This window comes from Enterococcus raffinosus (assembly GCF_001886185.1).
Classification (GTDB): Bacteria; Bacillota; Bacilli; order Lactobacillales; family Enterococcaceae; genus Enterococcus_A; species Enterococcus_A raffinosus.
The window spans coordinates 57,672-173,014 of the sequence record NZ_JXLA01000002.1 but is presented as its reverse complement, the minus strand read 5'-3'; the positions used below and the strand labels follow the sequence as shown (position 1 = coordinate 173,014).

109 protein-coding genes and 1 pseudogene (2 of these 110 cut by a window edge) are annotated in these 115,343 nt (G+C 40.1%); 34 read left to right on the top strand and 76 right to left on the bottom strand.

Translation table 11 applies throughout. The annotated features are described in order from the left end of the window. The 6 genes from RV13_RS01725 to RV13_RS01700 all read left to right on the top strand — a co-directional run. On the top strand, positions 1-1,282 hold the 3' portion of the coding sequence (locus RV13_RS01725; RefSeq protein WP_010743525.1) for a M24 family metallopeptidase. 92 nt of this gene lie to the left of the window's left edge; the window shows 1,282 of its 1,374 coding nt (coding positions 93-1,374); its start codon lies beyond the left edge, outside the window; its stop codon occupies positions 1,280-1,282. A 182-nt stretch (positions 1,283-1,464) separates the two neighbouring features. After that, entirely contained in the window at positions 1,465-2,094 is a 630-nt protein-coding gene (locus RV13_RS01720; protein ID WP_010743524.1) for a TetR/AcrR family transcriptional regulator, read from the top strand. A 33-nt stretch (positions 2,095-2,127) separates the two neighbouring features. Continuing rightward, positions 2,128-4,446, top strand: a complete 2,319-nt coding sequence (locus RV13_RS01715) for an ABC transporter permease (RefSeq protein ID WP_060789036.1) — start codon at positions 2,128-2,130, stop codon at positions 4,444-4,446. Between the two features lie 5 nt (positions 4,447-4,451). Beyond that, positions 4,452-5,198 (top strand): ABC transporter ATP-binding protein, encoded by a 747-nt coding sequence (locus RV13_RS01710; protein ID WP_010743522.1) that lies wholly within the window; start codon positions 4,452-4,454, stop codon positions 5,196-5,198. A gap of 99 nt (positions 5,199-5,297) precedes the next feature. Beyond that, positions 5,298-6,191 carry a helix-turn-helix transcriptional regulator gene (locus RV13_RS01705; RefSeq protein ID WP_028020420.1) on the top strand — a complete coding sequence of 298 codons (894 nt, stop codon included), beginning with the start codon at positions 5,298-5,300 and terminating at the stop codon, positions 6,189-6,191. A 53-nt stretch (positions 6,192-6,244) separates the two neighbouring features. Then, positions 6,245-6,661, top strand: coding sequence for a DUF3788 family protein (locus tag RV13_RS01700; RefSeq protein ID WP_010743520.1), 417 nt, complete (start codon positions 6,245-6,247; stop codon positions 6,659-6,661). A 239-nt stretch (positions 6,662-6,900) separates the two neighbouring features. Here the strand turns inward: RV13_RS01700 and RV13_RS01695 are convergent, their stop codons facing one another. Next, positions 6,901-7,839 (bottom strand): helix-turn-helix transcriptional regulator, encoded by a 939-nt coding sequence (locus RV13_RS01695; RefSeq protein ID WP_010743519.1) that lies wholly within the window; start codon positions 7,837-7,839, stop codon positions 6,901-6,903. Positions 7,840-7,918: 79 nt separating this feature from the next. Here RV13_RS01695 and RV13_RS01690 point away from each other — a divergent pair, with 79 nt between their 5' ends. Both RV13_RS01690 and xerS (RV13_RS01685) read left to right on the top strand, forming a co-directional pair. Beyond that, positions 7,919-8,545 (top strand): Type 1 glutamine amidotransferase-like domain-containing protein, encoded by a 627-nt coding sequence (locus tag RV13_RS01690; protein ID WP_028020419.1) that lies wholly within the window; start codon positions 7,919-7,921, stop codon positions 8,543-8,545. 1,272 nt (positions 8,546-9,817) lie between these two features. Beyond that, a complete protein-coding gene (gene xerS, locus RV13_RS01685) occupies positions 9,818-10,960 on the top strand; it encodes a tyrosine recombinase XerS (protein ID WP_010743517.1) in 1,143 nt (380 codons plus the stop codon). Between the two features lie 114 nt (positions 10,961-11,074). On the opposite strand, the gene RV13_RS01680 is transcribed toward xerS (RV13_RS01685), so the two are convergent. From RV13_RS01680 to RV13_RS01670, 3 genes are read right to left on the bottom strand one after another with little or no spacing between them, the layout of a single operon-like run. Continuing rightward, positions 11,075-11,725, bottom strand: coding sequence for a ribulose-phosphate 3-epimerase (locus RV13_RS01680; RefSeq protein ID WP_010743516.1), 651 nt, complete (start codon positions 11,723-11,725; stop codon positions 11,075-11,077). Between the two features lie 36 nt (positions 11,726-11,761). Beyond that, on the bottom strand, positions 11,762-12,682 hold the full coding sequence (locus RV13_RS01675) for a ribokinase (RefSeq protein WP_010743515.1): 921 nt from the start codon (positions 12,680-12,682) through the stop codon (positions 11,762-11,764). A gap of 22 nt (positions 12,683-12,704) precedes the next feature. Then, on the bottom strand, positions 12,705-13,685 hold the full coding sequence (locus RV13_RS01670) for a LacI family DNA-binding transcriptional regulator (protein ID WP_010743514.1): 981 nt from the start codon (positions 13,683-13,685) through the stop codon (positions 12,705-12,707). Positions 13,686-13,975: 290 nt separating this feature from the next. Between RV13_RS01670 and RV13_RS01665 the strand changes: the two genes are divergently transcribed. Together RV13_RS01665 and hxlB are read left to right on the top strand one after the other, a co-directional pair. After that, the gene (locus RV13_RS01665) at positions 13,976-15,391 is read left to right on the top strand and encodes a PTS transporter subunit IIC (protein ID WP_010743513.1); all 1,416 of its coding nucleotides are present in this window, start codon (positions 13,976-13,978) and stop codon (positions 15,389-15,391) included. Positions 15,392-15,411: 20 nt separating this feature from the next. Continuing rightward, positions 15,412-15,963, top strand: a complete 552-nt coding sequence (hxlB, locus tag RV13_RS01660) for a 6-phospho-3-hexuloisomerase (RefSeq protein WP_010743512.1) — start codon at positions 15,412-15,414, stop codon at positions 15,961-15,963. A 102-nt stretch (positions 15,964-16,065) separates the two neighbouring features. Here the strand turns inward: hxlB and spx are convergent, their stop codons facing one another. The 9 genes from spx to RV13_RS01615 all read right to left on the bottom strand — a co-directional run bounded on the left by spx (position 16,066) and on the right by RV13_RS01615 (position 26,424). Continuing rightward, positions 16,066-16,512 carry a transcriptional regulator Spx gene (spx, locus tag RV13_RS01655; RefSeq protein WP_010743511.1) on the bottom strand — a complete coding sequence of 149 codons (447 nt, stop codon included), beginning with the start codon at positions 16,510-16,512 and terminating at the stop codon, positions 16,066-16,068. 103 nt (positions 16,513-16,615) lie between these two features. Continuing rightward, positions 16,616-18,121 carry a helix-turn-helix domain-containing protein gene (locus RV13_RS01650; protein WP_010743510.1) on the bottom strand — a complete coding sequence of 502 codons (1,506 nt, stop codon included), beginning with the start codon at positions 18,119-18,121 and terminating at the stop codon, positions 16,616-16,618. A gap of 121 nt (positions 18,122-18,242) precedes the next feature. Continuing rightward, the gene (locus RV13_RS01645) at positions 18,243-18,818 is read right to left on the bottom strand and encodes a sugar O-acetyltransferase (protein WP_035016078.1); all 576 of its coding nucleotides are present in this window, start codon (positions 18,816-18,818) and stop codon (positions 18,243-18,245) included. Continuing rightward, positions 18,796-19,986: an MFS transporter gene (locus RV13_RS01640; protein ID WP_010743508.1), complete on the bottom strand. Its 1,191-nt coding sequence runs from the start codon at positions 19,984-19,986 to the stop codon at positions 18,796-18,798. Before RV13_RS01640 ends, RV13_RS01645 begins: the two co-directional genes overlap by 23 nt. Before the next feature lie 12 nt (positions 19,987-19,998). Continuing rightward, on the bottom strand, positions 19,999-22,203 hold the full coding sequence (locus RV13_RS01635) for an alpha-galactosidase (protein ID WP_010743507.1): 2,205 nt from the start codon (positions 22,201-22,203) through the stop codon (positions 19,999-20,001). Between the two features lie 109 nt (positions 22,204-22,312). Further along, positions 22,313-23,329 (bottom strand): LacI family DNA-binding transcriptional regulator, encoded by a 1,017-nt coding sequence (locus RV13_RS01630; protein WP_028021209.1) that lies wholly within the window; start codon positions 23,327-23,329, stop codon positions 22,313-22,315. Between the two features lie 51 nt (positions 23,330-23,380). Next, positions 23,381-24,139 (bottom strand): alpha/beta fold hydrolase, encoded by a 759-nt coding sequence (locus RV13_RS01625; RefSeq protein ID WP_010743505.1) that lies wholly within the window; start codon positions 24,137-24,139, stop codon positions 23,381-23,383. Positions 24,140-24,295: 156 nt separating this feature from the next. Further along, on the bottom strand, positions 24,296-25,051 hold the full coding sequence (locus RV13_RS01620; RefSeq protein ID WP_010743504.1) for an alpha/beta fold hydrolase: 756 nt from the start codon (positions 25,049-25,051) through the stop codon (positions 24,296-24,298). Between the two features lie 131 nt (positions 25,052-25,182). Further along, the gene (locus RV13_RS01615) at positions 25,183-26,424 is read right to left on the bottom strand and encodes an MFS transporter (protein WP_010743503.1); all 1,242 of its coding nucleotides are present in this window, start codon (positions 26,422-26,424) and stop codon (positions 25,183-25,185) included. Positions 26,425-27,027: 603 nt separating this feature from the next. Here RV13_RS01615 and RV13_RS01610 point away from each other — a divergent pair. Both RV13_RS01610 and RV13_RS01605 read left to right on the top strand, forming a co-directional pair. Beyond that, a complete protein-coding gene (locus tag RV13_RS01610; protein ID WP_010743502.1) occupies positions 27,028-27,426 on the top strand; it encodes a helix-turn-helix domain-containing protein in 399 nt (132 codons plus the stop codon). 12 nt (positions 27,427-27,438) lie between these two features. After that, the gene (locus RV13_RS01605; RefSeq protein ID WP_010743501.1) at positions 27,439-27,765 is read left to right on the top strand and encodes a hypothetical protein; all 327 of its coding nucleotides are present in this window, start codon (positions 27,439-27,441) and stop codon (positions 27,763-27,765) included. Positions 27,766-27,870: 105 nt separating this feature from the next. Here RV13_RS01605 and RV13_RS01600 read toward each other — a convergent pair whose 3' ends face one another. Continuing rightward, positions 27,871-28,944, bottom strand: a complete 1,074-nt coding sequence (locus RV13_RS01600) for a bifunctional transcriptional activator/DNA repair enzyme AdaA (RefSeq protein WP_010743500.1) — start codon at positions 28,942-28,944, stop codon at positions 27,871-27,873. Between the two features lie 218 nt (positions 28,945-29,162). Between RV13_RS01600 and xerS (RV13_RS01595) the strand changes: the two genes are divergently transcribed. After that, positions 29,163-30,272, top strand: coding sequence for a tyrosine recombinase XerS (gene xerS, locus RV13_RS01595; RefSeq protein ID WP_010743499.1), 1,110 nt, complete (start codon positions 29,163-29,165; stop codon positions 30,270-30,272). Positions 30,273-30,612: 340 nt separating this feature from the next. Here the strand turns inward: xerS (RV13_RS01595) and aroQ are convergent, their stop codons facing one another. Genes aroQ through RV13_RS01570 form a run of 5 tightly spaced genes read right to left on the bottom strand, consistent with a single transcriptional unit; the run spans position 30,613 to position 34,396 of the window. After that, a complete protein-coding gene (gene aroQ / locus RV13_RS01590) occupies positions 30,613-31,050 on the bottom strand; it encodes a type II 3-dehydroquinate dehydratase (protein ID WP_010743498.1) in 438 nt (145 codons plus the stop codon). A gap of 14 nt (positions 31,051-31,064) precedes the next feature. Further along, on the bottom strand, positions 31,065-31,439 hold the full coding sequence (locus RV13_RS01585; protein WP_060789037.1) for a VOC family protein: 375 nt from the start codon (positions 31,437-31,439) through the stop codon (positions 31,065-31,067). Next, positions 31,432-32,370, bottom strand: coding sequence for a ketopantoate reductase family protein (locus tag RV13_RS01580; protein ID WP_010743496.1), 939 nt, complete (start codon positions 32,368-32,370; stop codon positions 31,432-31,434). Before RV13_RS01580 ends, RV13_RS01585 begins: the two co-directional genes overlap by 8 nt. Continuing rightward, on the bottom strand, positions 32,367-32,807 hold the full coding sequence (locus RV13_RS01575) for a MaoC family dehydratase (RefSeq protein ID WP_010743495.1): 441 nt from the start codon (positions 32,805-32,807) through the stop codon (positions 32,367-32,369). The genes RV13_RS01580 and RV13_RS01575 overlap by 4 nt, the downstream gene beginning before the upstream one ends. 2 nt (positions 32,808-32,809) lie before the next feature. Continuing rightward, positions 32,810-34,396, bottom strand: coding sequence for an acyl CoA:acetate/3-ketoacid CoA transferase (locus RV13_RS01570; RefSeq protein WP_010743494.1), 1,587 nt, complete (start codon positions 34,394-34,396; stop codon positions 32,810-32,812). A 122-nt stretch (positions 34,397-34,518) separates the two neighbouring features. On the opposite strand from RV13_RS01570, the gene RV13_RS01565 reads away from it, so the two are divergent. Next, positions 34,519-35,427: a LysR family transcriptional regulator gene (locus RV13_RS01565; RefSeq protein WP_010743493.1), complete on the top strand. Its 909-nt coding sequence runs from the start codon at positions 34,519-34,521 to the stop codon at positions 35,425-35,427. 395 nt (positions 35,428-35,822) lie between these two features. Here the strand turns inward: RV13_RS01565 and RV13_RS01555 are convergent, their stop codons facing one another. The 13 genes from RV13_RS01555 to metE all read right to left on the bottom strand — a co-directional run bounded on the left by RV13_RS01555 (position 35,823) and on the right by metE (position 49,690). Next, the gene (locus RV13_RS01555; protein WP_231371751.1) at positions 35,823-37,181 is read right to left on the bottom strand and encodes an FAD-dependent oxidoreductase; all 1,359 of its coding nucleotides are present in this window, start codon (positions 37,179-37,181) and stop codon (positions 35,823-35,825) included. A gap of 109 nt (positions 37,182-37,290) precedes the next feature. After that, positions 37,291-38,157 (bottom strand): aldo/keto reductase, encoded by an 867-nt coding sequence (locus RV13_RS01545; protein WP_010743490.1) that lies wholly within the window; start codon positions 38,155-38,157, stop codon positions 37,291-37,293. A 75-nt stretch (positions 38,158-38,232) separates the two neighbouring features. Next, positions 38,233-38,652, bottom strand: a complete 420-nt coding sequence (locus tag RV13_RS01540) for a MerR family transcriptional regulator (RefSeq protein ID WP_010743489.1) — start codon at positions 38,650-38,652, stop codon at positions 38,233-38,235. A 242-nt stretch (positions 38,653-38,894) separates the two neighbouring features. Continuing rightward, positions 38,895-39,866, bottom strand: a complete 972-nt coding sequence (locus tag RV13_RS01535) for an alpha/beta hydrolase (RefSeq protein WP_060789038.1) — start codon at positions 39,864-39,866, stop codon at positions 38,895-38,897. Positions 39,867-40,564: 698 nt separating this feature from the next. After that, complete coding sequence (locus RV13_RS01530; protein WP_010743487.1) at positions 40,565-41,236, bottom strand: DUF2922 family protein; 672 nt, start codon at positions 41,234-41,236, stop codon at positions 40,565-40,567. A 52-nt stretch (positions 41,237-41,288) separates the two neighbouring features. Continuing rightward, positions 41,289-41,672 (bottom strand): hypothetical protein, encoded by a 384-nt coding sequence (locus RV13_RS01525; protein WP_010743486.1) that lies wholly within the window; start codon positions 41,670-41,672, stop codon positions 41,289-41,291. Between the two features lie 244 nt (positions 41,673-41,916). After that, positions 41,917-42,207, bottom strand: coding sequence for a hypothetical protein (locus RV13_RS01520; RefSeq protein ID WP_010743485.1), 291 nt, complete (start codon positions 42,205-42,207; stop codon positions 41,917-41,919). A 22-nt stretch (positions 42,208-42,229) separates the two neighbouring features. Beyond that, entirely contained in the window at positions 42,230-42,910 is a 681-nt protein-coding gene (locus RV13_RS01515) for a DUF4767 domain-containing protein (protein WP_010743484.1), read from the bottom strand. A gap of 206 nt (positions 42,911-43,116) precedes the next feature. Further along, positions 43,117-43,845: an alpha/beta hydrolase gene (locus RV13_RS01510; protein ID WP_010743483.1), complete on the bottom strand. Its 729-nt coding sequence runs from the start codon at positions 43,843-43,845 to the stop codon at positions 43,117-43,119. A 98-nt stretch (positions 43,846-43,943) separates the two neighbouring features. After that, positions 43,944-45,038, bottom strand: a complete 1,095-nt coding sequence (locus tag RV13_RS01505; protein WP_010743482.1) for a PLP-dependent transferase — start codon at positions 45,036-45,038, stop codon at positions 43,944-43,946. Then, a complete protein-coding gene (locus tag RV13_RS01500; protein ID WP_028021217.1) occupies positions 44,992-46,239 on the bottom strand; it encodes a MalY/PatB family protein in 1,248 nt (415 codons plus the stop codon). The genes RV13_RS01505 and RV13_RS01500 overlap by 47 nt, the downstream gene beginning before the upstream one ends. A 346-nt stretch (positions 46,240-46,585) precedes the next feature. After that, on the bottom strand, positions 46,586-47,443 hold the full coding sequence (gene metF, locus RV13_RS01495) for a methylenetetrahydrofolate reductase [NAD(P)H] (protein WP_010743480.1): 858 nt from the start codon (positions 47,441-47,443) through the stop codon (positions 46,586-46,588). A 3-nt stretch (positions 47,444-47,446) separates the two neighbouring features. Beyond that, complete coding sequence (gene metE / locus RV13_RS01490) at positions 47,447-49,690, bottom strand: 5-methyltetrahydropteroyltriglutamate--homocysteine S-methyltransferase (protein WP_010743479.1); 2,244 nt, start codon at positions 49,688-49,690, stop codon at positions 47,447-47,449. Between the two features lie 135 nt (positions 49,691-49,825). Here metE and RV13_RS01485 point away from each other — a divergent pair, with 135 nt between their 5' ends. Then, positions 49,826-50,749 (top strand): LysR family transcriptional regulator, encoded by a 924-nt coding sequence (locus tag RV13_RS01485; RefSeq protein WP_010743478.1) that lies wholly within the window; start codon positions 49,826-49,828, stop codon positions 50,747-50,749. A 58-nt stretch (positions 50,750-50,807) separates the two neighbouring features. Here RV13_RS01485 and RV13_RS01480 read toward each other — a convergent pair whose 3' ends face one another. From RV13_RS01480 to RV13_RS01470, 4 genes are all read right to left on the bottom strand, one after another. Further along, positions 50,808-51,617, bottom strand: a complete 810-nt coding sequence (locus tag RV13_RS01480) for a metallophosphoesterase (protein WP_010743477.1) — start codon at positions 51,615-51,617, stop codon at positions 50,808-50,810. Between the two features lie 39 nt (positions 51,618-51,656). Next, positions 51,657-51,818, bottom strand: a complete 162-nt coding sequence (locus RV13_RS20925; protein ID WP_010743476.1) for a hypothetical protein — start codon at positions 51,816-51,818, stop codon at positions 51,657-51,659. Positions 51,819-51,890: 72 nt separating this feature from the next. Next, positions 51,891-53,261 (bottom strand): sensor histidine kinase, encoded by a 1,371-nt coding sequence (locus RV13_RS01475; RefSeq protein ID WP_010743475.1) that lies wholly within the window; start codon positions 53,259-53,261, stop codon positions 51,891-51,893. Continuing rightward, the gene (locus RV13_RS01470) at positions 53,242-53,889 is read right to left on the bottom strand and encodes a response regulator transcription factor (RefSeq protein WP_010743474.1); all 648 of its coding nucleotides are present in this window, start codon (positions 53,887-53,889) and stop codon (positions 53,242-53,244) included. Before RV13_RS01470 ends, RV13_RS01475 begins: the two co-directional genes overlap by 20 nt. Before the next feature lie 323 nt (positions 53,890-54,212). Here RV13_RS01470 and RV13_RS01465 point away from each other — a divergent pair, with 323 nt between their 5' ends. From RV13_RS01465 to RV13_RS01445, 5 genes are all read left to right on the top strand, one after another. After that, on the top strand, positions 54,213-54,545 hold the full coding sequence (locus RV13_RS01465; RefSeq protein ID WP_010743473.1) for a DUF2568 domain-containing protein: 333 nt from the start codon (positions 54,213-54,215) through the stop codon (positions 54,543-54,545). Positions 54,546-54,681: 136 nt separating this feature from the next. After that, entirely contained in the window at positions 54,682-55,572 is an 891-nt protein-coding gene (dapA, locus tag RV13_RS01460) for a 4-hydroxy-tetrahydrodipicolinate synthase (RefSeq protein WP_060789040.1), read from the top strand. Continuing rightward, a complete protein-coding gene (gene dapB, locus RV13_RS01455; protein ID WP_060789041.1) occupies positions 55,573-56,328 on the top strand; it encodes a 4-hydroxy-tetrahydrodipicolinate reductase in 756 nt (251 codons plus the stop codon). 47 nt (positions 56,329-56,375) lie between these two features. Next, positions 56,376-57,077: a 2,3,4,5-tetrahydropyridine-2,6-dicarboxylate N-acetyltransferase gene (gene dapD / locus RV13_RS01450; protein WP_010743470.1), complete on the top strand. Its 702-nt coding sequence runs from the start codon at positions 56,376-56,378 to the stop codon at positions 57,075-57,077. Positions 57,078-57,324: 247 nt separating this feature from the next. Further along, positions 57,325-57,975, top strand: a complete 651-nt coding sequence (locus tag RV13_RS01445) for a hypothetical protein (protein WP_249024451.1) — start codon at positions 57,325-57,327, stop codon at positions 57,973-57,975. Positions 57,976-58,016: 41 nt separating this feature from the next. Here RV13_RS01445 and RV13_RS01440 read toward each other — a convergent pair whose 3' ends face one another. From RV13_RS01440 to RV13_RS01430, 3 genes are read right to left on the bottom strand one after another with little or no spacing between them, the layout of a single operon-like run. Then, positions 58,017-58,553, bottom strand: a complete 537-nt coding sequence (locus RV13_RS01440; RefSeq protein ID WP_060789042.1) for a TetR/AcrR family transcriptional regulator — start codon at positions 58,551-58,553, stop codon at positions 58,017-58,019. A 32-nt stretch (positions 58,554-58,585) separates the two neighbouring features. Then, complete coding sequence (locus RV13_RS01435) at positions 58,586-59,287, bottom strand: ABC transporter ATP-binding protein (protein WP_010743467.1); 702 nt, start codon at positions 59,285-59,287, stop codon at positions 58,586-58,588. An 11-nt stretch (positions 59,288-59,298) separates the two neighbouring features. Continuing rightward, complete coding sequence (locus tag RV13_RS01430; RefSeq protein ID WP_060789043.1) at positions 59,299-60,360, bottom strand: ABC transporter permease; 1,062 nt, start codon at positions 60,358-60,360, stop codon at positions 59,299-59,301. A gap of 162 nt (positions 60,361-60,522) precedes the next feature. Here RV13_RS01430 and RV13_RS01425 point away from each other — a divergent pair, with 162 nt between their 5' ends. Beyond that, complete coding sequence (locus RV13_RS01425; RefSeq protein WP_060789044.1) at positions 60,523-61,119, top strand: uracil-DNA glycosylase family protein; 597 nt, start codon at positions 60,523-60,525, stop codon at positions 61,117-61,119. Positions 61,120-61,199: 80 nt separating this feature from the next. On the opposite strand, the gene RV13_RS01420 is transcribed toward RV13_RS01425, so the two are convergent. Further along, positions 61,200-62,021: a helix-turn-helix transcriptional regulator gene (locus RV13_RS01420; RefSeq protein WP_060789045.1), complete on the bottom strand. Its 822-nt coding sequence runs from the start codon at positions 62,019-62,021 to the stop codon at positions 61,200-61,202. Between the two features lie 90 nt (positions 62,022-62,111). Between RV13_RS01420 and RV13_RS01415 the strand changes: the two genes are divergently transcribed. Then, positions 62,112-64,283 carry an alpha-galactosidase gene (locus RV13_RS01415; RefSeq protein WP_060789046.1) on the top strand — a complete coding sequence of 724 codons (2,172 nt, stop codon included), beginning with the start codon at positions 62,112-62,114 and terminating at the stop codon, positions 64,281-64,283. Positions 64,284-64,323: 40 nt separating this feature from the next. On the opposite strand, the gene RV13_RS01410 is transcribed toward RV13_RS01415, so the two are convergent. Continuing rightward, on the bottom strand, positions 64,324-65,949 hold the full coding sequence (locus RV13_RS01410) for a glycoside hydrolase family 13 protein (protein WP_060789047.1): 1,626 nt from the start codon (positions 65,947-65,949) through the stop codon (positions 64,324-64,326). After that, complete coding sequence (locus RV13_RS01405; RefSeq protein WP_060789048.1) at positions 65,942-67,894, bottom strand: sucrose-specific PTS transporter subunit IIBC; 1,953 nt, start codon at positions 67,892-67,894, stop codon at positions 65,942-65,944. The genes RV13_RS01410 and RV13_RS01405 overlap by 8 nt, the downstream gene beginning before the upstream one ends. A gap of 273 nt (positions 67,895-68,167) precedes the next feature. Between RV13_RS01405 and RV13_RS01400 the strand changes: the two genes are divergently transcribed. Continuing rightward, entirely contained in the window at positions 68,168-69,667 is a 1,500-nt protein-coding gene (locus RV13_RS01400) for a sucrose-6-phosphate hydrolase (protein ID WP_060789049.1), read from the top strand. A gap of 17 nt (positions 69,668-69,684) precedes the next feature. Then, positions 69,685-70,668, top strand: a complete 984-nt coding sequence (locus tag RV13_RS01395) for a LacI family DNA-binding transcriptional regulator (RefSeq protein ID WP_010743459.1) — start codon at positions 69,685-69,687, stop codon at positions 70,666-70,668. A gap of 42 nt (positions 70,669-70,710) precedes the next feature. Here RV13_RS01395 and pbp4 read toward each other — a convergent pair whose 3' ends face one another. The 7 genes from pbp4 to RV13_RS01365 form a co-directional block, all read right to left on the bottom strand. Beyond that, on the bottom strand, positions 70,711-72,723 hold the full coding sequence (gene pbp4 / locus RV13_RS01390) for a penicillin-binding protein PBP4(5) (protein ID WP_060789050.1): 2,013 nt from the start codon (positions 72,721-72,723) through the stop codon (positions 70,711-70,713). Positions 72,724-72,782: 59 nt separating this feature from the next. Beyond that, positions 72,783-74,540 (bottom strand): BlaR1 family beta-lactam sensor/signal transducer, encoded by a 1,758-nt coding sequence (locus RV13_RS01385; protein WP_060789051.1) that lies wholly within the window; start codon positions 74,538-74,540, stop codon positions 72,783-72,785. Then, positions 74,541-74,750, bottom strand: coding sequence for a BlaI/MecI/CopY family transcriptional regulator (locus tag RV13_RS21485; RefSeq protein WP_255212347.1), 210 nt, complete (start codon positions 74,748-74,750; stop codon positions 74,541-74,543). It lies immediately after the preceding gene. Continuing rightward, complete coding sequence (locus tag RV13_RS21480) at positions 74,680-74,880, bottom strand: BlaI/MecI/CopY family transcriptional regulator (protein ID WP_255212348.1); 201 nt, start codon at positions 74,878-74,880, stop codon at positions 74,680-74,682. The genes RV13_RS21485 and RV13_RS21480 overlap by 71 nt, the downstream gene beginning before the upstream one ends. Positions 74,881-75,072: 192 nt before the next feature. Continuing rightward, positions 75,073-75,510 carry a hypothetical protein gene (locus RV13_RS01375; protein WP_060789052.1) on the bottom strand — a complete coding sequence of 146 codons (438 nt, stop codon included), beginning with the start codon at positions 75,508-75,510 and terminating at the stop codon, positions 75,073-75,075. 268 nt (positions 75,511-75,778) lie between these two features. Further along, positions 75,779-76,831 carry a BMP family lipoprotein gene (locus RV13_RS01370; RefSeq protein ID WP_060789053.1) on the bottom strand — a complete coding sequence of 351 codons (1,053 nt, stop codon included), beginning with the start codon at positions 76,829-76,831 and terminating at the stop codon, positions 75,779-75,781. A gap of 161 nt (positions 76,832-76,992) precedes the next feature. Further along, positions 76,993-77,676 (bottom strand): cyclic nucleotide-binding domain-containing protein, encoded by a 684-nt coding sequence (locus RV13_RS01365; protein ID WP_010743456.1) that lies wholly within the window; start codon positions 77,674-77,676, stop codon positions 76,993-76,995. Positions 77,677-77,870: 194 nt separating this feature from the next. Here RV13_RS01365 and RV13_RS01360 point away from each other — a divergent pair, with 194 nt between their 5' ends. Genes RV13_RS01360 through RV13_RS01335 form a run of 6 tightly spaced genes read left to right on the top strand, consistent with a single transcriptional unit; the run spans position 77,871 to position 83,618 of the window. Further along, complete coding sequence (locus RV13_RS01360) at positions 77,871-78,800, top strand: phosphate/phosphite/phosphonate ABC transporter substrate-binding protein (protein WP_010743455.1); 930 nt, start codon at positions 77,871-77,873, stop codon at positions 78,798-78,800. A gap of 59 nt (positions 78,801-78,859) precedes the next feature. Then, positions 78,860-79,651: a phosphonate ABC transporter ATP-binding protein gene (gene phnC, locus RV13_RS01355; protein WP_060789054.1), complete on the top strand. Its 792-nt coding sequence runs from the start codon at positions 78,860-78,862 to the stop codon at positions 79,649-79,651. Beyond that, a complete protein-coding gene (phnE, locus tag RV13_RS01350; protein ID WP_060789055.1) occupies positions 79,623-80,402 on the top strand; it encodes a phosphonate ABC transporter, permease protein PhnE in 780 nt (259 codons plus the stop codon). The genes phnC and phnE (RV13_RS01350) overlap by 29 nt, the downstream gene beginning before the upstream one ends. Continuing rightward, positions 80,399-81,181, top strand: coding sequence for a phosphonate ABC transporter, permease protein PhnE (gene phnE / locus RV13_RS01345; protein ID WP_005880282.1), 783 nt, complete (start codon positions 80,399-80,401; stop codon positions 81,179-81,181). The genes phnE (RV13_RS01350) and phnE (RV13_RS01345) overlap by 4 nt, the downstream gene beginning before the upstream one ends. Positions 81,182-81,183: 2 nt before the next feature. After that, the gene (locus RV13_RS01340; RefSeq protein ID WP_060789056.1) at positions 81,184-82,023 is read left to right on the top strand and encodes a metallophosphoesterase family protein; all 840 of its coding nucleotides are present in this window, start codon (positions 81,184-81,186) and stop codon (positions 82,021-82,023) included. A gap of 47 nt (positions 82,024-82,070) precedes the next feature. Then, positions 82,071-83,618, top strand: a complete 1,548-nt coding sequence (locus tag RV13_RS01335; protein WP_060789057.1) for a bifunctional metallophosphatase/5'-nucleotidase — start codon at positions 82,071-82,073, stop codon at positions 83,616-83,618. Positions 83,619-83,917: 299 nt separating this feature from the next. Here RV13_RS01335 and RV13_RS21240 read toward each other — a convergent pair. The 3 genes and pseudogenes from RV13_RS21240 to RV13_RS01320 all read right to left on the bottom strand — a co-directional run. Beyond that, a pseudogene (locus RV13_RS21240) lies at positions 83,918-84,099 on the bottom strand (hypothetical protein); the annotation flags it as partial. Continuing rightward, on the bottom strand, positions 84,096-85,013 hold the full coding sequence (locus RV13_RS01325) for an alpha/beta fold hydrolase (RefSeq protein WP_060789058.1): 918 nt from the start codon (positions 85,011-85,013) through the stop codon (positions 84,096-84,098). The pseudogene RV13_RS21240 and the gene RV13_RS01325, both read right to left, overlap by 4 nt. A gap of 92 nt (positions 85,014-85,105) precedes the next feature. Then, a complete protein-coding gene (locus RV13_RS01320; protein ID WP_071875947.1) occupies positions 85,106-86,563 on the bottom strand; it encodes a sensor histidine kinase in 1,458 nt (485 codons plus the stop codon). 226 nt (positions 86,564-86,789) lie between these two features. Here RV13_RS01320 and RV13_RS01315 point away from each other — a divergent pair, with 226 nt between their 5' ends. After that, positions 86,790-87,689: a hypothetical protein gene (locus RV13_RS01315; RefSeq protein WP_060789059.1), complete on the top strand. Its 900-nt coding sequence runs from the start codon at positions 86,790-86,792 to the stop codon at positions 87,687-87,689. A 50-nt stretch (positions 87,690-87,739) separates the two neighbouring features. Here the strand turns inward: RV13_RS01315 and pnuC are convergent, their stop codons facing one another. The 9 genes from pnuC to RV13_RS01270 all read right to left on the bottom strand — a co-directional run bounded on the left by pnuC (position 87,740) and on the right by RV13_RS01270 (position 96,937). Beyond that, positions 87,740-88,483 carry a nicotinamide riboside transporter PnuC gene (gene pnuC, locus RV13_RS01310; protein WP_060789060.1) on the bottom strand — a complete coding sequence of 248 codons (744 nt, stop codon included), beginning with the start codon at positions 88,481-88,483 and terminating at the stop codon, positions 87,740-87,742. A gap of 56 nt (positions 88,484-88,539) precedes the next feature. Then, positions 88,540-89,247, bottom strand: coding sequence for a deoxynucleoside kinase (locus RV13_RS01305; protein WP_060789061.1), 708 nt, complete (start codon positions 89,245-89,247; stop codon positions 88,540-88,542). A gap of 208 nt (positions 89,248-89,455) precedes the next feature. Further along, on the bottom strand, positions 89,456-90,460 hold the full coding sequence (locus RV13_RS01300; RefSeq protein ID WP_010743443.1) for an SIS domain-containing protein: 1,005 nt from the start codon (positions 90,458-90,460) through the stop codon (positions 89,456-89,458). A 19-nt stretch (positions 90,461-90,479) separates the two neighbouring features. Further along, positions 90,480-91,535, bottom strand: a complete 1,056-nt coding sequence (locus tag RV13_RS01295; RefSeq protein ID WP_010743442.1) for an SIS domain-containing protein — start codon at positions 91,533-91,535, stop codon at positions 90,480-90,482. A gap of 15 nt (positions 91,536-91,550) precedes the next feature. Then, positions 91,551-92,378 carry a PTS system mannose/fructose/sorbose family transporter subunit IID gene (locus RV13_RS01290; RefSeq protein WP_371089236.1) on the bottom strand — a complete coding sequence of 276 codons (828 nt, stop codon included), beginning with the start codon at positions 92,376-92,378 and terminating at the stop codon, positions 91,551-91,553. Next, positions 92,362-93,150: a PTS mannose/fructose/sorbose/N-acetylgalactosamine transporter subunit IIC gene (locus RV13_RS01285; RefSeq protein ID WP_010743440.1), complete on the bottom strand. Its 789-nt coding sequence runs from the start codon at positions 93,148-93,150 to the stop codon at positions 92,362-92,364. Before RV13_RS01285 ends, RV13_RS01290 begins: the two co-directional genes overlap by 17 nt. 20 nt (positions 93,151-93,170) lie before the next feature. Continuing rightward, positions 93,171-93,641 (bottom strand): PTS sugar transporter subunit IIB, encoded by a 471-nt coding sequence (locus tag RV13_RS01280; RefSeq protein WP_010743439.1) that lies wholly within the window; start codon positions 93,639-93,641, stop codon positions 93,171-93,173. Positions 93,642-93,664: 23 nt separating this feature from the next. Continuing rightward, positions 93,665-94,084 carry a PTS sugar transporter subunit IIA gene (locus RV13_RS01275; RefSeq protein ID WP_010743438.1) on the bottom strand — a complete coding sequence of 140 codons (420 nt, stop codon included), beginning with the start codon at positions 94,082-94,084 and terminating at the stop codon, positions 93,665-93,667. An 81-nt stretch (positions 94,085-94,165) separates the two neighbouring features. Next, positions 94,166-96,937, bottom strand: coding sequence for a sigma-54-dependent transcriptional regulator (locus RV13_RS01270; protein ID WP_010743437.1), 2,772 nt, complete (start codon positions 96,935-96,937; stop codon positions 94,166-94,168). 327 nt (positions 96,938-97,264) lie between these two features. Here RV13_RS01270 and RV13_RS01265 point away from each other — a divergent pair, with 327 nt between their 5' ends. Further along, positions 97,265-98,113 (top strand): RNA polymerase sigma factor, encoded by an 849-nt coding sequence (locus RV13_RS01265; RefSeq protein WP_010743436.1) that lies wholly within the window; start codon positions 97,265-97,267, stop codon positions 98,111-98,113. Next, positions 98,110-98,802, top strand: a complete 693-nt coding sequence (locus tag RV13_RS01260) for a DUF2461 domain-containing protein (RefSeq protein ID WP_010743435.1) — start codon at positions 98,110-98,112, stop codon at positions 98,800-98,802. The genes RV13_RS01265 and RV13_RS01260 overlap by 4 nt, the downstream gene beginning before the upstream one ends. A gap of 50 nt (positions 98,803-98,852) precedes the next feature. Here the strand turns inward: RV13_RS01260 and RV13_RS01255 are convergent, their stop codons facing one another. The 10 genes from RV13_RS01255 to glpO form a co-directional block, all read right to left on the bottom strand. Beyond that, positions 98,853-99,323: a C39 family peptidase gene (locus RV13_RS01255; RefSeq protein WP_275689951.1), complete on the bottom strand. Its 471-nt coding sequence runs from the start codon at positions 99,321-99,323 to the stop codon at positions 98,853-98,855. After that, positions 99,304-100,182 (bottom strand): MFS transporter, encoded by an 879-nt coding sequence (locus tag RV13_RS01250; RefSeq protein ID WP_010743433.1) that lies wholly within the window; start codon positions 100,180-100,182, stop codon positions 99,304-99,306. The genes RV13_RS01255 and RV13_RS01250 overlap by 20 nt, the downstream gene beginning before the upstream one ends. A gap of 1 nt (position 100,183) precedes the next feature. Then, on the bottom strand, positions 100,184-101,356 hold the full coding sequence (locus RV13_RS01245; protein ID WP_010743432.1) for a M20 metallopeptidase family protein: 1,173 nt from the start codon (positions 101,354-101,356) through the stop codon (positions 100,184-100,186). A 159-nt stretch (positions 101,357-101,515) separates the two neighbouring features. Beyond that, on the bottom strand, positions 101,516-101,884 hold the full coding sequence (gene dhaM / locus RV13_RS01240) for a dihydroxyacetone kinase phosphoryl donor subunit DhaM (protein WP_028020697.1): 369 nt from the start codon (positions 101,882-101,884) through the stop codon (positions 101,516-101,518). Then, a complete protein-coding gene (dhaL, locus tag RV13_RS01235) occupies positions 101,877-102,455 on the bottom strand; it encodes a dihydroxyacetone kinase subunit DhaL (protein ID WP_010743430.1) in 579 nt (192 codons plus the stop codon). Before dhaL ends, dhaM begins: the two co-directional genes overlap by 8 nt. Positions 102,456-102,553: 98 nt before the next feature. Further along, entirely contained in the window at positions 102,554-103,537 is a 984-nt protein-coding gene (gene dhaK, locus RV13_RS01230; protein ID WP_010743429.1) for a dihydroxyacetone kinase subunit DhaK, read from the bottom strand. 32 nt (positions 103,538-103,569) lie between these two features. After that, entirely contained in the window at positions 103,570-104,106 is a 537-nt protein-coding gene (locus RV13_RS01225; RefSeq protein ID WP_010743428.1) for a GNAT family N-acetyltransferase, read from the bottom strand. A gap of 61 nt (positions 104,107-104,167) precedes the next feature. Then, positions 104,168-104,890: an MIP/aquaporin family protein gene (locus RV13_RS01220; RefSeq protein ID WP_010743427.1), complete on the bottom strand. Its 723-nt coding sequence runs from the start codon at positions 104,888-104,890 to the stop codon at positions 104,168-104,170. 94 nt (positions 104,891-104,984) lie between these two features. Beyond that, on the bottom strand, positions 104,985-106,493 hold the full coding sequence (gene glpK, locus RV13_RS01215) for a glycerol kinase GlpK (protein ID WP_010743426.1): 1,509 nt from the start codon (positions 106,491-106,493) through the stop codon (positions 104,985-104,987). Between the two features lie 25 nt (positions 106,494-106,518). Continuing rightward, entirely contained in the window at positions 106,519-108,324 is a 1,806-nt protein-coding gene (glpO, locus tag RV13_RS01210) for a type 1 glycerol-3-phosphate oxidase (protein ID WP_028020695.1), read from the bottom strand. A 274-nt stretch (positions 108,325-108,598) separates the two neighbouring features. Between glpO and RV13_RS01205 the strand changes: the two genes are divergently transcribed. Then, positions 108,599-110,014 (top strand): phospholipase D-like domain-containing protein, encoded by a 1,416-nt coding sequence (locus RV13_RS01205; RefSeq protein WP_141759754.1) that lies wholly within the window; start codon positions 108,599-108,601, stop codon positions 110,012-110,014. 88 nt (positions 110,015-110,102) lie between these two features. Here RV13_RS01205 and RV13_RS01200 read toward each other — a convergent pair whose 3' ends face one another. The 5 genes from RV13_RS01200 to RV13_RS01185 all read right to left on the bottom strand — a co-directional run. Then, positions 110,103-111,896 carry a heavy metal translocating P-type ATPase gene (locus RV13_RS01200; RefSeq protein WP_060789062.1) on the bottom strand — a complete coding sequence of 598 codons (1,794 nt, stop codon included), beginning with the start codon at positions 111,894-111,896 and terminating at the stop codon, positions 110,103-110,105. Between the two features lie 164 nt (positions 111,897-112,060). Continuing rightward, positions 112,061-112,255 (bottom strand): hypothetical protein, encoded by a 195-nt coding sequence (locus RV13_RS21640; RefSeq protein ID WP_051095871.1) that lies wholly within the window; start codon positions 112,253-112,255, stop codon positions 112,061-112,063. After that, positions 112,231-112,641, bottom strand: coding sequence for a class I SAM-dependent methyltransferase (locus tag RV13_RS20650; protein WP_051095868.1), 411 nt, complete (start codon positions 112,639-112,641; stop codon positions 112,231-112,233). Before RV13_RS20650 ends, RV13_RS21640 begins: the two co-directional genes overlap by 25 nt. 179 nt (positions 112,642-112,820) lie before the next feature. Further along, positions 112,821-113,519 carry a response regulator transcription factor gene (locus RV13_RS01190; RefSeq protein ID WP_010743421.1) on the bottom strand — a complete coding sequence of 233 codons (699 nt, stop codon included), beginning with the start codon at positions 113,517-113,519 and terminating at the stop codon, positions 112,821-112,823. Between the two features lie 10 nt (positions 113,520-113,529). Then, on the bottom strand, positions 113,530-115,343 hold the 3' portion of the coding sequence (locus RV13_RS01185) for a sensor histidine kinase (protein WP_060789063.1). The gene runs 757 nt beyond the window's last position; 1,814 of the gene's 2,571 nt are visible here — the last part of the coding sequence; its start codon lies beyond the right edge, outside the window; the stop codon is at positions 113,530-113,532.

Below are 115,343 nucleotides of genomic sequence, written 5' to 3'. Positions count from 1 at the left end.
CAATTTATTGAAAAAGATGCAGCAGGAAAATTATGATGCTGTTGTGATATACGCAGACTTAGAGCATGGAGGAAATTTTGAATATTTTACTGGCTTTGTCCCCCGCTTCGAAGAGGCCTTGCTCGTTATTCATCAAAACGGTGAAGCCTACTTAGTTTTAGGCAATGAAAATCTAAATAAGGTCTCATTTGCTCGGATCGAAGCGTCAGCCGTTCATATGCCTCATTTCTCACTGCCAAATCAACCAATGGAAACCACTCTTAGCGTGCCAGAAATTTTGAAACAAACCAGGCTTGAACAGGCGACATCAATCGGTTTGATCGGCTGGAAAAACTTCACTAGCCAGCAAGAAGAGAATACGGTACTTTATGATATGCCGTACTTTTTAGTGGATGGATTGAAGAAAGTCGCGCCTGACGCGGCATTAAAAAATGCAACGTACTTGATGATCGGAGAAAACGGTCTGCGTACTACGAATAACGCTAACGAAATCGCTCATTACGAATTTGGCGCGATGCTTGCTGGAAATTGTATTCTCACTGGTATGGATCAATTGGCCCTTGGAAAAAGTGAAATGGAAGTGGGCGCCTACTTAAATAACTATGGGCAAACACCAAGTGTAGTGACGATCATGGCTACAGGCGCTCGGTTTGAGAAGGCGAATCTCTATCCCACTGGGAAAAAAATCCAGCTAGGTGATCGGATTTCAATGACTACCGGATATAAAGGCGGCTTGCAAAGTCGTGGAGGCTATGCGGTAAATACAAAAGAAGAGTTGCCCGAAGTTGAAAAGGACTATTTGGATCGTGTCGCAAAGCCGTACTTTAATGCCGTGAAGACTTGGCTTGAAACCATCACCACCGATCTATCAGGTGAAGTACTATACAACAAAATTGAAGAAGTCTTGCCAAAGGATCAATACGGCTGGCATCTGAATCCGGGACATCTATGCGCGGATGAGGAATGGCTGTCTTCTCCTGTCTATCCTGCATCAACTGAGAAAATCAAAAGTGGCATGCTCTTCCAATTTGATATCATCCCTTCTGTCCCTGGTTATTCTGGCGCTAGCTGTGAGGGAGGGATTGTGTTGGCGGATGAGTGCTTGCGCAGTGCCATTCAAAAAGAGTATCCAGAGATGTGGTCACGGATGCAGGCACGTCGCCGCTATTTAATAGAAGAACTCGGGATCGAAGTGAGTGAAGAGGTCTTACCGACGAGTAACGCAACGGCATATTATCGCCCGTTTTTCTTAAACAAAGAAGCTGCCTTTACGGCAAAATAATAGGATATCTACCCTCAAGGACGAGAAGTCCTTGAGGGATTTTTCATTTTCACAAAAATATTTGAAAATTTCGAACTAATACTTAAGACTGATTTTTTAGGTATGGCATGGAAAATTTGTGATGAAAACGCTATACTTTTATTAGACAGGCAGTCGGTCACAAAAGAAAAGGGATGAGAATCATGCGTATTTCAAAGGACCCAATTATTCGAAAAAATGAAATTTTGGATGTCGCTAGTAAATTGTTTGCTGAAAAGGGCTTTGATCATACCAGTACCAGAGAGATTATTGATCAAGCCGGAATTGCCAGAGGGACGTTGTATTATCACTTCAAATCAAAGGAAGAAATTATGGATGCTTTAGTCGAGCGAACGACGGCTGAATTGTTTGCTGCGGCAAAAAAAGTCGCTGCTGATCAGACGATCCCTGTTTATCAGCGCTTTGTTCAGACGGTTCTTGCTTTGCGTCTAGATACTTCTGATGGGGAGGATATGATGGATTTTGTTCACAAGCCGCAAAATGCGTTAATGCATCAGAAAATGCAGACAGCAGTGGTCACAGAAATCACCCCCGTACTAGCAAGTATCGTAGAAGATGGGATTCAGCAGGGCATTTTTCAGACGGATTATCCATATGAAACGATGGAGATGGCAATTGTTTATGCAACTGCCGCTTTTGACGATCAGGAACTAGTTCCACAAAGTGAAGAAATACAGCTACAGCGCGTGTCAGGGTTCTTTTATCTTTTGGAACGAATGTTAGGTGTTGAAGAAGGGAAGCTAGCAAAAGAAATGGAGGGAATGTTCGAGTAATTCGTGAAAAAAAATGAAGGAGGAACGGGTTTTATGTATGGTAGGTTAATCACAAATGACATTAAGAAAAGCAAGCTGGTGACGGCTGCGACGACGATCTTTATCGCCATTACAGCAATGCTGGTCTCGTTGGCGGCAATTTTAGTCATCAATCTGGCGGGTTCCATTGACGGGATGATGGAACGGGCGAAGATACCGCATTTTATGCAGATGCATTCAGGGGCGATCAATCAAGGAAAACTAGAGACTTTTGCCCAATCTCAGCCAAACATAGACGAATGGCAAGTGTTGGATTTCTTGAATGTCGAGAATAGTGAGCTGTTCATTGCAGGAAAAGCGATGACGGACAGCGTTCAGGACAATGGCTTCTCGGTACAAAGTGAAAAATTTGATTTTCTGGTTGATACAAAGGATCGGATTGTTCAGCCAGCAGTTGGAGAGGTCTATTTACCGATTCTTTATGAGCGAGAAGGAATGGCTAAAAAAGGCGATTCAGTAGAAGTCAACGGGCACAAGCTGAAGGTCGCAGGTTTTATCCGTGATTCACAGATGAATGCCTCTCTTTCATCATCCAAACGCTTTATTGTAAATCAAAAGGACTATCAAGCACTTGAGAAACACGGCAGCGTCGAATACTTGATTGAGTATCGTGTCAAGGATACGGAGAAAATTAGTGCGCTGGAAACAGCGTATCTAAAAGCCGAACTTCCAGCAAATGGACCGGCGTTGACAGATACACTCTTTCGTATGATGAACGCGTTATCTGATGGTGTGATGATTGCGGTTATTTTACTTGTCAGCTTATTGATGTTGGCAGTCGCCTTTCTATGTATTCGTTTTACGCTGCTATCAAAAATTGAAGACGATTACCCAGAGATAGGTGTCTTAAAAGCGATTGGGCTGCGAAATTCTGATGTGAAACGCTTGTATTTAGTAAAATACGCGGCGATTGGGTTGGTCGGCTGTTTCTTGGGCTATCTGCTTTCCTTTGCTTTTCGAGGGATGCTATTACAAAACATCCAGCTTTATATGGGAAAAAGCGGCAATCAAGGCTTATCGCTTTTGGTAGGACTTTTAGGAACGGGACTGATTTTCGCGGGTGTCATGCTTTATGTCAATCTAGTATTGCGACGTTTCCGAAAAATTTCTGCGGCATCGGCTATTCGCTTCGGCGCGTCACAAGACCGCGTTCGAGGGGGAAAAGGCTTCAAGCTTGCGGGCTGCACCTTTCCTAAGGTGAATGCTTTATTAGGGATCAAGGATGTTTTATCACGGAAGCGGCTTTATTTAACCCTGTTTATGGTGTTGTTACTGTCTTCCTTCATCTTGATTTTGCCGCAAAATTTATATAGTACGGTGTCATCTGACAGCTTTTCTCGCTACATGGGCATCGGGCAATCTGATTTGCGTTTGGATATCCAGCAAACCGAGAATATTCCGGAAAAAACTGCGGAGGTTATGGATACCTTGGAAAAAGACAACCAAATAACCAAGTCGGTGGCATTGACGACGAAGGCTTTCTCGTTAATGAAAAAGGACAAGGCAGAGGATCGATTAAAAATTAAACTAGGAAACCATCGCGTCTTTCCAGTCGAATATACTGAAGGAAAAGCACCTACAAAGTCTAATGAAATCGCGTTATCAAGCGCCTTATCAGATGACATAGAAAAAACGCTGAATAGTACTTTAACGATTCAGACTTCACAGGGAAATAAAAAACTAAAGGTATGCGGCATTTATTCTGATGTGACCAATGGTGGGAAAACAGCGAAAGCGGCCTTTACTGATCGAAACGCCGCAACCATGTGGTGTACGATCAGCGCCAATGTGAAAAGTGACGTGACACCGAGACAAATCGCAAAAAAATATAGTACAAAATTCAGCTATGCCAAGGTTTCAGATATCAAGCATTATATGCAACAGACCTATGGATCGACTATCCAAACAGTTGCTGCCGCCGCAAAAGTAGCGGCGATTGTCGCGTTAGTCATTACCGCTTTGATCGTATTATTGTTCATTAAGATGCTGCTGGCAAAAGATCGTCATGAACTGGCGGTTTTAAAAGCACTAGGCTTTACAAACCAAGATATTCGCCAACAATACTTCATGCGTTCCTTACTGATTGTTATTTTGGGAACCGTTGTTGGAACACTTCTAGCAAGTACGTTAGGTGGACAAGTGGCGGGGGTAGCGATGTCTATGATGGGGGTCAGCACCTTCCGCTTTTCAATCAATCCGCTAGTCAGTTTTGTTCTCTGTCCAGTGGGCATGCTGCTAGTCACACTACTTGCTACAACGCTAGCGACAGCTTCATTACAAAAAATAAAAATCAGCGATAATATAAAGGAATGATGACGATGAAAAAAATGATAGTTGGTACAAATATCGAAAAGTCTTTTGGACAAGAAAAGATTCTGCGAAATGTTTCAGTGGAAATTGAAGCGGGAGAATTTGTCTCGATCATGGGACCTTCAGGCTCAGGGAAAACTACTTTGATGTTTGCCCTAAGCGGTATGGACGAAATAGATGAGGGCAGTGTCCAGTTTGATGGCAAGGAATTAGCAACGCTCTCAGAAAATGCCTTAGCGGATCTGCGAAGAAAGCAAATGGGCTTTGTTTTTCAACAGCCTACCTTATTAAAGAATTTGAATGTATTGGATAATATCGTGCTGCCTGCTCAAAAAGGCAATGAAAAACAAGCCGGTAATTTAATGAAAAAAGGGCAAACATTGATGGAAAAGATGGGAATCGCTGGTCTTGAGCAGCGGGACATTACACAAGTTTCTGGCGGACAGCTGCAGCGAGCAGGAATTTGTCGGGCGCTTATGGGTGATCCGCAAATTATTTTCGGAGACGAACCTACAGGGGCGTTGAATTCTAAGTCCGCCCAAGAAATCATGACTCTCCTGTCGGAAATCAACCAGCAGGGAACCGCGATTTGTTTGGTAACCCATGACGCCAAGGTCGCTGCTCAAACGCAGCGTGTGCTCTTTATGAGTGACGGTCAGATCGTCAGCGAAATGCAATTTTTCCCAGAAGATGACTTGAATTTAGAGGAGAAAATGGTTCAAGTGACAGAGAAAATGCGGGAAATTGAGATTTAATTAGTGATAAACAGAAGTGAGCTGGGAAGTGTTGTCATATCCCAGTTCGCTTTTTACTTGTTTTTCGTGCTAAGCTAGAGGAGAAGAGGAGAGCGGAAAATGATTGAAAGTCGATTATTACAGATTCTTTTTATCTTATTAGAAAAGGGCTCCATCACTGCACCAGAGCTGGCGGAAATGTTTGAAGTCTCCCCTCGAACAATTTATCGCGACATCGATGCGTTGAGTGCGGCTGGTGTCCCCATATATGCGGTTAGAGGAAAAGGCGGTGGCATCTTCATTCAGGAAAATTATGTTCTGGATAAGCAGCTAGTTTCTGACGATGAACAAAGAGAAATTTTACTTGCCCTCCAAAATCTCATGCTCACTAACGGAACAACGACGAGTCCGTTAGCTTCGAAGCTCAGCAGACTTTTCAAAAAAGACCCGATAGATTGGCTGGAAATTGATTTTACAGATTGGAGCGGTCAACGTACGCACCTTTTCGAAGAGCTTCAGCGGGCCATTCTTACGAAACAAGTTATCCAAATCAGCTACCTCAGCAGCAAAAGCCAGTACACCCAACGAGAACTTGAACCCTTAAAACTCGTTTTTCGCGAGAAAGCTTGGTATCTTTACGCTTTTTGCCGCTTAAGAGGAGAATGCCGATTATTTAAAATTACTAGAATTCGGGAGTTAAGACGATTATCTGATACTTTTGTACGTGAGGTCCCTAAAAAGGTCTTCTCAGAAAAGCAGACACCGCCAGAAAATGTCGTTGAACTGACGTTGTCCTTTGATGAAGCCATGGCGTATCGCGTCCAAGAAGAATTTGAAAACATAATTCAAAGGGAAGATGGTACGACGATAGTGACCATTCGTTTTTCCGATGATGAGTCAACGATGAACTATCTTTTCTCATTTGGTGATCATTTAGAGATCCTAGACCCGCCAGAATATCGTAAAAAAATGGCGGATCGCATTGAAAAACTGCTAAACAAATACAGAACTTGACACTGGCTTACAAGTTTTACTTGATACACTAAAATAAAAAGGAGGCGGTATCAATGAAACCCATACTAAAGGACAAAGAAGAATTTCCCACCATTGAAAATTTAGCGAACCATCTATCTGAAAAAGATTTGCTGCTGTATCAACAGTTATTAGAGTCGATTCATGAGTATTCTTTTCAAGAGGACTGGAACTATTACAACGACGGCCACAATTGGCTGAGTAAAATCCTATTCAAAAAGAAAAACCTCGGCTGGATCTCCATTTGGGAAACCGGTGTAAAGGTGACCGTCTATTTTGGTGAAAGGGTTTGGCCGCAGCTTGTCGCTAACGAATTATTCAGCAAGCTTGAAGCCAACGATGCATCAATTCAGAAATCAGGCAAATTAAACGCTGTGCTGATTCCGATTCAAGACGAAGAAAGCTTGCAAGTAGCCGTTGCACTGATTAACTTGAAAAAGACGATAAAGTAGGATAGTGGAAGATTTGTGTGAGGGAATAAAAACATTTCGCATGGAAAGAAATTTTCAAACGCAAATGAATGTTACTATGCATTTGAATAGACCGACTTGCTTTTGAAAGCTTGTCGGTCTATTAGTGTTTTTTCAGGAGAGCCTTCATTCGAATCGGACATCCTCTTTCTCTACATAAAGCATTGTTTTCATCATAAATACTAAAACGAGTTTTCTTAGTTCAAAACAGATATAAAAGGTTACAACTTGTACCTGCTTAATAGTTTTTCGATCAACTTCGTATATTCTTGTCTTAGTATTTCTGGTTCTAGTATTTCCGCATGTTCACCAAACCCGAGAAAATAATTGGTAAAAAAGGGAAGCTCATTATTATTAAACTCTCCCACAAGAAGAATGTCATTTTCTTTAGCTTCGAGTCTCATATTTGGAAATGAATTTCTTAAGAAGTATTCTTTTCCCTTACCAGATAAGCGCACCCTAAAGGGGATATCTCGGTATTCCTTTTCCTGTGTAGTTAAGATTTTTTCCGTTTCTTCTTCAGAGAGAGGGGACGGATAATCCAATTCTATTTCAATATCCTCTATATAGTCGCAGCGATAGGTTCTCTTTTCTTTTTTTTCTATATCTATGGCGATGCAATACCAATAGCCATCCATTAAAGTTAGGCGAATAGGCAAAATTCGCTTAACTTTTTTTGTATAGCGAGTATATAAAATTTTGAGGGGTTCCTTTTTTAAAATGCTGGCAAACAATGCTTCTAAATTTTTCGTGGTTTCAATTTGATGTATGCCCATATAATGCACAGAATCAGTTGCCTGGGCTATCCGCTTTTGTTTCTCAGCACTGAAAGTGTTAAATAGTTTTCTTTGGATAGTGGAATACTCGCTGCCAAACGGTGATCCAGATAACAGGCTTAAAAGCTGCATTGAAAAAAACACACTAAAAATTTCTGCCTCTGTAAAATAAATTGGCGGTAATAGTGAAGAGGGAAGGACTTTGTATCCACCGTATCTTCCATTTTTAACATACATCGGTACACCTAAACGCTCCAGTTCAGCTAAATCTCTTAATGCTGTACTTCTAGAAATCTGAAATTCGCGCATTATATCAGTTAGGTTGAATTCTTTATGACTATTTACGAAAAAAAGTTCTTGCTGAATACGTTCTGATTTTTTCATATAGACTCCTTTATAAGTGTCATAAACTGACACCTTTGAATCGTATACTTAGTCTATCATATTGAGAGGGAGTTTTATTATGGCACAGAGTAAATTATTTTTAGTATCGTCATTTGCGGATGTTTCAGATGAATTGATATCTTTTGAGACCGTATTACAGGGAAAAACAGTTACTTTCATTCCTACAGCAAGTAAGGTTGAAAAAGTAAAGTTTTATGTGAATGCAGGGAAGAAGGCTTTGGAAAAAAAGGGGTTAATCGTTGATGAATTGGATATTTCTGTTGAGCAAAGAGATATTGTGGAGCAAAAATTAAGAGGAAATGATTTTATTTATGTTTCTGGTGGAAATAGCTTCTATTTGATGCAGGAGCTAAAAAAAAGCGGAGCTGACATCATTATTAAAAGGGAGATAGCAAATGGCAAGCTCTATATTGGAGAATCTGCTGGCGCAATTATTTTGTCTAAAACAATTCAGTATATCCAAAATATGGATTCTCCAGAGAAAGCGCCAGAGTTGGTTTCTTATGATGGATTAGGTGTTGTAGATTTTTATACGTTGCCACACGACAATGAGATTCCTTTTAAAGAGATCAGCAAAGAGATTAAAGATAACTATAGAAACGAATTAACTATCTGTCCGATACGTAACAATGAAGCAATTCTAGTAGAAGGAAATAGCAAAAAAGTCGTAAAAGTAAAGAAGTAGTTTTTTTCACCGTAAAAGGTCTAGTTTATTATGAGTATATCCTAACGCTGACGTATTCCAACTAATTTCTGATCCGTTAGTTTTTATTCAAGTAAGTTTAAATGAAAATCCTTTTTTGAATGCCGAACATAATTAATAAATTAATCACTTCAAAAATGAATGTAAGAATTATGTAGAGCCTAGCAATCGGACGTCATCCAATGTCCGATTGCTTTTTTATGTTCAATCAAGTGGTGAGAAGACATTTTATGGTTTGAGAATAATGTTAGTTTTTCTCAAACCATAAAAGAGGAAAAACGAAAGAGCTGATTAAGCTAGGATTTTGATAAGAATTAACTGATGAGATATTTTTTGTTTTTAATTAGCAGCAATGAAATTTTTTGTAGAAAAATTTGACTTTAATTTTTAGAGCACGAATCATTTTTTATTTAATAGAAGAAATGATTTTTAACATTAAGCAGCAATTAAATGAATAATGAATGATCAGTTGAAGCAATCTGAAACGAGTTCAGATGATTCGTTGTACGATCATGTGCACCAGTTGATCACAGAACGACGATTGACAATGAATTAGCCCCAAACTAGGTTAATAAGACATGAGAATTGAATCTAGTAACAACTGGCGCATAACTACATGTTCATTTAATTGATTTTGTATGAGATGAAGTTAGTTTGGAAGATCGACACAAGAATGGCGGATCTGATGGCTGAAGACGTCGAACAAGAAGAAATTATGTTTTCGTAACAATATCTATTTTCCCGAAAGCATAAAAATTATTGTACCAGGATTAGTAAAATATGGCTGATTTGAGCTTTTTTAGCCTGATTTTAATGTGTAGCACATTTTTATTATGATTCGAGTTTAAGCACGTTCATACTAAATTACGCCCAAATGAAACCTCGAATAATTAATAAAACATCTCTGATGTGTCGATATTTCCTTTAAAATCAATCCGTTCAAGCCTAAATCAATTTAGAAAATGATCTAATTTAAATAAGATAAAGTTTCGAATTGTATTTGGTTTGCTGAAATAAAATTTGAAAGCTCCTCTCCTATCATTTTATTATCGTTATTTTATGATTGCTCTCTATATCTTATGCTTTACAAAAAGAACCATTTTTCAGTAATATATAAACTTTATTCTATAGCTATCCCCTCGTATCATTGTCATATATTGGTTATTTTATATTTGACAAATTGGTATATACCAATTATAGTATAGTTAGAGGTTGAGTTCCCTCTCCTACTAAAAAATGAAAGGACTGAATCGAATGAGTCGAGAATTATTGAGAGAACGCTACGAAAAAGAATTCGAAAAGCTGCCGGACTTTATCCAAAGGTACCTCTTATATTTGGAAGCTATTCCCCGCTCAACGAATACGTTGTACGAATATTCAAAGGAATATCGTAGATTTCTTAGCTGGCTCTCTTCCGAGCAAATCATTCGTGTAAATGATATTTCTGAGATTCGCTTGGAAGATTTTGAACGATTAAACAAAGATAAAATTGTGTTGTACAAGTCCTTTTTAAATCAATCCCCTAAACGGACATTTGAAGGAAAATCAGAGACGGACGTTTCTCAAGCCCCCTTGAGTGAAAGAAATACCCATCGATTGAAGGTTACGGTGCAACGAAGTATTACCGCCCTTCGTTCCCTCTTTAAATATTTATCAAATGAAGAAATTGAGGAGTTTGATGAGCAAACCGGTCAATATGTCATCCGTCCCATGCTGCGAAGAAATATTATGATTAATATCGAAAATGGCGGCGTTGATGCCTCTGATGCGGTGCGAAAGGATAAAATTGAGAAAATGCTCTACCTTGATTCCGACGCGATTGATTTTGTCGAGTATGTCTATGCTGGATATGGGAATACGCTGACTTCACGCCAAGCCAAGACCGCTTATGAAAAAAATCGTATCCGAGATACGGCGATTTTGGCTTTGTTTCTTGGATCAGGCATACGTTTATCTGAGCTGGTGAATACAAATGTTAACGACTTGAACTATGATGGCTTGTATATTCAAGTTCAACGCAAAGGTGACACAATGGACCATGCGATGATCTCTCCTATCTTTATTGATTACATTCAGGAATATGTCGATCAAAGAAAGAGTTTGTATAATGCGGATGATTCCATCCCCGCTCTTTTTCTAACCAAGCATAAAAATGTGGCGAAACGAATGGAAGGCGGCTCGATTGAAAAGATGATCGACAAATATTCCACCGCTTTCGGGAAGCGAACGACCCCTCACAAGCTGCGCCACAGCGTCGGCACCATGGCCTTCAGAAAGACGAAAAACCTAAAAACCGTCAGTGAAATCTTAGGCCAGCGAGGCACCTCAGCCACAGAAATCTATACCCATATCGTAAAAAAAGAGAAACGATCAGTTATCGATGATTTGTGGACGTAATGAGAATTTGAAGATATGAAAAGCCGATGAAATGACAACGAGAGTCATTTCATCGGCTTTTTTGAATTTTTACTGTTGATTCAATGGATGCTTAAGTTGCTTTTATCATTGTGCTTACAAGGATTTTAAGTTACGAATCAATGTGGAGTATTCCTCTTCTTTGTTAAATAAAGCAGATGTTCCTAAAACGAAACCATCTACACCACTTTTACTCAAAATAGGAATCTTTTCAGATGAAACAGCGCCATCAACAATTAATTTGAAACTAAATTTTTTCTTATATTCAGTAAGTCCTTCGATTTTGGTCAAAACAAAATCCAAAAATTTCTGACCAGAAAAACCTGCCGGCACTGTCATTACTAGTAAATAATCAATCAAGGGAAACAGTTCTTTAACCATTTCTATTGATGTTTCAGGATTTATTGCTAATCCAGGCAATTTTCCTTTACTCTTGATCTTTTCAATCGTTTGAATTGGAAATTTATCTGTTTCTGGGTGTATATAGATAATATCGGCTCCCATGTCAGCGAACATTTCTACGTAGTCATTGGGGTTTGTAATCATTAAGTGAGCATCGACCAGCTTTTTAGTATTTTTACGAACCACTTTGAAGTCTTCAAGTCCAAGCGCGAAGTTTGGAACAAATAAACCATCCATGATGTCCATGTGGAAAATATCTACTTCAGCATCGTCCAGCTTTCTAACCTCGTCTTTCAGATTTTCATAATTGGCACACATCATTGAGGGGCATAGCAGTTTAGTCATTTCATTATTCCTCCAAAAAAAGTACTATACTTCTTTTTAATAATCGAATTGCATGAGTTCTTTTCTTGTTGGAATGGCATCCTGTCCACCCTCTCTTGAGACTTTTAGCGCTGAGGCTTGAGTCGCAACTTTCATTGCATAATGAAGGCTCTCTGGATTTTCGGATAATACTGAGGCTAATACACCAGCAAATGTATCTCCAGCCCCAACTGTATCTATCGTTTTTACTTTTTTGGCCTCTACAAAGGTGTAGTGATCTTTTTTACTCTCAAACAGTAAGCTACCTTTGCTCCCCATTTTTACAATGACGTTTGGCACACCCTTGTCAGCTATAATCTTTGCAGCTTTTTTTGCATCTTCAATTGATTCAACCTTGATTCCCGTAATTTTTTCAGTTTCATGACTGTTTGGAGTGACCAAGTCTGCATAACCCAAAGCTTCTTCAAAGAAACAGCCTTCTGGAGCTGGATCTAAAATTATATACATGTTTTTATTTTTCGCTGCCTCTAAAGCAGTCAAAATGGACTCTTTGCTTGTTTCCATTTGTAATAAAAAAATGTTTCCTTCAATGCTTTCGAAGCTATTTTTAATTTCAACAGAGGTTATTGCCATATTTGCAGCTAATGAGCCCAAAAATGTATTCTCTCCTGTGTGATCAACGATCCCAACAGCAGCACCAGTGGGCACATCTTTCTTAATAATTAAGTGACTGATGTCTACTCCCTTATCAGACAAAATTCTTTTCATTTGAGTGCCAAAATCATCGTTTCCAATAGCACCCAGAAAAGCGTGTGTTACTCCCTGTTTCGCCACAGCAACTGCTTGATTAGCGCCTTTTCCTCCAGCTTGTGTGACCATTCCTTTTGCAACAACGTTTTCACTGAAATTTGGAAAATCGTTGACAAAAACTAGAATGTCCATATTGATACTACCCATTACTACAACATCATATTTCATTGTATTCCCTCGCTTTATTCGTTTATGTGGTTTTACGAATTACCAAGGTAGGTTCAAGCATTTGTTTTTTTGGCTTGGCATTATCATTTCTTAGAGCTAATAGTTCTTTAATAACTAGTTCGCTAACAACTTCATTCTTTTGTGATATGCTTGTTAGTTTGGGTTCAATGTAGTCATCGATCATCAGATTATCGTTTCCAATGATTTTTATCTCTTCAGGAACTGAAATATTGAGATCCAAGCATGCACGTAGAGCTCCGATGGCCATTAAATCATTCGCAGCATAAACACCGTCGATTTTTGCAAATTCTCGAATCGCTTTTTTCATTAGTTTAAAGCCAGATTCTAAAGAATAATCTCCGTATAGGATATGATTCTCGGCTAACTTTTTTGATTTTAGAGCCATTCGATAACCTTTCTCTCTTTCAATCGATAGGACGTCGTCATCAGGCCCTGTGACAAAAAGAATATCTCTAGCCCCTGCGTCAATTAAATGATTTGTCGCCAAGAAGGCACCATTTAGTTGGTTGATATTGACGGAGGAATACGCATGATTAAAATAGGAACGATCAACAGTTACTGTATGAACACCGCGATTTTGTAATTTTTCTAGATCCTTTTCAGTTACCTGTAATGTACAGATAACTGCCCCAAAGGCGTAATTGTCCGCAATTGCGTCTAAAAAATACTCCACCTTTTCTCGACTATCGTTGGTATCACACAAAAGAATTTGTAAACCATATTTAGTTGCAGTTTCTTCAATACAAGTTACTAGCTCTCCGAAAAACGGATTTTTCAAGTTAGGAACCATAATGCCAATTAAGTCAGATTTTCCCTGTGACAATGATTTAGCTAATCGATTTGGTTGATAATCCAATTCATCTACTAATTTCATTACACGTTCAATCGTTTCTTTTTTTGCTTCACCCTTACCATTAATAATTCTAGAAACTGTAGCAGTTGAAACACCTGCCATTTTTGCAATATCTTTTATTGTTGCCATTTCAACCTCCGTAAACGATTACGTAATTATGATAACGCTATTTTAAAATTTGTCAACGTGCTAAAACTCAGATAAATATTTTTTGAATTTTTTTTCAGCATTCAGCACATGAGATAAATCCCTATATATCACTATTCTTTCTAGAGATTACCTTCCTCGTATTATAGCATAAATTTTTTTTCTTTTGAAAACGCTCTTGTCAATTTTGACGGATGATGATACACTCAGGCCACAACCAACGTAACCGATTACGTAAACAATTACAAATTTGATTTTGGAGGTAAATTTAAATGATTGATACCTTAGATATGTTGTTCAACTCTTTTATTGGTCTAGGTGGCGCAGCAATGATGTTTATTGTTTTAACCATTTTGGCAATCGCTTTCAAAGCTCCGATTCCTAAAGCAATTGAAGGTGGATTGCGAATGGCCGTCGCGTTAACGGGGATGAGCGCCATTATTTCTTTGCTAACTGAAGCTTTTGGACCAGCACTGAATAATTTTGTATCTTCCACTGGCATCGCATTGTCTATCACTGATTTAGGTTGGGCTCCTCTTGCGGTAATCACGTGGGGCTCCATCTATACTCTCTATTTTGCCTTTATTTGTATCGTTTTGAATATTCTCATGCTCATAATGAAGGCAACTGAAACATTAAATGTCGATTTATTCAATATTTGGAATATTTCCATCATTGGGCTTTTAATCAATTACTATTCTAAAAATATTGTACTTACATCATTTTTCGTTCTTTTCATTTATGTCATGATGCTATTGAATGCTGATGCAATGAAGCCGGCGATTAATAAATTATTGGACTACGATGATGTGAATATCACAACAACCGCACATCCGAGTTTTCTGATCGCTCCTTTTGCTATGATTATTAACCGATTAATTGACATCTTCTTACCTTTCATCGATAAGTATGATTTTGATGCTGAAACACTGAACAAAAAAATTGGATTTTGGGGAAGTAAATTCGCTATCGGCTCTTATTTAGGTGTCTTTATCGGTATCCTTGGAAAACAATCTGTCGCAGAGATATTCTCCCTTGCTTTTACTGGAGGTGTGGCATTGGAGTTATTTGGACTCGTTGGAGGATGGTTTGGGCCTGCTATTGAACCCTTGTCGAATGGTGTTCAAAAAATGATGGGTAAACGACTTCGTGGTAGAAAACTTCTAATTGCAATAGACTGGCCGATTGTGGCTTCAAGAGCTGAGGTTTGGGCAGTAGTAAATATTTTGGCACCTATCTTGTTGATCGTTGCGATGGTTTTACCTGGAAACAAGGTTATGCCCTTGGGTGGTATATTAATGACCGTTTTAACTCCCGCCTTACTTATTGTTACTGGAGGACGCGTGATTCGAATGACATTGATTGGTACCATTCTTATTCCTATTTACCTCTGGTCAGCCACGATGGTTGCAAGCTTTATTACCTCGGCTTCTATTGCAATGAATAATTTTCCAGCAGGATTAGATAAAGGACAATTATTTACATCAATTGATTCGAATCCAATTGAAAAAATGATTGCTGTATTTCTTGGTCAAGGTTTCAAGACTTTTGATCTGTCAAAACTAGGAATAGCAATTATCGGTATTGCCGCATATATCGTAGTCTTTATCTGGTATCGCAATCAGCTGAAAAAAGAACACTCTTCAGCGTCAGTCGACGTAGAAAGTAAACGACTTTTAAAAAATTAATCTATAAGGAGCTTGTCCATATGTTTACTGTTTATGAAAAAAAAATAATACATGAATTATCAAATGTTTTAGATCAGGTGGATTCTTCACAAGTTCAAGAGTTAATGGATAGTATTGATCAGGCAGAACGAATTTTTTTTGTTGGTGTAGGTCGAGTTTTATTATCTTTACAAGCGATCGCGAAAAGGTTGAACCATCTAGGTTATGATACAGTTGTTGTTGGACAAATCACCGAGCCGGCAATTACTGATAAAGACTTACTCATTGTTGGATCGGGAAGTGGAGAAACAGGATTTCCATTGTTTATTGCTTCAAAGGCGAAAAAATTCCACGCAAAAGTCGCACATCTAGGAATAAATCCAGCTAGTTCTATGGCACAATACACAGACGTATTTGTGAGAATTCCGGCTTCTGGGAAGAGAGAATCGCAAGAGAAACTTTCAATACAACCAATGACTAGCCTGTTTGAACAATCCTTGCTGTTAGTTGGTGATACTATAGCTTTAATGATTGTTGATGAGAAAAAAATTGATTTGCCTTCCTTATGGCAGTTTCATGCGAATCTAGAATAAGAGTTTTAAGCATAAAAATTAGGCTGAAAGTATTGTAGACTTCCAGCCTAATTTATTTTTATGGAAGATGCCTCAACCTATTACTGCATATGTAGGTTCTTATCATGAAAAATATTCAGTTTTCTGTAGAGCTAGCAAATCTTCATAAAGCATCGTTGTATTTACCTTGTACAAGTAATTTCTGGTCCTCTGTTTGATCTCCTGTGGCAGCAGCGTACGTATCTCCTCTTCGTTAAAGCCGATTTGTATTTTCTTATCGTCATAAATAATCGGACGCTTGACCAACTTTGGATACTGATTTAGGAGCACAAGCAATTGGTTAAAGGAAAGCTCCTCAAAATCAATGTTCAGCTTCTGATATATTTTTGATTTTCTGGAAATGATCTTATCAACACCGTTGGGACAAAGTGTGATTAATTGTTTTAGCTCTTCCTTTGTTAAAGGCTCATGATCGATATTTCTTTCTGAAAATGGGATATCGTATGCCTGAAACCACGCCTTCGTTTTTCGACATGAGGTGCATGAGTTTCCAAGTAAAATAGTTACCATCAGTTTTCTCCTCCTTTGTTTTTTTCTATAATAAAGAAGAAGTTGGCAGATGGATTCTGCTATTTTAATAGAAAAAAAGAGTAAATAGTAGAAAACCTACAAGCTACTCTTGGTGTAAATCAAAAAGATGATCAGATAGCTGACGAAACATATGTTTGATTTTTTTTGAAGTAATGTCACCATCGATCAGGTAGATAATTTTTGTTTTTTCAGGTAGATCACTGATTAGACAGTCGCTAATAATAATGTCACAGCTTTTCATGACCTTTTTCTTTAAAAAAACGTTCTCTGTTCCGAAATGCTGCTCTATTTGAGAACAGAGATCATCATTAATATAGTAATCTCGAGTAAAATTCACACCGATGATGATTCTTTTCTTTTTACTGTACCGATCATAAATGTGGATTAGATCCTCCAACAGCCATTGTTGTTTTTGATACAGGATGAACGGATAATCGGTCTTTTTTTGGTGCTTGAATGTTTGATAGAACTGTTTAATTTTATTTTTTACATCGTTTTGCGCTTTTTCGTCATAGATACTATAGCTCGCCATCATGGTATTAGGCTGATTCTCGGTTAATACCTCGAAGTAAATTTGATTTCTAAAAAAGTTAAGTGTATAAATAATTTTATCGTTTTCAGGAATTACTAAGTCAAATTGCTGAACAAAGCTTTCAAGTAAATCTTTTGCATAATTAAAATGAGGAATGTTCATTTTTAACAGCAGCTCGTATTGAATAAGATTGATCTCACTCGTCTCCGTCTTTGAGATGAGCAATCGGGAGAGTGTATTGATGATCGTATGTAGCTCACTACTTACAGGAGCTTCAGGTTTTAGAATGTCAAAATATGCGTGAGAAAACAACTCAGAAATTGGCAGAGCTTGAAGCTGTGTTCGAATAACATCTAATGAGTTGATTGGGAAATTTTTCAAGCATAGATCAATCAATATATACAACTTATCCAACATGCCCTTTTCCAGGTTTTGGATGGCTTCCTCTTTAACGTAAAGGTTTAAAGTCGGCAGGACGCGTTGACAAACAGCAGCATTGAAATGAATGTCAATATTGGAATGGATATTCCAATAAATATCAATGATGCAGTAATGTAGCTGCAGCTCATTGCCTTCGATGGTTTTCTTCCCCGGCTTTGAAAAATCGACCTTGATCCCATAGTAAAAAAGAAACGCATTGATGGCTTTCATTCGCGAATAAATATAGGAAACACTGAAATTTGTATTCTCACTGATACTCAAGACAGAGTTTGTGTCTTTTCGTAATAAAGAAATGAGAATATTATAGTTCGTTGATTGTTCACAGTAGTCAACAAGCAAACGATAGTAATACTCCGCTAAATCCTTATAAGGAAGATTGGTTCGGATGAAGTGGTTTCTTTTTAAAAGTGGCTGGGTGCTTAATTCCAGCGACAAAAGGTCCTTCTCCAACTCTTTGAGGTACAGGGAAAAATTAAGTGAGGACATTTCGAAATGTTCTGCTAAGTACTCACGGGTTATATAAAAAGGATTGTCTGCTAAAAATTGAAGAATTGATAATTTTACTCGGCTCTTTTTATCTAGGAGATATTCTTCTATTAGATCCTGAGTATTCATAAGCGTCCTTCTTTCTGTTGATAAAACCATTCTAACGTACTCCAGCTTTTTAAATCTATGAATATGCCCGGCGTTGATTTTATAAAAAAAGATAGATCCATCCGAATCTATCTTTGACGAGCTATTCAATTGGCTTAACTACCTCACACGGCGTACCAAAAGCAACAACATTTTTGGGAAGATCTTTTGTGACGAGACTGCCGGCGCCAATGACTGTATTTGCACCGATCGTGACACCTGGTAAAAGGATCACTCCCGCACCGAGCCAGACGTTTTTTTCAATCGTTATAGGCAAATTGTATTGGGCTTTTTTTAGGCGAAGTTCTGGTGATAGCGGATGAGTCCCGGCACAAAGTGTGACGTTGGGACCGATCATGACATCGTCGTGGATCTCGATTTTTGTATCGTCTACGAGCGATAAACCGAAATTCGCATAGACATTCTTTCCAATATACGTATTCTTTCCCCAGTTAGCGTGAAATGGTTGTTCAATATAGGAACCTTCACCGAAGCTGCCTAAAAGTTTGTCTAAAAGTGTCCCCTTTTTTTGTGTTTTGCTTGGTAAAGTATGATTGAATTGGAAAAGCAAGTCACGGTAAAAAGCCTGTTCCTTCTTCAATTCGCTGGTTTCATAGTAAGTCTCACCTGAATCCATTTGGTTCCGCAAAAGTTTATCAGTCAAGATTTTTTCCTCCATGCATAACTTTATGTTGCAAGGGATACTTTTTTTTGAGAAAAATACCTGCTAGGATAATGACGATTAGGATACTTAATAGTTTGAATGGCGCGAAAAGATCCGATGAACCAGAGAGAAATTGCAAGGTACTTAAGCCGAATGGTGCAATAAAATTTCCTAGATTGCAGCCGATTAAAATAATGGAGGTCGCGGCGGTCATTCTTGCTGGTGATGCATATAGATTTAACGAATTGTAAATGAATGGAAAGATCAAACTACCGGGAATCCCACTGATAAAGTAGCCAATTAGCAATAACGCAAAATTTGTTTCGGAAATAGCGATCAGAAAAGTAGCCAAAGCTAATAAAACCAAGCCAAGATATAAACACTTCTCTCCTAACAGCCGATTGAAAAAGCCAAATAATGAACCAGTGACGATTCCAATGATAGGCATTACTGCTAAGAAGGTTGAGGCATTGTAAGTGGCTCCTTTGATATTCGTGACCATTGTAGGAAAACGAACACCGATCGCCACAAAGGTCATTACTAAAAACAAGGCAAAAAGCGCTAACAAATAGACAGAAAGTTTAAGCTCGCCTTTTTTACTGGTGCTTGTTTTTTTTGTCTCCTTAATTTCTGGAACAAAAAGAGTAAATAGCAGCAAGATCGGGAAAGCAATAAGATACACGCTGAAGGAAAATCTCCAGCCGAAGGATAATAATGCTCCTGCTAATAGTGTCAGCCCGGCATTGCCGATGTTTTCTGCTGCGCCGCGATATCCTAGTAAGGCTGCGCGCTCTTCTGGCTCTTCTTGAAAAAGCAGATTAATAATGGAAACAGCAAGTGAATTGAATAGACCGAATCCCGCCCCTAAGACAAATCGACTGATTAGGATAGGAACATAGCTGTTTAGAAACAAGGGAGCGACTCCCCCACCGACCCCAACTAGGATCAACCCTAGCTGGACGGTTCGTTTGGTTCCGATTTTTTCGGCGATGAAGCTGGAAAGAACGACAAATACTACGACTGCCAATGCAGGTAAGGTCGCGACCAGTTCGACTTGAGTGGTTGTCATGGAAAGAGCTGCTCGCATCTGCGGCAATGCCCCGTTGATGGACAAAGCACTTGTTAATAAAAGTGAGATTGACAATATGGACAAACGAGTCATAAAACTATTTTTGTTAATCATGTTTTTTTCCTCCTACACTTTCTTTAAATGGAGCAGTGTTGTTTGGAAGTCTCCATAAAAATCTGGAACGTTTACACCAAGGGTCATTAGTTCATCCCCAAAATAAAATTGACCTGTTTTCTGTTCTTGATAGCGAGCCGTTGTCTCTAAACCAGTTAAAAAGACTTCATGGAAAACGGGTTGGGCAGAGGCTAAAGTGCGAGCCATCATGACCAATGCCTCTGTTTTGTCTGGTGAAACAAACATCCAAGCGGTTAAATTTCCCTCAAAAGGACTATTCAAGCGATAAAACTCTCCGAACTGGACCAGTGGCCGAATGGCTTGGTATTGTTGAACTTGTTCCTTCACAATCACTTTTTCCTTTTCAGTCATTTCCGTCAGGTCTAATTCGTAGCCAAAGACGCCACTCATAGCGACATCTCCCCTTGTTTTCAAGGAGGTGATTCGTCCCGTTTGGTGATTTGGTACAGCAGAAACATGAGCGGTCATGGATGAGATTGGATAAGCTAAGCTCGTCCCATACTGAATTTTCAAACGCTCGACGGCATCGGTATTATCTGTTGGCCAAGACTGGGGCATGTAATAAAGGAACCCAGCATCGAATCGCCCGCCGCCGCCAGAGCAGCCTTCCCATAAAATTTTTGGATAGCGATTTACTAGATGCTCCAATAATTCATAGACGCCTAAAATGTGGCGATGCGCGGTTTCTCCTTGATTTTCCGCTGAACATTGGATTGAGTAGACATCTGATAAACTACGATTCATATCCCATTTTACGTAATCAATGGGGATCTCATCTAAAATTGCGCAAAGTTGTTTTTCGATTGCTTGCCGAACTTCCTGGCGTCCCATATCTAAGAGATGCTGATCACGAGAAGCAGATGGTGTACGATTTGGCTCTTGCATCAAGTAATCTGGATGCTCTTTATAAAGCTGGGAATCAATAGAAATCATTTCCGGTTCAAACCAAAGACCGAACTGCATCCCCTTCTGATGAACATAGTCTGCGATGCCTTTGATCCCATTTTTTAGCTTGCCCTCATATTCAAACCAGTCTCCCAATGAGGAATTATCTGAGTCACGATGTCCGAACCAACCATCATCCAACACAAACATTTCAATGCCTAATTCCGCTGCTTCGTCAACAATCTGTTCAATTTTTTGACTGTCAAAATCGAAATAGGTTGCTTCCCAATTGTTTACTAAAATGGGGCGTTCTTTGAACTGATGCATCCCTCGGGCGACTCTTTCACGCAATAAATGATGAAGACTGCCGCTCATACCGTTTAACCCTTGATCAGAATAAGCCATAATGACTTCTGGTGTTTGAAAAACCTCGCCTGGAGAAAGCGACCATGAAAAATTGTAATCATTGATTCCGGCCAGGACTCTCACTTGATCAATCTGATCTTTTTCCAATTGAAAGGCATGATTACCGGAATAAACGAGATGTATTCCAATCGCTGGACCGCTGATTTCATTTGTATCATGGTTCACTAAAGCGATGAAGCTGTTCATGTGATGACTAGATGCGCCGCGGCGGCTTTCGAAGCTCTGGATACCAGAATGGATGGGTTCGCGATGGATCTGGCGTTCTCTTAAATGGGCACCAGGCAACGAGATGACTTCATCGTAAATACCGCTGTTCGTCAGATCCGTCTGCATCGAAGCGATTTTCTCTAGAACGATCGATTCTCTGGTTCTATTTAGAACTTTGACCGAGCGAGTAATCACTGGTCGCTCATGATAAATCGTATAGGCCAACTCTAGATAGATTTCTTGATCCCGATCTTTTAAAATCACGATTAGAGTAGTAGACTCCTCTTCATTTCGTACATAAGAGTGTGGCAGTCCTTCGAGTTCTGGTTTGCCGGCTTCGATCCGATAATCAGAAAAGCGGAAATCATGCAAGTTCGATCCGTTTTCTCGGCGAATGATGGTAGCTGGTAAACGATAATCCATGGAACCGTGACTGGAGTATTCTTGCGGCAATGTGTCTTTCGAGTAAGCCCTTTCAGCATTGCCCGGTACATTGCCAGAAAAACCTCGATCTCTGCGTAAGTAGGTTTTGTTGCCGCTGTAATGTTGAATAGCCTTCCCGAAGTATAAGTGATTTAAGACGCCGTCCTCTTCAACCTTCAGAATGTAAGAGATTTCATTGTTGCGTAAATGAAAAACTTCTGTATCTTTATCAAATTCTACATAACTTTGTTTCATAGTAGTTCCTCCCTTGACTTGTTGTTTACCTTATAATGTTTACTAAACAATTATGTCAAGAGAAATTTCAAAAAAAAGAGAACTTTTTTCAAAGCTCTCTCGTTTACTATTATTTTGGGATAAAACTTTCACGCACGACCAATTTTGAAGGAAAAGTCATAATGACCGGTTCCTGTCTTTCCCCATCAATTCGCTCTTTTGCTAACCGAACTGCGGCTTTCGCGATTTCCTGTGCGCTGATATGAACAGTGGTCAAACTTGGGGTTAAAAACTCCGCAATCTCGATATCGTCAAAGCTAGCTATCTCAATCTCAGTTCCCACTGAGATAGTTGCTGACTGCAATGAACGATAGACACCTACAGATAAAGGATCGCTGCCGACCAGAAGTGCTGTTGGCAATTCTTCCTCTGATTCTAGCCATTCATCCATCATTCTCTTTCCTTCAAGTGGTTCCCAAAGCCCTAATTTCGCCTGCTTTTTTAAGCCGTTGGCAGTCATAAATTCTTGATATGCCCGATAGCGTTTTTCATTATCACTATAGATTTTTTCACCCTTTTCATCAATATCAATGTTAAACCCTCCGATATAGCCGATTCGGCGATGCCCCTTCTCATAAAAAAGCTGGAGCACTCGTTTAGTCATTCGCTCAAAGTCAGCATACACCATATCTACCTCTTGGTTGATCTCAGGATTGTCCACCACAATGATATTTTTATTTTGCTCACTCAGGCGTCGAACAGCCGTCTCTGAAACAGTTCCTACAATAATGATTGCTCCGAGCTTGTCGAAATCCTGCCAAGTTTTTGGATTGTCCTCTAGATTATATACACGATTCATCCCTAAATGTAGTCGTCGTGCTTCCTGCTCTAAACCGATGCGTAGAGCATTGAAATAAGGATCGTCTAACTCCTTTTGCCGACTGGTCGTAGTGATGACACCGATCGATGGCAGGCGTCGTTTGACGTATTTTCTTTTGTCAATATCATAGTTCAGCTCTTTAATCGCCTGATAGATTCGCTCTTTGGTCGATTCGGCAACAGAGAGCGTAGGATCATTGTTCAATACTCTTGAAACCGCCCCAGGACTAACTCCAGCACGTCTAGCCACATCTCGAATTCCTACCATTATTGTTCACCTCGATTGTTTACTAAACAATAACTGGGAATGAGTTCTTCGTCAACTATTTTCTGAAATAAATTTTCGGATTGTCTCTGCCACTTCTTCCGCATTGGTTCCAATGGCTGGGTGTCCAGGATTTTCAAATAGCTTGAATTGAGCATTGGGTACTTCACTCACAATCGCCTGGTACTCCTCCGCGATATTCTTACGAATCAAGCCATCTTTCTCGGTTCCGGTTAGCAGTAACGGGCAATCTAGAGAACTTAAAGATTTAAAAAATAAAGGTTTCTTTGATTCGATCAAACGCAGCAGCGAATCCGTGTCTTTTTCTACAACGGTCCGCCAATCCTCTCCGATAAACCATTCATAGACTTGAGAAGTTTCAGGATCATTTGCTACGGTGGAATGCTCAGCGACAAGTTTTTCGCCAAAACCTTCATGCAAGCTTCGTCCATCAAAACTATCAGCAGTTACTGTGGCAACTAGATCAGGTCGAAGTAATGCGACATTGACCGCCACCCATGCGCCACCGCTGGTTCCTACCAGGTGAACTTTTCCGAGCTTTAAGTGTTCCAATAAGGCTACTGTCTGGTGTGCTTCATCTTTCCAAAGTTCTGTCGGAAAAACTTCTCTTCGATCCGATTGACCATAGCCTACTAAAAAGTCGATCAAAATGACTTGAAAACTCGCGTATAAAGGTAACAGCTGTGTGAATAATTTTGAAGACGAGGTATTTCCGTGGATTAACAAAAGCGGTGTTCCCTCCCCAACGATTTCGTAATACACTTTTTTATCCTCATAATTGAAAAAGCTCATGTAAATTCCTCCTATCCATTTTCATATAAGTATAGCAAAAAAAGAACCGCTTTCATTTCCCTGATAGAGCTGCAGCCGAATAAATGAGTTCATTCGACGTTTCTTATCATGGAGAAAACGATTCACATGGCTGTTCTTTGTGGCTGTGAAGAAACCTTAACTATACTGAGCAATAAATTGATCAATGGTCTCAGCAACCTCCTCAGCACTAGTTTCAATCGCAGGGTGTCCAGGCTTTTCGAACAGTTTGAATTGTCCGTGGCTGACTTCTCCGACGATCGCCTGGTACTCTCTTTCGATATTTGGACGAATAGTTTCGTCTTTTTTGGTTGCGGTCATGAGTAAGGGTGCCTGCAAAATTTTTAATGAATCGAAAAATAATTCTCTTCTAGAAATAATGAATCGCCACATACAGTCGATATCTCGTTTTACAACATCCTTCCAATCCTCCCCAATACACCAGTGATAAAATTGTGAGGATTCAGGATCCTCGATGGTCGATGAATGTTCAGCCAATAGGGCTTCGTCAAAATCTTCAGGGAAGCTGCGACCGTGAAAGCTATCAGCAGTCACTGTAGCGACAAGGTCTGGTCTGAGAAATGCCGCGTTGATCGCCACCCAAGCACCTCCGCATGTACCGACTAAATTCGCGTCTTTAATGTCTAGATGTTCCAAAAGAGCAATGGTTTGACGTGCCTCATCCTTCCAGAGTTCAGCAGGAAATTTGTTCAGACGATCCGAGCGCCCATAGCCTAAAAAATCAATCAAAATAACCTTAAAATTTTTATAGAGGGGTAGCATGGGAGTAAATGATTTGGATGATGAGGTGTTTCCGTGCAAAAAAACAAGTGGTTTTCCTTCTCCGATTGTCTCATAAAAAACGTTCTTTCCCTTGTAGTTAAAGAAACTCACGACAATCCCTCCTTAGAATTTCATCATACACATTTAGTATATCAGCAAAAAAACATTTTTTATTAACTTTGTTAATAAAAATTTTAAAAAATATAAAATAATTGGGTTTGACTTTTTATAAAGTGTATGATTTATTCTAATATTTTTTTTATTCCCATTTGTCTAAAGATCTTGATTGAAAAGAAGGCAATCACCACAGTGACAAGTGAAGTGGCTATAATCAGAAGCAGCAGCATTTCTCCAGAAGCCATCGCGGCAAAACCGCCGTACATCACCTGACCTAACGGAACGGCTAAAGTCGTCACAATCATAACCAATGACATGATGCGACCAAGTAAAGCTTTATCAGAAACCAATTGAATATAAACAATCAGTTGAACAGAAATGACCGTAACTACCCCCATTGCACTTGCTACAAGTAACGTCATCACCCAAAAAGCCATTGTTGGTTCTTGGATCAAGCCGAAAGGAATAATCAGCAATCCAAAGAGGATGGCAACTAAAATCAAATTTTTGGTAATGCTCGTTTCATTTAAACGATTCGCCAACACACCGTAAATGATGGTCCCTAGTAAGCTGCCGATGGCAAATAGAGTATTCATTAACCCAAATTGCGCATCACTAACTCCCAGCTGGATTCGTGAAACGTAAGGTACGATGACTTGAATAAAGGAAGCTAGGAAAAAGTTCAGCATGAAGGCAACTACAGCTACCCGCACAATGACCTTTTGAACCTTTAAGTAATGGGTCACTTCCTTTAAGTCACCTGTCACAACCTTGACTAAAGAGCCCTCTATAGCGGTCTGAGCTTGAACCGGAATTTTTAGTAATACTTCGCAGAAGATCGCAACTAGAAAAAGTACGCCTGTAATTAAAAAAATCTGGTACACTGCCTCGAAACGGTAAATCATCCCAGCAAGGATAGGCCCTAAAACCGTTCCTAAAGTTCCAATCGAACTGATAATCCCGTTCGCTCGTGGAACCTCCCCTTCTGAACAGATTACGGGAATGGCGGATTGGACAACAGGTGTTTCAAAGGCAGAAACCATCCCGATAATAACCGTCAACAGCCCGATCGCTGTCACTGGATTTGCTAGACGAGTAACTAAAAAGAGACCGATTGATAAGACAAGATAGAGAAAATCCATAAACAGCATTAAGTTTCTTTTTGGCAATCGATCCGCCAATACCCCACAAAATGGCAAACAGACTAACCGACCTACGACAGATAAGGAGGTGATCACGCTGAAGGTAAATGCTGATTTTGTAATATCCAATACATATAGAGAAATTACGAACTGAACAATGGTTGTGCCTAAAACTGAAAATAATTGACTCCCGATTAGCAAATGAAGATTTTTGTTTTGTCTCATAGTTAACTCCCTGCTTTCTTTATTAATCTTTTCCTTTCAAAACAATACATACCTACCGTTGGTATCTATTCGTCTAAAAAAATAGCTTTTTATTCTTTCCTTTTCTTGAACACCTCTTGATCTACCTCCATCATAATTTCCCGATTAAAATGTGCGTGATTGATGCCATCAAAATGGATTACGCAAATGCAATTTGCAGCTTTCATGAGTTCTCTTCAGTGGAATCTTTCGGATTTCAAAACTTTAATGAAAGCACGGACAAATCACCATTCAAGACCTACTATTAGGATTTCTTAACCTCAAGCAGCCTCTTAGTCCTTTTCAAAAAAATAGAAGAAAGTGTTTCTAATCTGTTCGGTTCTAAAACGGTTCACAATAACATACCTACCGTCGGTATCTATCTGGAATATACTCTGATTCCTTTTTAATGTCAACTTTTTTTTAGTTGAAAACTTGTGTGCTTTCCAACTTTTACTAGTTATCTCCACTCACTAATCATTGATTTATCAGTACGTAAAAGCTTTTTTACTTAACTTTTTCTCGCAGGTAAAGGAATTTTGATTTATTCTTAAAGAAAGATCGGTGAAAATTGAGGTGTAGAAAATGGAAGTTGGACAACGCTTAAAGGCACGGAGAAATGAATTAAATTTCACACAGGATCATGTAGCTGAGGAGTTAGGGATTACTCGTCAAACCATGTCTAATTGGGAAAATGGTCGCAGTTATCCTGATATTGAACGAATCATTCGCTTATCAGAAATCTATCAGCTATCTTTAGATGAATTATTGAAAGGAGATCGAGAAATGGTCAAGCATTTGCAGGAGAATACCGTTGTGAACCACTTTTTGAAAATTTTTATTGCGATGCTTTTCGTAAATGTTCTACTAATGGTGGTTCTTTTAGTCAATCAAACAATGAATGAAGTGTTTCTACTGATTATCTTTGCCTTGATCGGCGCGAATAGTCTCTCCCTTTTCTACTTGATTATCAAAAAAATTTAGGAGCCGATTGCAATGAGTTTAACACTGATTATGATTCTTTTAATGACCTTGCTGGTAATTGCTGCTGGCTGTATGTGTTACTATATCTACTCCCTTGTTATGATGGATGCGAAAAGTCGCGGGATCAAGAATCCGAAATTTTGGTCGATCGTGGCGGCTGGTGGACAACATGGTGAGGGTCTGCTGCTATATCTCTTTACCCGTCGGAAAACAACCAGTCGAATGAATACAACGGAAACGGCTCAGTTTTTGAAGCTGAAACGGAAAGTCTTTTGTCTGTTGGCCGTAGTATTTGTTCTGTTCCTACTCTTTGTGGTGGTAATTTTTCGGTTTGATTAATCCGAAAAAAAGAACTAGTTAAAGATTATTTCTTTTACTAGTTCTTTTTTAGTTAACATAATATTATTATTTATTCAATAAGTCTTTCGTCTTAACCAAAAATTTTTAATCGTTTGGATGCGTCTTGTCTTGTTTTGAGGTTCTTTTTTCCAAATTCAGTAAATACTGCTTTCGTTCCAAGCCGCCAGCATAGCCAGTGAGGCTTCCATCGCTGCCGATTACTCGATGGCAAGGAATTATGATGGCGATTTTATTTAACCCGTTGGCCCGACCTACCGCGCGTACCTTGTGTTTATCCCCTAGCTGGAGAGCAATATCTCGATAGCTTAGGGTTTGTCCGCTAGGTATAGTTTCTAAAATTTTCCAGACCTGTTTCTGGAAAGGGGAACCATCGTAGAACAATGGTAGTGAAAAGTTGGTACGCTCACCTTTGAAGTATTCTGCTAATTGTGTTTCCACCTGCTGATGGATGATCGTTTGACCATAAATGATCCGAAATTGATGCTTCATGCGCAATTGTTCAATTTCCCGTTCCAGCCCGCGGCGATCTTCAAACTCTAGTAAATACAAGTACTCCTCATCACTCAAACAGAGCATTCGACCGATTGGTGTGGAAATAAAGGAGGCGTTCAAGATTCGAGTTGACGCATTTGTTGCGGGATTTCCCATGATTTTCGTAAAAGCATCATTAAACCCGCTGGAAGATTCATAGCCTGTTTCCAGCTGCTGATCGATGACTTTGCTTCCATTACGAATTTCCTTAAAAGCTAAGCCCATTCGGCGAGCTCTGGCATATTGAACAAAGGTCATCTGGTAGATCTCTTTGAATTTTCTTCTCGCAGTGGCAGAATTTAGCCCAATAGCAGAGAAATCTGCTTCCGTCCAGCGTTTTTCTGGATGCTCCTCCACGGCATTCACTAACAATTGAACCTCTTCTGGAATGGCTTGCGGAAAGGACAGCGGCTGGCAGATTTTACAGGGTCGATATCCCGCCAATAAAGCCTCCTCCGCAGTTAGATAAAACTCACAATTTTCGAATTTGGGTTTACGAGCGCGACATGTTGGATGACAAAAAATCCCGGTCGTTTTGATTCCGGCGAAAAAGATACCATCGTAGTTTCGGTCGCGTTCCTTTAGTGCATGATAATACTCTTCTCGTTTTTTCTTTGAAGTAATCATTCTTACTCCCTCCCCTTGCTTTACGATTAAAGTATAGCTTCTATTACAAGAAAAATCTTTCGAAAAATGAACAACTATTTTTTCTTTCTTAATTTATTAAATAACCGATATGAGACGATAAAATCTATTTAGATGATGAGTATGCATTATAAAATAACCATTGTTTGACAACGTTTGCTCTCTGTTTTATACTTTTAGTTATAAAGGAGTTGGCACAGATGAATCAACAGGAAGCCAATCGACGAATGGAGGAGGAAATCCAATTTTTCCCTTGGTTCGTCCAAAATTATTTCCGAAAAAAAAGTGGGGATCAGTATTCCTCCATCACCCTATATGAATATGCCAAGGAATATCGACGCTTTTTAAATTGGTTGATTCAAGAAGGCTTTTCCTCAGCCGAAGAGCTCTCGGAGATTACCCTGGCAGAATTTGCGGCACTTTGGCCAGAAGACTTAGAATTCTATAAAGCACATCTCGTCAAAGCACCGAAAATTTTAAAAGAGTCCACTAAAAAGCGTTTAGAAGAAAGCGAGCAAGCCCTTCCCCTGCGGCAAAATGCGACAGTTCAACGAGGGGTCACCGCCTTGCGTTCCCTCTTCAATTATTTAAGTGAAGCGATAGATCGCACTACCGGAAAACCCTATCTTGAACACAATATGATGGGAAAAGTCGCAAATGTCAAGGATAATAAGACGATGGCCGAGCGAGGCGCCGCCATCGAGAAGAAATTATTTTTGGATGAAGAAGCATTAGATTTTTTAGAGTTTGTTGAGAATCGCTACATTGATACCCTAGCAACCCGGCAAGCAATCACCGCCTTCAAGAAAAACCAAGTTCGGGATCTTGCGATTATTGGTCTATTTCTTGGCACAGGTATGCGGTTATCAGAGCTCGTGAACATGAACGTACAGGATCTCGATTTAACTGCCGGTGAAGCTCGGGTTTATCGAAAAGGCGGGAAATGGGATATGGTAGTCATTTCGTCTATCGCCATTGAATATTTGACTGTTTATCTCGCTCAGCGGCAGCAGTTATATCAGCCAGACGAAAACGAATCCGCCCTTTTTTTAACACGTTATCGCGGCAAAGCCAAACGCATCGCCAGCGGTGCTGTTGAAGCCATGGTGGGAAAATATTCCGAAGCCTTCAAAATCAAAATCTCCCCCCACAAGCTCCGGCACTCTGTAGCAACTCAGCTATACAGTAAAACCAATTCCCTTGTTCAAGTTGCGGAGCAGCTGGGACAATCTGGAACATCCGCAACAACCGTCTATACTCATATCGCCGGGAAGAAAAAACGCGATGCTATGAATGATCTGTGGACGTGATTTTGACGTAAGCATTTCTATCCAAATCTATTCATAAAAATAGATATTAAAAACGATTAGTTAAGTAAATAAACCAGGTTTTCAATTCAGTGCGAACGGTCGACTCACTACACTAGAAAAAACATCAAATAAAGTTGTTTCATTTAATGATTTAGTAAACCCTCAAGAGTGTATTTTCTCTTGAGGGTTTTATCTAAGTCATTTTTTGTTTGTAATCACTTAACTCAGTGTTAGAACCAAATTTAATCATAAAAAATTATCATGTTTCATCCAACTTGAATTAATAAGCAATATTTAAGACTAAGCTCTCACTTAACGACGAAAAATCACATATCTATTTTCATTTAGTCAAATGGTCTGCAGCTCGTAGTGCTAACTGATAGGTCTCAAATCCAAAGCCACACATCACACCAGCAGCTTTTTCTGAAAAAACTGAATGATGACGAAATTCTTCGCGGGCATGGACATTGGACATGTGCATCTCAATAAAGGGAACTTCTAAGATTTCCAATGCATCGCGAATCGCATAACTATAATGTGTCCAGGCACCTGCATTGATGATCACGGCATCAACTTTGTCTCTGTAACCTTGGTGAATTCGATCGACCATTTTCCCTTCATCATTAGTTTGATAGTGTTCAACTTCAACGTTTAGTTCTTTAGCAAGACTCTCCATGTTTTGATTAATCTCGTTGAGCCTTACTGTTCCATAGTGTTTTGGATTACGATGCCCAAACATATTGTGGTTCACTCCATGAAGCATTAATATTTTTTTCATTCTTTTTCCTCCTTTTAATTCCACGGTGTAACATCTAAGATATCTTTAACAGTGCCTAGCTTGGCTTGTAGGATTTCAATACAAAGCCCGTCTGGCAATTGCCACCAATTATTTCCTTGTGGCATTGGTTCAACATCGTATTGTTTGATTTTTTTTAGCGCTTCTTGCTGATTCTCCGCCATAATTCCGAGATGTCCTAATTTCCCAGTGAGGTGATTTTTTTCAACTTCGATCAATTGAATCCCTCCATATAACCAGACCTGTCTTGGCTGTCCGTTCTCTACTTTACGCATACGTTCCGTAAAGTTTAAGGTGTTTTCAAAAAAATCAATATACCAATCAATATCTGTCACATAGATTGCAACATGTTCGATATATGCTCTATTCAATAGATGTCACCTCATTTCGCATTTCGATTCCTTTGACACAGGCAGTCAAAGCGTGATTAACAGGCGTTTCGACATTCAATTTCTTTCCCCAACGAACCACTGCCCCGTTAATAAAATCCACTTCTGAACGTTGCTTTTTCTCGAGACTTTGTAAAATCGATGTTTTGAATCCATAGGGCAAACCTGCCGCCGCTTTTTCCCAAATCTCTTTCGGCTTTTCAGTCATCAATATGACCTTGTTTGCTTTTGCCACATTGATCCCTTCTTCGATCGCCGCAAAGGCCGTTTCTTCGATATCCTTGATTTTGTAGAGATCGCCATATCCTAAACCTGTGATTCCGGCTAATGCGCCAGTCGCGACATTTATGAGCAATTTATCCCAGATCATCCCTTTTATATTGTCACTTATTTTTGTGATGATCCCCCCCTCATTGAATTCTTGAGCGATTTTCTGGATGCGCTCCGTTGTTTTACCGGTCATTTCACCAATACAAATTTCTTTGCCGACAACGCCAGGAATAATTTTTCCCGGGGCTTTCAATACACCACCGACATAGGCTTTTCCACCGATAATTTTTTCTGAACCAATTTCCTCTTCGATAATCTTCTCGTTACCAAGACCATTTTGTAAGGACATAACAACAGTCTCAGGTCCAATCAACGGTGCCGCTTGTTTGATCGCGGCTTCTGTCGCAAATGATTTTACTAAGACAACGATCACATCCATCGGCCCAAGTAATGAAGGGTCTGTCACCGCTTTGATCGGGATACGGATATCTTTTTCCCCTTCAATAAAAATCAAACCCTCTTGATTGATTCGATCTACGTGTTCCTGCCATTGATCCACTAAATAGACTTCTTTCCCATTACGAGCTAAGGTACCGCCAATGGCACTGCCTAACGCTCCAGCACCTAAAAAACAAAATTTCATCGATCCATCTCCTCTTCTGGAATGAATTTCAAAATGTGTTGTGCGTACACACAGATATCACCGTGCTGGTTAAATATTTCAACATCGGAATAGGTTTTCATAGCTTCAACATCGACTTTTTTTACGGTGTATTTTGCAGTCACAGTATCCCCAAAAAAGACTGGTTTGATAAAACGTAATTTATCATAGCCATAAGAAACACTTGGAATTTCTGCTTTCAATTGTTGTTGAATCAGTGTTGATGCGGTACAGCCAAATGAAAACGTCAATACGCCATGAACGATTCGCTCTTTATACGGCGTTGTTTTCATAAATTCCGCGTTCATGTGCATTTGGCTGAAATCTCCTGTGATTCCCGCGTAGAGATACACATCAGATTCGCTGATTGTCTTAGTGTAAGAACAGGTGTCATTTACTTTCAATGGTAATTCTGTCATTTTTATTTTCCTCCTAATTGTTTTTCTAACCATTCATTTTTGATGCCCATGATGTCTTCATTAAATAAGCGTGCATCCATCTTACTCAAAGATTCTGAAACTGTTGGGCGAAACGCCATTTGCTGGATTATATCGCGTTCAAAGTCTACACCTGGAGCGATTTCAATCAACTCTAGTCCGTTTACTTTTAGCTTAAAAACAGCTCGCTCTGTCACATAGTAAACTTCCTGACCTCTTTGAATGGCGTCTTTCCCGTTGAATGTGATTTCCGGAACCTTGTCGATAAATTTTTTGAAGCAACCTTCCTGCTCGATTTCGATTTGCTGATTACCAATTGCGGTCTTTAATCCTCCAGCTGTTAACGTACCGCAGAACACGACTTTTTGTGTATTTTGGCAAATATCCACGAAGCCGCCTGTACCAACAATTTTTCCATTAAAACGGTGAACATTGACATTTCCGTCTCTGTCTACTTCTGCGAAACTTAAGTAACAAACATCCAAACCACCACCGTCATAAAAATCAAACTGTGCAGGCATTTCCATTAACGCTCGACTATTTAATGTCGCTCCGAAAAAGATTCCTTGAGCAGATTCACCCCCGACCGCTCCTGTTTCAACAGTCAAAGTGAAGGCATCTTGTACTCCTTCTTCTCTAGCAATAATCCCGATACCATCCGCGATCCCGACACCAACATTTCCAACATCGCCAGGAGAAACTTCAAAGAGCGCTCGACGACCAATTACTTTCCGTTGATTTAGCGGAATCAGCTCACTTGAGTCTGAACAAAAAATGTAATCTCCTGAGATGAAGCGATTGACACCACCAACATACATCTGTGATTGCTCCTCATCCACCACGATGGCATCCACCAAGAAACCTGGAATCTTGACTTGCCTTGGATGAATGGTTCCGGCTTTGACCACTCTTTTCACTTGGACGATGACCTTTCCTCCATTGTTATGGGCAGCTTGGGCCATGACCAATGCATCGGCGTAAATGATCTCATCCTCCATTGATATATAGCCGTCGGTATCTGCTGTCGTCCCTCTGATGACAGCAACATCCAGTGGTGTAGTTTTATAAAAAAGATAATCTTTATCATCGATTGTTTGCTTCTTCACTAATGGCTCCGTGGTTTTTTTATTTAGGCGACCACCTGTTTGTTCAGGATCAACAAAGGTTCCTAATCCAACATGAGTTAGAATGCCCGGCTGTTTCGAAGCCGCCGCTCGAATCAAATGGCATACGATCCCTTGTGGAAAATTATATGCCTCGATTTCATTGCGTTCTGCCATTTCCGCCAATCGAGGGGACTGCGCCCAATGACCTCCGATCACTCGTTTGACCATACCTTGTTGTGCTAGTGGGGACATCCCACGATCATTTCTATCGCCAAGCCCTGTCGTATGAATCAGCGTCAGATTTTTTGGTAGCTGCTCCCCTTTAAATCGTTGCGCTAAAGCCTCAATCACCTTTGTAGGTTCAGTGATACCACCACCTGCTCCGCAGAAACCAACAACCTCATCATTGGAAATTAATCGAACTGCTTCACTGGCTTTCATTAACTTTGATTTCTTCGTACCCAAAACGTCGCCTCCTTTCCTCTATATTAAGGTAGCGTTTCCATAAAATCTAATATCATTTTTTCTTATATCAATAACTAATAGTTATCAAAATAAGCTATACTATCTCTAAAGGAGTGATTAAAATGAACATCCAACAGATTCGTTACTTTCTCCATTTAGCTAATACTGAAAATATGAAACAATCCGCAGATGAATTATTTATCAGCCAACCTGCCTTAAGTAAATCTATCAGTAAACTTGAAGAAGGTTTAGCTGCCAAACTCTTTGATCGTGTTGGTCGTGGCATTCAATTGAACAAATATGGCAAACTCTTCCAGCAGCGAGCGTATCGCGCAATGAACGAACTTGAGATTGTACAGAAAGAATTGTATGCATTGACGAATGCTGAAAGTGGCCGAATCGATCTGGGGTTCGTCTATTCCTTAGGACCTGTATTCATTCCGAACTTATTAGCAAATTATGCCAAAAAAAGTCACGCTAAAATTCGAGTTAGTCAAAACAATACAATCAATTTATTAACCCAACTTCAAGATGGCGCTTATGATGTGGCTTTTTTTACAGGCAACGAACAGTTTTCAACTTTTGCGCAGTTTCCAGATTTAGAAATTATACCGATCCACATACAACCTGTTATTTTTATCGCAAGTTTAAACTCGCCTCTCTCAAGCAATAAATATTACACACTTGAAGAACTAATAACTTATGATTTTATTACTTTTCATGAACCGAGCACGCTCCGTCCGTTAATTAATCGCTACTTTGCAAAAAAGAAGATGATACCTAATATTTCTTATGAAGTACTGGATGATTTGACTCTTCTTAGCCTAACCAGCAAAAATCTTGGTATTGGAATCTTTCCGCAATCAAGTATTATGGAAAATTTCAGTGTGAAGGAGATTCGTCTTAAGGAGCCTTTCCTTACTCAGACAATTTACCTAGCGCAAAATTCATTACGATATAAATCTCCTGCTGTACAAAGATTTATTGATTATATTAAATTTGAAAAAGAGGATTTACTGAAACATATTTAGTAGTTTCGTTGGTATCTTATTATTTTCTAAGAGACCTCATTTTTTGGAATTTAAAAATTACACGATTCCCTATGAATGACCAAAATGCGGGTGAAATACACCACAAAACTTCAGTTGCAAGGGATTTCCTATTAAAATTTTGGGTTATGAGAATACGTTAGGAGATGATGAATGCAAATTACAGAGTGGAGCAGCCGTTTCTTGGATTAGACGAAAGAAAGTCTTCCATACCGCCGAATGTAGGAGTAAAGTATTTTTACGTAGAAATAACTTTTTTTGCTCGATCAATAAAGACGGTCTTTATTCTTTATTTGACAATTATTAAGGACCCACCTTACATGAATCTCCAAGTAAAGTGGGTCCTTTTGTCATCTATTTAAAAGAATACCTGTCTGCTAAGCCTCGTTTTCCTGTTGAAGCGCCTTTAGACCTGCCATATTCAGTAGGTTCCATGGCGTATCGAACTCAGGCTGGAAGAAGAAGTCCGCATATGCCAACTGCTCAATGGTAAATTTCGTTTGGATCGCAATCGAGATCGCATTGATGTTGGCTGTCAGATCTTTTTTCGACATGATTTGAGCCCCTAAAATCGCATGAGTTTCTGGATCATAGACTAGCTTGAATAGCATCCGCTCTTTCATATCCGCTGGGACAAAATCCATCAAGGTTTCTTGATCCAATAGGACCGATTTTGTCTTGATTTTCAAGCGATCCGCCATTTGGTCATTCAAACCAGTCGAAGCGAATTTATAATCAAACACTCGTAATGCCGATGAGCCCTGTACACCAGGGAAAGGATATTTTGCTTCCTCTAGGTTTTTCACAGCGTAGCGTCCTTGTCTTCGTGCGTTTGTCGCAAGAGCGATATTGACAGTCGTTTGAGCTGGGTTGTATTGAATCAAGGTCGCATCTCCCACTGCGAAAACATCTTCAGCGCTTGTCCGCATATATTCATCCGTCTTGATCATCCCATTTGGATGCATGTCCACCGCATCCTTCAGCCAAGCTGTATTGGGTCTGACACCCGCAGACATCACGACCATCTCAACTGGATATTCTCCTTTGTCTGTTACCACTTTGCTGACCTTGCCGTCTTCACCGACAAATTCAACGACTTTTTCTTCCATCGCTAATGTCATGCCGTTGTCTGTCATTTCTTTTTCTAAGATATCAGTGAATTCTTTGTCAAGGTAGACACCTAATGGACGGGTGATGATATCCACCAGTGTGACCTTCTTCCCTGCCTTAGCAAAAGCCTCCGCAGCTTCAATACCGATATACCCGCCGCCAACGACGACAACGTTTTGGATATCTGGGTCTACTGAATGCAATTTCAGATCGATCGTATCCTGACGTCCCCGCATCGTTTCAATGTTTTTCAGGTCATGACCCGGAACCGGTAAAATAAATGGATTTGCTCCAGGGCTTAAAATCAATTTATCATAGGCTTCCGTACGAGTTTCTCCGCTAACATGATCAAGTACTTCTACTTCATGTTTGTCAGGTATTACTTTGGTAATTTCAGTGTTGGTAAAAACGCGAACCCCGCGTCGTTCCATCTCTTCGGCAGTCATGTAACGGATAGAGTTAACATCCTTTACGACTCCTTCGAGATACATTTGCGTTCCTCATCCCATAAATGAAATAAAGTCGCCTTTTTCGTACCATTGCACGTCCGCTTTGGGATGAGCCAATAGTAACTCTTCGACCGCTTCATAGCCGCCGTGTGAAGATCCTAATACAATAACCTTCATCAAAAATCCCTCCTTATTTGTTTGATACACTTCTATTGTAGCGTACCCTCCTTGGAAAAAGACAGCGTTCAGCTCAGGGATGGCGATTATCGTTTGATATATTTATAGATTAGTTTTCTGTGTCTAACATTCGATTCATAACCCACTCTACTTGCTGTGGTGCGTCATGATCAAAGAAGGCGGATTCTTTCCTATCCAATGCGGAGATCTTTTCAACATCTGCGTCTGATAATTCAAAATCAAAGATATTAATATTTTCTGCCATACGTTCTGGGCGAACCGATTTTGCTAAGGCAACAATTCCTCGCTGCATTAACCAGCGTAGAACTACTTGTCCCACTGATTTGCCATACTGTTCGCCAATCTCAGCTAAAACGGGATTCGTGAATAAGTCATGATGTCCTTCAGCAAAAGGCGCCCATGCTTCAATCTGCACACCATATTTTTCATGCCATTCTTGGTCTTCAATTCGTTGATTCCAAGGATTTACTTCAATTTGATTGATTTGTGGTTTTACATCATTCAAGCCAACAAATTCGATCATTTTCGCTGATTTGAAGTTTGAAATACCAATTGCTCTTAATTTCCCTGCTTTTTGTGCGGCAACCATTGCCCGCCATGCGCCATATACATCACCATAAGGTTGATGAATCAGATAAAGGTCTAAATAATCAAGTCCCATTACATTAAGGGATTGTTCAATTGTTTCTGCTGCTTTTTCTTCTGGTGCTTGAAGAATGAATAGTTTAGACGTAACGAAAAGTTCCTCACGAGTAGTAAGACCTTCATCAATCGCCCGTTTGATTCCTTCGCCGGTTTCCTTCTCATTTCCATAGATAGAAGCTGTATCGATCAAACGATAGCCTGCTTTGATTGCTTGATACACAGCTTCCGCTGTTTCTTCTAAAGGAATTTGATAAACACCAAATCCTAGTTGTGGCATTTTTACACCGTTGTTTAATTGAATTGTTCGCATGGTCATTTCCTCCTTAAATTGTATTACATGAATCATCCTAAACCTTGAAGTGAACTCCATAGCAAGAGAAAGGCTCTATTTTTTTCGTTCCCATAATTTCTCGACTTTATCAGAGGGCATTTCTCCGGCTTTAAATTTTGCGATATGATCGTCATAGGTTTCGATCTTGTAGGATAAGAGTTCTCGAACGTCTGCCATCTCTGCTATTTTTTTATCTAGTTCCTCTAATTGATCGGCCAAAATTTGTTTCTGAGCTTCTTCTACATTCTGTGTTTCTCGTAATTGAGCCAAATTGGCAAACTCAATCAATGACTCAACAGATAGTCCTGCGTTTCGTAAGTTCTTCGCCAAGTAAATCCAGTTCAAATCATTTGTTGAATACTCGCGGTAGCCACTTTCATTACGATGAACAGGCGGAATAACGCCTACACGTTCATAGTAACGCAATGTGTCCGTCGTCAAATCAAACATCTCTGCAGCTTTTTTTATATTCATTCGTCTCGCCTCCTTCTATTTCTAACTTATCATAAACCATGGAGTGGGCTCCAAGGCAAGGGCTTAGTCGATTATGGAAAAAGTTTTTAGGAGGTCAAGACTTCATCGAACATATAAAAAATATTTTTTCAATAAACAAAAAGTTACTTATACAATGCACCAATAACAAAAGAGCGGAGAACCTTTTTTGGTTACTCCGCTTTTTCATAGCAATCGATAAAACACATGATTAGTCTTTCGCCCTATTCCAAATTCTCCCGCAAAAAATCAGTAATCTCATCAAAAGGAATAACATCAACCTGATCGTAAAGATCCGTATGAGAAGCATCAGGGATAATTCTTAAGGTCTTATTGTCCCCTGTTAATTCTGCGAAAGCGTCTTTGCTGAAATATAGGGAATGTGCCTTTTCTCCGTGAACTAAGAGCACCGCACTTTTGATTTCGTTAATGTATTGCAGCAGCGGCATGTTCATGAAGGATAATGAGGAGGTTGTATTCCATCCGCCATTTGAGTTTAAAGAACGCTTGTGATAGCCGCGAGCGGTTTTATAGTAATCATAGTAGTCTTTGACAAAGTATGGAGCATCCTCTGGTAAAGGATCCACGACTCCGCCGGCTCTTGCGTACTCCCCATTTTTATAATCCTCGATTCTTTGGGCATTCAACGTCTTTTTCGCTTCGTAGCGATCCTCTTCATCCATCGCATCAAAGTAACCACGATCATTCACCCGAGACATGTCATACATGGTCACAGGTACGACCGCTTTGATTCTGGTATCAATCGCGGCGGCGTTCAAAGCCATACCGCCCCAGCCGCAAATCCCGATGATGCCGATCTTTTCAGGATCAACGTTGTCCTGCAAGGATAAGAAATCAACCGCCGCTTGAAAATCTTCCGTGTTGATATCTGGCGAAGCGACATAACGAGGCTGTCCACCGCTTTCTCCAGTAAAGGATGGGTCGAAAGCAATCGTAAGGAAGCCTCTTTCCGCCATCGTCTGAGCATATAGACCAGATGATTGTTCCTTCACTGCGCCAAAGGGTCCGCTAACCGCAAGGGCTGGCAGCTTTCCGCTCTCATTCTTCGGTTCATACAAATCAGCTGCTAGGGTAATGCCGTAGCGATTGTGGAAGGTGATCTTTCGATGATTCACCTTGTCGCTTTTTGGAAATACTTTGTCCCATTCTTGGGTCATGCTTAACTTTTCATTCATTGTAAAAACGCTCCTTTTTCATTTTCTTTGTTGACATAGGATAAAGTTAGTTAGACCTTTTATGATCAACACCTTAAAGTTACGAAATAAAAACAGATAATCTATACTGTCAATTTGCTTTTGTTTGGCAATGTTTCTACATTTATTCTATTTTATGAACAGACAGATATCCAATACTTATATCTGATATCTAGATATGCTTTTAAGGAATACCTGAGAATGCGAGTATAAAACAAGTAGGTGAAATAAAACTCTTTGTAGGGAGTAACTATAGTATAAAACTTGCAAATGAAGACATACTTTTAAGAAAAAGAGCCGAGGTTATTATTGAAAAGTTTGAAAAGACAAAGACAGAATTTTTAGCGATAGATTATATGATTGGCGAAGAGGTTTACAATGGCGTAGCTGAGATGGATGCCTTTGGGAATTTCGTGCAAAAACGTCATTGGATTTGCAGAATGAGTATCCTGATAAGCCCTATCCTCTTTTCAGCTGAAATTTGTGGGATGATTTGGAAAATTCTTTAAACGACTGAACGTTATCATCACGTTTCCCTTTGGCTTCAATCCTTCTATTTAAGACAAGATTGCTTTGCATGACAAAGAGCCCGCTGGTTTGGCGGGCAAAAATTTTAGTTATGAGAAATAACTGTCGTCTCATACCAACGTTGGATTTTTTGATGAGACAGACACTGCTGGTTATTCGCGTTTTCGAATCCGATCAATCAGCCGCTTTCGCCTTTTTCTCGTTTTTTCTGGCAGAGTCTCGGTGACCTCCTCTGCTTCTGAGGAAATAGGCTGATCCTCTACCGCCTCCGTAATAATGAGTCTTGCCGGAACAGACTGATCGTCCACCTCGACATTCATTAACGTGGCATTAGACGGCATACAGGCCTGTAACAGCTCAATGGCTTGATTTTCATTCAGGGACCACGGATCAAGACCCTTCGGCAGTTCAATTTTCTGAATCAGCGTACCAGGCGCTGGTCGCTCCTCCGTGATGGTTAAATTTTGAAGTGTATCAAAAGTAGCACGTTCTTTAATTGAAGGCTGAACGTAAGATGTTGTTTCTTCTACTGGGAGAGTTTCAGATTGGGCTTGTTCCATTAATCTCGTTGATGAATCTTTTGTTTGCGTCTCCACTCGTTTGTCGAAAATGGTTTCGACTCTTTTTTCAATAATGGTCGCATGCAGGACCTTTTTAAATAAACCGACGCCGTCTTTTTCAAACAGGTTCAGCTGTGTCAATTTTGTTAACGAGGCTTTGATTTCCTCGGCTATTTTAGTTGGATCAAAATTTTTTAAACGTAAATGCTGAGAGCTGCCATCACTATTAGCGAACTCTGCATCTAAAGTAAATGTGGTAATCATTTTCTATCTTTCCTTTCTTTTCCATTTTATCTCCTCTTTTTCAAAAGCATGGTCATGATTCCGCAAGTCTTGCTAAGGGTTTTCCGATGACCTGTGTATATAATTGCTCAAGCTTTTCAGCGATAAAGGTCTGCGCTGGGAATAATTTAAGGTTCAACAGCTGCCAATCCTTTTTAGTGAAATAATCGGTGAAATACAAATAATAACGGCGCATAGCGGCTGTAGAACGCGTTTCTAGAAAAATGTGTCGCACCAGCTCCCCTAATATATTTGAAAAATCCGTCTCGCACAATTCTTCTCGTACTTGTAATGTGATCAGCATTTCGATGGCGGTCTTTCCATCTTTCGTATCAAAATAAAACCGGCGAATGCGTTTTTCCAGTGTTGGACGGGATAAGGTGAATAATTGCTGGTTGGTTAATTTCTGTTTTGTCAAAAGAGGTCCTCCTTTCTAATTTGTTTTTATTCATTCTTAGTTGAGATATCTACATCAACAAAATACGCCTTTTGTCACGGGTTTCGCATACCAAAATATTAATATTTATTAAAGCATAATGATTCTCAAAAGCTAAATATTGATGCATCAAGGATTATCGCTTCAAAAAATAATGGAAACGATTTCAAAAAATTGTTTAAATAGAAAAAAGCCTATCGTTGTTTTGATAGACTTTCCTTCTATTTTAATACACGGTATGATCGCTGTTTCGAACATTGAAGGCCTTGCTTGGGCTATTTGGATAGGAATTGTTGCCATCATATTGAGTGATCGTCGTGTGATCAGCGAATTTTTCAAAAGCTACATAGCTGTCGCCAGCGCCACCAATATTCTTCCAATGGAGAACCATGCGATTCTCTGCTTGTTCTGTTAAACTCCAGCAGCTTCGATGATAATTTTCCCAAAGAATTTGTTGGCTGACTTCGTTCGCAGTGTTTTTATATGTATCCTCATAAAACTGAATCGCTTCATCCATGGAAGTCCAGGTATTTACTGGTTCAGTAGATTCTACCGTTGGCAACGATATTTTGGAAGCCGCTAGTTAGCGCTTGGTTTTCTGTTTGCTTGAAGTGCAGCGCGTGATCCTCCATGCCTTGGTTTTGCATGGAAACTAGGACGACTGGCTGATTATTATTAAATCCAAAGAAGTAAAGGTGTCTTGCTCCTGAACCGCTTGCGGTTTCTGCGTCTGAATAAACCGCGACAATGCTGTATTCGGAAGAAGATTCGCCAGTAGTCGACCACTCAGCAGAGACAGCAACGTCATTAACAGCGATTCCCCAGGTCTTTGAACTGCCTAAAACAGCCTCCGGCAGCTGCAACCCATAAAAATTGACGTTATTATTCGGTGTGTATTCCCTGTAAGTTTGCTTCATAGTAATGCCCCAGCTCTCCATGAATTGTTGAAGCTCACTGGCTTTTTGAGTTGTCCAAAGACTGGAGTTAGTTGACTCTTCCTGGCTCTCAGATGATGAAGTGGAGCTGGCTATTGTCGATGATCTACTTAAATTTTTGTCGCTGGTTGCTGTTGTTGAAGTTTGCTTTGTTAATGAGAAATCTTCTGAAACATGAACGGTGTTCTTGCTGTTTTTATGACTCGCATGCGTTTCATTTTTGGAACAGCCTGCTAGACTTAATAAACCCACACAGATCCCCATTCCGATAATCGCTTTTTTCACTTGATCACTCCTAAATCAATCTTTCATTTCGTTATAATAACACATCAGGGAATTTTAGGTGGGTCTGTTAGAAAATATAGAGTGAACTTTCATGCCATTGTTATCGTTTTATAACGACAATGAGTGAAACAAACCGTTCATTAATGAATAGATACTGAATTAAAAAATAACGATAAATATAAAAAGAAACCATCTAGGATGATTTCTTAGTCTTTCGTATGCACTTTTTCCTCTAGCCAAGCAATTAAACGCTGAGCTACCTGTTGATTCTGATCAGTAATGGTTGATTTTCCATCGCCTTTTTGTTTGCCGTACGAACCAAAGCCTGCGTGATTTCCTCCGCCTATTTCTTGATAATCTGTTGTTTTAGGTAATTCCTTCTTCGCTTTTTTGTAAGCCTCCTGATTTAGTACCTGATCATTTTCTGCGGTCAGAGATAATACAGGAATCTTGCTATCTGCTAAACTGCCTTTTTCATCTGGATAGCTTGCTAGGAAAAATGCTCCTCGCAGCTTTTTCGTATGTTCATTGGCAAAACGGCTGGCCATTACGCCACCTAATGAATGGCCGCCAATAACATAGTCTCGATTTGGCTGTTGTGACAGGATTTTCTCTCCGCGATTTGGGGCCAAAATAGCCAAATCCAATGGCATCTTCACAATATAAACAGGATACCCCGCTTTCGCAACTGTTTCTGCCCAATCACTGTAGCTTTCAGGTTTTACCAGTGCGCCGGGGTAGAAAATGATCAGCGGCTTAGAGGTATCCTTTGAAGGAAAATAGAGCCAATCGCTTTTATCTTCCGCCTGTTCAGCCACTTGCTGGGCCTGATTTGTAGGAGAATAGGTTTGCGTTTTTAGGTAGGCGATTCCGCCGCTAATAATAACAACAATTGCGAGAACAACGATCAAAAGGATTTTTTTCCATTTTTTCACTTGATTCATTCCTTTCTATCGCTGTCATCATATCATGTTCTTTTTAAGAGTAAAACCAATTGAAAAGCGGCAGCAATGGCATTTCCTATCTAAAGGACTTATTCTTGCCACTGAAGTGCCTGCTCCAAATCCGCCAGCAAATCTTGTGGATCTTCTATTCCGACAGAAAGGCGCAATAGATTGGCCGTCAAGCCATAGGATTCTCGAAGCTCTGTCGGAATATCCGCGTGTGTCTGAGTCGTTGGATAAGTAATCAATGTTTCTACTCCTCCCAGACTTTCGGCAAAGGTGATCAAGCGCAGCTTTGACAAAAAAGCTGGAATTTGCTTCGTGTCTTGAAGATAAAAACTGATCATTCCGCCAATTCCAGGGTAAAGAACCTTCTCTACTTGCGGAAAAGTGGTCAAGACCTTCGCGATTTTCTGCGCATTGCGTTCCTGCGCTTCAAAACGTATCTTCAGGGTTTTGAGACTGCGAATAAAGAGCCAGCTATCAAAGCTGGACAACGTTGGCCCCGTTGTATTGCTTAACCACGCCAACCTCTCTCCTATCTCAGGGGTTTTGGCTACAACGACTCCTGCCAGTAAATCATTGTGACCACTTAAGAACTTAGTGCCGGAGTGAAGGACGATATCGGCCCCTTCTTTTAAGGGCTGCTGCCGCAAGGGAGTGGAAAAGGTATTGTCCACGATTAAACAGGCTTGATAGCGGCGGGCTAATTTTGCGGTATCAGCGATAGAAACTTCCTGCATCAAGGGATTAGTGGGTGTTTCTAAAAAGATCGCCGTGATCTGGTCCGTGAGCTGTGCTGCTAAACTTTCATAGTCATCAAAATAGTGAAAGACTGAACCGTTTTGCCGCGCCAATTCGTCAAAATAGCGATAGCTGCCGCCGTAAAGGTCGCGAGAAACTAAAAATTCGCTTTTAGCTGGAAACAGCTGGAAAACCAATTGAATCGCACTCATTCCGGAGCTAGTCACAATTGCCTGACTGCCTTCTTCTAATTTTGCCAGTGCCTCTTCCAAAATTTCTCGTGTCGGATTTTTCGTGCGTGTGTAATCGTAGCCGGTGCTTTTTCCTAATCCTGGATGGGCAAAGGTCGTTGATAAGTGGATCGGCGTTGAGACTGCTCCTGTTTGCTTGTCCTTATGATTGCCGATTTGTGCTAATTCGGTGGCTGTATGATAGCTCATCTTCATCTCCTCCTTTAAGTTTGTGTTCAACCGCTACTAAATTCTTGATCGCTGTCTCGATATTTTCTGGACTCGTGGCTAAATTGATTCGAATAAAACCCTTAGTGTTTGGTGAAAACCACGCGCCATAATCAATGGCTAAGCCTGCCTGTTCTTTAATATATTCTTCCAGTTCTAAGCTTGGCAGCCAATCATTCAAATTGAGCCAGGCCAAATAGGTTCCCTGAAGTTCACTGACTTTAATTTGCGGAATTTGCTGCGCTAGTGTTTGTTTTAAAAGCTGATAGTTTTTTTCGATTACTGAGAGTGCCCCCTCTAGCCACTCATCTCCTGATGCATAGGCTGCCTGTGCCGCTACTTGTCCAAGCACACTGTTTCCTGTTTGATGGTGCTTGCTTTCCCACTGTTGATACTTTTCTCGCAGGTGCTCATCTGGCAGCCAAATATGCGCATTCAATAAAGCGGCTAAATTAAAGGTCTTTGACGGCGCGTTGCAGACAATCAAATGATCCAAAAAATCTAATTCTGCCGCGATTGTCACCGCGGAGATAAAGGAATAATCCGATAAAATCAGATCAGAATGAATCTCGTCAGAAATCACTAGGACATCGTATTTTTGACAAAGGGAGAGAACTTCCCTAAGTTCTTCTCGGCTCCAAACTCGTCCAACTGGATTGTGAGGAGAGCAAAGGATAAATAGCTTAATGTTCTGTTGGATCAATTGTGCTTCAAAATGCTCAAGCGACATTTGATAACCATCGGAAGTCTTAACTAGCTCTGAGGTGAGTAATTGTCGCCGCTGATTTTTCACAACGTCAAAAAAAGGATAATAAACTGGCGGCTGTATGAGAATCTGATCTCCCTCATCAGTAAAGCAAGCAATCAAATCATGGAGGGCTTGCACTACGCCAGAAGTAAAGAACAACCACTCTTCTTGAAATGCTGTTTGTTCATGGCGGTTCTGCCATCCCTGATACGCGTTGAAATACTCTTTTGGTGTGAGTGAATAGCCGAAAACACCGTGATTGATCCTTTCCGTCAGCGTTTCTTGAACTACTTCAGGGACGGAGAAATCCATATCTGCCACCCATAACGGCAGCAGCTCCGCTTTGCCGTAGCGTTCCTTTAAGGCATCCCATTTCAAAGAGTCTGTTCCTCTTCTTTTTCGATAATACTGCTGAATAAATTCTGCTGTTTCCATCTGCTCACTCCTTATAGCTGGTTTTCTTCCAAAAAACAAAAAAAAAACGCCCCTTTGTCATTTGACAAAGGGACGGATCAAACCGTGGTACCACCCAAATTCGTATTATTAAAAATACCTCGACAGTTCCATAAAGAAACTCGGTGAGGTATCGGTCACGGCCGTCTAGCAAGCGTGAACCTGCTAAAAAACTCAGAGCTCATCTTCATTGAGTTTGCTTTGTCCTCTTTCTCACCAGCCGAGGTCTCTGTATCTAGCAGCGTCAATTACTCTTCTCTTCCACGTTCGTCTATTAAATTAATCTTATTATAATCATTTTGTTAGCTCTGTCAAATCTTTTATAAAATCATCCAGCTTTCCATTGTCCATTTAAGACATTCTTTGTGTTGTGATAGATATGCTTTGCCACCTCTGCATTGTTCATCGTATAAAGATGAATGCCCGAAACATCCTGTGTAGTCAGATCCACGATTTGATCGATAGCATAGGCCAATCCCGCTTCCCTCAGGGCGACAGGATCATGCTCGTATTTTTCCAGAATGGCCAGGAATTTTCGTGGTAGCTTCGTATTCGTCGTCTTAATCAGTCGTAAAGCTTGGTTCCGATTGACGATCGGCATGATTCCTGCAAGAATCGGCACTTTTATATCCGCTAAGTAACAGGATTCCTGAAACTGATAAAACAAATCATTGTCGAAAAACAACTGGGTAATCAGCTGTTCGCAGCCTACCGCTACCTTATGCTTCAGTTGCTTGATATCTTCAATCCGATTTAGTGACTCTGGATGCGATTCTGGGTAGCAAGCACCGCTGATATGGAGATGCGGCGCCTCTCTTTTGACATACTGAATCAAATCGCTGGCATAGACAAAGTCTTTTTTAGGCGGCAAATCAGGAAGAATATCTCCACGCAAAGCGAGAATCTGATTAATCCCAATCTGATCCAGCCGTTTCACCAATTCGGCTAATTGCGACTGACTAAGATAGGCTGCCGGCAGGTGGGCAATCGTTGGAACCTTCAGCTTTCTATGGATATAATCCGCGACCTTCAAGGTAGTCTCTTCTATAGTTTGGCGATTATTGCTGCAGGTAACGCTGATAAAATCTGGCTCTAGCTGCTGCAGCTCTTTCAAGGTTTTGAACAGCTTCTCCGTGCCAATTTGTGTATTTGGCGGAAAAACTTCAAAGGATAGTGCACTGGACATAGGCTACAAATCCTTTCTGACTTGTTTTACGGCTTCTGTCATGTTGGTCAAGCTAGCCTTCGTTTCAGGAATCCCACGAGTTTTTAAGCCGCAGTCAGGATTGATCCAGACTTTTTCCAAGGGAACCTTTGCTAAAATTTTACTGATGGTCTCCTTGATTTCATTCACTGATGGCACCCGTGGAGAATGAATATCATAGACTCCTGGTCCTACCGCTGTGCGGAAATTTTGCGCCTTCAGTTCATCCAATATTGCCAAGTTTGATCGGGAGGCTTCAAAGGAAATCACATCGGCATCCATTTGATCAATCGCGGGAATAATATCCGTGAATTCGCTATAGCACATATGCGTATGGACTTGGGTCGTTGGCTGGACCTTGCTATGGACCAAACGGAAGGCTGGAATGGACCAATCTAAATATTCAGAGTACCAATCCGTCTTTCTTAACGGCAGTTTTTCTCGTAATGCTGCCTCATCGATTTGAATCACGCGAATACCATTCTTTTCTAAATCCAATACTTCCTCTTGGATCGCTAAAGCGATTTGCAGCGTTGAATCCTTTAAGCTGATGTCTTCTCGCGGAAAGGACCAATTCAAGATGGTCACTGGTCCTGTCAGCATGCCCTTCACGATTTTATCTGTTTGCTCTTGTGCATAGGTGGACCATTTGACGGTGATCGGCTTTTCTCGAGCGACATCGCCCCAAATAATCGGCGGCTTCACGCCTCTTGTTCCGTAAGATTGTACCCAACCATTTTTACTAAACAAATAGCCGGAGAGGTTTTGACCAAAGTATTCCACCATGTCGTTGCGCTCAAACTCACCATGAACTAGTACATCTAGCCCAATTTTTTCCTGCCAATTCAACCATTCATTGATTTGCTGGGCAATAAATTGATCATACGCTTCTTGACTGAGTTCTTGGCGCTTGTATTTCGCTCGTGTCAGCTTGACCTCCCTTGTTTGTGGAAAAGACCCAATGGTGGTTGTCGGTAATACTGGAAAATCAAACGCCTGTTTTTGAATCGCCTCTCGTTCCTGGAAGGCCGGTTTGCGCGTGTAGTCCTGCTCCGTAAGTTCGCGGATTTTTTTCTGAACGGCTTGATTTTCAGTAAAGCGGGTTTTAGCAAATAGTGCTTGATTGTCTTTTAGAGCTTCTCTATTGCCCGCTAAAATGGTTGCCAAATCTACTAATTCTGTTAATTTTTCCTTCGCAAAGGCGAAATGCTGCTTGATTTCATCAGGAAACACCTCGTTTTCGGTGGTAAAAGGAACATGTAAAAGCGAGCAAGAAGTCGTTAGAATCAGTTTTTTCTGATCAAAGTCCTTCAGCGTTTCGATTGTTTGCTGATAATGGTTTCGCCAGATATTTTTTCCGTTTACCACTCCGGCAAATAAGATTTTGTCCTTAGGAAACCCTTGTGCTACTAACTCTGCCGTTTTACGTCCTTCAACAAAATCCAAGCCGATCCCTGCAAAAGGCAAGTTGATGACAGTTTCGTAGGCATCGCGAATATCGCCAAAATATGTTTGCAACAGAACTTTTATCTCTTGATCCGTTAATAGCCGTTCATAAATCGCTTTGAACTCTGCTAGTTCTTCGGTTGTTAAATCTTTCACTAAGCTAGGTTCATCTAACTGAATCCATTCAGCCCCCAGATCTTTCAGCTTGTCCAATATTTCTCCATAAGCCGTAATTAATTGGTCGGTGATTTTTTTGCGATCTGTTCCTGGTTCAAATTCACTAAGCTGCAGTAAGGTGAATGGTCCGATCAGTACAGGACGTGTGTCGATGCCTAATGCCTTTGCTTCATAGTATTCTTTAAAAAGCTTGTCGCCGCTGACAAAAATATTTGTTTCCTTTTCGAATTTAGGCACGATATAGTGATAATTGGTGTTGAACCACTTTTTCATCGGTCGTGCTTTGATATCCCCTTTTTGTCCTTGATAACCGCGGGCTAAGGCAAAATATCTTTCAGTGTCCGTTAAGTTTAGCTTCGCTACTTCCTGTGGGACAATGTTTAACAAGCAAGTCGTGTCTAACGTCGTATCATAAAAAGAAAAGTCGTTACTAGGAATTTCGTCAATCCCGCTTTCCTTGATTAACTGCCAATGTTTTTGTCTTAAATCCTTAGCAAAATCCTCTAGCTCCTCACTAGACAGCTCTCCACTAAAATATTTTTCTGTCGCAAATTTCAATTCTCTATTTTCGCCAATTCTAGGAAACCCGATAATGGTTGTTCTCATAGTTTTTCCTCCTTCAGTTGTGTTACGGTACACAATAGCACGCTTTTTTTTGCTTGAATAACTGAAAAAAGTAATAACTAGTTATAGCCAATAACTATAACCTTCGTTATACTCTTTAAAAAAAGAGGTGAAGCGATGCGACTGCAGCAACTGATTTATTTTGAGAAAATTATTGAAAAAGGTTCGATCAATGAGGCCGCAAAAGCGCTGTTTTTAACCCAACCCAGCTTATCAAACGCGCTGAAGGAACTGGAAAGTGAAATGAATGTTCAGCTAGTGATCCGAAACAAGCAGGGAATTATCCCAACCTCTGAAGGACGGGAATTTCTAATATACTGTCGTCAAATTTTGGATCAAGTCAATTTGCTGGAGGAAAAATTTAAAAACGAACCGCTGCGCAAGCAAAACTTTTCCGTGTCGGCGCAGCATTACGCCTTTGTGGTACACGCGTTTGTTGAGCTGTTGCGCACGGTGAATTCTGACGAGTATAATTTTACTTTGCGAGAAACCGAGACGGAAAATATTTTTGACGACCTCACCAGCTTTAAAAGCGAACTAGGCGTTTTATACTTGAATGCCTTTAATCGGCAGGTCATGTTGAAGCTATTCAAGGAAAAAGGGTTGTTTTTCACTCCATTATTTGAAGCAAAACCGCATGTTTTCGTTAGTCGCAGCAATCCTTTAGTGGCGAAAAAGTCGTTAACATTAGCCGATCTTGAGGATTATCCTTATTTGTCCTATGAACAGGGGGAAACGAACTCCTTTTATTTTTCCGAAGAGATTCTCAGTACCTGGGATCGCAAGAAGAATATCAAGGTCAGTGATCGCGCGACTATTTTTAATCTGATGGTGGGGCTAAACGGTTATACTATCAGCTCTGGGATCATCAGCAGCGAATTAAACGACGACAAAATCGTCGCGATTCCTTTAGAGTATGACGATGTCATCACGCTAGGCTGGCTTAAGCAGGAACAGCTAGAGCTCAGTCCTTTGGCTCAGACCTATTTAGAGCTGTTGAAGGAGCATATCCGTGGCTATGGGTTTGAGATTATCCAATAAGAAAGGAGCAGCCTACTTATACTTTGAAGTAGCTGCTCCCCTTTTTTTGTTCGTTTTATCAAAAGTGCAATTGAAAAACAGAGATTTCCGGCGGCACCCCCAACCGTGCATGGATGGCTGTCGTACCTAATCCGGTATTTACATAAAGTTTGGTATGATCGCTGAGTTCGTAGAGACCACGAACGTATTTTTTCGCTAATACATTCGTCACCTGATAAAAAGGCAGACGAATTTGCCCCCCGTGACTATGACCAGCTAAAACGAGTTGTGTATTTGTTCCCACGAAGCCATCCGCCACATCCGGCTCATGGGTCAGCAACACAGAATAATCATACCCTTGACGATAACTCAAGGTTTCATCGATCGAAGGAGACCCCAGCAATGAATCGTCTAATCCACCGATGAATACTCTTTTGCCATTTGCCAAAGAAATTGTTTCGCCGGCATTTTTTAATACGTCAAAATCGGCCGCATTCATGACTTGCTGATAAATTCTTGCGGCTCCGCCACCGTAATCATGGTTGCCCCAAACCGCGTATTTACCGATAGTCGCCTTCATCTCCTTCAGCTTCTCAATAATTTCCTGTTCATGGTTGTATTGGCTGTAGTTATCAAATAGATCTCCGGTAAAAACGATAATATCAGGTTTCTCATTGTTTACCTTGCGAATCACCTTGTCCAAACGTTTGGTAGCGTAGCTTTCTGAGACTTGAATATCTGAAAGCTGAAGTACCTTCAATTCTTCCGGCTTGGAGGAAGCACCCAGCTGCAATCGATGTACAACCACCAAGTTCGGTTCGATTTTAAATGCGTAGATGGGAATAAATAATAGGAGTAGTAACACTCCGAGTAACAGTCTTTTGATCATAGAATTTCCTGCTTTCTTTTGCTTATAGTATCTATCTGTTTACTGACTGACAGATGGAATCTGTAATCGCGTCGTTTTATCCATCATGCCTGCTGGAGCGATTTTTTCATGTATGGCGATCATCGCCAGCATCCCGCCTGTTAGAAGCAGCGCGGCTGTCAGAATTCCGATAATTATCTTTCGTTTTGTTTTCTTGTCCATACTCTCTCCTCCTTGCAGAAAAAGAATACGAAACAATTATGCAAAACTTGTGCAAAAGAAAAACAGCACAGATTATTGTGCTGTCTGTTGAATGGGCAATACGATTGTCGCAAGGAAAGAATAGTTTTCCTGTCGAAGCTTGAACTCACCGCCAATGAGACGAAGTGTTTGTTCGACGATGGAAAGTCCGAGCCCTGTCCCAGATAAATGGCTGTTGCGAGACTTTTCTCCTACCACAAAAGGTTCCTTTAAATGGGAAAATTGCTGCTGGGACAATGGATTGGCTCTATTCTCAAACATGATCTGATACTGGGAATCCTGCTTATTGCCAGTTATTTTCACCTGTTTATCCAAGCTGTACTTCATACTATTTGTCAATAAATTAGTCAATACAATACTTAGTAGCTGAGGGTTCGTTTCCAGTTCACAGGCTTCTGCCTTCAGGTCGATTTGAAAGGTTTGATCGATGAGCCTTTCTTGTGCGACTTCCTTTTCAAGCAGCGAGGAAATGTTGATTCTTTCAAATTGAATCGTCTCCTTCATCTGCTGACTATAGGCCAGTAAATTTGTCACCAGGGCATTCATGTTTAGCAATTGCTGATCGATATCTTCCAGAAATGCAGGATTTTCTAACCCCATTTGTTCACCGTCCACTAGCAGCTGCATGATGGATAACGGTGTTTTTAACTCATGAGCTAGATTTGAAGAGAAGGCCTTCAGTTGATCATTACGCTCCAGCATTTCCATTTCATGCTGCTGCAACGAGCGTTTCATCTGATTGATCGATTGACTTAACTGACCGAGCTCATTTTCCTCCTGATTGTCAGAATCTGTAAAATTCAGCTTAGAAATATTTCGCGTTGTCTGCTCCAAGCGACGGATCGGCTGGATGATTTGATTACGCACCAAGAGGATAATCAAAGCAAACAACAGCAGTAAAAATAACACTGTAGCTGCGATTAGAATGGGAAAAAGTGTTCGGACTGCGGCTTGAAAGTCAGGGATGCTTGTCCCAACAAGATAGAATTGATTTCCCTCCGAGAAGAACACCGTATAAAAATCATTTCGCTGTCGGGTTTGATTATACAAGCGCTGGACCGATTGTCCCTGCTGGACGCCGTGAATCGTTGTTTTATCTACCCAAAAACGATGAAGGGCGATTCCTTCTTTACTTAGTCGAAAGGTAATGTCGTTGGTCAACTCTTCCTCTGAAGGTGTGCCGCTATTATCCAGCGCGATCACCACAAGTTCATCAGAAATCTCCTTTTTTTTTCCGTTTTGGATCAGTTTTTGCGCCTCCTTGACCGGCTGTTCCATTTTCCAGTAATAATAAGTAGGAAAACCCCAGCGATAAAATAGCGTCAAAACCAACAGGATCAACGCAAAGATGATGGCTACTCGTTGAATAAACACACGGGTCAAACTATTTTTTCGCAAGCTCAAAACGATACCCTGTTCCGTAAACAGTTTGAATAAATTCTTTCCCGATCTTTTCACGCAACATACGAATAAAGCTGTCGACGGTCCTTTCATCATTTTCGTTGTCCAATCCCCAAACAGAAAGGAGAATCTGCTCACGCGTCAAAGGCAAACCTTGATTCTGATATAGATAAAATAACACATCGTACTCTCTGCTGGTTAAATCCAACTGTGTCCCATTCAGTAGTACGCGCTTTTCATTCGGGAGAATAACCAGCGGCTGATGAAGGTCTTGATGGATTACGCCTAATAATTTTGCTACACGAGCCAGAAGAACTTGAGCATGAAAAGGCTTCGCTAAGTAATCGTCCACCCCTGTTTTCAAGGCTTCTACCTCATCTTCAGGCATGTTCTTAGCCGTCAGCATCAAGATTTTAATAGTACGTTCTCGTTTCATGGCTTTTGCTACTTCTAGCCCGTTCATTTTCGGCACCATCCAATCCAAAATGGCCAAATCGAAAGACTCATCATAGAATTTCTCCAAAGCAGCTTCGCCATCCACAACCTCCACTACCGAATACCCTTCTTTTTCGAAAAATTTCCTCAGCAGCTCCCGCATTTTATCTTCGTCTTCACATAATAGTAGTTTCACTTAAAAAAATCCCCTCTAAAAACATTGATCGTTGTAACAATAGCGCGAAGAACTTACTGTTTCAATCTTTTCGAATGATCGGCTCAGTAATCTTATAAATTATCTAAAAATTTTTCCCAAAAATTTACTAATGCTTTTTCACTCCGTGATTGATACACTGAAAAGAATAGGAGTTTGTAGGGCTCTTAGTTAGAATAAAAAAAGTTATATCGATTGATTTCTTGTGTCTTCTATGCAAAAAAGACAATCGTTGGGCCTATTTATTTGTAGGACTCGCGTTTATTCTTTAATTATAACGACATCTTTTTTTGGAGGTTATAATCTTGGCAGCAATTGTTTTACTTACGCGCTTTTTACTGGAGCTAGCAACGATTATTGGCATTTTTAGTGGTGTTTTCTTACATTCCACACTCTATCAAAGAGTATTTTTTGCTTTCTTAGCGTGCGTACTTACTTTTATTTGGGCAAGATATGGGGCTCCGAAGTCTCCCACAGTCCTAACTGGTCGTAAAAAATTCATTTTAGAAATTTCTGTCTACTCTATCGGGGCTCTTGCTTTCTTTTCTTTATTTGGCGTTGAGATTGCAAGTTGCTATTTAGCAATCGCAGGAATTGATTTATGGCTGACGTATCGCTTAAACTTGCAAGGGCATTAAAGCCTCTGCTTTTTTGATTGACTTTACTTGAAATTTTCATTAGATTTTCGTTGGCATTCGTTAATAATTGGGATATAATTCTACTACTAAGGACCTTTTTAAGGGGCTTTAAAAAAAGAAAAAGGAGTTGTTTCTCTTGAGAATATTTGAAGGATCAGGTGTTGCGTTAGTTACCCCCATGAAAGCCGATGGTGCCGTCGATTACAAGAAGTTAGAGGAACTAGTAGAATGGCAAATCAGTGAAGGTACTGATGCGATCATCGCTTGCGGAACGACTGGTGAGGCCTCTACCCTAGCCAATAATGAACACATCGCTGTCATTGAGGCGGTGGTCAATAAGGTGAATGGTCGAATCCCAGTAATCGCAGGGACAGGTGTCAATGATACACAGCATGCCATCGAATTATCTACTGGTGCGGAAAAAGTTGGTGCTGATGCCTTATTGATCGTAACTCCTTACTATAATAAAGCGTCAGACGAAGGACTATTTTTACACTATCAAAAAATTGCTCAAAGCGTGAAATTGCCGATTATTTTATATTCAGTCGCTTCACGAACAAATATGAATATCGCTCCAGAAATGGTTAAACGATTAGCAGAGATCCCGAATGTCGTTGCCATTAAAGAAGCTAGTGGAAATATTTCTCAGATTGCGGAGATCGCTCGTATTATGCAAGAAGATTTCACGATTTATTCTGGAAATGACGATCAAGTTTTACCAATCATGGCTTTAGGAGGCAAAGGGTCAATCTCGACTGTCGCGAACATCGCTCCTCGCCAAACTCATGAATTGACGCAAGCATTGCTAGATGGCGACTTCCAATTAGCCAAAGAGTTGCAATTAGCACAACTGCCATTGATTCATGCTATTTTCTGTGAAGTCAATCCAATTCCTGTGAAAACCGGTGTTGGTCTGCTAGGAAAAATTGAACCAAACTTCCGTCTTCCCCTTTCTGCTGCCAAAGCAGAAACAGTCGAGGGCTTGAAAAAAGAAATGTCAGCCTATGGTTTGGAGGTTGCGAAATAAATGATTGATATTATTTTAAGCGGGGCAAATGGACGGATGGGACAAGTCTTACAGACCATGATCGCTCAGCAGCCTGAAATGCAGGTCGTTGCGGGCGTTGATCGTGAAGCCTTCGAGGCGGATTTTCCCACCTATCAATCGATGGCAGATTGCCAAGTTGAAGCCGATGTGATTATTGACTTTTCTCACTATTCAGCGGTTCCAGCGGTGTTGGATTATTCTGCTGACAAAAAAATCCCAGTCGTTGTCGCGACTACGGGCTTGACTGATGAAATCAAGAAGCAAATTGAAAAAACCGCAGAGCAGACAGCCGTGTTCTTCTCAGCAAATATGTCATTAGGCATTAACCTATTAGCGAAGGCGATTCGTGAGATTACACCTGTTTTAGAGGAAGAATTCAATATTGAAATCGTCGAAAAGCATCATAATCAGAAAAAAGACTCCCCTAGCGGTACTGCTTTGTTACTGGCTGATGCGGTCAATGATGCGGTGGAAGAAAAGAAAACCTATATTTATGGTCGCCATGGCAATGATTTGGAAAATCCGCTATCCGAACTAGGCATTCACGCTGTTCGCGGTGGAACTATCCCTGGGGAGCATACCGTGATTTATGCAGGCCCTGATGAGGTCATTGAACTAAATCACCTAGCCTTATCACGAAATATCTTCGCCAGCGGAGCTGTTAAAGCAGCAAAATATGTAAGTGAAAAATCCACTGGCATATACGATATGGAGAAATTAATCGACGAGAGCTGATTTTTCCAGAATAAAAAAAGAAACTGAGACAAGAAATGAGGAATTTGATGACTTTAACCGATCCCTATGAAATTGCAAAATATATTAAAAACGCCGAAAAAATGACCCCTGTCAAAGCATATGTGCAAGGAGACTTGACGGGTATCACCAAAGAAAAGGTTCAATTTTTCGGACAAGAAAAGACCTGGATCTTGATTGGTGAAAGTCAGGCCGTGCAAGAGGTACTAAACGAGCAGCAAGCAAAAATCACAGACGTTCATGTTGAGAATGATCGCAGAAATTCAGCGATTCCGATGCTGGATATCTCAAGTGTCAATGCGCGCATTGAACCAGGCGCACTCATTCGCGATCGTGTGGAAATTGGTGATAAGGCAGTAATCATGATGGGCGCGATTATTAACATTGGTGCTTCTATCGGTGAAAGTACTATGATCGACATGGGTGCAATCTTAGGCGCTCGTGCAACTGTCGGAAAGCACGCCCACATTGGTGCTGGCGCAGTCTTGGCCGGCGTACTAGAACCACCTAGTGCCTCCCCTGTTGTTGTTGAAGATAATGTGCTAGTTGGTGCCAACGCGGTGATTTTAGAGGGTGTCCATGTTGGCAAAGACGCGGTCGTTGCTGCTGGTGCCGTTGTAACAAAAGATGTTCCTGCAGGAGCCGTTGTTGCTGGTACCCCTGCTAAGATCATTAAAATGAAAGACGAAATAGATCCAGGAAAAACGGAATTTTTAGAGGATTTACGTTAATTCAAAGGCTGTAGTTATTCAATGGAATAGCTACGGCTTTTTTATTAACTTGTACATGCGTGCGTAGTTCTTAATTAATAAGCGAAGCCATTGAAAACGTTATCTAGTTCATCTTTTTCGTTATTCTAATCAAAAATTAGTGTTTTTTTGATTCAAATAACATCTTTTACCTTATTCTTACTGCATTTTTTTCGAAGTATGCTATAATACAATCGGATTAGAACTATTCTTAAAAGAAAGCGACTGAATGACACTAGTGAACTTAAAAAGTATTAAAAAATCAATCAAAACTCGTAACAAACAAATCAGCAAAACATTTGCTCAAGTGGAAGAAACACTGGCAAATCACATCCATAGTGATGTAAAAATCTACTTTGACAAAGTGAATCCTCATCAACTTCACCTTGAGGAGAAGACTCCTGACGGCAAAACACGTCATATCCAAAGTTCGGAGCATGATCACTCTTTCAAAGAATTGGTGGATGCCCACATTCAAAAGCCACATACCAATACGTTGAATCAACTAACGAACAGCGTCTACAATTTGTGGTCAGAAAGCTTCAAATCATCAGCACCTGCTGAAAATCAAGACACGGACAAAGCGGCAGAACTTGCTCAAGATATTTTGGCGGATGTTGTCAAAGAACCAGCAAGTGCCGGCGTGACTGCGGAACAAGCAGAAGCATTGAATCAATCATTGAAGACTAAAACGAATTATTCTGCTGAATGGTCAGATGCAGAAAGCTCAATTGAAGTCTTCTACAACCCTCCAAAAAAAGAGCGTCAATTATTGGCAACAATCGCAGCGGATCAAACAATTACCTACACTGATGCCCTAGCAACAAAGCGCGTCATGAAAAAAGAATTGCCAGATATGATCGCAGCGGTATTAGCGTAAAAAAATTCCCACTATCATTATTGATAGTGGGAATTTTCTGTTTAGTCCAAGACGCCATAGAAAAACAGTTGAATGGCTTTTTCTAAATTGTCTTTCCGTGTCTCTTCTGGTGAGTCCAAATAAGCAGAAATCAAAATGAATAACTGACGAACCGCAAAATCAGGATCTACTGATGCTTTGATGTTGCTCTCTTTTTGGAAGACCTCAACAAATGGCTGCTTATATGAATCTTGCCAAAGGGAAAAGAGCTTTTTCGCCGTTTCAGGACTGAGGGTGTGCTGAATATCGTGCATCATCATAAACAGACTGAAGGGATGCCTCTGCTGCAGGTATAAAGCCATTCCTATAATTTTCTCTTCAAAGCTCGTCGCTTTTTCAGCTATTTCTGTCAAACTTGCTCCTACCTCGGTGGACAACCGCAGCATGACTTGATAATAAATGTTTTCTTTGTTTTTAAAATGATAATAGATATTTGGCTGGGTAATGCCAAGAATCTTTGCGATTTGCCGCGTAGATGTGTCATTATACCCCTGCTTCATAAATAATTCTTCGGCAACATCTAAAATCTCTTCGTACATCGAATCGCCTCATTTTTTCTTTGGTACCCTCATTATACGCTATCCGACTCTTTTTCGTCCTCAGAAACTGATTTTTCTTTTAGTGTGCCATCCTTCATTTCTAAAATTCGATCACAGAATTTCACTAAACGTGTGTCATGGGTCACCATGATGGTTGCTTTGTTCTTTTCCTTCGTCTCTTTTGCTAAAATTTTAACCACTTCATAGGCTTTTTCAGAATCTAGACTGGCGGTTGGTTCATCCGCTAAAATGATCGTCGGATCATGATACAATGCTCGAGCGATCGCGACACGTTGACGTTCCCCCCCAGACAGTTCTTCTGGATACTTATTCTCCAAACTGGCAATTCCTAATTGCTCAAATAACTTTTCTGCCACCTGTGTATTGTCATTTTTGCTGACCTTATCAACTAGCTTTAACTGCTTTTTAACGGTCAAAAATGGGACGAGATTTGAGGCCTGCAAAATAAACCCAATTTCTTTGAACCGTAATTTTGCCCGCTCCTTCTCTTTCTTTTCACTAAAATCTTCATCATTAATCAACACTTCACCTGAAGAGGGAGATTGAAGGCCGCCTGCAATGGTCAGGAAGGTACTCTTCCCAGATCCGGACGGGCCAATGATCGCGACAAATTCCCCTTTTTCGACTGAAAAATTCGTTTCCTTCAATGCTTCGATGGTTGAATCCCCATCTTTGAATGTTTTTTCTACTTGTTTAAATTCAATTGCACTCATTTTTTTCCTCCTTACCCGATGGCCTTCAGCGGATCGATCTTGACAATCGTGCGAACGGAGAAGAACGCACCGATCAACGCTACAAGGATCATTAATAGACTGATGCCGCCAAAGAAGAGCATATTGACTTGGAATGGAACCGCATCTGGTAAAACTAAGGCCGTGCCAAGTGTCGCCCCTAAACCAATCACGACACCGACTGTTGCTAGTAAAAAGGTCTGTGCGATGACTGAATTAGAAATATAGCGGCTTGAGATTCCTTGGGCCTTCATGACGCCGAAAATCTCTGATTTTTGCATTGTTAATACATAGATAAATATTCCAATAACGATCGCCGCGATCACGATCAAAAAGCCAATCATGAAACCAAAGGTCAAGACCTGTGCACTATAGCCAGGCAGTTCGTTAATAAAGTCTTTGATATTTGTTTTCTCTAAATCATCTGGGATTGATTGGACATCCCCGCGTGTGATAATTGCATTAATCCGGGTATTTTCACTCGCTCCTTGTGTTTCAAAGCGAATTTCTTGATAGGCCCCGATGGTCGTATAAAGAACAGGTGCTACATTGAATTTTGCATTGTCCGTAAACCCAACGATCTTCAGAGTTTTTTCATTGCCAGCCATCTTCACCGTTTCGCCAAGTTTTAAGTTGTACTGATCCTTTAAAGAACTATCGGCTACGGCTTCATCATCCGAGGCGAACATTTTTCCACTAGTTAACTTTGGTGCGATGAATTGGTCCTTATCAATGCCGAAAAAGCTGACATCAATTTTTTCTCCACTGTCCCCTTTTATGACACCAGCGGTTTGAGCTAGGTAGGCTTTTTCATCTGCCTTCACCTCATCAAAGGTTTTTAAGGGGATCATGGACATATTTAGATTGTTGTTGGCTTCCTCGGTTAAAAGGATATTGTCCGCATCCCATTTATCTACTGCGGTTCGATTGTCTTGTGCCAGCCCGTAAGCCAATCCTGTTAAAAAGAAGACCAAGTAGGCAATCAAGAACATAACTCCCATCACTAGCGTATAACGCAGCTTGGAGTGTTTGATTTCATTAATCGCTAAAAACATAAAAATACCTCCACTTATCAGTTGATAAAATTACCCTAACACGATTAATTTCTGAAGGAAAATAATTTGCTTAGGACTTCCGGATAAAAGACTACTATTTTTGAAACTAGACATTCCCTGTCAAGATTAATACGGTACACTAGATTTAAAGGAGGTCAGAAAATGAATATTAAACAGGAAATTATAAAGCAGCTGCCGGAGGATCCTCAGATTTACTTGAATGCCATCAAAATTGATCCTAGTACAATAAAGGCCATCATGATCAATGAGGTCGTCCCTGCTTCTCCAGAGAATGATTTTTACGGTTCACCGGATGCGACCTATATGGAGACCACTATTCCCTTGTTCCAAAAGGCTGGTATTGAAGTTTCAACGATTGAGGATATTTTGGCTCATGGCATCTACCTTACGAATGCTATAAAGACGCCAAAGCAGGAAACAACGATCGACAACGCCAGTATTGAGCGCAGCCTTCCCTATTTAGAACAGGAACTGGCTCTGTTCCCAAATGTCCAAGTCATTATGCTGATGGGGGATGTGGCGAAGAAATGCTATAACAAGATCACTAAAAGAACGACAAAGAAGAACGTTGTCCCTGCCATCTCCACCTATAAGCTGAGAAACACGGAACTTTTTTATCAAGGGATTCGAATCATGCCCTCTTATATTATGACTGGAAAAAATATTCTGATTGAAAAATCAAAGTTACAGATGGCTGCAGAAGACCTTGCGACGATGTTTGCGATCATTTCTGAATAGTTATCTAGGAAGCAAAAAACGACGAATCCAAAAATGGACAAGTCGTTTTTTGCTTCTAATGAAAAAGGCGCTTCTTTTTTCTATTGACCGGATTTCTCATTAAAGGTCTGCTTGTTTTTCCGATACTCACTAGGCGACATTCCCATCTCCACTTTAAACACCTTTGCAAAGTAATTGCCATTCGACATCCCCACCAATCGAGCAATCTCATGAACTCTTCGTTGCCCATCTAGTAAATGAGGCAGTGCTTTTTTTATTCGATATTTCTTTAGATAAGCGATGGGTGATATATGATACGCCTTTTCAAATAGTCGAATTGCTTTGTAGCGGGACAAACTGTACCGCTCCTCGATATCGATTAGACCTATTTCCTGTTGGTAGTTCTGCTCTAAAAATGATTTGATTTCCTTAGCCAAAGGATGTTTTTCTACCCGTTGTGTCACGAGTTCCTTTTTTATTGCCAAAACCAAGTCATAGGCTAATGAAGTATTTTCAAAAAAAGGACTCTCTGCTTGCTTTTTGAGCTGGTCATGTGCCTTCTTTAGTGTTTCTTGAAAGTCTATTGAACTTTGATGCAGCGTTTGATTTACAGGATAGAACCATTGGAGAATGTCTTTGGAAAACTCCAAATATAGAAATCTCCAGTCCGATTTTCCATAGTAGCAGCAATTACTAGGGATCTCAGCAAGAAAAAAACTTCCCTTTCGTTGAGTACTGCGCTGTCCTTCTACTTCAAAATACCCTGTTCCTGCCGACGTATACTGCAATACAACTAAATCATCCCTGCGCGCGGCATTGTCCCAATGATAATTTTCATCCCCATGTCCTACACCGATTCCCTTTAAGTAAGGCAGGTTGTAGGTGTCAAAATAATAATAGCTATGAGAAAAATAATCTTGCAATATTTTACCCCTTTACTCAAATTTTTTATTCTTGTTTCCCAACATCTAATTTCTTATGCTTACAGTATATAATATAAAGGAGCTGTTTTCATGCCTATTCTATTTGATCATCAACGGCAAATATTTCATTTATCAAATTCTCAAATCAGTTATGTTATTGGGATAGAAAAAGAAAAATTTATTACCCATCGATACTTTGGCAAGTCTCTCCCCTTTTATGCCGGTAGCAATGAATTGCAGCGGATCGATCGCGGCTTCGCTACGAATCCAGATCCATCCGACCGTACATTTTCCTTGAATGCCTTACCACTGGAAACAAGCACCCAAGGAACGGGAGACCATCGTATTGGCAATTATCAAATTCGTCGAGAAAACGGGGCGAACGTGACGAGTTTCAGCTATAAAAGCTATACTATTTCCTCTGGCAAGCCTACATTAGAAGGACTTCCTAGTTTACGTGGTGAACAGGCGGAGACATTGTCGATTTTGCTGGTTGATGAAGTCCAGAAGTTGGAGATGATTCTCAACTATACACTTTATAAAGATTATCCCGTTGTCACTCGCAGTGTTCGCTTTCTTAATCGTGGCAAAGAAAAGGTGTTTATTGAAAATGCGGGATCAATGCTGCTCGATCTTCCCCGTACGGATTTCGATATGCTTACCTTAAACGGCTCCCACACAAATGAAGCGACGATTGGTCGGCAAGCACTGCATGAAGGAATTCAGAAAATCGAAAGCTCTCGAGGAACCAGCAGTCCTCAGCACCAGCCGTTTTTAGCGTTGATGGATTCGACTACGAACGAATTTCAGGGAGAGGTTTATGCGTTTCATCTAATCTACAGCGGAAATTTCACTGCACAGGTAGAAGTTGAACAGTACGGGTCCAGTCGCGTTCAGCTGGGAATCCAGCCTGAAACCTTCGAATGGTGTTTGGAACCAAATGCGTCGTTTCAAACACCAGAGGCCGTTATCAGTTACTCTGACGCCGGTCTTAATGGGATGTCTCAGACCTTTCACACACTCTATCAGAAGGAACTAATTCCTGTTCAATGGAAAGATCAGGAGCGGCCAATCTTATTAAATACTTGGGAAGCGAATTATTTCGACTTTCATGAAGCGGATTTGCTCCAACAGGCTGAAGTAGCAAAAGATACGGGAATTGAGCTTTTTGTGCTGGACGATGGCTGGTTTGGTCAACGTAATGATGATACCTCTTCTTTAGGCGATTGGTTTGAGAATCGTGAGAAACTCCCACAGGGAATAGCCGGTTTGGCGGAAAAGATTCAGCAAAAGGGACTCAAATTCGGGCTGTGGTTCGAACCGGAGATGATCTCTGAAAATAGCCGCTTATTTGAGTCGCATCCAAATTGGGCGTTGCAGGTTCCTGATTATCCAAAAACAGAGGGTCGACGACAGTTGGTCCTAGATTTGAGTCAGACAGTCGTTCAAGAATATTTGATCGAAATGTTAGACAGCTATCTATCCACGGGAAAAATCGACTATATTAAGTGGGATATGAACCGACATCTTACAGAAGTGGGCAGCTTCGCTTTTCCCGCTTACCAGCAAAAGGAGATTTACCATCGCTATGTTCTAGGGCTTTATCGTGTGCTTGAGGTCATAACGACAAAGTATCCTAATTGCTTATTTGAAAACTGCTCAAGCGGCGGGGGGCGTTTTGACCCAGGGATGATGCATTATATGGCGCAAACGTGGACTAGCGATAACACGGATGCACTCTGCCGCAGCAAAATCCAATATGGCTACAGCTTGTTGTATCCGCCGATCATGATGGGTGCCCACGTGTCGCCTGTACCGAATCATCAGGTTGGTCGAAGGACTTCACTGCATACACGAGGATTGATTGCCATGAGTGGGAACTTTGGTTACGAGATGGCTCTTACTCACTTACCTGCTGATGAACAGAAAGAAATTCGTGAACAAATCACTTTTTATAAAAAACATCGCTCGTTGTTCCAGTTTGGTAAGTTTTATCGTCTACAATCCGCCGATGATTTTTTTGCAACGGCTTGGCTCTTTACAAATGATGAGGAAGCAATAGTCATTTATTTTAACGGACTTGCTCGACCAGCAGTTCCTGTTAAGTACTTAAAGACTCGCTACTTGGAGGAACAGGCAATCTACAAAAATACGGCAACCGGCAAACTCGTATCTGGTGCAGAATTAAATCAGGCGGGGATTACAATTCCGCGCATCAAAGAGGATTTCTCCATGTTGCTTTTCCATTGGAAAAAGATCTAAAAAAAGTGCTCTCTGCAACGAAAACTGCAGAGAGCACTTGTTAGTTAGTCTTTCGAACAGCATAGGCCTCATAAGGCTCTAATTGCTGTCGTATCCTGTGTTTAGGATAATTATGAATGAGGATGTCCCCTTCCATTACGGACTCACCTAACTGATAATTCTGAACAGAGGAAGAGAAATTTACAACGACGATGACTGACTCCTTCGCATCAAAACGTTTATAGGCAAGCACCTGAGCATTCCCAGTTTCCAGTCTTTCGTATTTTCCAACGACAATCACCGGTAATTGCTTTCTTAAATGAATCAAATGTTTATAGGTGTAAAAAAGAGAATCTTCGTCTGCTAATGCGGCCGCTGCATTCACCTTAGGATAATTGGTGTGAACCGGCAGCCAAGGAGTATCCTTAGAAAAACCAGCATTCAACTGATTCTCCCACTGCATCGGATGCCGTGCGTTGTCTCTACCCTTGGCGTTTATTGACGTGATAATTTCTTCTATCGAATATCCCTGCGACAGTCGCTCTTCGTACATACGAATGCTTTCAATATCATCTACTTCATCAATCGATTTGATCGGATAATTGATCATCCCGATCTCTTCCCCTTGATAAATATACGGCGTTCCCTTCATGAAATGGAGATAAATAGCCAACATCTTCCCACTTCGTTCACGATATTCCTCTGAATCATTTCCCCAACGTGAGATGATGCGGGGTAAATCATGATTGTTCCAAAAAAGTGAATTCCAGCCCTTTTGATCCAGTTGAATTTGCCATTTTGAAAAGACTTCATGCAAATCTTGAGGATCTAACGGTTTCAAATCCCATTTACGTTTTCTAGGCTGCTTATCTAAATTGATGTGTTCAAACTGAAAAACCATGGATAGTTCGTCTCTTTCAGGGCTAGAGTAGAGCTCCGCAACCTCGGGAGTGGCCCCCCATGTTTCTCCAACAGTCACAACATCATAACTACCAAAAGTGTGCTGATTCATTTCTTGTAGGAGTTCATGTAGTTTTGGTCCATTTTGTGTAATTTTTCGATCGGGTTCCTTTCCGATCAAGTCGATCACATCTAAACGAAAACCACCGATCCCTTTTGCCAACCAGAAGTTCATCATTTTCCAAATTGCCTGCTTCATTTTTGGATTTTCCCAATTAAGATCAGGCTGTTTTTTTGAGTGTAAATGGAGATAATACTCATCCAGGTGAGGAACATAGGTCCAGGCTGAACCGCCAAAATTTGATTTTAGCTCGTTAGGCGGTCCCCCTGCAACGGGTTTCCGCCAAACATAAAAGTCATGGTAAGGATTCTCACGACCTTTTAACGCTTCTTGGAACCAATGATGCTCACTGGAGGTGTGATTAACGACTAAATCCATCACTATCTTGATTTTCCGTTTCTTCGCTTCTTCAATCAATCGATCCATATCTGCCATTGTGCCATATTCAGCCCCGATTGCTTCATAGTCACTGATATCATAGCCGTTATCGTCGTTGGGTGAAGAATAGACAGGACTTAGCCAAAGCGCATCCACTCCTAAAAAGGCCAAATAATCCAGGCGTTGGACAATCCCATTCAAATCACCGATTCCATCATTGTTGCTGTCTTGAAAACTGCGGGGATATATTTGATAAATAACCGCCTGCTGCCACCATTTGCTATTCATAGGCTTTACTCACAGCAAGGATGTCTTCACCTTGAGTAACAGTTGGCTTATCTAACGTGCTGACATCGCCATAGGCCGTTGAGTTCGTTACTAACAGCATGACTGTATCATCATAACCAGACTTTTTAATAGCTTCTCGATCAAATGTACCTAGTAATTCCCCTTTTTTCACTCGCTCCCCTTTTTTCTTGTTGGTTGAAAAGAACTGTCCAGCAAGGTTGACTGTATCAATACCTATATGAATGAGGATTTCCGCACCACTGTCGGCTTGAATGCCATAAGCGTGCTTCGAATCATACATGACGGTCAAGACACCATCTGCTGGCGCAAATAATTGATCGCTTTCAGGGATGATTGCGACTCCTTTTCCCATCATTTCTGTGGAGAAAACAGGATCCTTAACTTCTTTTAATGGTAGGACTTCTCCAGTGACCACAGCTGATAGTACGTCGTCTTGCACCGCTAATGATTGATCTGGATTTTCATTGATCATAACAGCCTCTTGTCCATCTGCGGCTGCAGTTGCTGGGACCTCCATTTTCTTTTTCCCGTAAACAAATGTAAGCAGGAAGCCTAAAATGAAGCTGATTACGACACCGATCATGAAGAACGGGATTGATTTAGGTGCAATAGAGATAAATCCGATCACGCTCGCAGGTCCCATCGCTACCGATAGAACGTGGAAAATCCCTAGTGAGACACTTGCAACCCCAGATGCAATCATGGCACAGACGAATGGGAATTTTAATTTTAAGTTGATCCCAAAAATCGCCGGTTCGGTGATCCCTAGCAACGCCGAAATACTTGCTGATGAGGCCAAGCTTTTTTGCTTTTCATTTTTTGATAAAACAAAAATAGCCAATGCTGCGGCACCTTGAGCAATATTCGCCATTGACGCAACTGGGAAAATAAATGAGCCACCTGTTCGTGCGACATCCGCTAGTAGCGTCGTTTCGATCGCTGGAAAACTTTGATGCAATCCGGTAATGACGATTGGTGAGTAGAACAAACCAAAAATTCCTAAACCAACGGCCCCTGTTGTCTGATACAACCAAACTAATCCGTCTGTCAAACCATCTGAGACTGTACGCATGACAGGTCCAACGAAAATGAAGGTTAAAAATCCAGTAATAATAATTGCTAACATTGGTGTAAAGGTATAATCAAATGCTGCTGAAATCTTTTTGTGGAAGAATTTCTCTAGTGTAGCTAAAATCCAAGAAACCGCCAATACGGGTAAAACAGAGCCTTGATAGCCAGCCTGTGCGACCTGCAAACCAAAGATATTCCAATAAGGCATACTTCCTTCAGCGATCGCGTTTGCCACGCCGTACCCATTAATTAAGTCTGGCATAACCATCGCCATTCCCATCGCTGCCCCGAGATAGCCATTTCCGCCAAAGCGCTTTGTTGCTGAGAAACCTACTAAAATTGGCAGAAAAGCAAACGGTGCGGAAGATAATAAGTTAATAATGCTGGCAACGTCTTTAATGTTTGGAAACATTTCAACAACCGACTGTGGCCCGAATAAGTTCGGTGATGTTAAAACGTTGTTAATGGCCATCAGTAAACCGCCTGCTACTAAAGCCGGAACAATGGGAACAAAAATATCTGATAATACTTTAATAAATGCCATTGCGGGATTCACTTTTTTTCCTTCAGCAGCCACCGCTTTCAAATCTTCTGTAGACGCTTCCTTAACATTCGTCAATTTGACGAGTTCGGCATACACCTTATTTACGTCTCCTGGTCCGATAATAATTTGAAATTGACCATTGGCCTCGAAGGTTCCTTTGACATCGTCGTTATTATCTAAGGCTGCATGATCTACTTTACTTGGATCCTTTAATACTAGCCGTAATCTAGTGGCACAGTGAGCGGCTGCTTGGATATTTCCTTCCCCGACGGCTTTACTAACCTCTCTAGCTGCTTTCTGATGATTCATAATCAAACTCCTTTCCATGTAATCGCTTTTTTCACTCTTATCATACCGTAATTTTTCAAAATGTCAAACGTTTATCAAAAATATTTTTAAATTTGGATTGTAATTCTTTTCTCATTTATTTATATAGTGTTTTAAAAATGATATACGTTTGACATTTTATGTGATTTGAAGTATCTTAAAGACGAACGAAAGCGTTTAATAAAAGAGAAAACTTTTATAGGTGACCCATTCTGAAGATACTATAGTTTTGTGTAAGTGGAAGGAGTTAATGAAATGGAGTTAATAAAAAAATGGACAGATGAGCTGCGCTATCTGCCCTACCATGAGTGGACCAAGGAATATCAGAAATTTTTAGAGGTAACAATTCAGCATTCTCAATGGCGTCTGGGATATCATATTCAACCCAAAAGTGGGCTATTAAATGACCCCAATGGTTTTTCCTATTTTAATGGAAAATGGCAGCTTTTTTATCAGCTATATCCAATGGGGCCAGTTCATGGAGTGAAATCTTGGGCACACATATCTTCTGAAAATCTGGTGGATTGGACCTTTGAAGGGATCGCCCTTCTCCCTGATTCATCTTTTGACCGTCAGGGTGTTTATTCAGGATCTGGTATCGTTATTGAGGATGAGTTAGTGTTAGCCTATACCGGGAATGTGCGTGATTCCGATTGGCAACGTAAATCTTATCAAATGTTGGCCCGTATGAATAAAGCTGGCGAAATCAAAAAGGATCAGCGGCCAATGATCCCAGCCCCGCCTCAAGGCTATACGCATGAATTTCGTGATCCTCAAGTATTTGAGTATCAAGAGAATTATTGGCTTTTGATTGGCGCTCAGACGGAGACGCTGGAAGGAAAAGTGCTGGCTTATACCGGTAAATCATTAGAAACGCTACAATTTGCAGGCTCTTTGAACTTCATGGATCAAGCGATGGGCTTCATGGTAGAATGTCCGAACCTCGTATTTATTGATGGAAAGCCTGTCTTCCTCTTCTGCCCTCAAGGGTTGGATAAGAAGATTATGAACTATCAAAATATTTATCCTAACGCTTATATTGTCGCGGATAGCTTTGATACTGATTCCCTATCGTTGGTAAATCCGAGTTCGTTGGCAAATCTTGATTATGGGTTTGATGTTTATGCGACACAGGCCTTCAATGCACCTGATGGTCGTGCCTTAGCCGTAAGTTGGGTTGGCTTACCTGAGATTGATTATCCTAGTGATTCAGAAGGCTGGGCGCACTGTCTAAGTCTCGTCAAGGAATTGCAGCTCAAGGATGGTCAGCTGTATCAACTGCCAGTGAAGGAGCTAATTGAGTTGAGACAAGAACGCCAATCTATGGACGGGAAAATTTTTCAGCAGCCCTTGACTCTTGCCGAAGAAACAACGAATTGCTATGAACTGCACCTTGATTTTTCAGCAGATAGTCAAGGAAAACTCCATCTTTATTCAGATGCGCAGCAGGATCACTCATTCATCATCGATTTCGATACAAAAAATGGTATGATAAGTGTAGATCGCTCACACGTAAGCAATCCCTTTGCTCAAGAATATGGAACGACTCGCACACTTACAATTGATAAAAATGAGCCGCTGTCTCTGCAGATTTTCGTTGATCATTCGGTTTGTGAGATTTTTGTCAATGGTGGTCAAGCTGTTTTGACGGCAAGAGTGTTTCCTAACCATGAGGAGAAGAATGTTTATCTAGAAGGAATTTCTGGAGATTTTTCCGCTGATTTCTGGTGTTTGCGTAACATGAAAAACGACTAAGGAGTACAACGAAAGAAATGGCTATCAAATTAACAGATGTCGCAAAAAAAGCAGGTGTCTCTCCCACGACGGTCTCACGTGTGATCAATAATTACGGATCACTTAGTCAAAAGACCATCGATAAAGTACATGCGGCAATGAAAGAGTTGAACTATCAACCAAATTCTCTCGCCCGCTCGTTACAAGGAAAAAATACACAGCTGATCGGGCTCATCTTCCCAACAGTTTCTAACCCCTTCTTTGGCGAACTTGTCGATAAATTGGAAGCCACCCTATTTGAACAGGGCTATAAGACAATTCTTTGTAACAGTGCCAACAATAAAGAAAAAGAACGGGCATATCTGAACATGCTTTCAGCCAATCGTGTGGATGGTATCATCGCTGGAGCTCATAACTTAGGAATTAAGGAATATGAAGATATTGGATTGCCAATTGTTTCCTTTGACCGTCATCTATCTGAAAATATCCCCATTATCGGAAGCGATAATTTTCATGGCGGCTATCTTGCGACGGAAAACTTATACCTGCGTGGTTGTAGGAAAATCGGTATTTTGACAGGCAGCTTAAAATCAAACTCACCGACGAATGAACGCTTAGAAGGTTACGAGAAGTTTTTAACCGAGAAGCAGCTGCAGTCGCATGTGTTCACGATTGACTCGAGAGCCAGCTCCATGGCGCTTAAAACGATTGAGATCAAGCGGATTTTAGAAAATGAAGATTTAGACAGCCTTTTTTGTACAGATGATCTGACAGCTATCCTCGTTTATAACATCTGCCAAGAAATGAACATCGCTATTCCGCAAGACCTAAAGCTAATTGGTTATGACGGCACAAAATTTGTGCAAAATTATTTTCCGCAGCTATCGACCATCGCTCAACCAATCGCTGATTTTGCAGATTTACTAGTGGATCTATTAATCCAGCGCATCACAACTCCAGAGAAAAAACTGGAGCAATATTATGCCCTGCCAATCAAGTTGATTCAGGGGAAGACAACGTAAAAGGACTACTTCAAAAGAAGTGGTCCTTTTACGTTGCTCTGTCTATTTATATGTTTCATTCAGATACGTCAATAATTCAGGAACCATTCCTACTGCGGATTTATCATCTGGTCGATCTTCTAAAAATTGCAGGACTGCAAAATTTTGACTTTGCCCATCAAAGGCATAAAGAAAACTATTTTGCTGCCCTCGCTCGTCTTGCTTTTCTTTTATCTCTGCGGTACCGGTTTTTGCCATCAAAGAAATTCCTAAAGACTGCAAGCTGTTCGCCGTACCGTTGGGATCATTCACAACGGCTTGCATATCCTGATTGATTCGTGCAATGGTTTCACCAGTGACGACGTCTGCTTTGCTTTTTTCTTTTTGAGAAAGCAATAATCTAGGATACACGATTGTTCCATTATTTGGAAAAACCGAGTAAGTAGTGATTTGCTGAATAGGATTTAAAAGCAGCTGTCCCTGTCCGTATCCAGTATCTGCTAAAAGTATCTCAGAATTGAAATTTTTTTCTGTCGATATTTGCGCAGGGGTCATTTCGATGGGAATATCCAGTGTTTCGCCAAAAATAAAACGATTTAAACCGTTCCGAAATACTTTTTCTCCCATTTTTAACGTTTCCTTTGCCATATATATATTGTCAGAATAAATCATTGCACGCTGTAAATTAACTGATGATACATCAGATACACGGGTCACCTTGTAGCCGCCCCAAGATGAATCTTTCTGCCATTTCAGACCGTTAATAGCAACAGTTTGATTGGGATCTAGCGTTCCAGCATCCAACCCAATAGCAGCTGTAACCAATTTGAAAGTTGAGCCTGGCGCATAACCATTTGAATAACGAGCTAAAAAAGGCAACTTCTCATCTTTGGCTAGTTCGTCGTATTCCTTTTGACTGATTCCATGAGTCATTTTATTTGGATCAAAGCTTGGTGAACTAGCAACTGCTAGCAAATCTCCAGTTTTTGGTTCACTTACCACGCTAGATCCCCGTTCATTGTCCAAAGATTGATAAGCAAGATACTGTGCTTGAACATCTATAGTCAATTGAATCCTTTTCCCTTCTACGACATCAACCTTTTGAAGCACTTCTTTTTCTTTTCCATCTGAACTCGTTATGGCGATATAGCCTCCATTTTTCCCTCTCAGTTCTTTGTCATAAACTCTCTCTAATCCTGTACGTCCGATAACACTATCTTCTGAAAGATAGCTATTCTTTTTCATATCTTCAGAGGTCACTGCACCTACATACCCAATTAAGTGAGCCGCCGCTTCTCCGAGTGGGTATGTTCTTCCAGTTTCTTCTCTGACTTCTAAACCTGTTGGTGCTTCGAAGTGTTCCGGCACCTTCGTTTCTGTTTTTAGTGGAACAAAATAATCTTCCTTTACCCATGGCTGCTTCAATGAGGAGTTGATTGTTTTCTCGGGCAATTCTAGTGTCTCACTGATTTTTTTGATGTTTTCTTTCCGTACCTCACCTTTTCCAAGGTTTTTTGGGACGATCCCAAAATTGTATACGTCACCATTGATTGCCAAACCGTGTCCATTTCGATCCACTATCTCTCCTCGTGCAGCAGATAAATAATGATAGCGGACCTTATCTCCATTTTTCATTTTTGGAAAAATTAAGTTTGGTTTCCATTCTATTAAATGATTCTCTTTCGTTAATGTGCCTGAATACGTTTGTTCTAACGGACGTCCTAGACTCGTTTGTAGAATCAATGTGTAGTTAAATGTCTTGTCCTTCACACGAAGGTTCTTAATCTTAATATCATGAATTCCTAGACCACCAAAAATATTTTGATATTTTTCCTTCACCTGTTCTTTCGAAAGTTGTCCTGATTTTAATGATTCTTGTGATAAATAATCCAATGATTCGTCGTATTTCCCAGTTGAAAGCAAGTTTATATATTCTTTGAGTGTTTCTTCCCCATTCTTTTTCAAACGTTGTTCATGGATATTTTGATAAATGAAAAAGCCAAGACACGCAAGTAAAAGAAAACTAATTTTGATCACTACTCTACTTCCTTTTTTTCTTTTATCAATTCGTCTCATTTTGTATCTCCTCCTTAAAACTACATTTGTAGTATTTGATGTGATTGAGAAGCTAGAAATTAGTAAATTTCTAGCTTTCTTAGTATTGCTAAAGTTTTTTGAGCTGCTGCTATTCCAGTTGCACTATCGCCTTGCAAATGACAAGCAAAATAATAATTTCCCTGCTTGGTTTCAATCAAACCTATAAACCAGCCGGTACTTGTTTGCAAACTATTACCAGTACCAGTTTTCCCATATAAAATATGATCCGATTGAGTCTGTAAACGAATGGCTTCTTTTACAAAGGAGACATCTTTGGTCGAAAAATGTAAGTCACCTTCGACTAGTTTTCGCAACAAATTGACCTGTTCAAACGGAGAAATCTTCAGTGAAGACTCCAACCAATAATGATCAATTCCGCCAAGAAGATTCATATTGCCATAATTAATTGAATGAAATTTTTCCTTCAACTTTTCTTTTCCTAACTCAGAATCAAGCTGCTGAAAATACCAGTTCGTTGAATTTGTTAGTGCGGTTTGCAGCGTTTGATCTCGATTCCAGCTTTTGAATGGATAGGTGGTTCCATCCCAAGCTTTTTGATTGTCTATGTCTGTGATCGTTTTCTCATCCAGTGCGAACAGGGCACTCCATATTTTATAAGTGCTGTCAGGAGAATAACGTGTATGTCCGCCTGCCTGATTGTACGCTAAATATCGATCTTTCGCTTCATCGTAAATGACCAGAGAATTATTTGAATGCTGATCAAATAATGGATCAGTTTTTTGTTCAATCCACTTTTCTTGATGAGAAAAAGGATCTTTTTCGTCTGTCCGCGCTTGAGGGATAACGAAGAAAAAGGCAATAACCAAAGCGCTGATCAGTCCAAATTTTACTGTTATTGTCTTAGTTGATGACGGATGAAAGCTGCTGATAGATTCGATTCTTCTTCTCAATTCATTTCTTTTTCCCGAAAAGCTTAGCAGATATGAATGTTCACGCTTTTGTGCAAGGCTTAGTAATGTGGTCCCGTAATGATAGATATCCTCTTCTTCAAGCAAATGCATCACGCGCTGATCGCAAGCAATTTCTCGATCCTCTCTTGCCTGTTTTACGATTAGATAACTGAAGGGATTGAACCAATTTAAAATTGCGATTCCAATCAAAAGATAATTTTGTGCGGCATCTTTGTTTTTCTGATGAACAAGCTCATGCAATAGGATAAAAAATAATTGATCCTCCGATGCTTGGTCAATAAAGTGATTCGGAAGGATAATCCGAGGATGAAAGACACCGAAAGTGCTAGGACTTTTGACTTGGTCACTCTGTAGGATCACTAAGTCTTTTTTCTTATATCTTAGTCGCTCTGCCGCTTTTTGCAGCTGAGTATAGATCCGTTTATCCTCCACTAAAACGGTGCTTCTAATCATTTTATAAAACTGAAGATAGGAAATAGTTGATCGTATAAGGAAAATTACGAAGCCCGCAGTCCATAATAGTCCCAATAGTAACATTCCTCTTTCCAGCAAACCATTGGCAGGCAGAGCATTGTTATTCATCCAGTCAGAGGGATTACTATTAAGTATAGCTTGAGCATTCTCAATCGGTGATGTTGAGGGCATGGTCCCATTTGGGATTGCACTTTGTATTCGATAAAAAATCATTTCTCTAATTTTTGAAAAAAACTGATTGGGTATAAAAAACAAGAATCCTAGTCCTGTTAGATGCCAATATTTCCCTTGAAATAATGGAGATAACTGCTTCCCTAACAGCTTTCTGAATAAAAACAAAAGAATCAGAAATAGATTGAATGATGCTAAATTGAAAAGGAAGTGAGTCATTTATTTTCTCCTTTTATCCAATAAGTTCCGAAGCTCGTCAATTTCTTTTTCATCGATTGATTCATCCGCTACAAAATTAGAAAGAAACTCGCTAACTTTCCCATCAAAAAATTTACTAATAAATTTTTGACTTTCTTGCTTAACAAAATAGTCTCTTGGAATAATTGCATGGTAAACATATACCCTGCCAGCTTTTGTATGATCTATCACGCCCCACGCCCTTTTGCTCTAGGCGAACCAACAGCGTACGTATCGTATTTGGACTCCACTCCTCGTCCTTTTCAAAAGCTCGGACGATCTCCGTTGAGTCAACTGGACTATTTTTCCAAACGAATTCCATAATTTTGAGTTCAGCATCCGTGATCTTAATTTCTTGTTTCATGGTGTCCTCCTCTAAAACTACATTTGTAGTTTAATCTATTACACGCTATTTGTCTACAAAATGTTTCTCGAGATTCTTTTACTAGTGGATCGGTGAAAGAGCCAGAATAGTCGGCGTATGTTATGTTGTTTCCTTGAGTTTAGGGAATTTCTATATCTCGTTAGTTGTTTTCCGTTTCCTAAACCGCACTAATATTATAATAGAGAGAATCAGCAAGCAAAGCTTGGTCACAGGAATACTTCCCAACGCAAAAAGAAGAATATTCTGTACTAGATAGGCGTTCATTTTTCCAATCATACTGATAAATGGCAACACCAAGGCCAGAATTTCAATAACATAGAAAATTAAAGATAAAAGAACCATTTTCCTCTTTGCTGGAGAATTCTTGTTTATTCGTAAGCAGATAATTTCACAAACAAATCCGACAATGTGCATGAAGCCGACAAAAAAGGGAAGCAATCCCAAAATTGAAAATAAGAAAATCCCTCTTGAAGCAACAGTGAAAACACCGATGGTTACTAATAGAATAAAGCTAGTGATAGCATATACGATGGTATAAATGGCAGTAATCTTGGTAAAATTTTTCATAGCAATCTCCTCGTTTTCGGGAAAACGTCTTCTTTTATACTAAGTATACGCTATTCAGAACCTTCTATATAGAAAAAATCCATCAAGATATCACAAGTTGATCTTCTGATAGATTTTTTCTACTATATATTCAGATTATTTTCGCAACACTCTTTTTACAGCAGACATATCAGAATTGGCAACAAAGCTTGGAGTGCTCTTCCCTTGTTTGTAGTCAATTCTCAGTTAATATGGTCTGCTTTTTCGGCGCTCTCTTATTAGTTCAAAATTATTTTTCTGGGACAGACAAATCACCGCTGATGATTTTCTCTTTTGCATCCGAAACTGCCTGATAGGCTTCCTCTGATAATTGTCCTTTTGTCAGATCCACCCCTTCTTCTTTCAACCCAAAGGTCAAATGCTTGCCTCCAGGAAATTTATCGTTATAAGAAGTTTCTGCAAATTCTTTGACTGCTGCACCAACATTTTTCTTTGTAGAGGTCAACGTGAAATTTCCTGTCTCGCCGTTCTCCATTTTATAATCCCCTTCATCCGCTTGATCACGATCTACACCAATCACCCATACTTTTCTGCTATAGTCGTTTTCATTGCGGGCTTTTGCTTCTTGGAACACCCCAGCTCCTGTACTTCCTGCCGCCTGATAAAGAATATCGGCTCCCTCTTTGTACATAGAAGCAGCAATAGCTTTTCCTTTATCTGGCGAATCATAGGATGCGGCATATTGTACGTTAACAGTAATTTCTTTGTTCAGTGCTTCGGCCCCTGCCTTAACGCCAGCTTCAAATCCGCTTTGGAAACGTTGGATCACGGGCCCTTCCATTCCACCAATAAAGCCTACTTGATCACTTTTTGTCGTATATGCGGCAGCTAGTCCTGCTAAATACGCACTTTCTTGATCTTTAAAGGTTGCTGATGAGATATTCTTTTTCCCAGTAATTTCGCCATCTACCAAGGCAAAATTCAACTTTGGATTATCCTTAGCAGCATTTTCCAGTTCCTCTGCTTGCAAGTAGCTCAAGCTAATAATGGTGGTAAAGTCATTTCTGATTGCCTGATCGATATTGGTACTGTTATCCTCTGGATTGTTCGTTTCTAGATAAGTAAAATCTTTTTTTGCTGTCAGATTTTTGTCTTTTCCCCAAGCCTCTAATCCTTCCCAACCGGCTTGATTGAAGGAGCGGTCATCAACTCCGCCAAATCCAAGAACCAAAGCGATTTTACTTTTCTCTTTTTCACTTTGCTTCTCCCCCTGAGACTGACTACAGCCGACTAACGTTACTAATGACACCAAAAACAACAATGAAACAAGTATTTTCTTCAAAATTTTTCTCCCCTTTTTATGTGTCTTGACACATTGAACTTTTAAAAGTATAGCATACCAATATATAGAACACTACTCTTCAACGAAGATTTTCCGTTTCCAAATTTTTCCACTATCAAAAAACCAGCAATCATTCCTGACTACTGGTTTTCCTAGAGCTCTTATTCTGCTTTTACTGGACTACTTATATTCTCAGCTAAGTCCTCTAAAGCTTCGATATCATGGATCAAGTAATAATTCTTTTTCTTTTCGATAATGTTCGCCTCACGAAAGTTCGTGATTGTTCGTAAAAGATGTCGATAGCTGACATTTAAGATTGAGGCGCAGGTGGTTAACCGAAATGCGAAACGTTCGTTTTCGTGATGGGTCAAAATAAACTTTGCTAAACGAGTTTCGACAGGTTCTGTCAGTGAGTTCGCCAAATTTATCCCAGAATTTAAACGATAACTTAGTAACTGGCAAATATTCTGCAAAAAGCGAACATCTTTTTGAAGCTGTGTTCGATATTGATTTAGCGGAATGCTGATACAGATGCACTTAGTCACTGCTTTAACGCTGCTTTTAGGCGATAATCCCCACAATGAAGAGGCTTCGCCGAGTGGTGTAGCGGGCTTTGCGTAATCGATGCAAATATTTTGTGTATCAGAAGAATACGAGTACACCATTACCGTCCCATCCACTAAAAAATACAAATAATCTGAGGTTGTTCCCGTTTGAATGAGGTGCTCTTCCTTTTCAAAAAAATGTAAAGAAGCCATTGCCAATATATCTGAATCCATATAATCCTGCAGGTTGTGCTTCTCAACGTAAGCAGTTAATTGCTTCGTATCATGGATTTTTTTCATGAAACCGTCACCTCTAAGAAGTTTTTCTTTATTATAGCCTAGAATGTTTTACGGCTCAATACGAACAATTATTTGTATTTCTTTGTAAATTGTATGTAAAAGTTGTGTAAAATAGGACGTGCGTCACTTCATTAATTTTGATTCCCTGCTATGATTTAGACGTATTAGAAATTATATCCAACAGGAGGAGAAAAATGCAGTTCAAACAGTTAGCAAAAGGGTTTATCGGAGTCATGTTATTGACCACTTTGGCGGCCTGCGGTTCTGGAAATACAAGCAGCAGCTCAGAAAAAGAGAGCAAGGAAAAATTAGTTGTCCAATTCGTTCCAACAAACAATGATGGTAGTATGGAGGCAAAAGCAAAACCATTTGCTAAGTATTTATCGAAAAAGTTAGATCGTGAGGTAGAAGTGACGCTAGCTACTGATTATTCAACGATCGTCGAAGCGATGTCTTCTGGTCAAGTCGATGTCGGAATTATGCCGCCTGCAGCCTATGTTCAAGCAAAGGATGCTGGAGCTGCCGATGCTATCCTGACTTCTCAGCTCGGCGATTATGATCAAGAAACTGGCTTGCCATTAAAGGACAAACTTACGAACACCTTTAAAGGAGAAGTATTGGTTCGTGCCGATAGCGGATTGAATAAGTTAACTGATTTAAAAGGAAAAAATATCGCAACCTTAAGTCCTAACTCTGCTAGCGGCTACATCTATCCTGTCGCTGAATTGAAAGATGCTGGGATTGATCCTACTGCAGACACAAAGATGACCACTGTGAATGATATTCCGAGTGAGATTACCGCAGTGTTGAACAAGCAAATGGATGCGGCGTTTGTTTTTGAAGGCGCACGAAATGTTTTTGCTTCGAATTTCTCAGATAATGATTTATTTAAGGATTTAAAAGTCCTGTACCTGACAGAAGGCGACATTCCGAATGACGCAATCGCTGTACAGCCTGACATGTCAAAAGACTTAAAGGCGAAAATTAAAGAGACCTTCTTAAATATGAAAGATGATAAAGATGGCGAAGAAGCAATGGCTTTATGGGGGCATCAGGGCTATGAAGAAGCGGCTGACTCTGCCTATGACACGATCAGAGACTACACGAAAAAAGCAGCAGAATAAAACATCAGTAAGTGTCAGCAAGCTTTTTTTGCTGACACTTTAAAAAATGGAGAAGGATAATGATTATTTTTGACAATGTTTCGAAGGTCTATCCCAATGGCGTTGTTGGCTTGAAGGATATTGACTTAACAATTGAAGATGGAGAATTTGTTTCCATCATCGGGTTGAGCGGTGCTGGAAAGAGCACTCTGCTGCGCAGTATCAACCGCTTGGTAGAAACCACCAAAGGAGATATTCGCATTAATGGAACCTCTATTACAAAAGCGAATAAAAAAGAGCTTCGACAGATTCGCCGCCAGATTGGTCTAATCTCGCAAAGCTTCAATCTGGTAAAGCGTAGTACGGTTCAGAAAAATGTGCTATCTGGACGTTTGGGTTATTACTCCACTTGGAAAAGTATTTTAGGTCTTTTTACGAAGGAAGACTACCAGCAGACAAAGGAAGCACTAGAAAAAGTTGGTTTGTCTGATAAATTACAGACACGCAGTGATGAGCTCAGTGGAGGGCAACAGCAGCGAGTATCCATTGCGCGAGCACTCGTGCAGCAAGCCCCCATTATTTTAGCGGATGAACCCGTTGCATCATTAGATCCAATCACGACTCAAAAGGTTATGATGGACCTAAAAAATATCAATCAAACGATGGATAAAACAGTCATTGTCAATCTGCATTCAGTCCCTCTGGCTCGTGAATTTTCTACGCGTGTGCTCGCGTTAAAAGCTGGTCAGGTTGTCTTTGATGGTCGTCCAGACGACTTAACCGATGAACGCTTAGAGCAAATTTATGGCAATGCAATCTTTGAAGAAAAGGCAGGCGAAATCGATGAGCTTGAAAGAAACCGTTCACTTTAAATGGTATAAACACCTGCTTATTCTTCTGTTCTTAATTGTTTGTTTTCAAGGAAGTGTCTGGATCACGTCAGCTGATTTTTCTCAGGTTTTTCAAAACTCCAATCAAATGACTGCCTTTTTATCACGCTTCATTCATCCAGACTTTAGCTATTTACCTAAATTAGTCGAGCCTATGGTGAAAACACTTCAAATGTCTTTGCTGGGAACAGTCATTGGCTTAGTTTTAGCGATCCCTGTTAGTTTTTTAGCGACCACTGTAGTGACAGAAAACCGTCTTCTTTCTACCATCTTTCGTTTTCTTTTAGGTCTAGTACGGACCATCCCTACCCTGCTTTTAGCCGCGCTTTTTGTTGCTGTGTTTGGGATTGGTGAAGCGACTGGCGTGTTGACTATCGCTGTCTTCACTTTCGGGATGGTGTCACAATTAATGTTTCAAGCAATTGAAACCATTGACTTTGGCCCGATTGAAGCCGCTGCGGCTGTTGGAGCAAATAAAATGCAAATCGCTATTTGGTCGATCGCTCCACAAGTTTTGAGTCAGTTTGCCAGCTATGCTTTTTACGCGTTTGAGGTGAATGTTCGTGCTTCTACTGTCCTTGGATATGTCGGAGCTGGTGGTATTGGCGTAATTCTAAATTCCTCACTTGCCCTTTTGAATTATGAACGAGTTTCAATCATTATTCTGACGATCCTAGTAACTGTCGCGATCGTTGATAAATTAAGTGAACGTGTCAGGAGGTCCCTGTTATGATGCTTCGTGAAATGAACAGAAGAACCCTTTTATCATTAGTTGCTTTAGTGATTCTCGTTATTTTATCGGCCGCTACTCTGGATTACTCTGGATTAAGCACCTTCTCTCCTTCTATGGGAATGGACGTTTTGAGAGGGTTAGGTCAGCCTGATTGGCAGTTTTTATATGATGGCAGCGGCGAGGATTTGATTAGTTTGCTATTATTAACCATTGGAATCGCCTGTTTAGGGACAATGATCGCTACGGTATTAGCGATTCCCATTACCTTGATCAGTGCGGTGAATCTCTGGCAAGCACATCCATGGGTAACAAAAATTGGTAAGCTTATCTGTAATGTTTTACGAGCTTTTCCTGAACTAGTTTTTGCAATTATTTTTGTGAAAGTCGTCGGACCTGGTCCCTTTGCTGGTGTTATGGCGATTGGCGTCCATCAGATCGGAATGCTTGGTAAGCTTTTTACAGAAGAAATGGAAGCAATGGATGAACGACTTGTTGAAGAAATGCATGCGGTAGGAGCAAATTTTTGGCAAACGATTTTCTTTGTTCGCATCCCTTATTTGATGCCGATTTATTGTTCTTTAGCATTGAATCATTTTGAAATAGCGGTTCGCAGTGCGGCTACCTTAGGGTTAGTTGGCGCTGGCGGAATCGGTGCTCCATTGATATTCGCGATTCAAACTCGTTCTTGGAGCAAAGTGAGTATTATTTTGATTGGTGTAGTCGTAACCGTGTTTATTTTAGATCAAATAACCGGAATTATAAGAAAGAAATTGAGATAAGAATGAATATATTGCATATATCAGATATACACTTTCGCAGAGAGTATGAGGCTTGTGAAGAAGGCTATAAGGGAATGCTGGCTAAGATGCAGAATCCCCTTATTCCTTTGGAGCAATGCATTCATCATCTCCTGCAGCAAACACCCTTGGACCTTGTGATTATCAGCGGAGATTTAACCGAAGATGGCGAAATAGACGATTATCGATACTTGAAGACTTGGCTGGAAAATGCGCTAGGAGAAACGACGATCCTTGTTACTTTAGGCAATCACGACATCAAAGAACATTTTTGGGTTGGCTGGTGCGATGAAGCCGCCTCTTCTGCCCCGTACAACCAGATAGTCAAATATCCTGAGTTTACGGTGATTTCCTTTGATAATTCAAGCTATGGATACGCAGATGGTATAGTGGACGATCAGCAATTTCAATGGCTGAAAGAAGCCTTAGAGCAAGAAAAGGACCAACCGATTTTCTTGGTCACCCATCATCATCTACTGTCTCACCAAAGCAGTATACCAAAATGGCCTGGTACCGAACGTTTCTTGAAGCTAATCGCACCTTACGATATTCGCTGTATTCTGAACGGTCATACCCATCACACATTTACTGATGAAATTAATGGGATTCCCTATTTTACTGTATCGAGTATGTCCTTTGTTGGTGAAGATGAAGGCGATGGCTTCGTACGCTTTGAGGAACGTCATGGGTATAACCTTTATCATCTCGATCAAGGAAGGATTGTTCGTCAGACAACAGAAAACTTTATTCCAGGCAACATTTTAAAAACACTTCAAATGAAGGATCAAGGCATTATAAATCAAAAAAAGAGACCGAACAGCTGAATACGCTTCGGTCTTTCTATTTTGAGTCAGCTAAAGGAGCACACAGAATGAACATTACGTTTTTAGAGACAAGTGATATGCATGGCTATGTTTCTCCAACAGACTATTCCGGCAGAACCGATCTGGCCTTAGGAGCGGCTAAAGTATCGTCGAAACTGAAGGAATTACGGGCAAAAGCAGATGGACCGGTAATTACGATCGAAAATGGTGATTTCATCCAAGGGTCTCCTTTGAGTTATTATCTTGCTAAAGAATATGGCTCAGCCAAAAAACTTACAAGCTTGATTAATCAAATGGGCTATGATGTTCAAGTGTTGGGAAATCATGAGTTTAACTATGGCGTGGATTATCTCAAGGAAGCGATTAAGAATTATCAAGCGCCTATATTAGGAGCCAATATAGTGAACAAAAATGACCAGCCTTACTTTGGAAACGCCTATAAGATTATCGAAAAGGCGGGTATAAAAATTGCTGTCTTGGGATTAACGACACAATATATTCCTCACTGGGAAAAGCCAGAAACCTTAGCAGGAATTACGTTTAAGAGTGTCGTCGAAACAGCAAAAGAATATGTTCCTCTATTAAGGAAACAAGCAGACTTGGTAATCGTCAGTTACCACGGCGGATTTGAAAAAGACTTGTTGACCGGTGAGGACACAGAAGCGATAACTGGAGAGAATGGAGGCTATGAGCTATTGCAGCAGGTTGAAGGCATTGACGCCCTTTTCACTGGTCATCAGCACAGGAAAATTGCTGAAACGGTTCGTGGTGTTCCCGTTGTTCAGCCAGGCTATCGTGGCGAGTTCATCGGTGAAGTTCGTCTGACCGTCGAGAAGAAGGAGGATCAAGTGGTTGTTACAGATCACCAGGTTGCTTTACACTCAGTTGAAAAATCAGAGCCTGATCCAGAAATTCTTGCAGCGATCGCACCGGTAGAAGAAAAACTAGAGACATGGTTGGATCAACCCTTAGGTAAAGTGAACGGAAATATGCGTATTAGTGATCCGATGCAGGCTCGTCTTGAGGAACATCCCTATGTAGAGTTCATTAATCGTGTACAATTATTTGCCAGCGACGCAGAGATTTCTGGAACTGCGTTATTCAATAATGAAGGAAAAGGCTTTGGTGAGACGATCACGATGCGGGACGTCATCACCAACTATATTTATCCGAATACTCTGGCAGTGATTCAAATTAATGGTGCAGATTTGAAAGCGGCGTTGGAGCAGACCGCAAATTATTTAGCTGTAGAAAATAACCAAATCGTATTCAATCCAGCCTTTATTCAGCCTAAGCCACAGTACTACAATTATGACATGTATGAAGGGATTCAGTACACGATTGATATGAAACAGCCTGTTGGCCAACGGATTACCGAACTTCATTTTAAAGGTCACCCCGTTCTTCCGCAACAAATGCTGGAAGTGGTGACAAATCAATATCGGGCAATCGGCGGAGGAAATTATGCGATGTTTGGTGCGGAGAAAATTGTCCGAGAAATCCAAATCGACATGACCGAATTAATTGCCGACTATTTGAAAATTCACCCACGCATCGAAGCAAAAGTGAATCATAATTTTCAAGTGATTTTGTAGTATATAAATAAAAAATTCAAAAAGGTGTGAGCAGTCTTTTGCCCACACCTTTGTTATACCAAATTGTTAGACTGTCTGATTTCCATCCAGCCATTCTTTAGCCAGCGATCTACCTCATCAAAACAAAAATTTTCCTCTGATGGTTCCTTAAATAAGACTATTTTGATCCTTTTTCCATGAATAAGATTTTGCATCAGACAATACGTCATTTCTGAAAAAGTTGCGGCACCAATATAGCCTGATACCCCTTTCCGATCTTGATTAAATACAAAAAATAAATCCGCTACTGCGATATTTTTAAAAAAAGTCGTTAAGATTTCTGGATACTCTTTGTCTAGGTTCTGACATGAGCGAGGATAATCAATTAATTCAATGCCTTCTTTACTGAAATTTTTTCCAGATCTCGATATTCTTCTTGAAAAACTACACTTCCAGAAATAACAGCTTTCACAAAATTGGCCTCCATTTTTACTACAATCATTTTTTCTTTTCAATAAATGTCCGGATCGCTTGATCTACAAAATCGCCATTGCCATCTATTGTATGTCCCCCAGTTTCGCAAATGGCTGTCTCTGCCTTCACTCGCTGAAGCATTTTTTCGATAGATTCATAGTCAGCCATCGGATCGTCCTTCGCATGACAAACTAGGATCGGAACTTGAATGTCCTCTAAAGGATAGTTGTCATAATTTAACGTCATATCTGTATTTGTTCTCTCAGTGTCCGCTTTGACGCCTTGCCTTCTCGGTGTTGCTGGCAGCATTGTTTCGAACAACTCATTGGTCTTGATCGTTGTTCCCATCATCTTATTAAAGACAAATCCAAAATGCTTCATCGCAAACCACAGAATAAAATCATTCACGATGAATGGCGGGGGTCCTTGGAGTCCCATCTCTTGAACTTCTTTCACCGTCCTCTTTTTATCTGGTGCTCCTGAGGATAACAAAATAATTCCTTTGACGCGTTCAGGATAATCCAGTGCCATACGCAATGTGACGGCGCCACCAGCAGAGGTCCCTAAAATGAAGCATTTTTCGATCCCTAAATAGTCCATTAGTTCAATAAATGCTTTTGCTTGATTTTCAGGTGTAGGATCCGAAGGCAGTGCTGAACCAATATAGCCAAAACGCGAGGGCGAAATTTTTCGCTGCCTGTCTCCTACGACTTGCCTGAGACTAATCATTCCTTGATCGTAACCGCCAAAAATTCCATGAGCGATCAAAACAGCTTCGCCAGAACCCTCATCAAGATAATTCATTTTACCAAAACTAGTAGTTAGTGATTTCACCTGATACTGATCCAATCGATCGTATGCAGCCTTGATATCGCGCTGAAACTGATAACCCTCAAAAACAAGCAATACAAGAATTATTAATACTAATACATATATCCACAAAGTTTTTTCTCCTTTTTGTTCTTACTATAAGTATAGCAAAGGTTGATTTCAAAAAGCCGTTATTTATAAAATAACAGCTTTTTCTGATGATTTTATTTTTCTTTAGGAAATTGTATCAGGAAGGTCGTTCCTTCATTTTTTTCGCTGGTCACTTCAATTGAACCGTGGTGCAGTCGCACTAGTTCCTTTACGATCGATAATCCAAGTCCAGACTCGCCTATCTTCGTATTTTTCCTTGACGGATCGGCTTTATAATAGCGATCCCAAATATTTTTTTGTTCCTCTTCAGTCATGCCGATGCCATTGTCCTCGACGGTGATAAATACATCTGAATCCGTTTCTTTGATTGCGACTTTTATCTCGCCGTTTTCGGTAAACTGAATGGCATTTTGAATAATATTCACCATAATTTGAATGAAACGATCGTGATCCGCATATACTTCAACAGAATCTGGAGTTGATAGGAGCAAGTGATCATTCATTGACTCGGCTTTTTTATTCAGTTGCGTCAGAATATTATTGATGGCTTCTGTTGCATTAAATGTTGTTAAAGAGAGAGTGATTTGATGGCTTCTGATATTTTCATAATCTAAATTCTGCTTCACTAAACGGATGAGTCGATCGGTCTCATTTTGCATCAACGATACAGCTTTTCCCTTTTGGTTTTCTGGGATCGCGCCATATTCAAGCCCCTCCAGCAGTCCCTTGATTGTCGTTAGCGGAGTCCTCATTTCATGAGAGGTATTTGCCATAAACTGCTTACGTAATTCCTCTTGGCGAATGATTTCCTTTTCGTTTTCCTGTAAGGACACCGCCATTTTATTGAAATCATGGGCCAGTTCATTAAACTCATCTTTATTGTTTTTTTCCTCGATTTCTATTTCATAATTCCCATTAGAGATTTGATTAACCGCTCGTTTCAAATCATTTATTTTTTTCACCTGTCTTGCTGCTAGGCCAAAACTGATCGCGCCACCAAACAGGGAGGAAATAATGAAGCCCTTCAGAAGATTGTCAGAAATCTTTTTTTCACTTTCTTCTAGGTCTCTAGCGGATTTTGAAGCAATTAAGACACCAGAAAACTCATTGGAAACATACCGATTAGAAAGAACATAGGACGTTTGATTAGGCTCACCAGTTAAATCATATTTGATTGTTTTATAGATACTTTCACCGTTTCTTAGTTTTTTCCATTCTGAATCGTTTAATAAGGACTCTTTGATTTCGGTTCGCGTTGAAGGATAGACCACATTCTTTTTACTATCAATCAAGACGAACTTAATTCCCTGTTGGGCTAGCACTTGTTCAGCGTTAGCTAAATGGTAAGGTAGAATCTCTTCACTAGTTAGGTTACCGTAGGGATTGGTATAAGGATTTGATAGATCACTATTCAACGAATCATTGACGGACTCAATGTATTCTCTAATCTGGTTGTAGTTTTGATTGACTAATGTCCGCTTATTGATGCTGGTAAAAGATATGCCGATCAATACGACTGTCAAAAGAATAAGGGACCAAAAAGCTAATAATTGCTGATACAAATATTTCATTGTTTTCCTCTTCTACTTGAATTCTGAATACCTTTACAATAGCTTATTTTCAGCTTTAAATCCTATGATTCATTAAAAATTCAAATAATAATCTTATTTTCATCAAGCTGGATTCTGATTTTTTATATTAAAAGGTGAAAAAGTATTTAAATTTAGTCGAACGTCTCCTCTTTCGCCTCTTGTGTCGAAATGCTACACTAAAAGTATTATTGAAGGGATTGATAAAATGACAAACGACTTGAAGTTAGATTCTGCTTTAAAATTGAAAAAAATGGTTAGAAACAAACAGTCGCTTGAGTTTTCAGAAATCGAGAACTTATTAGAAAACTCTGAGGTCATTACCAATATATTAGCTGAACCTTTCCGTACAGATACATTTACCGGTTTGCGAAAACTAGAGTTCTTATTAACGGAGCTTTCAGAAATTCCTTATTTCGAGCGGCTTGATCAGGTGCAGACGATGCTGGAAACTCTGCACACTCATGTGTCATTTGAAGAAGGATTTTCATTAACTGGAAAACAAGAAGGAATTTTAGCCTGTCACAACGCACTCTGTACTTTACTATTTTTGCGTGCTGGTAAAAAGAACTGGGCGGAAAAAGGAATTCAATGGATTATTTATTACTTTCCATTTACTAAGAATGAACCTTCCGATTGGCATGGCAAGGATCTTTTTCATCGCTTTGGCGGTTGCGTCGGAAAGTCTCCCTGCTACGATGGTTTAGTTAAGTCAATTAAAGCTCTCTCCGAGTACGCCGCTAAATACGGTGATTTTCCAGGACTTCAGGCAAAATTGGATAAAGGAATTGCTTCTCTATTGAAGCATCGAGTTATTTTCCATGAAATGAATGATGAATATTTGTACGATGACTTGATCACTCTGTTTTATCCCTACCCTTATCGAACAAATATCATCGAAGCATTAACTGTTTTGAAAGCTGAGGATCAGCTAGATCGCGTTGAGTGTCGCCAAGCGATTGACTACCTAAAAGAAAAACAATCCGCCAACGGCTATTGGCAAGCAGAGAAGATTTTTATGAAAAGCTCTTGGATGCCGTTTGATCCTATAAAAAAACCTGGCGCTTGGATCACAGATGAAATTGAATGGCTTCTTTCAGATCAATAAAAAAGATCTCCATGACAAAAAGTCATCGAGATCTTTTCTTATATATTAAATCAGTGGCTCAGATGATAATACTCTTCTTCCATCCGTTGCATTCTTTCCCGTTCCTTTTTGTTATACCAAGGAGAAACGGTAAATGCCAAAAAGTCATTGATCAGGTAAACAGAGCTATTCACGAACATTGCCAAGCTTGCGGAGCCATGTCTGAAGGAAATGTACCAAAGAACCATTTGAGCAAGCCCTGATGCCAACCACCAAAAGTATTGATTATTGTAACGTAAGAAACTGATAATGCCTGCACTTAAGCTAATTGAAAAGGCAATTGCATCAATCCAAGGACGAGGGTCATCCGTAAAGCGTTGAATCAGAAAACCGGAAACAAAGTACACAAGGATCGTACTGATAATTGCCACAAACCAGGTTTTCCCAGTAAACTTGCGAATCTTAGACGCCATATTATGGTTCCACTCTTTACTTAGCAATACGGGAATATCCAGTGTGATCATATACGCGATTTGTTCCCCGATGCTTAAGTAGTTTTTAGCGGAATAGCCTACATAAATAAAGCAAATCGCAGAAATAATTCCTAAAATACCATTGACCGATTTCGCGGCATTAATCGAAAGAATACATAAGACACCTAAAGTCGTACCGATAAACGTGATCACTGTAAGCCATGTGATCGGTTGATTGACTAAGGTCATGATCTGGCAGCCTAAACTAAAGAAAAAGAGGTAATAATTCTGTTGTGGCCAGCCTTTTAACTGATGAAGTAAAAACTTGAAATAATTTAACATAATTGGCTCCTTCTAGAAAACGGTCGTTCTTTATTTAGTAAGAAAAAAAGGACGTTTTAAAAAATCCCTTTTTCCATCTTTTCACTTGAATAATAGCTTGCGTTCTTGAACGTTAATACGTTCAGCTTGTTGGTTTCTTCCTTGATTTGATTGATCACGATTTCTGCTGCCTTTGGATCAGCAACAAAATCATAGCGGTCTCCGTTAATTTGAATTTTGGGACAAATCGTGAAGCTGTCAAACCATTTTTCATAACGTTCATTAACCAGCTTGTAATAATCATATAGCTCTGGATTCGTAGCGATTTGTTCATAATCTCGGCCACGTTTTTCAATCCTCTCCAGCATGACATCAAATGAGACTTTGATGTGTACCAGCAAATCGGGTCTTTTTTTCGGCGCTGTATGCTCCAATTCCTTTAACATCGTATCTAGCAAATGATCGTATTGCTTCACTTCCTCCGAACTTACGCGACCAAGATCTGCATTCAAGTGAAAAAGCAGACTGTCTTCATAAATCGAACGATCCAATACGTTATCTGCTTGCGGCAAGGCATCCTTCATCGCTAAAAAGCGTTTATTCAAAAAGAATACCTGCAACAAAAATGTATATTTTTCTGGATTCGAGTAAAACAATGGCAGTACTTCATTGTCATCCACGTTCTCATAAAATGGTTTTGAGTTCATTTCCTGTGACAACATATCTGTCAGACTGCTTTTCCCCGCACCAATCGTGCCAGCGATCAATAGCATCGTTTCATCCATCCTCTCTCAGTAAACTAAAATTTTCTTTCAAATCCTTGATAATAGTACTCCTATTTTTTTCGAAGTAAAGTCTAGATTTTGTGTCTATTTCGTGATATGTAAAAAAACAACACAATATATAGTGTTGTTGGGCTAGATGCTTTGAATGTGCTTTCTTATTTAATATACCAGTAAAAAACCCCTTTGCTCATGCAAAGAGGTTTCTAAATTAATACTCAAACTGACGGTAATAGCGACGAATATCCAACGGATGACAATTTAATTTCTCTACATGGGCATCGATTCGTTGGGTCACACAATGCATCAATAGATGCGGCAATACGCGTCCGCGGTTTTTCTCACTGATACCTTCAATCGGATAATCCTTTGAATCAATGAAGGTATAGTTCCCGCAAATACGTGGCAGCAAGTTTTTCACTCGCTCTGCCAATGGTCGCTGTTCATCTTCTCCTAAGAACAAAGTCACTGGCGTTGTTTCGTCCACGATTTCTAATGTACCATGTAAGAATTCCGCTGCATGAATGGATTTAGAACGTAGCCAGCTTTGTTCTTCCCAGTAGCACATCGCGTAAGAATACACGGCTCCCCATTGATTTCCGGCTCCAATAAAGTAATGCATAGCATCATGGCGATGTTTTTCAGCAAATTCACGTCCGAAATCCTCCGCTTGTTTCTCAGCTTCTACTAACCCTTTCGCTAGGTATTGTTCCAGCTCACCATAGTATTCTTCATAATCAGGAAAATCTCCATTTTTATTCATCAAGCGATCTGCAGCCATAAAGAATTTGATTTGTTCCGTTCCAGGCGCTGGATAAGTAATCACATGATCACAGCTTTCCGCTAAGCTAGTGCCCTCAGTATCAATAAAGCCTAATAGTGTAGCCCCTACTTTTTTGATTTCCTTCACCGCACGGACGACTTCTTCAGTTGTTCCTGTCACTGAGGAAAGAATGACCAGTGAATCTTTAGTTAATCGACGGTTTCCGGTAGTGTAGTATTCTGCTGCATGTTGCACATATGCTGGTAAATCACTGCGGCCGTTAATGTATGTTACTGCTTGCATAGCCGATGCATAGGTTCCGCCAATCCCTAGATAAAAAATATTGTCATAGCCTTTTTCCATAACTTCGTCGATAATTTGTTCGACCTGTGGACGTAATGCCAAAGCTCCTTGAATATCATCAATCTGTTGCTGCTCGTTAAATTTCAACATGTTCTAAACTCCTCAACTTTTATATTTTACTTTTTAATACCGAATCAAAATCATCAAAAATTCGTTTGCTTAAATCGATTCCTTTTGCTGTCGCTGTGCGATAAGCCAATAATTGGAATGGAATAATCAATAGTAATGGTGAGAAAATCTCTGGAATCGTGACAGCTAGGCCCAAAGTATTCTTATCAGAACTTTTTTCTGTGGTTACTTTTAGAATACTTCCGACAGAGCTATCCATATAATCCGCTAATGCTTGTGATCTGCTTTGATTGACGCTTGGTGTTTCGATGAAGAACAGTGTATGCTCCCAATTTGCTTCTAGATAAGGGCCGTGCATATATGCTTCCAGTTCAAAGCCTTGGCTGGGACGGCGAACTGTTTCCGTGAATTTCGTCTCAAATTCCTTCGCCGTTCCCCAGTTTGGTCCATAGCCTAGAGCAACAAATCGACCACCAAGCTTCAAAAGCGGTTCATGCTGTTTAAAAAACTCATCAGATTGGGCAATGACTGCTGGAATTTTTTCAATCACCTTCTGTAATTCTTCCTTCAGCTCGACCAAACGTTGCTCATCAATTTTATTCTTCGATACCCCTACTTTGATCGCCAATAAAATCAACTGTAAAATTGTCGCCGAAAAACCTTTCGTTACAAAACCAACTGTTTCAATTCCAGTGTTTAAATCAATGACAGTATCGACGACTTGAGCAATCGGACTGTCTAGATCACTCGTCAAAACGATTCGTTGAATTTCCTGCTCATCTAATTGCTTCATCGCATCAATGGTGGAAGCACTCTTTCCGCTTTGCGACACACCGATGATTGTATCTGTTCCCTTAATCAATCGTCCATAATGGTTGAAGTTATAAGGCTCTTCAATAGTGATGCTCACATCCGCCAGCTGTTCAAACGCTGCCTTCGCAGATAAACAGGCATTGTTGGAAGAGCCGGTGGCCAAAATGGTGACGGTAGCCATTGTAGAAAATTTTGAATCGCTGGAAAAATCATAGTCCTTCAAAATTTTAGCCAATGTTTCCTGTTCTTGATTGATGTAATCAAGCATTGTTTTTGTTGTCATTCTATTCCTCCATTCTTAAAAGAGACCGATCCATGAACCAAGGATGCCAAAAATAGCTAACCCTAATAAAATCGTCAACGCTTTGACTTCCTTTTTCAACAGATAGAAGACTGCTCCGAAAGCGCCTAAGGATAAGATTCTTGGTACGATATCATCAAAAATACTTTGTACGGTCACAGCATTTTCTCCTGTACCGATTTTTAGTGGAATGTTGATATCGATCATTGAGGCGGTCATTCCACCAACAACCATCAACCCAATAATCGAAGCGCCTAATGTTAGACTGCCCATCATGCCGTTTTCTTGAATTTTCTTCAAAAACCCTGTCCCTAATTTATAGCCCCATGAAGTCGCAAAATAGCGGAACAATAAATGTGGAATATTAAAAATAACCAAGAATAGAATCGGACCTAAGATATTTCCTTGCATGGCTAGCGACGTTCCTACACCTGTAGCGATCAAGCGTAGGGTCCCCCAGAAGAAGGAGTCACCAATTCCGGCTAACGGGCCCATTAACGAGGTTTTAATATTATCAATGGTTGAAACATCAAAATTGGGATCGTTGGCATTTTCTTCTTCCATCGCTGCGTTAATCCCCAAAATCAACGTTACAATGTGTGGAGTCGTATTGAAGAACTCTAAGTGGCGCTTCAATGCGGCAGCCATTGTTTCTTTAGTTTTATATAGTTTCTTCAGGATTGGAATCATGGCGTAGCAGTAGGCGAGATTCATCTGACGTTCATAATTCCAAGAGAATTCCATTTGGAAAGAGCGCCAAAACACCTTGCTTAAATCTTTTTTCGTGATTTTTAACTCATCTTTTTCATTAGAAGTCATCATCATCAACTACCTCCCCTGTTGAAGTTTGAGCACTATTATTCTGACCGCCGCGCACATTCATAATATTCACCACAACCACCGCAACGATGGCGCCGAAAATAGCGATTCCCGTTACCGGAATTTCTAAATAAGCAGCTAGAGCAAAGCCTAAGAAGAAATACGGAGCCACTTGCTTATTGATTAATAATCTAGCAAGCATCGCAAACCCTAATGCTGGAATCAAACCGGTCGCCACAGATAAGCCGTGTTGAATAAATTCTGGAATCATAGCTAGCAAATTACCAACCGTTTTACTACCTACCATAAATGAGATCATTACGACTAAACCAAGCATCAAAGAAAGTCCCAGACCAGCGGCTAAGTGCATACGCTCAACTCCCTTATAATTGGCCTCTTCAGCGTATTTATCAGCCTTTTGGTTCATAATTGGAATTAAAATTCCAAGATAAATATTTTTCAGAATCAATGTCAAGGTCGCAATTGGCAATCCTAGAAGCAAAGCTGTTTCTGTTCCTGCACCGGCGGTAATCGCAAAGGCGGTTCCTAAAACACCACCAGTAACAACATCCGGCGGAATCGCCGCTCCGACTGAGAAGGAACCAATAAATGCTAACTCTAATGTTGCCCCCATAATAATGCCGGCCTTCATATCTCCTAGTACGATCCCCGTAAATAATCCCGTTACGATTGGTCGGGACAAGAGTGAGGTCCCTAACGCATACTCAGACTGAGCAATAAACGCGACTAACCCAAGTAAAATTGCTTGAATAAGCATATTTCTTCAACCTTTCTTTTTTAAAGAACTTCAGTGACAGCGACTTTTTTATCGGTAGGAACTTGTCGAATTTCAACTTCAATCCCTTTGTTTACCATTTCCTTTAGAACTTCTTCCTCTTCTGGTAGAACATTTACCGCTTTCCCGATGCTTCTTGTGCCTTCTTTTGCTTTGATGCCGCCTAAATTAATTTTTTTGATTTGCGGATACGCATCTGCTAGTTTTTTTGCATCTGCGATCGATTCCACGACGATAAACAATTTGTATTTGTCTGTCACGCCGCTTTGAAGTGCCGCAATCGAGTCTTCGATATTTTTGATAACCAATTTGACTCCCTGCGGCTTGGCTAATTTGATCGTTGTTTTACGCAGTTCATTTGTAGGAACGTCATCATTTGCGATCAAAATACAATCGGCTCCCAACCCCTGCGTCCATGAAAATGCCACTTGCCCATGCAATAATCGATGATCCACTCTTGTTAGTAAAATCATTTTTTCTCCTCCATTTCTTATGATTAAAATTCTTCTTCTGCTAGTTCCTTTTTAACCACTTGATTACAAAATTGGATCATCTGTTTCGATGACTCCAACGCTGTTTCGATAAGCTGCGGCAGAGAGTCAGCGCTTTGCAACTGCATCGTTAGTTCTACTAAAAATGGCAAATTCATTCCTGCGACTAAATAGAAATCCGAACGATCAATATGGCTTAAAAATTCATTATTTACGCTGCCGCCGAATAAATCAGTCACCACAACCAATTCTTGCTGATGATACTTTTCCAACAGTTCATTTACTTCTTTTTCTAAGTCGAAATCTTCTGTTAAATAGCAATCCAATGTTTCCACTGTTATTTGAGTTCCGCAGATCAGTGCTAAAGAAGAACGCATTCCTGACGCTAACTTGCCATGGGATGCTAGAACCAGTTTTCTTTCCAATACGATTCACCTCTCAATCTCTTCTACACTTATAATAAAAGCAAGCGGTGTGCCAACTTTAGTGGCGCACCGCTTGCTTTGCTAAAATTCTTCGTCTTTCATAGAAGTATCAGACTTTTCATGGATAATATCGAATATATAAGCGAGTTCAGAATCAGGGATCGTGACACTATAATCTCTTTCTATGACACTAAACGCCTGTTTGATGATTTCCAAGAGTTCTTTTTGACACTGATACAGTTCCGCATAACCTTCGTAGGTCTCAATCGGAACATTTCGTATCAGCCGTTCGATCAAACAACTAACGTGTACATAAAGAGCAAGCTTTTTCGCGTTTGATAGCTGAATTCTTCCAGCCAACTCTAAGTCACGCATAAATAGATCAATCTCCCTCATGACCTTATCTGTATCAAGTATGGTAACTGAATCTATAACCTTTTCCAAAGAGAAATTACGAATCACATTGGTATTGAAAATCTGATTTTCTTCCTCCGTCATCACTGATGTTAACCATTCTGTAAGGATCTGCTGTTCATCACCAGAAATCAGTTCCTCTAACGATAAATATGGCATCTTTGGAATGTGAGGATCATCGGTACCAATAATTCCTAACACCTCATAAACTGAAAAAACAGTCTCATCTAGTTTTTTCTCTTCTAAAACACGATACTCGTAAGGAAGTATCTTCAACTCACACGTACTAGGCAAGCTTTTTTCAAGTAAATGACAAATTTGCGTAGCTGTTCCGATCCCTGTTTGACAGGTAGTCAATAACGCTTTGGTTCGGTTTTCCTTAGGATAAATGATTTCCCAATCAAAATGTGCTTCCTCGGCAGATTTAGTTGCCAGCTCATTCAACGTTCGTTGAAACTTGATATTTTCACCCACAGCGATGGCTAATGGTGTAGTTACGTTGTTCATAATAACGATCGGAACGTTGATTTGTTTTGGAAAGTATTGATAAATTTCCTTGAGACTACCCATATCTACTAGAATAACCAACCCATTTGAGATATCATTGTTTTCACTATAATCCAAAATTTCTTCCGCTATTTGCTGCGGTGTCACATCCAAAGGCATATCAAAGGATTCAAAAACATCTTTTCCTAAAAAGCGATTGGCTACATTAGCAATACTGCTGGCCGTCGCATAACCATGAGCGACGATTACCGCTTTTGCCATTCCTTGCTCTTTCGTCCAATCAGCCTTTTTCAAATATAAAGTCAATACAATGCGATCCATTGCTGATATTTCGATATCTACCTTTGGCTTGCATAGCTCAAGAATTCTCTGAACATAATAATAGCTCGCTGGATAGGCTTCAGAGATTTGCGTTTCTAGCTGACGTATCAGCTCCATGATTTGAGTGTCCTCAGACATCCAACGGCTAGAACCTCGCTGAAATAAGTAGTACCCGACAGCATAGACACTATTACCGTTAAACTTAATCTGATAAGCACTTTCCATTTGTCGAAAAGTTTCACGAACATATTGAGTGAGATACAAGAGCATCTCATGCTTTTGCTGACGATCCGTTTCAAACAGCAGGTAATCAAATAGCTGATCGACGATTTCTTTTAAATTCAATTGACAGTCGCTTAATCGCCCTTGAGATTTTTGATATTCTAAAATCATCTTAGTAAAAGAATCCTCTACTCTTTTCTGACTCTGGGTATTTGCTAACATTAAAGTATCCAGACGCGATTCACTATTGATCAAAACTTCCTCAGGCAGTGAGTTTTGCAAATTAGAACTATTCATTGAAAGCAAAGATTCTGGCAAGTGATAAATAGTCAGCTTTACTGGCTGGTCAGGACTTACTTCAGAAAGTGCCTTAGCTGTCATGACCTTAATGATATTTTTAAGCTCACCGATGTTTCCCTTAAAGTTTCCACTCGCCAATAATTCTAAAGTCTGACCTGTAATCAGCAGTTCCCGTTTGACTTTCGTCTGTTCATGGATCAAAAAAGAATAGATCAATTCTAAGCGTTCATTTCTCGCTCGCTCCTGCAAAGAAGGAATCGTCACCTGAATTGGGATACGCCGAATAAAGGTATTCAAAAAATTACTTGTCAAATCCTCTGTTGTTGCAAAAAACAACCTGGTATGAACACTTATTGGGTGACTAGTGTCTCCCATTCGATAAATCTCTCCCTGATCTAAATACGTAAAGAGCTTTTCCTGACCTTCCGCATTTAAGCGGTGTACCTCGTCTAAAAACAGTATCCCACCATCGGCAGCTTCAAAGGCTCCTTTTCGATCCGTTTCTGCTCCTGTATAGGCTCCCTTCACACTGCCAAAAAGATTACTCGTCAACAATTCAGGATTGTTCGCATATTGAGCACAGTTTAGGGTGATAAAAGGTGCATCTTCTGGTAACAGCTCTTTTTGAATGCAGTAATGATGAACCAACTTGACTAGATAGCTTTTCCCAGTACCGCTCTCCCCATTGATCAGCACCGGCAGACCACCATCAGGATAATTAAGCGCCGCCTTGATTTGTTCAATGACTCGATTGAGACTTTTATCATGGCCAATCAAAAGCGAAAAGAAGTCCTGCTCTTTCCCAAACATCGGCTGTTCAGCTAAAATCATTTGAACGCTTTCATAATGATTCGTGCGTAACCCAAAAAATTGCTTTTCAAAGGCTCCTTTGTGAAAATAATAAACCGGTCTGGAATTTATTTTTACAAGCTCTCCGCTTTCAGTCAGTTGATTTAGGTATTGGCTTACCGTATTTCGTTTTACCTTGAAAACCTCAGCCAATTTTGAGGCGGTAAATAATTCGCTAAGATCCTCTAAATTGAGAAAAGCGGTTTGATTCTTTAAATAATTTAATAATTCCTCTTTCATACACTTTCCCCCTTCTCTTTATATTAAAAAAAGCTGCTTCAAAGTCAATCTAAATTTTTAGTAGAGAGAAATCCATCCTTCACTTTTCATTAAGCAAGCACGATGCCAGTTATTGTTCCTCTTCTATTTGAAGAACTGTCGAACATTAATCAAAAGAAGTTCAACACTTTATGAATGATCAGAAACTGTTGAATAGAGTGTTGAAGATTATTTGTCTTGAATTATTCATAGCAAAAAAAGGAAAAATCTGACAAAATAGAAGAAAGCTGGACAATTTATGTCACACTTATCCTCTTCGTTTGTCTAATGGGTTAAAGGAGGGAAATAATGGAAAACGATCAAGAAAGACTACTCGTTGAAGCCTCACTGGCAGGGAATTCCGATGCTTTAGCAGAGTTATTAACTTCGGTTAAAGACAGTGTATTCAATCTTTCTTTAAGGATGTTGGGAAATGTTTTTGATGCTGAAGATGCAACGCAAGAAATTCTGCTTAAGGCAATGACAAACCTATCTTCTTTTAAGCAGTATAGTCGCTTTAGCACCTGGGTTTATCGAATTGCCATCAATTATCTGATAAATAATCAAAAAAAGCGGTCCTTTAAAGAAAAACTGACCTTTGATCTTATGGCAGAGGATCTAGAACAGTCGATTCCAGTAACTGATGAAAATTATTTCGGCTTAGAAGAAGACGAGCTTGCTGAGGAATTAAAACTTTCCTGCACAAATATTATGTTGCAGTGCTTAAGTCCTCAAGATCGCTGTGTTTTTATTTTGGGAACGATGTTTAAAATGAATAGTCAGCTAGCCGGTGGCTTACTAGAAATGACACCGGAAGCCTATCGAAAGAAGCTATCTCGCACACGAAAACGAATGGGAAGTTTTTTGAGTACCCATTGTGGAGTAGCTGGTGGCAGCTGTGAGTGTAAAAAGAGAATCCCCTTCGCTATTCAACAAAAGCGACTCAATCCTTCCCAGCTTGATTATTCTTCTTTAAAAAAATCAAAGCTAGGAACAATTTTTCATCAAAAACAAAACATGGAATTTTTAGATGAGCAAACCCTTATATTTGAAACCTTGTCTCACTATCAATCTACTTTTGATCCTCAACAGTTTCTCAAAGAACTGCTTGGATCACAACAATTATCGGAACTAACCCAGGAGGATGAACTTTTATGACCTACAAAAAAATCTTTAACTACTTATCTGAATTAGAGAAAAACAACAACCGTGAATGGTTCCACGAAACAAAGCAAGCTCGTATGGAAGCAACTGAAGCGTTCAATCAATTGATAGACAGTCTCTCTCAAAGTCTTCACGAAAAAGATCCTGATAGTCCTTTGATACCAGCAAAAAATTTAACTTTCAAGCTTAATCGTGATACACGCTTTAGTCATGATAAATCACCTTATAATCCTGTTTTTCGCGCTCATATCGGGCCAAACGGAAAACTGCCGATTCCCTGTGGGTACTTTATTTTCTTGAAACCAAACAATCAGTCTTTTTTAGGCGGAGGATTATTTGCGGATATGTTTTCTGACGCTACAGAGTGTATTCGTCAAGCTTTAATTGAACACGAAGCTCAATTTTTCTCTATTATTGAAAAGCCGGCCTTCAAAAAATACTATCAGGTGAAAGGAAATCAATTAAAGCGAATCCCGCGGGGCTATGAAGATTATGCTGACACCCCTATTGGAGACTATTTGAAATATAAAAGTATGTATTTAGAATTACTCATTAGTGATGAAGAAATACTTTCTGCCGATGATTTTGTTATGGAGACAACAGAGAAGTTTCTATTAATGAAAGAGTTCAATCAATTTTTGAATACTGCGCTTCGAGACTTCCGTTTTCCCGAGCGTAAATAAAACAAAACAGCCAACCCCTTGATGAAGGGATTGGCTGTTTTTCTCACTGCTTATCTCACAACAACAGCGTATTTTCTTAAATTATAGCTGGCTTCAAATTTACTGGCGGAAACCCAGTATTTTCCAGCATTTGGATCGGAGATATGATACGTATTGTTCGACTCATTGAAGCCATCTAGGGTTACAATGTGGGCATTGTCAATCCCTGTTCCCCACCAGTACTTACCATAGACTGGCTTTGCATAGTTCCCCGTTACATAGACAACAACTGGGTTACCCTTACGGAGTTCATCCTTTAATGTTTCGACAGAACTGCCGGAAATATCCGCGACCTTCCCATATTTATTTCCCCATTGTGCCAACGGTTTCGCATAAATCGAATGATAGATATTCGGCTTGATCACATCTGGGCGTCCCGAAAAGCCATTGTTAGGATTGTTATTTGGCGACATAGGCATTTCCTTAATAAAACTCTTCAAATTGTATTTCTTAGCATAGCCTTTATTTTGTAAGGCCTGCAATCGAAGCAACTAAGATCACTTGTTTTTCTCGGTTCTTAAAATAGCGACTAACTGCAGATCCGGAAAATATTGCGCTAATCATCATAACAAAGCCAATTAACGCAGTCATCATCGCCATATTATTCATGCTTAATTGAAATTCATCCACTAAGTACGAGGCAATCCATCCTGTCATCCCGTAAACGGCGGCATTGATGAAAAAGGCAGCAAGTACCATGACCCATACATTTCGATCTTTGATTATCTTAATAAAAGAAACATTCGACTGATTAGCCGTAACAAGAGGCACGCCGGCTGTCTTTGGGATTCCACGTACCATGATCAATCCAATGACCAAGACAATGCTGCCATAAATAAAGTAGGTCATTTTCCAGCCGACGAAAGTTAACAAGGGAGCGACGAGTAAAGGCCCTACAATCCCTGCGAAACCAGAGGAAGCAATCATCGATGACTGAACAGCTCCCCGTTTGGCCGGTTCTACTTCTTTCGTTACAAATCCGCTAACAGCTGACGGATAGCCTGCATGGGCAAATGATCCGGCAATAAAACGGATAAACAGCAGATAAAATAAGGAAAAACCAAATCCTAAACAAATCATCAAAGTACCAATTAGTAAAATCGCGAAAATCATGACTTTACGAGTACCTAAACGATTGCCCAAAAAACCAAAGGGTATCTGAAACAAGGTATAGCCTAGAAAAAAGGCACTCAAAACCAGCCCTTTTTGCCCAGCATCCATTCCTAAATCTTGTGCGATGGGAATAATTGATAGGCTGATAATATTTTTATCGAGATAGACACAGGTATAGCCTAAAAATATTAAAATTAAAGAGCGATTTATTTTATTTTTTTCTATCATTTTATGCACCTTCGAGAAAAGCCAAAGCAGCTTCTACATAGACATTTGCGCCAAACTCCAAAATATTTTCATCTAAAACGATTTTAGGATTATGCAGCATCAGTTCTGTATCAGCAGCGGTGATAAATAATGTGGTTGTTGGGATTCGATGACTGATTTCACCAAAGTCTTCACTTCCCATCATAGGGACTGCCAGTGGAGCATGTTGAAGAATGTTTGAAGGAAAGACTTTTTCTAACCTAGTTTTTACCGTGGCTGTCACGTCATGATCTACTTCGTTACTGCAGCAGCCATTCGTGAAATCAACCGTGACTTGTGCCCCAAATGCTTGTCCGATCGCCTCTGAAATTTCAACCATTCGTTTTTTGATCTGTTGACGAACTTCTTCTTTTAAGGTACGTAATGTTCCTTTCATATAGGCGGAGTTTGGGATTACATTCGATGAACCAGGTGTCCCTCCGACAAACTCACCAATCGTAAGAACAAAGCGTTCTGCTGAACTTATTTCACGTGCAGAAAGGGTTTGTAATGCCTCATAGATTTTAGTAGCAACATTGATTGGATCAATGGATACTTCTGGCATCGAGCCGTGGCTACCGACTCCTGCTACTTTAATTTCAAACCAATCTGCACTCGCCATGAATGTTCCAGCTGGCGCAACCAACACATTTTTTACTGGTAAATTCTTAAACGGAAAAACATGGATCATCGCACCGGCGTTAACTTTAGGATTGTCTAATAAGCCATCCTCTAAACAATCCTTTGCACCTTGAAGGATCTCCTCCCCTGGTTGAAAAAGTAATTTTACTGTCCCCTTCAACTCCATTTCTCGCTCCTTCAATATTTTCGCAGCACCTAAGAGCATCGTTGTATGCATGTCGTGTCCGCAGGCATGCATCGCGCCATTTCTTGACCGGAAAGATAAGTCCGTGTCTTCCATTAATGGTAGCGCATCCATATCCGCCCGTAATAAAAAAACGTTCTCTCCTTGACCGATCGTACAAGTGATGCCCATTTTTCCGCAGGCTTTTGGTTCATAGCCATATTCAACCAATTTTTGCCAGACAAAGTTTTTAGTAATGGAAAGTGCCATTCCAACCTCTGGATTTTGGTGTAGATGTCGCCGAATACTAATTAATTCTTCTAGTAATTTTGTTTCTTTAATCATTTCCATTTCTATTCCCCCTTTTGGAAAAATCATAGCATATTCCAAAAGCGAATATTTTCTTTCTTTTGATGTCAAATCATCAAAAAAACAATAGTTTCTTCTTACTTAGTTATTTTATAAAAAAAGAGAAGTCAGAAAAACTGACTTCTCTACGTATTTTGGATTCTATTTTATTTTTAATTCCGCCAATTGTTTTTCTATTTCTTCCTCGTCAGCATCTGCCGCTAATAAAGCACATGCCGTATATGCACTTTCGACTAAAGCTGTATCAAAGAGAGTAACTTTTTTATCCGTCATCTCGATAGCCATTTCTAAGTTCATCTTTGCACTGCCAAGATCGTAAAAGGCTAACAATAGGTCAGCTGTATTCTCCTCGATGGCTTGAGAAATTCGTTCCATTGAAGTTCCAATACCGCCGTCTTCTAAGCCACCAGCAGTTGTTACAGGAACGTTTTTGGCTACTTCGCCAATGAGACGTTTTAACCCTTCAGGAATTTCTTTTGTGTGAGAAACCAATAGAACACCTCTACTCACTGAAAACACCTGCCTCAATCATAGATTCGAAGAAATAGGCTGACGACATCGCACCTGGATCAATGTGTCCAATCGAACGTTCACCGACATAAGATGCTCGTCCCTTTGTTGCTTTGATATTTTTTGTTTTCTCTACTAAAATTTCAATTGTTGCCGGGTTCAATGTACCGTTATTTAAATTTTCTACTGCAGGGCCCCATAAATCTAACATAGTCTTTTCTCCAACAGTCGAATTTCCTCGTTTTTCGATTCCGGCGATAGCCGCTTTAAGTAAAAGCTCTGGATCACTTGTATCTTTGCTGGCTTTCATCATTTCCATCATAGCTGTGCCGTAAAGAGGACCTGATGCTCCACCAACTTTGCTGATCAACGCCATTGCAGCTGCTTTGAAAATATCCGGCAGCTCTCCCGATAGATCTGCTGCCATTACAGCGTCCATCCCGCGAGCCATGTTATTTCCATGGTCGCCATCGCCGATCGGTGTGTCTAGTTCACTCAAATAATCCTTTTTAATTTGAATCTTTTCATTGAATAATTCTAATGTCTTGCGCAAATTTTCTGGTGTAAACATGATGAACCTCCTAATTCGTACGAATACTATTCTTTTGATTTCAGCCTATAGCTATTTTTCGTTGTTAGTTGACTAGACAGACAGTATGATTAATTTTTTTACCAAGCGATTGTATGAACGGGTTCATTCAACAAACGTAGGCGTTCGTCGTCTAATTTGATCATTGTAATAGAGGCGCCTGCCATCTCAAGAGAGGTCATATAGTTGCCGACTTTGTTAAACGTAAGCTCAATCCCTTCTTCAGAGAGAATCTTCTTCGCATCATTGAACAGGATAAATAACTCCATCAATGGTGTAGCACCCATTCCGTTTACAAATAATCCATAGCTGTCGCCTGACTGCCAGTTGAATTCTGCTTTTAGCTTGCTGATAATTTCCTTCGCAATATCATAGGAATCTTTGATTTTTTCCCGACGGTAGCCTGGTTCACCGTGGATTCCTACCCCGAACTCCATTTCATCGTCTGCTAGCACGAAACCTGGTTTACCAACCTCTGGAACAGTTGCACCAGATAAAGCAATTCCGACTGTTTTTATGTCTTTAACAAGCTCTTTTCCGTAGCTTGCTAGCTCGGATACTGATTTTCCTTCACGTGCCATACTGCCTATAATTTTATGAACCAAGACTGTTCCAGCAACGCCGCGACGTCCTTGAGTATACGTGCTATCTTCAACGGCGATATCATCATCAACCAAGATAGAATCTACCTCGATATCATCCATTTCAGCCAAATCTTTTGCCATATCAAAGTTCATGACATCGCCTGAATAATTCTTTACGATCATTAAGGTGCCTTTTCCTTTATCTGTTGCCTTGATTGCTTCATGAATCTGATCTGGTGTTGGTGAGGTAAAGACTTGACCACAAACCGCCGCACTCAACATCCCATCTCCTACAAAACCTGCATGAGAAGGTTCATGACCGCTTCCACCACCGCTGACTAATGCGACTTGATCATAATCGTCGCTTCTGGCAACAACTAAGGTTTCTGGAACTTGCTTGACATAATCTGGATACGCACCAACCAAACCACTGACCATTTCTTCCACGACATTTTTCGGATCATTGATTATTTTTTTCACTCGCTTTTCCTCCTTGGTTTAAGGTATTTCCTCTATAAAACGCCATCTTCTTTAAGCAATCCATAAACAAGTGTATCCTGCCATATAGGTTTTCCTTCTTCGGTTCTATTAAAGAAGATATTTTTTCTTAAATGTCCTTCTTTTTTAAATCCCAACTTTTCTAATAGTTTCCAGGAAGCTTGATTTTCCGGATGACACTCCGCAAAGACACGGTGTGCTCCTTCTTGGTTGAAAACTTGATTGATCATCCCTAAACTCGCTTCGTAACCATAACCTTGATGTTGATAGTCAGAATGAAAAACAAAACCAATCTCCCAGCTTCCTTCTAAGACTTCTTCAAGGTAAATATTCCCGATTACCTTGTTTTTTAAGCATACCGCCCAGAATTGATCCGATTCGCTATGACTTTTTGCGATTTCTATGCTTTGTTGCTTATTAATCGGTTCATAAGGTTCATATTTTACAACACGTGGATCTGACAGATACTCCAACAAATCACGCCAATCACTGGGCACAAATTTTCTAATGATCAGTCGTTGTGTTTTTATCGTTTTCTCCGTCCCTTTCATGAAAAATTGTTCAAAAAATAAACATGTTAGGGTAATAGAAAACCTCTATTACCCTCAATAATTACATTGGTAAAATCATAAACAATAATGCAGCTAAAATACCACCAATAATCGGACCAACAACAGGAACCCAAGAGTACCCCCAATCCGATTCGCCTTTATTTGGAATTGGCAGAAAGGCATGCGCAATCCGCGGACCTAAGTCTCGAGCTGGATTGATAGCATATCCAGTTGTTCCACCTAAAGAAAGTCCAATAACCAAAATCAAAATACCAACAGCGATTGGATTCAATCCATCGCCAAATTTGCTCATGCCAAAAGCCAGTAAGGCAAATACCAGCATAAAGGTTCCGATAATTTCGCTAATTAAGTTGGCGCCTAAACTGCGAATGGCTGGTCCAGTTGAGAACACACCTAAAATAGTCGCTTGATCTTTCGTTTCTTTCCAGTGCGGATAGTAATGAATATATACTAACACTGCTCCGATAATTGCACCGACCATTTGCCCTAAGATATATGGAACAACCATTTCCCAGCCAATTTTTCCGGCAATGGCCATTCCAATCGTCACTGCGGGATTCAAATGGGCAAAGGACATATAGCCAGCCGCGTAAGCACCTATTGTAACTGCGGCCCCCCAGCCTAGAGTGATCGCAATCCATCCTGCACCTTCAGCTTTTGTTTTACGTAAACTTACACCAGCCACGACGCCATCACCTAACAAAACCAAAACCATTGTTCCAATAATTTCACCGATTACCTGCGTTGACATACTCGTGTCCATAAACTCATCCCCTTATAATTTTGTTCCTATAACAGCTGTACAACTATATTTTCTCTCTTAAATATTTATCGCGTTGTACAGCTGATTTAGTTACTTATTTTTCTTTTGGTTGATGTTTATATTGCATCGTTGCTTGAACGGCTTCTTGCCAGCCTTCGTAAAGGTCATCCGTTATCTCTTTATCCATCACTGGTTCATAGCGTTGACCTTCTGAAGCGAATTTTTTGATATCATCAATATCTTTCCAATAGCCGACAGCTAGACCTGCTAAATAAGCAACCCCTAAAGCGGTGGTTTCTAAGTAAGGCGCCCGTTCTACTGGAGTCTGTAAGATATCTGCTTGGAATTGCAGGAGTAGATCGTTTTTCGAAGCGCCACCATCTACACGCAATAATTTAATGTCTGTACCAGAATCCTTATTCATTGTTTTTACAACATCTGCTGTTTGATACGCTAAAGACTCTAATGTGGCACGAATAAAATGTTCTTTTGTTGTTCCGCGAGTCAAACCAAAAATCGCCCCGCGAGCCTGTTGATCCCAATATGGTGCTCCAAGACCAGTAAAAGCAGGAACAACATAGACATTTTCACTGCTGTCTACACGTTTCGCATAATCTTCTGATTGTGGTGCTTTTTGGAACATCCGCAACCCGTCACGCAGCCATTGAATGGCAGAACCAGCAACGAATACACTTCCTTCTAGCGCATAGGTTACCTTGCCATCAATCCCATATCCAATCGTCGTCAATAATCCGCTTTCAGAAAGGATTGGTTCTTCTCCAGTATTCATGACGATAAAGGCACCTGTTCCATAAGTGTTCTTCACCATGCCTTTATCAAAGGCTAATTGTCCGACTAATGCTGCCTGTTGGTCCCCTGCCATACCAGCAATTGGAACTTTATTTCCATAGAAATGGTAATCTGCTGTATGGCCATAAATTTCTGAATTGGATTTTACCTCTGGTAGAATTTCTTTTGGAATATCCAAAAGATCTAGAATTTCTTGATCCCATTTCAAATCATAAATGTTGTACATCATCGTGCGGCTAGCATTGGTATAATCCGAAACATGCACTTCTCCGCCTGTCAGTTTCCACACTAACCAGGTATCGATCGTTCCAAATAGAAGTTCGCCATTTTTTGCCCGCTCACGAGATCCTTCGACATGGTCTAAAATCCATTTTACTTTTGTTGCTGAAAAATAAGAATCAATCAACAAACCGGTTTTCTTTTGAATCATTTCAGAATGGCCTTGTTCCTTCAAGTCATCCGCAATATCACTCGTCTGTTTCGATTGCCACACGATGGCATTATAAATTGGATGGCCTGTTTCTTTCTCCCAAATGACCGTTGTTTCACGCTGGTTTGTTATCCCGATTCCTTCAATTTGATCGGGTTTCAACCCACCTTCAATTAGTGAACCTGCAATAACCGATTGGACCGAGTTCCAAATCTCATTTGCATCATGTTCTACCCAGCCAGGTTTTGGAAAATGCTGCGTAAACTCTTTCTGTGAAGAACTTACCTCCTTACCTGCTTTGTCGAAAACGATTGCCCTGCTTGACGTAGTTCCTTGATCGATTGACATGATATAAGACTCCATGTTCCCACTCCTTTTTATATAATATTTAGTGCTTTTTTAAATCCGTTAATTGAGTTTCCTTGATTTGCTGCTCTAATTCTACTTGGTAGGCCTCTTTTGTTGCCGGTGACCATTCGAAATAGTCCGCCATAGCTTCTACAACAGCATCTTTGATTTCCATCAATCGATGACTGATGAACAGCATATAGTTTGTTCGACGCAATAAGTAATCGACCGGTGTCAGTGTCATCTCCGCTTCCATTGCATAACGCAAGGACATTGACTCTGCCAATGAAAGACCCTTAAAGGTTCCTTCATCCTTCAATGCAAACACTTTTTCTGTATTTGACCCATAAAGCTCAGCCAAAAACTTAGCCTCTTCAGCATTCAAGCCGATACCCTCACCCTTTTTCGCAATATTTTCCAGCTCTTCATCCACATTTTTCGGATCGATTTCGCCACCAGAAACTGGATACTTTTCAGAATCAACCAATTGAAAAGCATCGTCCGCCAAAAGTGAAATAATTTTTTTCATTGCTCCAGTAGCCATCAATCGATAATCCGTCAACTTCCCGCCAGATAAAATCAATAGTCCATCTTTGGCGATGGTCAAATCACTGCCGCGAGAGACGGCTGAAGGATTGTCTTTTGGTTCTTCTTTGGCGGCATCTGTAATCGTTTTTTCTACTTCTGGACGAGACTGTTTCCCGTGAGTATAATCTTCCGCCGCTCGGATGATTTTTTTAAAATTCTCATCGCTGATTTTTCCCTTCACCGTTCCATTATAATCACCGCCAGCGTCACTAATTAAAGGCCGGAGTCCCGCCCACGACGCCTCGATATCTTCAATGGTTAAGTTTGCCTCAGGATAGCGCCGATTGACAATTTTTAACAAATAATCGACATCTTCTTGCTCTACTGTTGGATGATTGAAATCGCCTTGGTAATCCGTATCTGTGGTTCCAAAATAGGTTTTGCTTTCTCTAGGAATCACAAAAACCATCCGACCATCATTTTCACCTGTATCAAAATAAGTTGGTTGAGGCACTTTGAGTTTTTCACCGTCTACAACTAAATGCACACCCTTTGTTGGTCGCATGTGGGGCGTATGATCAATTTCTTTATCTAACTGATTTACAAAATCTGACCATGGCCCAGCAGTATTGATTACTAGCTTACTGTTGATAGTGATGTCTTGATTACTCAGTAGATCGTTCGCCTTCACACCAGAAACTTTTCCTTGTTCATCGTGGAGTATCTCTTCGACCTTTAATCGACTGACAGCAATTGCTCCATCTTCAACGGCACGTTTGATGTTCTCAATAACTAAGCGGGCATCATTATTCCGATAGTCTAAATAAACGCCGCCTCCTAATAAGCCATTCGACTCAAGCTGTGGTTCTCTTTTTAAAATTTCTTCTTTACTCAACATATAGTTGGCGTACTTGCCGCCAGTGATTCCTGCTAAGTGATCATAAAGATCCATCGCTACTTTTACAGAAAATAAATTAAAGGTAGACCCCGGTTCATCATAGATTGGCAGAATCATTGGATCCGCTTTCGGAATATGCGGTGCCACTCCTTGAATAATTGCACGTTCGCTTACCGTATCCGCCACTACCTCGACATCAAAGGTTTTAAGATAACGCAATCCTCCGTGGACTAGTTTTGTCGAACGAGAAGATGTTCCTTCTGCAAAATCCTGCATCTCTACTAATGCGACGGATAGTCCAGAAGCTGCTGCTTGCAAAGCAACGCCTGCTCCAGTGATTCCGCCACCAATGATTACCAGATCAAATGTTTGATCGCTTAAATTTTGAATCATTTTCGATCGCTCTTGAAAAGAAAACATGAATTTACACCTCCAAATAAAATGAATTTATAGATGAACTGTGATGTCACCATCCCCTTCTAAAAAAGCGAAATGTTTTATATTTCAAACTTACAAAATCAGTGTATCATAACGAAAAACGCTTTCAAAAAATTTAGATTGTAAATTATTGCTCAATTAGACCGAAAGACTGTCTTATTTTGCTTACATTGATTTTTTCAAGATTATTCCCTCTAAATTTTTATATGATAAACTGTTTATATAGAGACTGAGGATACGAATGGGGGATCATAGCATGAAGTTCTTTTCTTTGTTCAAAAAAATAGTCATCTTTTTACTTATCTATTTCATTTATTTTGGTCTTTGCGTATGTGTCTACAACCTTCACCAAATAAATTTAGTAGCTAAAGAAGCTGAAAAGGATAAGACTGAACCCTTAAAAGCCCTCTACGCAAAAAAAATTCAAAATGAATCAGTCTGTGTTACGGCAAAGCTTGATCAGGCTTTGGCATTGCGTTGTCAGCTCATAGATAGTGCACAGAGTACCTTATATATATCGCAATATGCGATTTCTGATGATGATAGCGGGCTAATCTTCGTAGGAAAACTTTTAGAGGCCGCAAAACGCGGTGTTAAAATCAAACTGCTTTTAAACGGTCTAGCCACTGAGATGAGTATCACCAGCAGAATCCCTTTTGAAATATTTCGTGATGAAAAAAATATTGAAGTAAAAACCGTGGGTGGTTTAAATCTTTTAAAGCCATGGGAAATCAATAATGTATTACACGATAAGCTAATTTTAGCGGATGATAATTATTTTCTATCCTCTGGAAAAAATATAGGCAATCGTTTCATGTTAAAATCCGAAGATTACGAAGCGACCTATGACTATGATCTAATTATTAAAAAGGATGGTCCTTCATCAAAAAATTCGTTGATTGCTCAAGGAAGAAAATACTTCAACAAGCTTTGGGCTTCTCGCTATAACTATAATCGTTCCCATTCGTCACGCCCTTTTACTGGAAGAGCCTTGAACAACCTGACAAATGAAATTAGAAAGGCGAACAATCGTCATGAAAAAGTATTGCGACAAGAAATTCTTTCAACCTTGGATTTTCATAGGATCAATACAGGGCTGTTACTTCATAATCCTGTCGGCACATTAGTCAAAAAACCATTGCTCTGGAAACAGCTCGTTCGTTATGTAGAAGAATCTGAGAAAGCGATCATTCAAAGTCCGTATGTCATCATCTCTGATAAAATGAAGCACTTTAAAAAGAAACCGCTTCCTAAAGACTTGACCTTGATTACCAATTCTGCAGCGACCTCTCCTAATTTGTTTGCTTATGCTGGTTATTTACATCAGAAGGAGCAGTTAAATAAGCAGATGAACATTTGGGAATATCAGGGCGATGGTTCTCTTCATCATAAAGCTATTTTGCTAAATCAGACGATTGGTGCTGTGGGTTCATTCAATCTAGACTCTCGTTCCGCCTTTTTAAGCAGCGAGAATATGATCTTTATTGATAGCCCAGGTTTTCATGATCAGTTAGAAAAAATCATGCAGGAGTATCAATCAGAAAGTTTGCAGGTCAAAAATTTAACTACTTATAAAAAAAATGAGCTCAAACATCGTATCGTTCATCCAACGAAACAAAAGCTGTTGGATCTGATCAGTAAAATTATAAAACCTTTAGACTTTCTTTTGTGAAGATACGGATTTTCCAAGGAAATTATAAGAGGCGGTCAATTTCGAAAATGAAATCTGGCCGCCTATCTTCTTTTTTTTGTATTACTTACTAATCCTTTCGTGCCCGCAGAGCAGATAAAATGGAAACAGTATCAATAACCTCCTGCAATGCTGCACCAAGTAATGCGGGTATTACCCCTGTGCTTGCAATCAGCATTAATATCACACAAATCACGATACCGATCAACACAGATTGACGAGCAATTCGCATCGTATCTTGTGAGAGTCTAACAGCTTCAGAGACACGAGTTAAATCATCTTTTAAGATTACTGCGTCGGCACTTTCACTAGCAGCAGTCGAACCATGTGCCCCCATCGCAATTCCAATATCGGCGATCGCTAACGCTGGCGCATCATTGACGCCGTCACCTACCATGATACTTGGTCGTTCAGCTTCACTTAACGTTCTTAATACATTGATTTTCTCTTCTGGCAAACACTCCGCATGAACTTCAGAAATGCCAACCTCGCTAGCTATCTTATTTGCAATTGGTTGATGATCTCCAGTTAGCATAATGGTTTTCTCAATACCTAATCTGTTCAATGAGGTGATCGTTTCAGCAGATTCTTCACGCACAATATCAGTGAAGGTGATGTATCCCGCATAGGTATTGTTTATAGAAACATAAACTGCCGTTTGTTCATTGCTCAATTCAACAGGTGCGTCTGCGAACACAGCCTTTCCTACACGAAGTTCTTTTCCGTTAACGCTAGCTTGGATTCCCTGGCCAGTTACTTCTTCCAAATTTGTTACTGGAAATAATGATAGATGGTTTTCTTTTGCGTAGGCAACTAAGGATCTCGCTAGGATATGACTAGAGTCTTGTTCACCACTAGCAGCATAGATCATTAATTCTTCTGGAGAAACCTCGGCTGTGACTACTTTGATTTTTTCTACAGATAATCTACCTTCTGTTAGCGTACCCGTTTTATCAAAAGCAATACTTTTTGCTCGTGCCAGTTTTTCAATGGTCGATCCTGTTTTCACGACAATCCCATTACGACTTGAACGACTCATGCCCGCTACTAGTGCTACCGGTGCTGCTAAAATCAATGGACATGGAGAAGCAACGACCAAGACTTCTGCAAAACGAACAGGGTCTTTTGATACAAACCAAGCAACTCCGCCAATAACATAGGCAATAATTGTAAAAGGAACAGCATAACGATCCGCTAAGCGAACAAAATGAGCTGGTTTTGCCTCAGATTCTTTGACTAGTTTTACCAGTGTCTGATATTGGCTGTCTTTTGCTGCCTTTGTTACTTTAAAACGCAACGCAGCATACCCATTAATAGAGCCTGACATTAACTCGTCGTTGATTTTCTTCTCTATTGGCTTGGATTCACCTGTTAATGAAGATTCATCAACAAAAGATTCTCCTGAAAGCACACGACCATCAACTGGAACCACTTCTCCTGGTTTGACTAAGATGATGTCCCCTACCTGCACTTCTTCAACGGATAAATCGCTTATTCTCTCTCCGTCGATTCGATGAGCCGTTTGAGGAGAATTATCCAAAAGAGAACGTAATTCACGACTAGCTTGATGACTAGCATAATCCTCTAAGCTATCTCCGCCAGTCAACATGATCAAAACCATTAAGCTGGCCCAATATTCACCCACTAGTAACGTAGCAACAATGGCAGTGATCGCCAAAATATCCACTCCATATTTTCCAGAGCGAAGCGTTTCAATCATTCCAATCAGCATAGAAATGGTCATTACGCCACCAACAATCGCAATTAACCAAAAAGCCAACTGATTTTGATGAAAACCAAATTCTAAAATTAATGCTACAATCCCGATCATTACAGTTAACAAAAACTTCTTTACATTACTCATACGAACGCCTCCATTTATCTTCAATATGAGAATATCACTTGAAAATTCTAATTGAAAACAGAAATACCTAAATGAGAAAGATAATCATTAACATCGTCAATCTATTGTGATCAATCAATAATAATTATAATTAAACGCTTTAAATTATTGGCTTGTATAGTTCATTATTCGGTAACAAACCACGGTGTCGTTTGATAAATGTCAACAAGTTCTAGACCTAAATCGTTTTGGTAAGCTCGAAGATACTCCTCTTCTACTAAATTTGGCAGAAAATAGTTTACTTTTGTTTGCTCACAAGCAATCCATAGTTCTCCTTCTGGTGCTAAGATTCTTTTTATTTCAGAAAAGGATTGATCCAATTTTTCCCAATGAAAATGCGTTTGGGAAGCAAATACCAATTCAAAAAATTAGTTGGAAGATCAGTCTCTTCAATTTTTTCTTGTTTAATGATTACATCATCCCTATTTCTTTTTCGGGCTTCTTCTACAGCAGTACTAGAACAATCAATCCCATAAATCGTATTAGTTGGAAAATGTTTGCGAATGAGATTTGTTGAGGCGCCATTCCTGATTCCAATATCTAATACATTTTTTGGGGGATAAACCGTTATATACTTAAATGTCCATTTGACCATGGGCAAATACGCCTGATTCCATATGTTCATCATCCACATACCCAAAATACCAGTAGGATTCTTCGACTGTTCTATCAAGCGTTTGAAGCTTAAAAATAAGACGATTGCCACGATTAATACACTAAAAAAATAAACAATTGTTGCACCTCCATTTATTTTAGTCTACTAAAACTTGAGACACTTAGATAGTTTATTCAAATCCGCTGTTTCTTTTCTAATAAAAGTGATTTTTGTCCGGAAATTCCATTATAAAAAGCCCTTGCATAGCAAGGACTTCGTAAAAGTATTTTCTATTCTTCATCGTCTGTGCGATGATCACGGAGACGATACCCTACTCCAATCTCAGTAATTAAGTATTCTGGCTTAAGTGTATCCGTCTCAATTTTTTTTCTGATATTAGACATATTTACTCGTAAAGTTTGAGAATCATTGCTATAAGGTCCCCAAACTTCGGTCATCAGTGTTTGATAGGTGACGACTTTGCCTAATTCACGAAACATCAAAGCAAGTATGCGATACTCATTTTTCGTTAAGTGAATCTCCCTTCCATCCTTGTACACCAATTGTTTATCAAAATCAATTTTCAATGCATTATTTTCCACTACGGATAAAGTTTCTGGATGAACGTTTTGATGACGGAGGGCTGTCCGAATTCGAGCCAGTAATTCATTCGTTCCAAAGGGCTTTGTGACATAATCATCGGCGCCTAAATCCAACGCTGTTACTTTTTCTTCTTCATTATTTCTAGCAGAGATAATGAGAATTGGCAGGTGCATGCGTTTGCGTAGAATTTTCAATAAATCAATACCATCAATATCAGGTAGTCCTAAATCCAGTAGTACCAGATCAATCGTTGTGGTTTGGAAAGCAGTTAAAGCCTCCATGCCTGTTCGCGCGATTGTCAATTGATACCGCTCTTGACCTAAAACAACTTCCATAAAATCCGTGATATTTGGATCATCTTCAATTAATAATATGGATTGCTTCATTTACTTTCCCTCACTTCAAATAAATTCTTACAAGTGTTCGTCCTTCACCAACGGTCATTTCCATTCTTCCATTGTGGGCGTGGATTATTGTTTTAACAATACTCAAACCGATCCCTAAACCATTTTTTGAATCCACAGGGACTTCATTGGCACTAGATAGATTGGACTGAATTCGTTGAAATTGCTTCATCGGCATTTCACCATAATTTTCTATTTCGAAAACAGTGCCATCCTGCTCATGGTGAACTGTCAGCTTAACGGGGTGATTTTTTTCCCCATGACGGAAGGCATTCTCTACTAAATTAAACAATGCTTGTTCAATCAAAATAGGATCAGCCTGGATGAATACCACCTCTTGTGGCAATTGGATAGTCACTTCTCCCTCTGGATAGACTTTCTTCAAATGCTTGTACACCGCTTCAATAATTTCTTCGACAGGTTCGGCTGTTTTTGTCACCTTCATAGTATCCATATTGATTCGAGTGATGGAAAGAAGATTTTCTACCATTCGAATTAACCATTGTGATTCATCCTGAATATCCTTCAATAATTTCTGACGTGTTTCTTCTTTTAAGTCTTCAGCAGCACCTAAGGTTTCGGCAATTCCTGAAATGACTGTTAAAGGTGTCCTTAAATCATGAGACACTGCTCGTAAGAGATTACTGCGAACCTTTTCTCGTTCATTTTCTCGTTCAACTTTTTCTTTTTCTTCTTTCAGTTCGGTTTGTTCTAAAATGACCGCAATCTGAGTCAATACAAGTTTTAAATAATTGAGCTGATCATTTTCTAGTTCAAGATTAGCCCGTCGTTCAATTCCTAATACTGCCAATGTTTTTCCACTAGCGACGATCGGTAGGTAAAATCCTTTAGCGCCTACCAGAGTATCTGTCCCATTTCCTGCTTCTTTTTGGTTTTTTGCCGACCAAAAAGCGACAGCCGCTTCGTCTTTTTTATTTAATACTGAGGCTTTATCAGCTACGCAATGAACACATTCAACTGTTCCCTTTCGATCAAAAATAATGACTTCTCGTTCTAGCAATCTTGACAAATAGGTGGCTGAGATATCGAGAATCTGTTTGCGGCTCTCCGCTAAAACATATTGTTTGTTCAATTCATAGAGAATTTCCATCTGATGTTCTTTCTCCATGGAACTATCTGCTTGCTTCTTCAAGCGAACCATCAGATTACTGATCATCAGCGCTACCACTAACATAATCAGTAACATGATAGGATAGCCTTGTTTGTATACGGTTAATGAATACAACGGCTCAACAAAAAACCAGTTAAAGGATAGAACACTTAATATGGAAGAAAGGGCGCTCCAAAAATAGCCAGAGGTCGTTCGGGCAACTAATAAAATAAAAAAGATATACATCAGCATCAAGTTTTGGTCACCAACATGAATGTATTGCATCAGTTCTGTGATGATTGTGGCCAGAAATACGCCGCCAACAGCAATGGCTAAATCTTTTCCGCCTCCTTCGATTACTTTCCGCGTCTTGAAGAACAAGGATTGCTTCTCTTCGCTGAATGGAATCAGGTGGAGCTCGGTATCATTCAATCGTTTTAATAATCGATCATCAAATGCTTCAACGAATATTTTTTCATACCACGGCTGACGAAGATTTTTCCCCATGATGATGTCAGTAACACCAGTCATTTTGGCAAATTCCACAATGGTTTCAAAGCTGTCATCCTCCTCAATACTGATCACCTCGGCACCTAACTTTTCGGCTAAAGGAATATTCGTTGGCGTATTTTCCTGCGTACGAATTTGAATGACTGTCCACTCAGCCCCTAAGCCCTGAGCCAACCTGGCAGTCC

Excerpts from the sequence above, each read along its gene's own strand:
- RV13_RS01720 (WP_010743524.1), top strand. The coding sequence starts at position 1,465 with ATGCGTATTTCAAAGGACCCAATTATTCGAAAAAATGAAATTTTGGAT.
- RV13_RS01715 (WP_060789036.1), top strand. The coding sequence starts at position 2,128 with ATGTATGGTAGGTTAATCACAAATGACATTAAGAAAAGCAAGCTGGTG.
- RV13_RS01710 (WP_010743522.1), top strand. The coding sequence starts at position 4,452 with ATGAAAAAAATGATAGTTGGTACAAATATCGAAAAGTCTTTTGGACAA.
- RV13_RS01705 (WP_028020420.1), top strand. The coding sequence starts at position 5,298 with ATGATTGAAAGTCGATTATTACAGATTCTTTTTATCTTATTAGAAAAG.
- RV13_RS01700 (WP_010743520.1), top strand. The coding sequence starts at position 6,245 with ATGAAACCCATACTAAAGGACAAAGAAGAATTTCCCACCATTGAAAAT.
- RV13_RS01695 (WP_010743519.1), bottom strand. The coding sequence starts at position 7,839 with ATGAAAAAATCAGAACGTATTCAGCAAGAACTTTTTTTCGTAAATAGT.
- RV13_RS01690 (WP_028020419.1), top strand. The coding sequence starts at position 7,919 with ATGGCACAGAGTAAATTATTTTTAGTATCGTCATTTGCGGATGTTTCA.
- xerS (WP_010743517.1), top strand. The coding sequence starts at position 9,818 with ATGAGTCGAGAATTATTGAGAGAACGCTACGAAAAAGAATTCGAAAAG.
- RV13_RS01680 (WP_010743516.1), bottom strand. The coding sequence starts at position 11,725 with ATGACTAAACTGCTATGCCCCTCAATGATGTGTGCCAATTATGAAAAT.
- RV13_RS01675 (WP_010743515.1), bottom strand. The coding sequence starts at position 12,682 with ATGAAATATGATGTTGTAGTAATGGGTAGTATCAATATGGACATTCTA.
- RV13_RS01670 (WP_010743514.1), bottom strand. The coding sequence starts at position 13,685 with ATGGCAACAATAAAAGATATTGCAAAAATGGCAGGTGTTTCAACTGCT.
- RV13_RS01665 (WP_010743513.1), top strand. The coding sequence starts at position 13,976 with ATGATTGATACCTTAGATATGTTGTTCAACTCTTTTATTGGTCTAGGT.
- hxlB (WP_010743512.1), top strand. The coding sequence starts at position 15,412 with ATGTTTACTGTTTATGAAAAAAAAATAATACATGAATTATCAAATGTT.
- spx (WP_010743511.1), bottom strand. The coding sequence starts at position 16,512 with ATGGTAACTATTTTACTTGGAAACTCATGCACCTCATGTCGAAAAACG.
- RV13_RS01650 (WP_010743510.1), bottom strand. The coding sequence starts at position 18,121 with ATGAATACTCAGGATCTAATAGAAGAATATCTCCTAGATAAAAAGAGC.
- RV13_RS01645 (WP_035016078.1), bottom strand. The coding sequence starts at position 18,818 with ATGGAGGAAAAAATCTTGACTGATAAACTTTTGCGGAACCAAATGGAT.
- RV13_RS01640 (WP_010743508.1), bottom strand. The coding sequence starts at position 19,986 with ATGATTAACAAAAATAGTTTTATGACTCGTTTGTCCATATTGTCAATC.
- RV13_RS01635 (WP_010743507.1), bottom strand. The coding sequence starts at position 22,203 with ATGAAACAAAGTTATGTAGAATTTGATAAAGATACAGAAGTTTTTCAT.
- RV13_RS01630 (WP_028021209.1), bottom strand. The coding sequence starts at position 23,329 with ATGGTAGGAATTCGAGATGTGGCTAGACGTGCTGGAGTTAGTCCTGGG.
- RV13_RS01625 (WP_010743505.1), bottom strand. The coding sequence starts at position 24,139 with ATGAGCTTTTTCAATTATGAGGATAAAAAAGTGTATTACGAAATCGTT.
- RV13_RS01615 (WP_010743503.1), bottom strand. The coding sequence starts at position 26,424 with ATGAGACAAAACAAAAATCTTCATTTGCTAATCGGGAGTCAATTATTT.
- RV13_RS01610 (WP_010743502.1), top strand. The coding sequence starts at position 27,028 with ATGGAAGTTGGACAACGCTTAAAGGCACGGAGAAATGAATTAAATTTC.
- RV13_RS01605 (WP_010743501.1), top strand. The coding sequence starts at position 27,439 with ATGAGTTTAACACTGATTATGATTCTTTTAATGACCTTGCTGGTAATT.
- RV13_RS01600 (WP_010743500.1), bottom strand. The coding sequence starts at position 28,944 with ATGATTACTTCAAAGAAAAAACGAGAAGAGTATTATCATGCACTAAAG.
- xerS (WP_010743499.1), top strand. The coding sequence starts at position 29,163 with ATGAATCAACAGGAAGCCAATCGACGAATGGAGGAGGAAATCCAATTT.
- aroQ (WP_010743498.1), bottom strand. The coding sequence starts at position 31,050 with ATGAAAAAAATATTAATGCTTCATGGAGTGAACCACAATATGTTTGGG.
- RV13_RS01580 (WP_010743496.1), bottom strand. The coding sequence starts at position 32,370 with ATGAAATTTTGTTTTTTAGGTGCTGGAGCGTTAGGCAGTGCCATTGGC.
- RV13_RS01575 (WP_010743495.1), bottom strand. The coding sequence starts at position 32,807 with ATGACAGAATTACCATTGAAAGTAAATGACACCTGTTCTTACACTAAG.
- RV13_RS01565 (WP_010743493.1), top strand. The coding sequence starts at position 34,519 with ATGAACATCCAACAGATTCGTTACTTTCTCCATTTAGCTAATACTGAA.
- RV13_RS01545 (WP_010743490.1), bottom strand. The coding sequence starts at position 38,157 with ATGCGAACAATTCAATTAAACAACGGTGTAAAAATGCCACAACTAGGA.
- RV13_RS01540 (WP_010743489.1), bottom strand. The coding sequence starts at position 38,652 with ATGAATATAAAAAAAGCTGCAGAGATGTTTGATTTGACGACGGACACA.
- RV13_RS01535 (WP_060789038.1), bottom strand. The coding sequence starts at position 39,866 with ATGAATGAAAAGTTAAGCATGACCCAAGAATGGGACAAAGTATTTCCA.
- RV13_RS01530 (WP_010743487.1), bottom strand. The coding sequence starts at position 41,236 with ATGATTACCACATTTACTTTAGATGCAGAGTTCGCTAATAGTGATGGC.
- RV13_RS01520 (WP_010743485.1), bottom strand. The coding sequence starts at position 42,207 with ATGGATGAAGCGATTCAGTTTTATGAGGATACATATAAAAACACTGCG.
- RV13_RS01505 (WP_010743482.1), bottom strand. The coding sequence starts at position 45,038 with ATGAGCTATCATACAGCCACCGAATTAGCACAAATCGGCAATCATAAG.
- RV13_RS01500 (WP_028021217.1), bottom strand. The coding sequence starts at position 46,239 with ATGGAAACAGCAGAATTTATTCAGCAGTATTATCGAAAAAGAAGAGGA.
- metF (WP_010743480.1), bottom strand. The coding sequence starts at position 47,443 with ATGTCCAGTGCACTATCCTTTGAAGTTTTTCCGCCAAATACACAAATT.
- metE (WP_010743479.1), bottom strand. The coding sequence starts at position 49,690 with ATGAGAACAACCATTATCGGGTTTCCTAGAATTGGCGAAAATAGAGAA.
- RV13_RS01485 (WP_010743478.1), top strand. The coding sequence starts at position 49,826 with ATGCGACTGCAGCAACTGATTTATTTTGAGAAAATTATTGAAAAAGGT.
- RV13_RS01480 (WP_010743477.1), bottom strand. The coding sequence starts at position 51,617 with ATGATCAAAAGACTGTTACTCGGAGTGTTACTACTCCTATTATTTATT.
- RV13_RS20925 (WP_010743476.1), bottom strand. The coding sequence starts at position 51,818 with ATGGACAAGAAAACAAAACGAAAGATAATTATCGGAATTCTGACAGCC.
- dapB (WP_060789041.1), top strand. The coding sequence starts at position 55,573 with ATGATTGATATTATTTTAAGCGGGGCAAATGGACGGATGGGACAAGTC.
- dapD (WP_010743470.1), top strand. The coding sequence starts at position 56,376 with ATGACTTTAACCGATCCCTATGAAATTGCAAAATATATTAAAAACGCC.
- RV13_RS01445 (WP_249024451.1), top strand. The coding sequence starts at position 57,325 with ATGACACTAGTGAACTTAAAAAGTATTAAAAAATCAATCAAAACTCGT.
- RV13_RS01440 (WP_060789042.1), bottom strand. The coding sequence starts at position 58,553 with ATGTACGAAGAGATTTTAGATGTTGCCGAAGAATTATTTATGAAGCAG.
- RV13_RS01435 (WP_010743467.1), bottom strand. The coding sequence starts at position 59,287 with ATGAGTGCAATTGAATTTAAACAAGTAGAAAAAACATTCAAAGATGGG.
- RV13_RS01430 (WP_060789043.1), bottom strand. The coding sequence starts at position 60,360 with ATGTTTTTAGCGATTAATGAAATCAAACACTCCAAGCTGCGTTATACG.
- RV13_RS01425 (WP_060789044.1), top strand. The coding sequence starts at position 60,523 with ATGAATATTAAACAGGAAATTATAAAGCAGCTGCCGGAGGATCCTCAG.
- RV13_RS01415 (WP_060789046.1), top strand. The coding sequence starts at position 62,112 with ATGCCTATTCTATTTGATCATCAACGGCAAATATTTCATTTATCAAAT.
- RV13_RS01410 (WP_060789047.1), bottom strand. The coding sequence starts at position 65,949 with ATGAATAGCAAATGGTGGCAGCAGGCGGTTATTTATCAAATATATCCC.
- RV13_RS01405 (WP_060789048.1), bottom strand. The coding sequence starts at position 67,894 with ATGAATCATCAGAAAGCAGCTAGAGAGGTTAGTAAAGCCGTCGGGGAA.
- RV13_RS01400 (WP_060789049.1), top strand. The coding sequence starts at position 68,168 with ATGGAGTTAATAAAAAAATGGACAGATGAGCTGCGCTATCTGCCCTAC.
- RV13_RS01395 (WP_010743459.1), top strand. The coding sequence starts at position 69,685 with ATGGCTATCAAATTAACAGATGTCGCAAAAAAAGCAGGTGTCTCTCCC.
- pbp4 (WP_060789050.1), bottom strand. The coding sequence starts at position 72,723 with ATGAGACGAATTGATAAAAGAAAAAAAGGAAGTAGAGTAGTGATCAAA.
- RV13_RS01385 (WP_060789051.1), bottom strand. The coding sequence starts at position 74,540 with ATGACTCACTTCCTTTTCAATTTAGCATCATTCAATCTATTTCTGATT.
- RV13_RS21480 (WP_255212348.1), bottom strand. The coding sequence starts at position 74,880 with ATGGAATTCGTTTGGAAAAATAGTCCAGTTGACTCAACGGAGATCGTC.
- RV13_RS01375 (WP_060789052.1), bottom strand. The coding sequence starts at position 75,510 with ATGAAAAATTTTACCAAGATTACTGCCATTTATACCATCGTATATGCT.
- RV13_RS01365 (WP_010743456.1), bottom strand. The coding sequence starts at position 77,676 with ATGAAAAAAATCCATGATACGAAGCAATTAACTGCTTACGTTGAGAAG.
- RV13_RS01360 (WP_010743455.1), top strand. The coding sequence starts at position 77,871 with ATGCAGTTCAAACAGTTAGCAAAAGGGTTTATCGGAGTCATGTTATTG.
- phnC (WP_060789054.1), top strand. The coding sequence starts at position 78,860 with ATGATTATTTTTGACAATGTTTCGAAGGTCTATCCCAATGGCGTTGTT.
- phnE (WP_060789055.1), top strand. The coding sequence starts at position 79,623 with ATGAGCTTGAAAGAAACCGTTCACTTTAAATGGTATAAACACCTGCTT.
- phnE (WP_005880282.1), top strand. The coding sequence starts at position 80,399 with ATGATGCTTCGTGAAATGAACAGAAGAACCCTTTTATCATTAGTTGCT.
- RV13_RS01340 (WP_060789056.1), top strand. The coding sequence starts at position 81,184 with ATGAATATATTGCATATATCAGATATACACTTTCGCAGAGAGTATGAG.
- RV13_RS01335 (WP_060789057.1), top strand. The coding sequence starts at position 82,071 with ATGAACATTACGTTTTTAGAGACAAGTGATATGCATGGCTATGTTTCT.
- RV13_RS01320 (WP_071875947.1), bottom strand. The coding sequence starts at position 86,563 with ATGAAATATTTGTATCAGCAATTATTAGCTTTTTGGTCCCTTATTCTT.
- RV13_RS01315 (WP_060789059.1), top strand. The coding sequence starts at position 86,790 with ATGACAAACGACTTGAAGTTAGATTCTGCTTTAAAATTGAAAAAAATG.
- pnuC (WP_060789060.1), bottom strand. The coding sequence starts at position 88,483 with ATGTTAAATTATTTCAAGTTTTTACTTCATCAGTTAAAAGGCTGGCCA.
- RV13_RS01305 (WP_060789061.1), bottom strand. The coding sequence starts at position 89,247 with ATGGATGAAACGATGCTATTGATCGCTGGCACGATTGGTGCGGGGAAA.
- RV13_RS01300 (WP_010743443.1), bottom strand. The coding sequence starts at position 90,460 with ATGTTGAAATTTAACGAGCAGCAACAGATTGATGATATTCAAGGAGCT.
- RV13_RS01295 (WP_010743442.1), bottom strand. The coding sequence starts at position 91,535 with ATGACAACAAAAACAATGCTTGATTACATCAATCAAGAACAGGAAACA.
- RV13_RS01290 (WP_371089236.1), bottom strand. The coding sequence starts at position 92,378 with ATGATGATGACTTCTAATGAAAAAGATGAGTTAAAAATCACGAAAAAA.
- RV13_RS01285 (WP_010743440.1), bottom strand. The coding sequence starts at position 93,150 with ATGCTTATTCAAGCAATTTTACTTGGGTTAGTCGCGTTTATTGCTCAG.
- RV13_RS01280 (WP_010743439.1), bottom strand. The coding sequence starts at position 93,641 with ATGATTTTACTAACAAGAGTGGATCATCGATTATTGCATGGGCAAGTG.
- RV13_RS01270 (WP_010743437.1), bottom strand. The coding sequence starts at position 96,937 with ATGAAAGAGGAATTATTAAATTATTTAAAGAATCAAACCGCTTTTCTC.
- RV13_RS01265 (WP_010743436.1), top strand. The coding sequence starts at position 97,265 with ATGGAAAACGATCAAGAAAGACTACTCGTTGAAGCCTCACTGGCAGGG.
- RV13_RS01260 (WP_010743435.1), top strand. The coding sequence starts at position 98,110 with ATGACCTACAAAAAAATCTTTAACTACTTATCTGAATTAGAGAAAAAC.
- RV13_RS01250 (WP_010743433.1), bottom strand. The coding sequence starts at position 100,182 with ATGATAGAAAAAAATAAAATAAATCGCTCTTTAATTTTAATATTTTTA.
- RV13_RS01245 (WP_010743432.1), bottom strand. The coding sequence starts at position 101,356 with ATGGAAATGATTAAAGAAACAAAATTACTAGAAGAATTAATTAGTATT.
- dhaL (WP_010743430.1), bottom strand. The coding sequence starts at position 102,455 with ATGTTTACACCAGAAAATTTGCGCAAGACATTAGAATTATTCAATGAA.
- RV13_RS01225 (WP_010743428.1), bottom strand. The coding sequence starts at position 104,106 with ATGAAAGGGACGGAGAAAACGATAAAAACACAACGACTGATCATTAGA.
- RV13_RS01220 (WP_010743427.1), bottom strand. The coding sequence starts at position 104,890 with ATGGACACGAGTATGTCAACGCAGGTAATCGGTGAAATTATTGGAACA.
- glpK (WP_010743426.1), bottom strand. The coding sequence starts at position 106,493 with ATGGAGTCTTATATCATGTCAATCGATCAAGGAACTACGTCAAGCAGG.
- glpO (WP_028020695.1), bottom strand. The coding sequence starts at position 108,324 with ATGTTTTCTTTTCAAGAGCGATCGAAAATGATTCAAAATTTAAGCGAT.
- RV13_RS01205 (WP_141759754.1), top strand. The coding sequence starts at position 108,599 with ATGAAGTTCTTTTCTTTGTTCAAAAAAATAGTCATCTTTTTACTTATC.
- RV13_RS01200 (WP_060789062.1), bottom strand. The coding sequence starts at position 111,896 with ATGAGTAATGTAAAGAAGTTTTTGTTAACTGTAATGATCGGGATTGTA.
- RV13_RS01190 (WP_010743421.1), bottom strand. The coding sequence starts at position 113,519 with ATGAAGCAATCCATATTATTAATTGAAGATGATCCAAATATCACGGAT.